Origin of the sequence: Streptomyces sp. NPDC093546, from assembly GCF_044765045.1 — a bacterium.
In the GTDB taxonomy this organism is placed as follows: domain Bacteria; phylum Actinomycetota; class Actinomycetes; order Streptomycetales; family Streptomycetaceae; genus Streptomyces.
The window spans coordinates 1-111,905 of the sequence record NZ_JBIWJG010000010.1 but is presented as its reverse complement, the minus strand read 5'-3'; the positions used below and the strand labels follow the sequence as shown (position 1 = coordinate 111,905).

The window sequence follows — 111,905 nt, the reverse complement described above, 5'->3', positions numbered from 1 at the left end:
ACTGCAACCGCGCGGTGTACGCGGCGGCGGACGCCGATCCGGAGCTGCTGACCATGGGCACCACCGTGGCGGGCGCCGTGGTGCTGGCGGAGTCGCTGCTGGTGTTCAATGTCGGCGACAGCAAGGTCTACGCCATGTCCGACGACGGTCTGCGCCAACTCAGCACCGACGACAGCCCGCCCCCGCCGCCCGGGCGGCGCACCACGTCGGCCGTCACCCAGACACTCGGCGGCGGCCTCGCCTTCACCACCGTCACCCCGCATGTGACGGCCTCCGCCCACTCCGCCGGCGACCGCTTCCTCCTCTGCAGCGACGGCCTGACCGACCCCGTACCGGACGACGACCTCGCCTCCCTGCTGCGCGTGTACGACGACGGCCGGGCCGCCTTCGAACTCTGGAAGGCAGCCATCGACGCGGGCGGCCCCGACAACATCACCCTCGCCCTCCTCCGCATCGGCGCCTGAGCGACTCCCTCGGGCGGCGGACTTCCCGGAATCGTCCCGTGATGGACGCGCCCGTGTGCCCGCCCGGCACGCCTGATGGCACCGTCCGAGGGGAACGTCCGTACGGAGGGGCGTCCGCCCCGGAGACGACAGACAGGCGATCATGGTCCGTGTACTGCTCACACGGGACCGATGCGGAGGAGTGGACAGATGCCGAACGAGCGCGCGGGACAGCAGGCGCGGCCGGAGGACCTCGTCGATGTGGCCCGGCTGGTGACCGCGTACTACACCGTGCACCCCGATCCGGCGGAGGCGGGCCAGCGGGTGGCCTTCGGCACGTCGGGGCACCGCGGGTCGTCCCTCGCGGCGGCGTTCAACGAGGACCACATCGCGGCGACGAGCCAGGCGATCTGCGAGTACCGGGCCCGGCAGGGCACCGACGGGCCGCTGTTCCTGGGGGCGGACACCCACGCCCTGTCGGAGCCCGCGCGGGTGACGGCCGTCGAGGTGTTCGCGGCCAACGGCGTGACCGTGCTCATCGACGCGGGTGACGGCTACACGCCGACGCCCGCGGTGTCGCACGCCATCCTCACCCACAACCGCGGGCGCGCCTCGGGCCTGGCCGACGGCGTGGTGGTCACCCCCTCGCACAACCCCCCGGCGGACGGCGGGTTCAAGTACAACCCGCCGAGCGGCGGCCCGGCCGGCTCCGAGGCGACCGGCTGGGTCCAGGAGCGGGCCAACGAGATCATCACGGGCGGGCTGAAGGAGGTGCGCCGGCTGCCCTACGCCCGCGCGCTGGCCGCGCCCACGACGGGCCGGTACGACTTCCTCGGCGTGTACGTGCGGGACCTGCCCTCCGTCCTGGACCTGGACGCCGTGCGCGCCGCGGGCGTACGGATCGGCGCGGACCCCCTCGGCGGGGCGTCGGTGGCGTACTGGGGGCGGATCGCCGAGGAACACCGGCTCGACCTGACGGTGGTGAACCCGCACACCGATCCGACGTGGCGGTTCATGACGCTGGACTGGGACGGGAAGATCCGGATGGACTGCTCGTCCCCGTACGCCATGGCCTCGCTGATCGAGGGCCGCGACCGCTTCGCCATCGCCACCGGCAACGACGCGGACGCCGACCGGCACGGCATCGTGACGCCGGACGGCGGGCTGATGAACCCCAACCACTACCTGGCCGCGGCGATCGACCACCTCTTCCGCCACCGCGACCAGTGGCCGGCGAGCGCGCGGGTCGGCAAGACCCTGGTGTCCTCCGGCATGATCGACCGCGTCGCCGCCGACCTCGGACGCGAACTGGTCGAGGTGCCCGTCGGTTTCAAGTGGTTCGTGGAGGGGCTGGCCGACGGCTCGCTGGGCTTCGGCGGGGAGGAGTCGGCCGGGGCGTCGTTCCTGCGCCGCGACGGCTCGGTATGGACCACCGACAAGGACGGCATCGTGCTGGCGCTGCTCGCCTCCGAGATGCTGGCGGTGACGGGCCGCACGCCCAGCGAGCAGTACGCCGCGCTGACCGCCCGCTTCGGCGAACCGGCGTACGCCCGCGTCGACGCGCCCGCCACCCGCGAGGAGAAGGCCGCGCTGAGCCGCCTCTCCCCCGCCCAGGTGACCGCCGACACCCTCGCCGGCGAGCCGATCACCGCCGTCCTCACCGAGGCGCCCGGCAACGGCGCGCCCATCGGCGGCATCAAGGTGTGCACCGCCAGCGCGTGGTTCGCGGCGCGCCCTTCGGGCACCGAGGACGTCTACAAGGTGTACGCCGAGTCGTTCCAGGGCCCGGAGCACCTGGCGCGGGTGCAGGAGGAGGCCCAGGCGGTCGTCTCGGCGGCCCTGAGCGGCTGACGCCACGCCCTCCCCGGCACCCGGCCGCCCCGCGTCACCGGTTCGCCCCCCTCCGGCGGGCGCGGGGCGGTCCTCGGTGTCACGCTGCTGCGGTAAGCCTGCGGTAGGCGGTACGCCGCGGTACGCCGCACCAGCGACGCGAGGAATCACCGTGATCACCACTGACTTCGTCCAGGGCTCTCCCTGCTGGATCGACCTCGGCGCACCCGACGTCGCGGCGGCGGCCGCCTTCTACGGTTCCGTGTTCGGCTGGGAGTTCCAGCCCATGGGGGCCGACGCCCCGGACTTCGGCTTCCTGACGCTGGACGGCAAGAGGATCGCCGGCCTCGGCCCGCTCACCGAGGACGGGGCCCGCTCCGCCTGGATGATCTACTTCCTCACGGACGACGTGGACGCCACGACCGAGGCGGTACGGCGGTCGACCGGCCAGGTGCGGGTCGCGCCCATGGACGCCGACGGCGAGGGCCGGATGGCCCAGTACACCGACCCGCAGGGAGGGCAGTTCGCCGTCTGGCAGCCCAGCACGTTCAAGGGCATGGACTCCGTCGACGCGGTGGGGGCCCTGTGCTGGACGGAGCTGATGACGACGGACGCGGTCGCGGCCAAGGAGTTCTACGGGAGCCTGTTCGGCTGGCAGACGCAGGACATGGACCTGCCGGGCGGCGGCGGAACGTACTCGCTGATCACCCCGGCGGGCCAGCCGGAGGAGCGGATGCACGGCGGGCTCATGCAGCTCCCGGCCGAGCAGTTGTCGTTGACCGGTGGCCGTGCCTACTGGCACCCCGTCTTCGGGTCCGAGGACTGCGACGAGACGGTCGCCCGGGTCACCTCGAAGGGCGGCTCCGTGCAGATGGGCCCGGAGGACGCGGAGGGCGTCGGACGGCTGGCGGTCTGCGTCGACCGGGCGGGCGCGGACTTCGTGGTGCTCACGCCGGTCGAGCAGAGCTGACGCACCCCCCTCCGTACCTTCCACCCCTTCCGCGGCCCGTTCACCCGGACGGGTGGCCGTCGGAGTGAACACCGCCGAACGGGCCGCACGTCCGCCGCTCCGGTGGCGATCATGCAACGGTGATCAACCAACGCCACCACACCGGCCGCCGACGGGCTCTCCTCGCGGCCGGCCTCGCCGTGCTCAGCCTGTCGTCGGCGCAGTCCGCGCTGCCCGCCGCCGCCCAGGGCGCGCACGCGCCGTCGACGCCGTCCTCGCACGCCGCCCCTCCGCGCCTCGTGACCCCGGCGGAGGCGCGCGTCGACGCCCTTCTGGAGGCCATCCGCCACCGGCCCGCCCGGCTGCGGGAGTTCTTCCGGAACCTGCCCAAGGGCGGCGACCTGCACAACCACCTCTCCGGCGCCGTCTCCACGGAGTATCTGATCCGGCTCGCCGGAGAGGACGGCCTGTGCGTCGACGAGGCGACGATGACCGCCGTGGAACCGCCCTGCGGGCCGGGCAGGCGTCCGGCCGCCGACGCCGCGAGCGATCCCGCGTTCCACCGTGCGCTGGTGCGGGCGTGGTCCATGGAGGGCTTCCCCGAAGGGAAGCCGGGCCACGACCACTTCTTCGCCACCTTCGGCAGGTTCGGCGCGGTGACCTGGCGCCACCGCGGCAAGCTGCTGGCCGAGGTCGCCGACTCCGCGGCCGCGCAGAACCAGTCGTACCTGGAGACGATGGTGAGCCCGGCCTCCGAGGGGGCGAAGGAGCTCGCGACGAAGGTCGGCTGGGACGCGGACCTCGCCAGGCTGCACGGCAAGCTGCTGGCGGGTGGAAAGCTCGACCGGCTGGTCGCGGAGGCGCGCGCGGAGGCCGACGACGCGGACCGCGAGTTCCGTGCGGCGGCGCGCTGCGGCACCGCGCGGCCCGCTCCCGGCTGCCGGCTGACGGTCCGCTGGATCTCGCAGGTGTCGCGGGGCAGCGCGCCGGAGCGGGTCTTCACGCAGATGGCGCTGGGGATGCGGCTGGCGGAGCGCGACCCGCGGTTCGTGGCGGTCAACCTGGTCCAGCCGGAGGACTGGGAGAGCTCCCTGCGCGACTACCGCCTGCAGATGCGGATGCTCGCCCATCTGCACCGCGTCTACCCCCGGGCCCACCTCACCCTGCACGCGGGTGAGCTGTGGCCGGGCCTGGTCAAGCCCGAGCACCTGACCTTCCACATCGACGAGGCGGTGAACGTCGCCGGCGCCGAGCGCATCGGCCACGGCGTCGACCTGGTCCACGAGGACGACTGGCAGCGTCTGGCGCGCACGATGGCCGCCCGCGAGGTGGCGGTGGAGGTGCCGTTCACGAGCAACGCCCAGATCCTCGGCGTGAAGGGCGAGGAGCACCCCTTCTCCACCTACCGCGAGTACGGCGTGCCGGTCGTGCTGTCCACCGACGACCCCGGTGTCTCGCGCATCGACATCAGCCACGAGTACCAGTACGCCGCCACCACCTACGGCCTGCGCTACCCGGAGCTGAAGGACCTGGCGCGGGCGTCCTTGGAGTACGCCTTCCTGCCGGGCCGGAGCCTGTGGCGGGGCAACCCCACCCGGGAGGGCTACCGGCCCGTCGCGGAGTGCCGCACGGAGCCGTCCGGTCTCCGGGCGCCCGGCGCCGCCTGCCGGGAGCTGCTGGCCGCCAGCCCGAAGGCGGCCGTCCAGTGGCGGCAGGAGGTGGCCTTCGCCGCCTTCGAGCGGAGGTTCCGCGCCGGAGCGTGAGCCCCCCTGGCACAGCGGGGGCCACCACGACACCGGCGGCGGCGGTCACGGACCGCTCGCTCAGACGGAGCTCAGGTAGAAGCGGATGGTGGTGCCGTTGTCGCCGGTGTGGAACCGCACGAGGTCCGAGAGGTGGTGGACGAGCAGGAGCCCCCGCCCGCCGGGCTGGTGCGGCGGCGGGGGCCGCCGCCCGGCCAGCGGGTCGGTCAGCCGCCCGCCGTCGTGGACCTCGCAGACGACCTGTCCGCCCTCGGCCCAGATCCGCAGGACGCCCTCGCCGGCGCCGTGCACCACGCTGTTGGTGGTGAGCTCGGCGACGGCCAGGGCCAGGTCCTGCGACCGCATGTCGGTGAGGCCGAGCCGCCGGCCCTGCTCGACGGCGAAGTGCCGTACGGCGGGCAGTCCGCCCGAGCCGAAGGCGTACGACGCGGCGCCGGGCGGGGCGGACAGGGCCGTGTTGTAGCGGGCGATGACCTGCTCGGGGTCGTAGGCGGCGGAGACCGCCTCACCGGAGTCGTCGAGGACGACCGGGTGGGTCTCCAGCGCGTCGGCCAGCACCTGGCCGTCCAGTCCGTCCGCGTCGTACGGGCAGAGGATCGTCACGTCACGTCCGGTGAACGCGGCGTTGATCAGCGCCTCGTGCTGCACGCAGGCCGGGTACTCCGCCTCCGTGCGGCCCGGCCAGATGGGCTCCCCGATGATGCGGATCCGTCCCGGTCCCCGGCTGTCGGCGAACGCCCGCAGCACGCCCGGAATGATGCGGCCGGGGTTGCGGCCCGCCCGCGTCATGTCGACGAAGTGCACCTCGCCCGCGCGGTCGCCCAGCTCCCCTTGGATCAGCTCCAGGCGGTCGGGCGGGGCCGCGACGGCCACGGGCTCGCCGCCGTCCAGTCCGTCCAGGATGAAGGGGACCGTGCCCGCCACGTACTGCCGGTCGCCGCGGTAGAACAGCGCCGGATGCACGAAGGGGTCCTCGACAGTGACCTCGCTCGTCACGACGCCACCTCGATCTCGGTCACTTCCGGCCAGAAGAGCTCCAGTATGCGGGGCAGCTGCGGCGGAGGGCTGTGCAGGACGATCCGGCGGCCCGGCGACATCGCCTGGGCGGTGAGTACCAGATCGGTGGCACCGGCGACGTCCATGAACGGCACCTGTGCCAGATCGGCATGACAGGCGTCCCCTGGCTGCCGCACAAGCTCCTCCAGCACTGTGCGCCAAGCCATGCGCGTGGTCACACTGATCTCCCCGTTCACCCGCAGGCCGGACCGGTCTCCCAGCGGAAACGCCTCCAAGGAGACCTCTCTCCCCGGCTCCGCGTCGAAGTCCGTCCGGCCGACAGGTCGGCCCTTCATGCTCATTTTCCGTACCGTACCCGCCGAGGCCCCCGGCATGTCACCCCAGGGTGGCCGTACGACGCGAACCCGAGGAATCAGATGAGCGACCCGTCCCCCTCTTTCCACCTGCTGCCCGGCGCACCGGACTCCCCCGTGATCCTTCACGTCCCGCACTCCTCCCGTGCCATACCCGCCGACGTCCGCGACGGAATCGTCCTCGACGACCGGGCGCTGGAGCGGGAGCTGGACCACATCACCGACGCGCACACGGACGAGATCGCCGCCTCGGCGGCGAAGGCCGCCCGGGTCGCACCCTGGCGCTTCGTCAACCGGCTCTCCCGCCTGGTCGTCGACCCGGAGCGCTTTCCCGACGAGCGGGAAGAAATGCTCGCGGTGGGTATGGGAGCGGTCTACACCCGCACCACGCACCGCGAGGAGCTCCGTCCGGACGGCTTCGACGTGCGGCCCCTCGTCGAGCGCTACTTCGTCCCGTACGCGGAGGCGATGACGGCGGCCGTGGCCGACCGCCTGGAGGCGACCGGGCGTGCCGTGATCCTCGACGTCCATTCGTACCCGTCGCGACGGCTGCCGTACGAGCTGCACGGCGAGGGGCCGCGCCCGCCCGTGTGCATCGGGACGGACCCCTTCCACACGCCCGCCGAGCTGCGCGAGGCGGCGCGGCGGGCGTTCGCGGGGTGTGGCGGGACGGAGTTCGACACGCCGTTCGCGGGGACGTACGTACCGCTCCGGTACTACGGGCGCGACGCGCGGGTCGGCGCCCTGATGGTGGAGATCCGGCGCGACCTCTACCTGGACGAGCGGGGAGCGCCCTCCGATCACGGTCTCGACGCGCTGGCGGAGGCGCTGGCCGGCCTCGTCGGCGAGGCGTCCGGCTAATCGGAGGACCGCCGCCGGGGGGCGGCCGCCCCACGCGGTTTTCGTTCGCATGCTATGGGGCATTTGTGGGCTTATGTCTGTGCACCGTAACCCCCTCGCCGACCGCACCGCGTCCCTGTTCCTGAAGGGATACGCCTGGCTGCCCAACCGGATGCGGCGCGCCCCGGGCGGCGTCGTCCGTGCCCGGCTGCTCGGGCGGCACGCGGTGGCTCTCCGGGGCCCCGAGGCCGTGCGGTTCTTCTACGACGAGGCCCACGTCCGCCGCGGCGGGGCCCTGCCGGAACCGGTACGCGCCACCCTCTTCGGTGACGGCGCGGTCCACACGCTGGACGGCGAAGCCCACCGGGTCCGCAAGGCGATGTTCCTGTCGCTGCTGACGCCGCCGGCCCGCGTCGCCGACCTGGTGGAGCTGGTCGGGGACGCGTGGGACGGGGCCGTACGGCAGTGGAGCCGGCAAGCGGACGTCGTCCTGTTCGACGAGGCGGCGAAGGTGCTGACCTCGGGGGTGTGCCGCTGGGCCGGGGTGCCGCTGGAGGCCGCGCGCACGGACGCGGTGGCCCGCGACATGGTGGCGATGGTCGACGGTTTCGCCACCCCGGGGCCGCGCCACTGGCGCGCCCGCGCCGCGCGCCGCCGGTGCGAGGCCTGGCTGGGCGGCCTGGTGGAGGACGTACGCGCCGGGGCGGTGGAGGTGCCGGAAGGCTCGGTCGTCGACGTGGTGGCCGGGCACCGCGACTCCGACGGGCGGGCCCTGGACGCGCGCACCGCCGCCGTGGAGCTGCTCAACGTCGTCCGGCCGACGGTCGCGGTGGCCTGGTTCGTCGCCTTCGCCGCGCACGCCCTGCACCGCTGGCCCGAGCACCGCAAGCGGCTCCAGGACGACGACGCGGCGTACGCGGCGGCGTTCGTGCACGAGGTCCGCCGCTTCTACCCCTTCGCGCCCTTCCTCGCGGGCCGGGCGGCCGCCGACCTGTCCTGGCGGGGCCACCCGATCCCCCGGGGCGCGCTCGTCATGCTGGACGTGTACGGCCAGGACCACGACGCCGGCCTGTGGGGTGACCCGTACACCTTCCGCCCCGAACGCTTCCTCCAGCGCCCGGTGGAGCGCGACGAACTCGTCCCGCAGGGCGGTGGCGACCCGTCCACGGGTCACCGGTGCCCCGGCGAGGCCGTCACCATCGCGCTGCTCGAGGCCCTCTCCATCCGGCTGGCGCGCCTGCGGTACGACGTGCCCGACCAGGACCTCGCCATCCCGCTGGGGCGCATCCCCACCCGGCCGCGCGACGGTGTGCGCATCGCCGGGGTAGGGGACGCGCACACCGCCGAGGACCGGTTCTAGCCTCTGTTCCGTCCGGCCGCGGTGCCAGCCGCCGGCTCCGCTGATCGCGCGGCGAGCCCGACACCGCGAAGGACGCCCACCGCGACGAACTCGCGGCGGGGAGGGTGGTCCTCCTCGTCGCCCTCGCCCGGTTCCCGAGTCCGGACCGGTGAGGCGCGGCGCGGCTCGGCGCGCGCGGCGGCCGGCGGCTTCGCGCCCGGGAGGGCCGACAGCCGCCGGCCGCCGTCGCGTCGCCGGTTGGTCGGGTCAGTGGCCCATGGCCTTCCGCACGGCGTCCTTGGTGCGATCCATCAGCGCGGCGACGGGGCCGAGCGCGACGTTGGCCGCCGCCGACTCGACGCCCGGGTGCGGCCGGGTCGGGGCCATGGCCTCGGCGGCCTTGACGCCCCTCGCCATCGCGGCGAGCCGCGCGCTGTCCGTGCTGCGGCGGATGTGGGTGAACTCGTAGCGCTCCTCGGCCCGGGCGTGCGCCTGTACGTCGGCGCGCAGCGCGAGGAGCTGCGGCATGAACCCGGGGTCGTCGGTGTCCATGCCGTCGAGGGCGGCCAGCGCCTTCTTCGCGGCGTGCTCCTCGGCGAGGCGGTCCTCGACCACGTCCTCGCCCCCCGGCATCGACCGGCGGGCGAAGGGGTGGACGACCTCCTCCTCCGCCGTCTCGTGGACGGCGAGGAGGCGCACCAGGCGGCGGAACGCCTCCCGCCGTTCGTCTCCGGTGCTCCGCTCCACCTCGTCGAAGAGATTGCGGATGTCTCCATGCTGGCGCATCAGCAGCGAGACGACGTCGTCGTCGGGGGCGTTGTCGTCGCCTGCGTGCGGGGTGTCGATCGGGGACACGGCGGGCCTCCTACTTCTCCTGCAGAGCCGGGTCGGGGTGCGGTCCTTCGGTCTCCACGCGGTACTCGCGGCCGAACATGTCCTGGTGCTGCGCCATGACCCGCTCGCTGGGCGGCTCCTCGCCGCCATTGATGGCGGCCTGCAGCTTCTCGAACCGCTCGTGGGCCTCGCGCACATAGCCGGCGCCCAGGGTGGTCAGGTCGATCTGGGTGGCGAGCAGCTCGCGTACGTACGCCTTGTTGGGCTCGAAGGTGAGCACGTTGGGCAGCTCGGGCGCGAGGACCGACTCCGGCTCACGGCCGTCGTGCCGCCGCATCAGGTCGCACGCGATCCGCAGGTGCTCCAGCTCCATGTTGAGGTGCAGCTCCCAGATGGCCTTGACCTTGGGGTCGCTCTCCTGCTGCATGAAGGAGTAGTAGAGGTAGCACTCGTTGTACTCGTGGTTGACGAGCTGCTCCCACCACGTCTCCCCCGGGTCGACGAGCGACTCGTAGTGGGTGACGTGCTCCTCCTCGATGAGCCCGATCTCCTGGTAGAGCTGGCGGGCGATGGGCTCCATGTAGGTGGAGCCGGTGTTCATGTAGAAGTTCATCGTCTGCTGCTCCGCCGACATGATGGTCAGGGCGTGCAGCTTCGACAGCGGATCCGTCTTCGTGCGGTCGTAGGGGTCGCGGACGTTGTCGGCGGGGTGGCGGTGGTGGTACTTCGTCGGGCGGCCCGGGATGACCTCGGTGAGGTTGTCGACGATCGACTCCGCCTTGCGGTGCTCGATCATCTCGTACAGGTTCGCGTACCGGTACAGGTGGTCGAAGTCCTCCAGCACGCCGAACTGGTACGCCTGCTTCAGGTACGGATCGGGCTCCATGCGGGCCACCCAGGCGGTGAGGTCGACCGCGACCTGCTCGTAGGCGATCGTCGTCTCCAGGACCGACGACACGCCGGGCAGCAGCCAGTTGACCACCTTCTGCTGCTGCGCCTCGATGTAGCGCGTCTCGGCCAGCTGCCGCTTCACCTCGGGGTCGACGGTGTTGCGGGCGAGGTGGTGGCTGAAGAGGATCGCCTCGACCTCGATGCCGTTCATGGTGATGATCCGGCAGCGCGTGTACGGATCGCAGTGGTCGGGGTCGATGGGCTCGACGTTCAGCTCGCGCCAGTTCCTGAGCTGACGGTCCAGCGGGATACCGCGATGCTCCAGTGGGTTGAAGGACATGGGGCCTCCTGTGGGCAGTGGACTGCACGGCTGGGTACCCCGTAAGGCGCACAGCGAACGATGCGTTTCGGCCGGGGCGAGAGACATGCTTAACCGCTTCCGGATTCCCGCTACCGCCCATGCCCTTGACCGTTGGTTCATCCGGGGCATTTCCGGGGCCGACGGACCCTCATCGCCTTGACCTCGCGGCGGCGCCCCTCTCGGACAAGACGTCCGGTTCCGGGACGGCCTGGTCAGGCGCGAGCGGCACGCGCGCCCCGTCCCCCGCCGGGCGCTGGGGCACGGCGGGGGACGGGGCGAGCGAGGGGCTTACGGTCTTACGGGGCCTATGGGCTGACGCAGCCGATCATGCCGACCGGGTAGTCGTTGCCCGTCGAGGTGGCGGTGAAGCCGAAGGTGACGCTGCTGTCGGCGCCGATGGTCCGGTTGTAGTCCACGTTCCGCACGGTGACCGTGCCGTCCGCGCCGTTCGTCAGGGCTCCGCCCCAGATGCTGCTGATCTTCGTTCCGACGCCGGGCTTCCAGGTGACGCCCCAGCCGTTGGTCGGCGTGGTGCTGTGGTTCATCACCTCCACGGAGGCCTGGAAGCCGCCGTTCCAGGAGTTGACCACGTTGTAGACGGCCATGCAGGAGCCGGTGTGGGGGTCGGTCGGCGTGGGAGTGGGCGTCGGGGTCGGCGTGGGAGTGGGGGTCGGGGTCGGGATCGGGGTCGGCGTGGGGCTCGGCGTCGGGTTCGAGCCGCGGATGCCGGTGACTTCGCCGTTGCCGCCGTCGAAGACCACGTCGGAGCAGGAGAAGAAGTTCTCCTGGCTGTCCGAGCGCACCCACTGGATGAAGATCATCGCGTCACCGGAGCGGCCCGCGGGCAGCTTCAGGTCCCAGTAGTAGTGGCCGCTGCTGGAGCCCACGGAGCCCTGCTGGGGCGGGTTGGTCACCGTCTGGATCAGGTCGAGGTCGCCCCAGGCCAGCGGGGTCGTGGACGACCAGCCGGGCTTGGTGAGGTAGACCCGGAAGTCACCCGGGTGCGCCGCCCAGTTGCTGTACTTCACCCGCATCGTCGCCCCGGACGTCAGGTGCGTCTTGGGCCAGTCGGCGCGGGCCGCGTTGTAGGCGGAGAAGTTGTACGGGGACCGGTCGCCGGCACTGCACAGCTTGCCGTCCGGGACGTAACCGGCGCCTCGCCCACCGGCGTTGGAGTCGAGCACGGCGAACCAGTTGTACAGGGCGCTGCCGCCGCTCTGCGCGAGCGCGGCCTTGCACGCCGGGTTGGTGGGGTCCAGCGCGCCCGTGCCCGTGATGGCGTCCAGCTGGCACAGGTAGGTGCGCGAGCCGGGCATCATCGCGACGCCGTGCGCCTGCGCCGTGTTCTGGCCCAGGAGCAGCAGCCCGATCGCGGACAGGAGCGTGGCGAAGGCGGTTGCCAGGGAGTACGTCTTACGTCGTGACACAAGGCCTCACCTTTCGAGCCTTTCGAGTGGCAATGATGATCTGCACATGACAATGCTTGGCCCCGCCACTTGGGAGCGCTCCCACCGCTACGGTACCCAGACGTAAAGAGGGTGTAAACGGGAGCGCCCCAAGAAGCGCCTCAGGAACCGCCCCAGAAGGCGCCTCAAGAGGCGCCCCCAGAAGCTCAGCCGACACCGCCGTCCGCGCCGCAGCAGCCGTCCCGCCGCAGCTGACGCCCGACCGCCGACCAGTCCTCGCCGGAGGGCTCCTGCGAACGGCCGGTCCCCGTGCCGGCACCGGTACCAGCGCCGCTGTCGGGGAACGCGGCGACGAGCGCGGCCTGTTCGTACAGCACCCCGCCCCGCAGCACCGAGACCGTACGCACCAACGTGTCGAAGTCCTCGAACGGATCCCCGTCCACCACCGTCACGTCCGCCACCTTGCCCACTTCCAGGCTGCCCAGGTCCCGTTCGGCACCGAAGGCACGCGCGGGCAGCAGGGTCGCCGTGCGCAGGGCCTGGGCCGGGGACAGGCCGCCGAGGTGGTGCAGTGCCCGCAGGTTCATGTGCAGCGACAGGCCCACGGGCACGATCGGCGCGTCGGTGCCGAGGACGACCAGCCCGCCCGCGGCGAGCACCCGCCGGTAGAGCCCCGTCTCGGTGCGCAGCGCGGCCAGGTGCGCGTCGCTCGGCGGGCGCGCGGCGAGCTCGCGTACGGCGGCGGTGTCCCACGGCGCCATGACGGCCGTGACACGGGGGTCGCCGGCGAGCCGGGGGTCGGCTCCCACCAGGTTCATCGCCGAGAACGGCGTGGCGATCAGCGTGAAGCCCACGCCCCGCGCGGTGTAGATCTCCTCGACGTCCTGGTAGGACCGCCCGGTCGCCGTCGTCGCGTGCCCGAACTCGGCCCGCTGGGTGGCCTGGAGATGGCTGGTCAGGTCCTGCCCGGTCTGCACGCCCGGCGAGCAGAAGTGGCTGCCCGCGCGGACGCCGAGCCGCTCGTGGGCGAAGCGGGCCGCCTCCTCCATCACCCAGGCCGGGGCGCGTACGTACGTCTTGACGACGTCCCAGTCGAGCGCGGCTCCGCGTTCCAGCGACCGCCGCAGGCCCGCACGTGTGTGGTGCGCCCTGCCCATGCTGTACGCCACGCGGGCGCCGTCGAGCAGTTCGCCGCAGGTCAGCAGGCGCGGGCCGGCCAGCTGCCCGGCGGTGACCGCCTCGCGGAGGCGGGCCTGCTCGTAGGCGAATCCGCCGAGCGAGACAGCCGTGGTGATGCCGTACGCCAGTTGGGAGGCCGTCTGGCGGCCGCCGTAGGTGCTCTGCCAGGGGTGGCTGTGCGTGTCCCACAGCCCGGGCAGCACCGTGCGCTGCGCGGCGTCGACGCGCCGCAGCGCGGGCCGGGCTCGGGACGGCCGGTGCGGCTCGATCGCCGCGACGCGTCCACGGCGTACGACAATGTCGACGTCCTCCCGTACCGAGGTGTCGCCGCCCGTGCCGTCCCACAGCCGGCCCGCGTGCACGACCGTGTCGGCCGGGGCCGGGCGCCGGTGGTCCAGCGGGACGCGCACGGTGCGGACCGGGCCGCTGTCGGCCGCCTCTCCCCCGGTGAGCCGCAGCAGCCGCAGCCGGGTCCCGGAGAGGTACAGCAGTGTCCGGGAGTCGCCCGACCAGGAGGGGTGGTCGGCGGGTTCGTCGACCAGTCGGCGCAGGCGGCCCCGCGGGGTGCCGTCGGGCGTCACCGGCAGCAGGCACAGCGCCGACTCCACGATCAGCGCCATCCAGCGCCCGTCGGGCGACCAGACCGGGCCGGAGTCGTAGCGGTCGGAGATCGAGGTGTGCGGCTGTACGGCGTGCAGCCGGGTGGCGCCCGTCTCGGTGTCCGCCACCCGGATGAGGTTGTAGCCCTCGCGGAAGCGCCGGTTCACCCGGTTGCGGTCGCACCACGCGAGGTGGCGGCCGTCCGGGGACCAGCTCGGCCGGCCCGGCAGCCCTCCGCCGCCGAGGGCCGCGGCGAGTACCCGTTCGGCGCCCGTGGACAGGTCGCGGACGATGACGTTCCCCGCCATGTCGAGGCAGGCCAGCCGGGTGCCGTCGGGCGACAGGGCCGGGAGGACCCGGCCGCCGGTCGCCAGCGCCGTCCGCGCACCGGAGCGGAGGTCGAGGCGGTAGACGCCCAGCAGGCCGTCGCTGTCGTCGCAGTACACCAGGGACCGGCCGTCCGGTGTCCAGACGGGCCCGAGCACATAGCGGGTGGCGTCGGCGCGCAGCAGTCGGCGGGGTGGCCGTCCGCCCGTCGTACCGGTCACCCAGAGGGAGTTGAGCGCGGCGAAGGCGACACGTCGGCCGTCCGGTGACAGCGCCGGCAGGTGGATGCCGCGGACCGGGCGCAGCCGGTCGCCGTCGAAGTCGTGCTGCTTGGCGCGGTAGCGCGGCCGCTCCACGGGCAGCGCCGCCCGGAACGGGATCGGCTCGGCGGTGTGCGGCGTCTCGGGGCGTACGAGTGTGAAGCGGCCGTCGACGGTGAGCAGCAGCTCCCCGGCGGCCGTCCAGCGCGGCGGGACGGGCGCCACGTCCCCGTCGACCGCCACCGGCGCGCCGTCGACCACGAGGGTGCACGAGCCGTGGGGCGCGGGCGTCGTCCGGAGATACGCGAGCCGCTTCCCGTCCGGTGCGACGGCCGGGACCATGACCTGCGCGGCGGCGCGCTCGGTGTGCACGACGCCGACCGCGCCACTGCCGTCGGCGGCCACGGCCGCCACCGTCCGGGCCTCCAGGGTCACCGTGCCGGTGGGTGTGGTCAGGGCCCGGGCCCGTACGAACAGGATCCGTTCGCCGTCCGGGGACCAGGTGGGGTCGAAGTCCTCCCAGGCGCCGTCCTGCAACGGGCCGTCCTGGCCGGGCAGTCCGCTCACCCGCGTCAGCGCGCCGCCGCGCAGGTCGAGCACCCAGATCCGGTACGGCGCGCCGGTGACGGGGTCGCCGCCGCGCTCGGACGCGAAGGCGATCCGCGTGCCGTCGGGGGACCAGGCCGGGCCCCGGTCGTCCCAGGGCCCTTCGGTACGCCGGCGGAGCTCCGATCCGTCGGGGCGCACGGTCCACACGTGGAACCCGCCGTCCCGGTACGCGCAGAAGGCGACGAGCGAGCCGTCGGGCGAGGCGACCGGCCGGTTCGGCTCCAGGTCGGGCGGGGTGAGCGCGATTGCCGTGCCGCCGGCGCGGGGCACCGACCACAGGACGTGCTGCACCTCGGCGACGAGCCGGTCGCCCGCGGGCAGGAGGTCGGCGGAGCCGTTGGTGGCTGCGGTGAAGCTCAGGCTCAGGCCGGCGGTCGGCGGGGAAACCTGCGCGGCGGCCTCCGCGGCCCCGACCGACGGTACGAGCACGGTGCCGGCCGCCGCCCCGGCTCCCGCGAGGAAGCCGCGGCGGGAGAGCCCCTCGGCTTTGGACATCGGCTGCAATGCGTCCAACGGTCCTCCCGGTCGGGGTGTTCGGCGACCCTCACGCACCCGCGCGCGCAGGAGCATCCTTCCGCGCGACCCCTTCGGCTATGCACACCCTCACCGGCACCGCCCGTGTGCCGCCTGTCCGCTCTCACGCATCGATACGGTGACGTGAACGGCGGGCGGGCAGGCCCGCCGAGCCTTCAGGAGGGTGGACCCATGCGCGCCGACCCCGGCACGGCCACGAGTGCCGCCGTGATCCTCACCGACTCGCGCGGCCGGTACCTGCTGCATCTGCGTGACGCCCACAAGCCCATCTGCGATCCGGGCACCTGGTCGCTGATCGGCGGCGCGTCCGAGGGAGGGGAGACGCTCGACGAGGCGATCGCCCGCGAGCTCCACGAGGAGGCCGGGCTCGCCCTCCCCGGGCTCACCCCGTTCACGAGCGTGCGCGTCGAAGGCCCCCAGGGCGTGGAGGGCCGTATCCAGGTGTACACGGGCCGGTGGGACGGCGACGCCGACCGGCTGCCGGTCGGCGAAGGCATCATGTTCCGCTGGTTCGACGTGGCGACCATGGCGCATCTGACCATGTGCCCGTGGGCGTACGAAGCGATCCTCGCCCACCACGGGCGGCACGGCGTCACCGCGCCCGCGCACGCGTCCGTGGCGGTGCCTCAGCAGCGGCCCGACGCCGTACGGAACGTGGTCGGCGCGCACCTCTACCTGGAGCGCGACGGCCGCACACTCCTCGGGCTGCGCCACCCGGAGGCCGCGTACGCGGGCGAGCACTGGCACACGCTCGCGGGACACGTCGAGTACGAGTCCGTCCGGTCCGCTCTGGTGAGGGAGGCCGCCGAGGAGGCGGGGCTCCTCGTCCGGGCCGAGGACCTGCGCCTGGTGCACACCGTCCATGTCCTCCCCCACGCCGCCGCCGAGCCGCGCCTCCAGCTCTTCTTCCACGCCACCGCGTGGTCCGGTGAACCCGAGGTGCGCGAACCGGACCGGTGCGTCCGGTGGGAGTGGTGGCCGCTCGACGGCCTGCCGGAGCCGATGGTGCCCTACACCCGCACGGCCATCGACGGCATCCGCGCCGGCCGCGCCTACTCCGAGCTGGGCTGGTCGTGACCGCCCCGGCCGCCCCGGGCCCGGGTACCCACGGCGGGACCCCGGTCCGGCGGCACGCGGAGCCGGTCGACGTCCACCTCCTCCTCCGCCGGAACGGCGCGGCGGGCCCGGAGGTGCTGCTGTCGCGCCGGGCCGGCGCGGTCTACGCCGCCGGGATGTGGCACCTGCCGTCCGGGCACCTGGACGGCCCGCACGAGGACGTCGTCGACGCGCTGATGCGCGAGGCCCGCGAGGAGACCGGCGTGGTCATCGAGCGGGCCGATGTCCGTGCCGCCGTCACGGTCCATCACCGCAGCCCCGGGGGTGGCGCACGGGTCGGGTTCTTCTTCGCGGTCCACCGCTGGCGGGGTGCCCCCGAGATCCGGGAGCCCGCGGTGTGCGACGGGATGGACTGGTTCCCGCTCGACGCGCTGCCCTCGCCGATGGTCGCCTACTGCCGCGCGGGCCTGGACGCGTACGGCTCCGGCGCCCGGCTCGCCCTGCACTTCCAGGAGCCCGGCGACCCGGTCGCGTACGCCCGGGAGTCCGACCGGCTCCGGCTCGTACCGGAAGGGGACACGCCGTGAGCCCGACGTGGCTGCCGCCCGAGGGGGAGGCGACCGCGGGCTGCTCGTCAGCCCGTCAGCCCGTCAGAGCTTGAGCAGCGCTCCGCGCCAGGTCCATCCCGCGTCGAGGACCGCCGCGCGGAGGGGATCCCGCATCTCCGCCAGGTCGAAGCGGGACGTCTCCGTCATGCGCAGGCGGCCGTCGGCGCCCCGGTCGAGGGTCCAGGTCCGGGAGAACCGGGTCACCTGGCCGCGGGAGTACTCGCGGGTGCGCGCATCGCGGTGTTCGTCGAGGGCACGCACCTCGCGGCGTGCCGGCACCAGGCGCAGGCGGGTGCGGAGGTACTCCCCCGGGCCCGGGTTGCGCCACTCCGCCACGAGGTCGGCCTTCTCCGCAGGGGTGGCGGTGCGGACGCGGTACGGCGCGTCCGGGGTCCCGAGGGCGAGCAGCGCGGCGCGGACGTCCGCGCTGGAGCGGGGGGCGACGCCGCCGGAGGGGTATCGGGTGCCGGTCAGTCGGTCGAGAAGGCGCATTCGATCATCGTAGAGATGACAGCAGCTGGGACGGAAAGGGCAAATTAGACTTTCCGGTGTGATGATGCGGTCGCCCCTCGTCGGCCGGGCAGCCGAGCGCGCGGGATTGCTCGACGCGCTCGCGCGGTGCCGGTCGGGTCGCGGCGGTCTCGTCCTGGTGAGCGGAGACGCGGGTGCGGGCAAGAGCCGGCTCGTCGCGGAGGTGCTCGACGGGTGGGACGGCCGCGTGCTGCGCGGCGCCGCCGCCCCCGGGGCGGGGGCGTACGCACCCCTGCCCGACGTGCTGCGCGCCGTGTCCGACGGCGTCGGAGAGGTGCCCCGGTACGGCGAAGTCGAGCAGTCGGCCCTGTTCGATGCCGTCCGGCGCGCCTTCCGCGACAGCGGCCGTGAGCGGCCGACGGTGGTCGTCCTGGAAGACCTGCACTGGGCCGGGGCCGCGGCCGTCGATCTGCTGCCTCCACTCGCGGAGGCGATGGCGTGCGAGCCGCTGCTGCTGCTCGGCACGTACCGCGGCGAAGAGCTCCCTCGTGCGCACCCCGTCCGGCGCATGCGAACAGCGCTGCGGCGAGGCGGCCGCTTCGTGGAGTTCGCGCTCCGCCCTCTGACCGCCGGGCAGACCGGCGAGCTGCTGGCCGCTCTGCTCGGCGGACCTCCTTCGCCGAGGCTCGTCGCGGCGGTGCACGGCCGGGCCGAGGGGCTGCCGTTCTACGTCGAGGAGCTCACCGCCGCCCTCGCCGAGACCGGTGGCGTGCGGCGCGGGCGCGACGGCGGACTCGACCTGGTCCGGGACGCGGAACTGCCCGTGCCGGAGAGCGTGCTGGACGCGGTGCTGGTCCGTACGGCGGGGCTGCGGCAGCGGTGCCCGGCCGCGGTGGAGTTCGCCGCCGTCCTCGGCGTACGGGTCGATCTCCTCGCGCTCGCCGCGCTCGTGGAGCCGCAGGACGCCGACCGGCTCCTCGACGGCGGGCTGCTCGCGGAGCGGGAACAGGAGCCGGGGTGGGCGGAGTTCCGCCACGCGCTCGTACGGGACGCGCTGTACCGGAGCATCCCCTGGGCCCGGAGACGGCGCCACCACCACCTCGTCGCGGAGCACCTCGCCGCACGCGGCGCGCCGCCCGAGGCCGTCGCCGAGCACTGGATCGCCGCGCACGAACACGAGCGGGCGCGGCCGCTGTTGCTCGCCGCGGCCGAGCGGCACTGCGGCGTGCACGCCTACCGGGACGCGGCCGCCCTGGCGCGACGGGCGCTCGCCCTGTGGCCGGAGGGCACCGACCCGGAAGGCCGGCTCACCGCGCAGGAGCACCTGGCGGAGTGCGCCGAGCTCTGCGGGCAGCTCGAACCGGCCATGTCGGTGTGGGCCGACGTCGCTCGGATACGGCGCTCCCGGGGCGAGCTCGGGCGTGCCGCCTCGGCCCATCGGCGCGGGGCCAACGCCGCCGGGCTGCTGGGCGACTGCTCCCGCGCGGTCGCCGAGCGCGGGAGCGCGGCGGACGCGTACGCGGCGGCGGGCCTGCGGGCCGAGGCGGCGGCGGAACGTCTGACGCTGGCCGATCAGCTCAAGTCCGCGGCGCGGCTCACGGAGGGCCTGGACCAGGCGGTGGCCGCGGCCGAGGACGCCGAGGCGGCGGATCGTACGGACCTCAAGGCCCGCGCGCTCGCGATGCAGGGCTCGCTGCGCTCCGCACTGGGCGACGGGGCGCGCGGAGTCGCACTCGCGCGGTCCGGGCTGGAACTGGCCCTCTCCGCACGGCTGCCGGAGGCGGCCGGCGAGGCGTATTACGAGCTGGGCGAGGCCTTCGGCTACGCGGCCGATTACGCCGCGGCCGCCGACGCCATCGACTCGGCGATCGAGCTGTGCCGGGCCCACGGCGTCACCGAGCTGGGGCGGGTCTGCTTCACCTGCCTGTCGCCGGTGGTGCGGCTCATGGGCGACTGGGACCGCTCCCTCGCCATCTGCGGCGAGGTGCTCGCCGACGCGCACACCCCCGACATTCTGCGCAGGGTCGCGGAGGAGGAGTCGGGGCTGATCACCGTGCTCCGCGGGGACCGGCGGCACGCACGGGGGCCGCTGCGGCGCTCCGCCGACTTCGGCCGCGTCAACGAGGTCTTCGGCATGGAGGTGGGCGCGACCTGGGGTCTGGCCATGGTCGCCGCCCTCGACGGCGACGAGGACGCGGCCCTGCGCACCGTATCGGCCATGCTGGAGCGCTGCCGGCTGAAGGGTGAAGGGCACTACGCGCTGCCGGCGCTGCGCTGGGCGGCGACGTTCCTGGCGGAGCGCGGCGACCAGGACGGGACGGCGCGGTGCCACCGGGTGCTCGCCACTGCCGCGACGCACAACAGCGCGCCCAAGGTACTGTCGGCCCTCGCCCACGCGAACGGTGAGCTGGCCCTGGCCGCGGGCGACCCGACCCGCGCCTCCGCCCACTTCGGCCGGTCGCTCGACCTGCTGCGCGGGATCTCGGCGCCGTACGAGCGGGCACTCAGCCAGCTGCGCCGGGGAACCGCGCTGGCGGGCGAGGGCGACCGGGACGCCGCGGTGGCGGTGGTGACCAGTGCCTACCGGACCGCGCGCCGCCTGGGCGCAAGGCCGCTGATCCGCGGGTGCGCGGCGACGCTGGCCGGCCTGGGCGAGCGGATCGACGAACGGCTCGGCCGCCTCGCCGCCCGTTCCCTGGAGCCCGCCGGTCTCACCCGCCGGGAACTGGAGGTGCTGCACCTGCTGGCCGACGGTAGGACGAACCGCGAGATCGCGCGGGAGCTCTTCGTCAGCACGCGCACCGTCGACATGCACGTACGCCACGTGCTCGACAAGCTCGACTGCCCGTCGCGGGCGGCGGCCGCCCGGCGCGCGGTGGAGCTCGGCCTGACCGGGGTGCGGCAGGAGCCGCGGAAAGTACGGCAATAACCGGCCGGGAATACGGCAGGACGACGGATGTCGTCTCCTCCGCCGCTTCCTAGCGTGGGGTGCGAGCCATCGAGGACACGCACCTGGGACTGGGAGGCAGCCATGGAGAAGCTCGCCATCGTCGTCCGGGACGACACCTACGACAAGCTGCTCACGCCGCTGACGTTCGCCTGGCTGTACGCGGAGAGGGGCGTGCAGGTCGACATGCTGTTCGTGCTCTGGGCCGTCCGCGTACTGACCAAGGACGGCGCCGACGCGGTGGAGGTGGAAGGCCGGCACAGCGGCGCGGACGCGGAGGAGCTGCGGCGGAAGATGATCGAGGACGGGGAGCCGACCGAGATCCTGGACTACCTCACCCACCTCAGGAGCACCGGCCATGTGAACCTCTACGCCTGCCGCCTCGCCGCCGAAAGTTTCGGCGTCGACGAGTCGAACCTGATCCCGGAATCGGCGGGCATCGTCGACGCCACGTGGTTCCTGGAGGAGAAGGCCGTCCCCGCGGACCACTGCCAGTACTTCTGAGCCTCTGGACTTGTGGACCTCTGCACTTGTCCCGTCACGGGCCCCGACCTTGAGTGCGTACAGTCAGGGCCCATGACGAACCGATCCTCCTTCGTGGTGCACGTCCCCGACGCCGAGCTGGAGCCCGAGCCCCTGGACCCCGAGCAGATCGTCTCCGGCGATCCGGTGGTGACCGGGAAGGTGCTGTGGGAGTCCGCCGACGGCAAGCAGGTGCGCGGCATCTGGCAGATCACGCCGGGCGTGGTGACGGACACGGAGGCGGACGAGCTGTTCGTCGTCGTCAGCGGGCGCGCCACCGTGGCCGTCGAGGGCGGAGACATCCTGGAGCTCGGACCGGGTGACGCGTGCGTCCTGCGCGCAGGGGACCGTACGACCTGGACGGTGCACGAGACCCTGCGCAAGGCGTACCACGTCTGCCTCTGAGGCCGCTCAGGCCACTCAGGCCACTCAGGCCACCCACGTCACCGGCGTCAGCCCGCGCGCGACGCGCGGGCCGTGTCCGCCGCGCCTGCCGTGACGTCCGCCAGGTGCCGCAGCCGTGCCTCCAGCCGCCCGTCGACGACCCGGGTGTCGAACGACGGCTGAGGCGCCGTCGCGGGTCCGCGGACGTTCCAGCCGTCCGCGAGCCGGAAGACGCTGCCGTGCCAGGGACAGCGCACGCAGCCGTCGGCGATCTCGCCCTCCGACAGCGGTCCGGCCATGTGACTGCACCGGTCGGCCAGCACGTGGACGGACCCGCCCGGCTCGCGGAAGACCATGACCGCCACCTCGCCGACGTGGCTCCGCACCGCCCTGCCCACCGGGAAGTCGGCGAGGTCGCCGACCGTGTGCCAGCCGGGTTCCATCATGTTCGGCACCTGCTCGGCGTGGTTCGCGCCGGACGCCTGGCGGTAGGCGAGGTGGCCGCCCAGCGCGCCGCCCACCATGACCGCCGACAGCCCGGCCATCCCCAGCGCCTTGCCCCGCCACACGCGGCCGCGGCGCCTGGCCGCGTACGAGGCCGCGTACAGGGCGACGGCCGTGATGTTGCCGACCGCGTGGACGAGCCCGACGCGCTGCTGCTGCTTGGGCAGATCGGCCCAGTCGGTCCAGCCGGCCACCGCGGCGGGCCCGGCCGTCGCGAGGCCCACGCCGATCAGGGTCCGGGAGGCCCGGCGGTTGCCGGGCAGGAGGTCGAGCACCGCCGCCGACAGCCACGTCCCGATGGGCACCTGCACCATCAGCGGATGCAGGGGGTGCCCGAGCCATCGCCCGTGCAGCACATCCCGCCCGGCGCCCAGCGGGGCCGCCTGGACCGCTTTCCGCACCGCGTCGATCAACCAGTCGGCTCCGGACCACCGCTCCAGCCCGTCCACGCCCCGGAGGACGCGGCCGGGCCCGTCGGCCGACGGCAGCAGCCGCCGCACGGCCGCCGCCGTGGTCGCCGCCGCCCCGGTCCGGGTGCCTGTCCTGCTCTCACGCTTGCCCGTTGGTTTCATGCGGAGCGGGTAGCCCCTCACGCCCGGGGGAAACGGCCGGCCGCCGCGTGACCCGGGTCTCACCGCGCCGCCACGACTTGTCTATGCAACAAGTTGCATAGCAGGATCACGGCATGGCGCTCGAGCACGCGATCCTCGTCTCCCTGCTGGAGAAGCCCGGTTCCGGCTATGAGCTGGCCCGGCGCTTCGAGCGGTCCATCGGCTACTTCTGGACCGCGACCCACCAGCAGATCTACCGCGTCCTCAAGCGCATGGAGGCCGACGGCTGGGTCGAGGTGCGCGAGGTGCCGCAGCAGACCCGGCCGGACAAGAAGGAGTACTCGGTCGCCGGCCCGGGCCGGGCGGCCCTCTCCCGGTGGCTGCACGATCCGATCGAGCCCGAGAGCGTCCGGCACGACCTGGCCGTGAAGATCCGGGGCGCCGCCTTCGACGACCCGGCCGCGCTGATCGAGGAGGTCGAGCGGCACCAAGGGCTGCACCGGGACCGTCTCGCGCACTATCTGGCGGGAGAGCAGCGGGACTTCGGCGCGGAGCGGGCCTCCGGAGCGGACCAGGTCTCCGACGCGGACCGGGCCTCCGGAGCGCCACTCGACGCCGGGCGGGAGCTGCAGCACGCGGTGCTGCGGGGCGGCATCGCGTACGAGCGGATGATGATCGCCTGGCTCGACGACGTACTCGCCACCCTCCACCGGCTCGGTCCCGGCCGCTGAACTCCGCCGCCCCGCCCCTGTCCCCCCTGCCCTGCCCTGTCCTGTCCCCAAGCCGGAAAGGCGAACACATCCATGGCTGACCCGCTGCTGTTCAACCCGCGCACCTACGACCCGGCGCACTTCGACGCCGAGACCCGCCGGCTGCTGCGCGCCACCGTCGACTGGTTCGAGGAGCGCGGCAAGCGCAAGCTGATCGAGGACTACCGGTCCCGCGCCTGGCTGGCGGACTTCCTCGCGTTCTCGGCGAAGGAGCGGCTGTTCGAAACGTTCCTCACGCCCGCCTCCGCAGCCGGCGGGCAGCCGGACAAGCGGTGGGACACCGCGCGGATCGCCGCCCTCAACGAGATCCTCGGCTTCTACGGGCTCGACTACTGGTACGCGTGGCAGGTCACCATCCTGGGCCTCGGGCCGGTCTGGCAGAGCGACAACGCCGCCGCCCGCGCCCGCGCCGCCGAACTGCTCGCGCAGGGTGAGGTGTTCGCCTTCGGCCTGTCCGAGAAGACCCACGGCGCCGACATCTACTCCACCGACATGCTGCTGGAGCCCGACGGCGACGGCGGCTTCCGGGCGAGCGGCTCGAAGTACTACATCGGCAACGGCAACGCCGCCAGGCTCGTCTCCGTCTTCGGCCGCCGCACCGATGTCGAGGGCCCCGACGGGTACGTCTTCTTCGCCGCGGACAGCCGCCACCCGGCGTACCACGTGGTGAAGAACGTCGTCGACTCGTCGAAGTACGTCAGCGAGTTCCGGCTCGACGGCTACCCGGTCCGTCCCGAGGACGTCCTGCACACCGGGCGCGCCGCGTTCGACGCCGCGCTGAACACCGTCAACGTCGGCAAGTTCAACCTCTGCACGGCCTCCATCGGCATCTGCGAGCACGCGATGTACGAGGCCGTCACGCACGCCCAGAACCGGATCCTGTACGGCCGGCCCGTCACCGCGTTCCCGCACGTGCGCCGCGAGCTGACCGACGCGTACGTCCGTCTCGTCGGCATGAAGCTGTTCAGCGACCGCGCCGTCGACTACTTCCGCTCGGCGGGCCCGGACGACCGGCGGTACCTGCTGTTCAACCCGATGACCAAGATGAAGGTGACCACCGAGGGCGAGAAGGTCATCGACCTCATGTGGGACGTCATCGCCGCCAAGGGGTTCGAGAAGGACACATACTTCGCGCAGGCGGCCGTGGAGATCCGGAGCCTGCCGAAGCTGGAGGGCACGGTCCACGTCAACCTCGCGCTGATCCTGAAGTTCATGCGCAACCACCTGCTGGACCCGGCCGACTACGCCCCCGTGCCGGCGCGCCTGGACACCGCCGACGACGCGTTCCTCTTCCGTCAGGGCCCGGCCCGCGGTCTGGGCTCGGTCCGCTTCCACGACTGGCGCCCCGCCTTCGACGCCTACGCCCACCTGCCGAACGTGACCCGCTTCCGGGAGCAGGCGGACGCCCTGTGCACGTTCGTCACCACCGCCGCCCCGGACGAGGAGCAGAGCCGCGACCTGGACCTCCTCCTCGCCGTCGGCCAGCTCTTCGCCCTGGTCGTGCACGGCCAGCTGATCCTGGAGCAGGCCCGTCCGACCGGCCTGGACGAGGACGTCCTGGACGAGCTGTTCGCGGTGCTCGTACGCGACTTCTCCGCGTACGCCGTCGAGCTGTACGGCAAGGACTCCGCCACGCCCGAGCAGCAGCGCTGGGCCCTGGACGCGGTCCGGCGTCCGGTCGTCGACGACAGCCGGTCGGCGCGCGTCTGGGAGCGTGTGGAGGCACTGTCCGGGGCCTACGAGATGGCGCCGTAAAACCGGTCGCGGAGCGCCTGCGTCGTACGACCGGGCGCTCCGCGACCCGTACCGCTTCACACCGCACCGCACCGCCGGGATGCGCGATTTCCGGCCGAAGTGCGCGGTCGTGCGGCCGGCTTCGGCGCGCTCGGGGGCGGCGGTGCAGGTGGGCGGCCCGGGACCGCCGCGTACGACGGGGCTCGCCCTGCGCCGCGGCGCGCCGGGCGACGTGGCGGTGAGGGCGATGCCGCAGGTGGGCGACGGCGCCGTTCCTAGGGCGTCATCCGGCGGAAACCTGTGGGACACGTGGTCTTCGAGCGGGGCGGCGCAAACCGAATCCACCGGCGCCGACGGCGGCGCACACTGGGACCAAGTGTTCAACTCATGAAGACAGGAGCCCAAGTGAAGCGGGTTGTCCGTTCAACTTTTAGCGCAGCAGTGATGGTGGCCCTCTGCGCGCTCGGCCCCGTCCCCGCTGCGGCGGCGGCCGACTCCTTCGCACCCGCTCCGGCGTGCCTGGAGCTGGCCGGCGGGTGGCGGTACACGCTCGTGAGCAACCACTGCGGCACGCCCCACCGGGTGACGGTGGAGTACCGCGACGGCACCGTCGCGCCCTGCCGCGAGGCCGGCGCCGGTGACACGGTGACGTTCGCCGGGTACGGCCCGCAGGGCAATGAGGCCCTCGGTGTCCGCCTGTGCGCTGAGGCACCGGCAACGGCCTGACCAGCCGCGGAAGGTGGGCTGTCAGTGGCGCTCGCTACCGTGAGGGCCATGATCGATGCCGAGGACGTCCGCCGTATCGCCCTGTCCTTCCCGGAGACGGTGGAGAAGGAGGCGTGGAGCATGCCCACCTTCCGCGTGGCCGGGAAGATGTACGTCACCATCCCCGACGACCAGACGTCGTTCGCCGTGCGCTGCCCCAGGCACGAGCGCGCCGAACTGATCGCCGCCGAGCCTGAGAAGTTCTGGGTGCCGCCGCACGAGGCGAGTTCCGCATGGGTGCGCGTGCGACTCGCCGCACTGGAGGACCTGGACGAACTCCGGGACATCCTCGTCGACTCTTGGACGCAGGCGGCCCCGGACCGGTTGGTCGAGGTCCACCCCGACCTGAGACCCGGCGGGGCGGCGGGGTGCTGAGCGGCCCGTGTCGTCGGCCTTGCGCCCCGCCCGCGGGGCTGAGGCGTCGCGGTGGGCTCCGGCGCTTGTCGGAGCAGCCGGGCCCTGGTCGCGACGTGGATGAACCGGCGTTCCCGGTAGCCGTCAGGCCGTGCCCTTCTATGGCGGCTCCCAGGTCCGGCGTCCGCGTCAGGCGCTGCCGAAGGGGGCGGGGTAGGTGAATTCGCCCTGGAGGGCCGGATCGTAGGCGGCGAGGGTGCGGACCTGGAAGAAGTCGCCCCAGGCCGGTTCCTGGCCGACGATGCCGAAGTCCGTGCTCGGGCGGAAGCCGAACCGGCCGTAGTACTCGGGGTCGCCGAGGACGACGACCATCGGGGCGTCGAGGGCGTCCGCCGCGGCGATCGAGGCGTGGACCAGTGCTGTCCCGCATCCGCGGCGCCGGTGGTCGGGGTGTACACCGAGCAGGCTGAGGTTCGGGACCCGGACGCTGCCGATCCGGCCCCGGGTGCACAGAGCATGGCCGACGATCGTCCCGTTCTCGTCCTCGGCCACCAGCGAGAGCGCCGGGGTCCACCAGTCACCGCGACGCAGTGCGTCACGCAAGCCGAGTTCCGCCGGAGCCTCTTCGTGCGGCTTGTGGGCGCAGGCCCTGGTCACGGCGCGGACAGCGGGCAGGTCGGCGGAGGTCTCTCGTCTGATCAGCATCCACGCAGTCCGGCCCATCGGCCGGCCAGGCCTGGAAGGGCGTCAGGACGGCGACCAAGCCGGGGCCGCTGTGCCCGCAGGTTCCTTCGCAGTACGCGCAGATCTCCAGCACGGAGGAGGACTGCCTGGTCCTGAACGTCACGACGCCACCGGCAGCGGACCGGCGGCGGCCCGCGCCCGTGCTGGTGTGGATCCACGGGGACGGTTCGGTGGGTGGCGGTGCCTTCTTCGACGGGCGCCGACTGGCCGAGCGGGGACTCGTGGTCGTCACCGTCACCTACCGTCTCGGCGTCTTCGGCGGCCTCGCCCTGCCCGGACTGGAAGGGTCCGGCACCTTCGGCCTCCAGGACCAGCAGGCGGCGCTGACCTGGGTGCGGAACAACGCACGCGCCTTCGGCGGCGACCCCGGCAACGTCACCGTGGCCGGCGTGTCGTTCGGCGCGTCCGCCATCGCCGGGCACCTGACGTCCCCCGCGTCCAAGGGCCTCTTCCACCGGGCCGTGATGGCGAGCGGCGAGGGCATGATGGACATGCCGGCCGGCGCCATGGGCCCGGACGTACCGGGATACCCGTGGTACGTCCGGCGGACGGGCCGCGAGATGGAGGACATCACGACCGAGATGACCTCGTCCCTCGGCTGCCGCGACGACCGCCCCGCACGCACCCTCGCCTGCCTGCGCGCCCTGCCGGTGAAGACGATCCTCGACGTGCCGTACATCATGAACGCCTTCCAGGCATGCGGATACGGCAACACCACCCTGCCCGAGCTGCCGCCGACGGCCCTGCGCGCGGGACGCAGGCGATGCACCACGCGCCGGCCCGGCATGTGCCGCTCTACGCGTACGAGTTCGCCGACCGGGAGGCGCCGATGTTCCTGCCGCTGCCCGGTGACTTCGACTTCGGCGCCTTTCACGCCGGGGACATCCCGTACCTGTTCGAGGACGAGGCGGCCGAGCCGCTCCTCACCCCGGCGCAGCGCCGCCTGTCGGCGACGATGACGGGGTACTGGGCCGCGTTCGCCCGCACCGGCGCACCTCGTGGCTCCGGGCTGCCCGCCTGGCTCCCCCACCGCCCGGGCGGCGCGGGCCGGCCGTACACGCAGTCACTGGCGCCGCGGCGCATCGGGCCCGTCGACTACCACCGCACGCACAACCTCGCTTTCTGGAACCGCATGCCCTGACGACCGGCGGGACGCGGCCCGGGTGGCAAGGAGGCGGCGCCGTGGCCATCGCCGTACGCGACGTGCGCACCGCGCCGGAGCTCGTCGACGAGCTCCGGCCCGGCACACCGCCGCCTCACTGTTCCCGCGGACCGAGGTCCCGAAGCGCGGCCCCCAGTCGGCGTGCTCCCTCGTCGAGTTCGGCGTGGTCGGCGGTGGCGGCGAAGCCGAGCCTCAGGTGGGCTGCCGGCGGCTCGGTGGCGAAGTAGCGGGTGCCCGCGCTCACCGCCACGCCCCGCTGCCGGGCAGCGGCGGTGAGGGCCGTGTCGTCCACGCCGGGCGGCAGCCGGAGCCACAGGTGAAGCCCGCCGGCGGGAACGCTCGTGACGGTCGCCGTCGGCATCTCGCGGGAGAGCGCGGCAGCCAGCCGTGAGCACCGCTCCCGCAGGTCGGCGCCGAGCGTCCGGACGTGCCGGTCCCACGAGGGGGCGCTGAGCAGTTCCAGTGCCGCTTCCTGGAGCGGGCGGGTGACGAAGAAGTCGTCGACCATGCGGACCGCCCGCATACGCTCCATCACCGGGCCTCGGGCGACCAGCGCTCCGATCCGCAGGCTCGGTGCCGCGGGCTTGGTCAGCGAGGTCACATGGACGACGGTGGCGTCGCCGTCGTCCGCCACCAGCGGCCGGAGCACGGGACCGCCATGCCCCAGGTGCCGGGCGAAGTCGTCCTCGATCACGAAGGCGCCCGCGGCGCGTGCCACGCGCAGGACCTGCCGCCGTCGTTCAGGGGACAGGACCGTGCCGGTCGGGTTGTGGAACGTCGGCTGGCAGTACAGCAGCCGGGCCCCGGTCATCGTGAACGCGTCGGCCAGCAGGTCGGGCCGTACGCCCTCGGCGTCGAGCGGTACGGGCACGGGGCGAAGTCCCGCCGCGCCGGCTGCGGCCAGCGCGCCCGGATAGCTGGGCGATTCCACCAGGACCGGGCTACCCGGCCCGGCGATCGCCCGGAACGCGATGGACAGGGCGCTCTGCCCGCCCGAGGTGACCAGTACGTCATCGGGGGTCACGCCCCCGCCGACGATCTCGGCGAACACGGCACGCAGCGCGGGAAGACCGCTCGCCGTGGCCCGGTCCCAGGCGTCCGGGCGGCGCGCCGCCCGCGCCAGCGCCGCACTCAGCGCCCGGGTCGGCTGGAGTGAGCGGTGGATGTAGCCGCCGTCCATCGTGATCGTGTCGGCCGGAGCCGGTGCGAGCGGTTCGGCGATCAGGCGTGTTTCGACGGCGCGGTCGGTGAGCGCGACCGTCTGCCAGGCAGTGTCCACGGGTTCGGCTTCGGGTCGGCCTCGGACCGCCGCGTACGTACCGCTGCCCGGGCGGGTCACGACAGCACCCTCCGCCGCCAGCGCGGAAATGGCCCGCGCCACGGTCGCCGGGCCGACCCGGTACCGCTTGATCAGCTCCCGGCTGCTCGGGAGCCGGTCACCCGGTGCGAGGCCGGCGACCATCTCACGGAGTCTGGCCGCCAGTTCTGTAGAAGTGCTACTGTCTGACATGAGAGATAACAATAGCGCTTCTAGCATCGTCGGGGAAGCACTTCAGCTGGACGTCGCCGCTCTGCGAGCCGACACCCCCGGGTGCCGGCAGGTCATCCACTTCAACAACGCGGGCTGCGGCCTGCTGGCGACCCCGGTGCTGACCGCGATGGTCGGCCACCTCAACCTCGAGGCGCGGATCGGTGGTTACGAGGCGTCGGCCGCCCGGGCCGACGGAGTCCGCGCGTTCTACACGGAACTCGCCGCGCTGATCAACACCACGCCGGACAACATCGCCTTCGCCGGCAGTGCCACGCACGCGTACGCCAACGCCCTGTCCTCGATCCCGTTCGAGTCCGGCGACACGATCCTCACCACCCGCGACGACTTCGTCTCCAACCAGATCGCCTTCCTGTCCTTGCGCAAGCGGTTCGGCGTACGGATCGTGCACGCGCCCAACTCCCCCGAGGGCGGGGTGGACGTACCGGCGATGGCCGAGCTGATGCGGGCCCACCGCCCCCGCCTGGTGTCCGCCACCCATGTCCCCACCAACTCCGGCCTGGTCACGCCGGTCGCCGAGATCGGCCGGCACTGCCGCGAACTGGATCTGCTCTACCTGGTCGACGCCTGCCAGTCCGTGGGCCAGTACCCCCTCGACGTCGAGGAGATCGGCTGCGACCTGCTCACCGCCACCTGCCGGAAGTTCCTCCGCGGACCGCGTGGCTCCGGATTCCTCTACGTCTCGGACCGCGTGCTGCGCGCCGGCTACGAGCCCCTCTTCATCGACATGCACGGCGCCCGCTGGACCGCGCCCGACGGCTACCGGCCCGTCGGGACGGCGGCCAGGTTCGAGGAGTGGGAATTCCCGTACGCCACCGTGCTCGGCAGCGCCGCCGCGACCCGCTATGCCCGCGACGTCGGCCTCGAAGCCATCGCCCACCGCACCCCGGCGCTCGCGGCGAGGCTGCGCAGCCGGCTCGAAACGGTCCCCGGGGTGCGTCTGCTCGACCGCGGCCCGCAGTTGGCCGCGCTCGTCACCTTCGCCGTCGACGGAGGCCACCGGCCGCAGCAGTTCAAGGAGGCCCTGGACGCCCGCACCATCAACTCGGCGCTCAGCTTCCGCGAGTTCGCCCAGTTCGACTTCGGGGACAAGGACGTCGACTGGTGTCTTCGCCTGTCGCCGCATTACTACAACACCGAGGAGGAAGTGGACCACGTCGCCGACGCGGTCGCCGACATCGTCCGGCAGGTGCGGTGATGACGGCCACGCAGCAGCGCGCCGAGGCCGGGGAGAGCAGCGGGAGCCTGTGGCACAACCGCGACTTCCTCGTGTTCTGGATCGGCGAGACGCTCTCTCTCCTGGGAACCCAGGTCACGAACCTCGCGCTCCCCCTGACGGCGATCGTCGCTTTCGACGCCACCGACGAGCAGGTCGGTGTCCTGCGGTTCCTGCAGCTCGCCCCGTACTTGGGGCTGGCCCTGGTCTTCGGCGTGTGGGTCGACAGGTCCCGGCGACGGCGGGTCATGCTCGGTGCCAACCTCAGCCGGATGGTCCTGATCGCCCTCGTACCGCTCCTCTACTGGTTGCACGCCCTCGACATGGTCACCCTCCTCGTCATCGCGTGCGCCGTCGGCATCGCCTCCGTGCTTTTCGACGTGAGCTGGATGTCGTACGTCCCCACGCTGGTGCGCGACCCCAGGAACTACGTCGAAGCCGGTGCCAAGATGGGAGTGAGCTCGTCGGCGGCCGACGTGGCGGGGCCCGGGCTCGCCGGTCTCCTGGTCGGCGCCCTGACCGCGCCCGTGGCACTGGTCGCCAACGCGTTCTCCTACCTGGTGTCCGTCATCTCGCTGCTCCTGATCCGCACGGTCGAGCCCCGCCCGGATCCGACGGCCGCGAAGCGGCGCATGCTGCCGGAACTGCGCGACGGCCTGGGCTGGGTCCTGCGGAACCCGATCCTGCGGGCGCTCGCGTTGGTCGGGTTCTGCTGCAACTTCTCCATGATCACCGTATGGACGATGTTCCTGCTGTACGGAACCCGCGACCTGCACCTCGGCTCGGCCACCCTCGGGACCGTCTTCGCGACCGCCTCCGTGGGCGGCTTGATCGGCGCGGCGGTCTCCCGGAAGGTCATCCGGCGATTCCGGCTGGGGACGGTCTACCTCGTCGCCCAGTCTGCGCTTCTCCTGGGGCCGGTCCTGATCGTCCTGGCCTCTGGCCCCCGGCCCGTCATGGTGGGGATGTTCATCCTCTCCTTCTTCACCACCTACCTCGGCCTCGGCGTGGCCAACGTCATCGTCGTGAGCCTGCGTCAGACCAGTACGCCCCCGTCGATGATGGGGCGGATGACGGCCGTCTTCCGCACCCTGCTGTTCGGCGGCGGCGCCCTCGGCGGCCTCTCCGCCGGCCTTCTGTCCGGCGCACTCGGCCCCGAGGGCGCCCTGACCGTGGCGGCGATCGGCTCCGCAGCGGTGGTGATCGGGCTCGTCGTATCCCCGGTGACCCGCCTCCGTGGCCTCCCGCCGGCAACACCGGACCCCGTGAGGGAACCGGCGCACGGGCGGGCAGGCCGACACTGGGGGCCGGACAGCGACAAGGCTCTCTGACCGGGACAGGGCGCTCTGACCGGCCGGATCCGTCGCCCGGCGGCTCACGCCGCCGGGCACCGACCGGCACTGGGCGCCGATCAGGACGGACCGGCACGGCGTCCCCCGTGAAGCAGTTGCGGCTGAGCCGTAGGCTGCCTGTCATGACAACATTCGCAGAGGTCCTGGCCACGTTCTGGGCTGACGATGATCATGGCGTCCAGCCGCCTCTGACGGACGAGACCGTGCGAGAGGCCGAGCGTGTGCTCGGGGTGACGCTGCCCTCTCCCCTGCTTGACCTTCTGCGGCTGCGGAACGGCGGCATCGTCGCTGATGATCACGATGCCTTCCCCACCAGTCAGGCGACATGGAGCGAAGACCACGTTCCTTTCGACACCCTGATGGGCATCGGGGGGCTCGAGCAGACGATGTCGCTGCTCGACACGCCGTACTTGGTCAAGGAGTGGGGACTGCCCTCGCCGATCGTGCTTCTTTCCGGCGACGGGCACTGCTGGATCGGTCTCGACTACCGAGACTGCGGCCCGGACGGCGAGCCGTCAGTCACCTGGTTCGACACCGAACTGGGCGTCGAGTGCGCGCTGGCCAGTGACTTCCGAACCTTCGTCGAGAAACTGACCGCAGCGAGCGTCTTCGATCCCGACCTCGGCGATTCCACGTCGGATTGACCAGAGTCCACGGCGGCCGTGCCGCCACCGAGTTCGGAGTTCCCGCAGTGCTTTTCGACGTCACCCGCAGCGAACTCGCCGGCATCTTCGGCGAGGACCGGATCGCGACCCTGCCCGCCGCCGCCTTCCCGCCCTCCACCGCGGACACCGAGGGCGCCCGCCTTTTGCAGACCGTCGGTGTCCCCGCCCGGACGCTCCGGCTGCGTGAGCCCGACGAGAACACCGGCCGACTGCCCCTCGTCCACGACGTCGTCGACGCCGAGGACTTCGAGGACGCCCCGGCGAACGCGGGCCGATGGCCCGTCATCGGCTGGCTGCTCAACACCCACCTCGCCCTCGACCCCGGTTCCGGCAAGGTGCACGCCTTCGACGCCGATGAGGAGACCGCGCGGGAACTTCACACGGATGTCTCCTCCCTCATCCAGGTCACCTTGCGGTTCCAGCGCCTGCTCGAGGAGTTCACCTTCAGCGGCGACGACGAGGACGAGGAAGCCGACTTCGAACGCCTGGAGCGCGAGGTCGAGCGGATTCGTCAGGAGACGAGCAGCGTGGACCCGCTCCCCTTCCAGGACGACGGGACGGTCTGGTCGGCGGTCGGCGAGGAGATCGCCGCGGGCCGGCGCTTCCAGGGCAACAGCCCGGGAGCCCGCTCCCTCTACGGGTGATATACGGGTGATCGCCCGGCCGATGTCGCCTGCGGTCCGGAGGACCGCTCAGGCGGCGAGGTCCTTGCGGCGGGCGTACCGCAGGCCGGCCAGGTCCGCGTGGTAGAGCTCGCCGTCGTCGTTGTCCGCGACGGTTCCGCGGGCTGCCCCGCCGCCGCCCATGCCGCGGAAGAACGCCCGCAACCAGTAGTACGGCTGGAGGGGCAGCCAGCACAGCCCGCACAGCCAGCGGTACACGGTGCGCCAGAACGTGGGACGCCCGCCGTCAGCGGCACGGATCACCCGTATGCCGCTGATCAACTTACCGATGCTCGCCCCGCAAAGAACCGTCAGCAGCACCTGGTTGACGAAGGAGATGCCCAGCAGCGTGACCAGGGCGATCACCGGACGGCCCTCTTCACCTCTCGCCAGTACATACGGGATGCCCACCGCGACGACGAGGTCCAGTGTCACGGCGAGCCACCGCCGCCCCTCCGAGGCGGGCCGCGGCACGCGCCGCGGCGCATGCCCGTAGGGCAACGGCTGCTGCCCGTACGGAAACGGAACCTGCGGGTCGTACGGTGAGGAGGGGGCCTGGGGGGCGTACGCATGGCCGTAGGGCGGCTGTGCGTACCCCGGCTGCTGCGGGATGGGAGACGGGAAGGGGTGCTGCTGGTACAGCTGGTTCCCTGGTGGCGTGCTCATGCCCACATCATGCTGCACCAGCACCCCGGCTGATCAATGCGGGAGACCAGCGCGCCGGTCCTGTGGTCAAGGGGGCGCAGCGGTCACCTCGCTCGCACCCCGGGACCGGCGGTGTAGAAGGGGCGGGCGGCGTCGACAGCGGCGAGCAAGTCGATCCGCTGCCGGAACGTAGGACCGCGCTCCATCCGCTGTCCATACAGCGACCGGATTCACATAAAGCCGCTGCTACGGGCGCAGTTGGCGGGGCGCGCGAGGGAATGGTCACTCATCTGAACGGCGTTCACAGGTACGCCACGACGGCGTCTGTCACGACCCCTCGTCCTCCTCGAAGGACATGGGCAGACCATGCGTTGGCTGTCGCGACTGGAGCAACAGGACCGCACGGTATAACGGACTATTCCTCTGTCGCGCGCAGCTCGGGATGCTGCTCCAGAAAAGTGCAGGTCAGCGCACCCTCCCCCGCGGCTTGAGCGCCACAGGCGGAAGCGCGGGCGCAGGCAGCCGGCCCCCGGCGTAACCCTTCACCTCACCGAAACGGGTGGTACTCATCCAGTCCTCGCGCGCCCGTTCGATCTCCTCGTGGGACCGGCCCACGAAGTTCCACCACATGACGATCTCCTCCTCGAACGGCTCGCCGCCCAGCAGCATCACCGCCGCGTCCGATTCCGCCCGCAGGGGCAGGGAGGTGCGCCCGCAGCCGAGGTAGAGCATGGAGCCGGGGAGGACCGGCACGCCGTCGACGTGGGTCTCGCCCGACATGGCGAGGACCGCGTACTCGAAGTCGGGCTCGAGCGGGAGATTCGTTTCGGCACCGCTCGTCAGGGCCAGGTCCGCGCCGATCAGAGGGGTGTACGTGGTGCCGGGCGAGCGGGTGCCGTCGAGTTCGCCGAGTATCACCGTGGCGGTGAGGCCGGGGGCCGTGACGAGGGGCAGGTCGGCGTGGTGCTCGAAGTGGGGTTCCACGTGGCGGTGCGCGTCGGGCAGGGCCACCCACAGCTGGGCGCCGTGCAGGAAGCGGGCGTGCGGCCGGGGGCTCTCCTCGGAGTGTGAGATGGCGCGCCCCGAGGTCATCAGGCCCAGCTCGCGCGGGCGGATCGTCTGCAGGCTGCCGGTGCTGTCGCGGTGCAGGACCTCGCCCTCGTGGAGCCAGCTGACGGTCTGGAGGCCCATGTGGGGGTGCGGGGGCACCTGCATGCCGGGTTCGTCGGCGATGTCGTCCGGTCCGTAGTGGTCGACGAAGGCCCAGGCGCCCACCATGCGACGGCCGAGGTTCGGCAGCAGTCGTCGCACGTCGGTGGACTCGCCGAGCCGGACCGTGCGGGGGCTCAGGAGCTCCCGCACGGGCTCCGCGACGACGAATCCCCGGCCGCCGCAGACGGAGGGAGCGGCCTGGCGATCAAGATTGCTCATGCCGCTCAACCTAGCGAACCTCTCGGGCGTCGAGCGGCGTTATCGGCGGTGACCATACGTCCGGTGGGTGCGGTCAACGGCGCGGGCCGCACACCACCCGGATGGGCAGGCCAAGAACGATCGTGAACCGGGCATATGACGCACCATATGAGAACTCACCTGCCCGAGCTCCGGGTCGCCGCCCAGCGCATCGGCCGCCGCCGGTTCCTCACCGTCGCGGGGGCCGCCGCCGCGTTGGCCTTCACCACCCATCTGCCCGCCGTCGGCGTCGCGAGCGCCGCCGAGCTGGACGCCAGGAAGATCACCAAGGATCCCTTCACGCTGGGCGTCGCCTCCGGCGATCCGCTGCCCGGCTCCGTCCTGCTGTGGACGCGCCTGGCGCCCGCCCCGTACGAAGCGGACGGCGGCCTGCCCGCCGAGCGGGTGGAGGTGGAGTGGGAGGTGGCGTACGACGACCAGTTCTCCTTCGTCGTCCAGCGCGGGACCGCCACCGCGCATCCGGAGTTCGCCCACAGCGTGCACGTGGAGGTGACCGGCCTGCTTTCGGACCGGGTCTACTACTACCGCTTCCGGGCCGGTACCTGGATCAGCCCGGTGGGCCGTACGCGCACGGCGCCGGGGGACTTCGGCTTCGGCACCGAGCTGTCGTTCGCGGCCGTCGCGTGCCAGGCGTACTTCGACGGCTACTACACGGCGTACCGGCATCTCGCGCGTGAGGACGTGGACCTCGTGGTCCACCTGGGGGACTACATCTACGAGTACCCCGTCGACGCGGCGGGCGGCCACCGCCGCTACACCGACCGGCAGCTGCCCGCCCACTTCAACCGGGAGACGGTCACCCTGGAGGACTACCGGCTGCGGTACGCCCTCTACAAGACCGATCCGGACCTCCAGGCCGCGCACGCCGCGCACCCCTTCGTCGTCACCTGGGACGACCACGAGACCGAGAACAACTACGCGGGCGCCGTCCCCGAGAACGACGTGCCGCCCGCCGAGTTCCTGCTGCGCCGGGCCGCCGCCTACCGCGCGTACTGGGAGAACCAGCCCCTGCGGGCCCCGCAGCAGCCCGCCGGCGCCGACATGCGGCTGTACCGGCGGCTGCGCTTCGGCGACCTCGCGCAGTTCGACATCCTCGACACCCGCCAGTACCGCTCCAACCAGGCCTACGGCGACGGCTGGCAGACCCCCGGACCCGAGTCCGAGGACCCCGCCCGCACCATGACCGGCGCCGAACAGGAGCGCTGGCTCCTCGACGGCTGGAAGGACTCCGGCACCATCTGGAACGTCGTCCCCCAGCAGGTCACCTTCGCCCAGCGCCGCAACACTCCCGATGCCGGCTACAAGCTCTCGATGGACACCTGGGACGGCTACCCCGCCTCCCGCAAGCGGATCCTCGACGGGGCGCAGGCCGCCGGGGTGAAGAACCTGATGGTGCTGTCCGGCGACGCGCACGACGCGTACGCCTTCGACCTCAAGGCCGACTTCAACGCCCCGGGCTCCCGGACGATCGGCACGGAGATCGCCACGACGTCCCTCACCAGCGGCCGGGACGGCGTCGACAAGCCGTCCAACTGGGCCGCGCTCACCCAGGCCAACCCGCACATGAAGTTCTACAACGGCCGCCGCGGCTACACGGTGATCACGCTCGGGCTGTTCGACGCCCGGATCAGCTTCAAGACGGTCACCGGAGTCACCACTCCCACCGGAACGCTCTCCACGGCAGGCTCCTTCGTCACCCTGCGGGACAGCCCCGGCCTCCAGTCGGCCTGAGGCGCCGGGGCGTTCATCCGTTCGGACGCATCCGCGGGGCGCCTCACCGCGCCCGGCCGTGCAATGGGGGCATGGGCGTCCACCTCCACTCGTACCGCGCCGCGGCGCGTTCCGCCGCACTGCTCCTGTGCGCGGCCGGTGTCCTCGCCCTCTCCGGGTGCGCGGGCGCCCGCATGTCCCCCGCGGAGCAGGAGCGCGCCGCCACCGACACGCTCTGCGAGGACCTCGGCGTCCTGCGCATGGACGCCGGGAAGCTGGCGGACCTGGGCCTGACGACGACGGGGCTCGACGACGTCAGGGACCTCAGGGACGACGTGGCGCACGCCCTCGACACCGTGACGCAGAGTGCGCAGCGGGTCCGCAAGGCGCGGGCCGACGCGGTGACGGAGGCGTACGACGGGCTCGCGCGGGCCGTCGACGCCCTGCCGCGGGACACGAGCGGCGCCCAGGCCGCCGAGCGGATCAGACCGCAGCTGGAGGCGCTGGACCAGGCCATCGCCGCCTCGCAGGCCTCCGCCAAGTGCTGACGGTATGAGGCGGGCGTGTACGGCGCCACGGCACGGGCAGGCGGAATAGTGCGGGCCCCGGGCACCGTTGTGCGGGGACAGCCATACCGACGGACACCGGGAAGAGGTAGGCACATGAGCACGGTCGAGCTCACCAAGGAGAACTTCGACGAGGTCGTCAGCGACAGCGGTTTCGTTCTGATCGACTTCTGGGCGGAGTGGTGCGGACCCTGCCGGCAGTTCGCCCCGGTGTTCGAGAAGGCGTCCGAGCGCCACGCGGACCTGGTGTTCGCCAAGGTGGACACGGAGGCGCAGCCGGAGCTGGCGGCGGCGTTCGACATCCGGTCGATCCCGACGCTGATGATCGTCCGTGACAATGTCGCCGTCTTCGCCCAGCCAGGGGCGCTACCCGAGGCCGCCCTGGAGGACGTGATCGGACAGGCCCGCGACCTGGACATGGACAAGGTGCGCGCGTCGATCGAGGAAGCGAAGGCCAAGGGGCAGGGCTGACCCGCACCCACCCCTCCCCCGGCCGCACCCGCCCTCCCCCGGTTCCGCCCGGCGTGTCCAGCGGCGGTTTCTAGCGCTCCAGTACGAGGGCCAGGCCCTGGCCCACTCCGATGCACAGGGCCGCGAGGCCGGTCCCGGAGCCCGCGGCCGCGAGCTGGTGGGCGACGGATCCGGCCAGGCGGGCGCCCGAGGCGCCCAGGGGATGGCCGATGGCGATGGCGCCGCCGCGCGGGTTGACGACGGCCGGGTCGAGGTCCGGCCACTCGGCGAGGCAGCCGAGCGACTGCGCGGCGAACGCCTCGTTCAGCTCGAACGTGGTGAGGTCGGCGAAGGTGCGGCCGGCCTTGGTGAGGGCCCGCTGCACCGCCTCCACCGGGCCGAGGCCGAAGAGCTGCGGTTCGATGCCGGTGACGGCCGAGGTGCGGATACGGGCCAGCGGCTCGCGCCCGCAGGCGCGCAGGCCCTCCTCGTCGACGAGCAGCAGGGCCGCGGCGCCGTCGTTGAGCGGCGAGGCGTTACCCGCCGTGACCGTGCCGTCGGGGCGGAACGACGGCTTCAGCTTGGCCAGGGCCTCCATGGACGTGGTGTCGCGGATGCACTCGTCGCGGGTGAGGCCGACGCCGTCGTACGGGACCACCTCGCCGTCGTACAGGCCCTTCGCCCACGCTTCGGCGGCCTTCTGGTGGCTGGCGAGGGCGAAGGCGTCCTGCTGCTCGCGGGTGAGGGCGTGCTTGTCGGCGATCAGCTCGGCGCCCTCGCCGAGGGAGACGGTCCACTCGGCGGGCATCCTCGGGTTGGTCATGCGCCAGCCGAGGGTGGTCGAGTGCAGCTGCTGGTGCCCGGCGGGGAAGGCGCGCTCGGGCTTCTGCAGCACCCAGGGCGCGCGGGACATCGACTCCACGCCGCCCGCCAGGACGACGGAGGCGTCGCCGAGCGCGATGGCGCGGGCGGCCTGGATGACGGCTTCGAGGCCGGAGCCGCACAGGCGGTTGACGGTCACGCCGGGTACGGAGACGGGCAGGCCGGCCAGGAGTACGGCCATGCGGGCGACGTCGCGGTTGTCCTCGCCCGCGCCGTTGGCGTCGCCGAAGTAGACGTCGTCGATCCGGACCGGGTCGAGGGCGGGCGTACGGTCCACGAGCGCCTTGACGACGTGGGCGGCGAGGTCGTCCGGTCGTACGGAGGAGAGGGCTCCCCCGAACTTGCCGATCGGCGTGCGGACGGCGTCGACGATGTAGACGTCGCGGATGCTCATCGGGTCTCTCCCACGTCACCTCGGGTGTTCGCCAGGTGAAGTTCTCTTCATCGCTGGCCTCAGCCGAGTTTCCGTTCCGGACCACCGCCCTGTCAACGCCGGTGCCTCTCGAAGCCCGTCAGAATTCCGTACGGGCGGACACGCGGGCCGACAGGCCGTAGTCCACTTCCGCGCCGTCCACCAGCAGGGCCTCGACCGTGCGGGTCTCCGGGTCGATGTCGGCCTCCATCCCCTCGCCGACGTAGTGGGGGTAGCCGGACACGCCGGTCTCGCCGGTGGCGCGCACCACGGCCGAGCGGAGGGCGACCTCCGCGAGGTGCGCCGCGTCACGGCCTTCGGCGTGCTCGGGGACCAGAAGAATTTCGAAGCGCTGCGGAACGGTGCTCATGCAGGCGACGCTAGAGACGTTCGGCGCCGACCGCACGTCAGCGGTCCCCGGGGGCGGGCGGTGGTTCGAGGACCGACAACAGGTCGTGCTCGTCGACGGTCGCCAGTGACAGGGTGCGGTAGCCCATGGTGTCGAACAGGACGGTGATCCGGTCGGTCTCCTCGTTGAGGACCGTGCCGTCGCCCCACTCCTGATGGCGCACCCGTGCCCCGGTGGGGAAGGGTGACCGCGCCCGGTCCGGCTCCGTGCCGTCGGCTCCCGGGGCGTTCGCGGCCGATGGCGCGTCGGAGGTGTCCGATGCCGCCGTCTCGCACACGTCGCAGTTCCCGCACGGGGCCTCGTAGGGCTCGCCGAAGTAGCCCAGGAGGAACCTGCGGCGGCATCCCGTCGTCTCGGCGTAGGCGCGGAATGCCTCAGCCCGCCGAGACCTGAGTCGCCGGGCACCCCCTAGGTGGACTCGCGGGGGATCACGCGGGCCGCCATCAGGTCGTGCCGCTCGGGGGCCGCGTCGGGGTCGCGGACGATGCGGTCGACGAGCTCGGCCAGGCGCTGGCCGGTCTCCATGGCGACCCTCACCGTGGTCAGCCGGGGCCGCAGCAGCCTGCCGAGGAGGAGGTCGTCGGCGCCGACGAGCGCCGTGTCGCCGGGGACGGCGACGCCCGCGTCCTGGAGGGCCCGCATCAGGAGCATGGCGTACTCGTCGTTGTACGCGAAGACGGCGTCGAGGCCCAGCTCGGCCCAGCGGGCGGCGAGGGCGGCGGCGGACTCCTCGGTGTAGGCGAGCGGAAGCGGCCGGACCTCGGCGCCGGCGCCCGCCGCCGCGGCGCGCACGCCGTCGAGGCGCGGCCCGGAGAACATCTCGAGGCCTGGTTCCTCGGGCACCACCACGCCGATGCGCCGGTAGCCGCGCTCCAGCAGGTGGGCGCCCGCGCACGCGCCCACCTCCCGCTGGTCCATGGCCAGGGTGTGGGCGCCTTCGACGGGCTCGGGGCCCAGCGTGACGACGGCCCGGGCGCCCGAGCGCTTGAGGACGTCGACGCCGTACGGGGTCAGGGCCACCTCCCCGAACGAGACCACGGCGACGGGGCGCAGCTCCGCCCAGGCGCGGGCCGCCTCGTCGCCGTCGAGGCCCGTGCTGCCGTACTGCACGACGGTGTAGTCGAGGTGGCGCAGGGCGGCCTGGAGCTCGCAGAGGAAGCGGCTGTAGAGCGGGCCGACGGGGACCTGCGCGGTGGGCAGCAGCACGATCCGGGTACGGCCGGCGCGCAGGCTGCGGGCGGCGGCGTGCGGGACGTAGCCGAGCTCCTCGGCCGCCTCGCGTACGCGACGGCGGGTCGGTTCGCTGATGCGGACCGCCGCGGTGTTGTTGAGCACGTAGGAGACGGTGGCCCGGGAGACGCCGGCCAGCCGCGCGACATCGGCGCTGGTCGGGACCGGGCGTTCGGCGGGCTGTCGGGGTGTCTGGCTCATCGCTCGCGTCATCTTTCCAGACCGGTCGGCGCGCGGGTCTGGCGGTTGGCCGGAAGAGGGTGCTAGACAGTGGGCCACACACCGCTGACACGTGTCACCACGCCGATGTCATCAGGATAAATCCCCATTCCCTGGAGGGCACTGTGGCCCTTTCCCCGCCTCCACCCCCGCCCCCGTCCCCGTCGTCGTCCCCGTCCTCTTCTCCGGGCGCCGGTGGGTCCGGCGCCGCCGGATCCGCCCCTGCCGACGTGTCGGGTGCGGCGCGCCGGGCGACGCGCGGGCTGCTGCCGCTACTGCTCGTCGGCAACGCGGCGATGTACGCGCTGTACGTCGGGGTCCCCGGCGTACTGCTCGCCCTGCACATCGAGGCCATCGACCCCGCCGGGAAGGTGGCCAACTTCGGCCTGGTCTCCGGCGTCTCGGCGGTCTTCGCGACCGTCTTCAACCCGGTCGCCGGGGCGCTGTCGGACCGCTCCGGCCGCCGCAACCCGTGGATCCTGGCCGGCGGGCTGCTGGCCGTGCCCGTGATGCTGCTGCTCGGGAGCGTGGACACGGTCCTGCTGGTGGCGATCGCCTGGTGTCTGGGCCAGGCGGTGATGAACGTCTACCAGGCCGCCCTCACCTCCGTGGTCCCCGACCGGGTGCCGCTGACCGCGCGGGGCCGGGCCTCGGCCGCCGTCGGGCTGGGACTGCCGGTCGGGACGACCGCCGGTGCCCTGCTCGGAGCGGCGTTCGCCGACGACTACCGCACCGGCTATCTGGTGTTCGGCGTGATCGTGGCGGCGGCTGCCGCGCTCTTCAGCGGGCTGGCTCGCGAGGAGCGGCTGCCCGCGCGTGCGCCGATGCCGGTCCGGGCCCAGGTCGCCGCCTTCGGCAGCGCGCTGCGGGCGCACGACTTCCGCTGGGCGTTCATCGGGCGGGCGCTGCTGATCCTCGGCTACTTCTCGGTCGCCGGTTTCCAGCTTTACATCCTCAAGGACCACACCGTCCTGCCGGCCGGGATGGCGGCGGAGGAGGCGGTGGCGGTCCTGATGCCGGTCAACGCCGTGGCGATGGCCGTCTCCACCGTCCTGGGCGGCTGGCTGTCGGACCGGTTCGACCGGCGCAAGCTGTTCGTTGGCGCCTCGGCCCTGCTGGCATCGATCGCCCTGCTGGTCCCGGCCGTGTCGACGAGCTGGACGGCGATGCTGGTCTTCTCCGTGGTCAACGGCCTCGGCTTCGGCTGCTACATGGCGGTCGACACGGCGCTCGTCACGATGGTGCTGCCGAAGGCGGAGGACGCCGCCCGCGACATGGGCGTGCTCAACGTCGCGAACGCCGGGCCGCAGATCGTGGCGCCGTTCCTCGCCTCGGTGATCGTCTCCGTCGGCAGCGGCTACACGCCGCTCTTCCTCGTCGCCGCCGCACTGTCGGTGCTGGGGGCGCTTGCCGTGCGGCCCATCCGTACCGTGTCCTGACCACTCCCGTCCTGACCACTCATCAAGCTTTCCTTTTCCACCCCGACTCACCTTCGACGAAAGGCTTCACCGTGCGGCTGCACACCACCACGTGGGGCGAGGGCGACCGCGTCGCCCTGCTGATCCACGGCATCATGGCGGACCACCGGACCTGGCGGCGGGTGGGCCCCGCCCTGGCCGACAAGGGCTACCGGGTCATCGCCGTCGACCTGCGGGGGCACGGCGCCAGCGCCCGCGCGGGTTCGTACACCGCGGGGGACTTCGCCGACGACGTCGTCGAGACCCTGCCGGCCGGTGCCGAGCTGGCGATAGGCCACTCGCTGGGCGGGCTGGCGCTGTCGCTCGCCGTGGAGCGGCTCGCGCCGCGGCGCGCGGTCTACTCGGACCCCGCCTGGCACCTGCCGGCCGGTGACGACGGCTACCGGGGCGAGCTCTTCGCGCAGGCCAAGGCCGCGACGCGGGAGCACGTCGCCGCGATGAACCCGCGCTGGGAGGCGGTGGACGTCGACATCGAGCTGGAGACCCTGAAGGTGTGGGACGAGGCCACGGCCTACGGGCTGGAGGCTGTCGCGGGCACGGACCTGCTCCCGGCGCGGCCGGTCGTGCCGTCGCTGGTGACGCTCGCCGACCCGAGCATGCTCGTGTCGGCGGAGCGCGCGGCGCTGCTGGCGGAGCGCGGCTTCGAGGTGCGTACGGTCGCGGGCGCCGGTCACACCATCCACCGGGACGACTTCGACGCCTTCATGGCGGCGCTGGACGGCTGGATCTGAGGCGCCCGTCCCCTCGTTCAGGTCATGGTCGGGTCGCCCTTGATCAGGGCGAACGGTGCGCCGGCCGGATCCGTCAGCATGGCGATCCGGCCGACGCCCGGCACGGTGACCGGCGGCACGAGGGTCGTGGCGCCGAGGCCGGTGGCCGCGCCGTACACCGCGTCGCAGTCGCTCACGCCGAAGTACGGGTGCCATTCGGAGGTGGATCCGGCCAGGATGTTGTCCTTCCCCAGGCGCAGGATGCCGCCCTGTCCCGCGTCGCCCTCCTTCCCGCCGCCCGGCGCGGAGACGACGCTGTAGACGACGCCGTCGCCCATGTCCATGTCCTGGTAGTCCCAGGAGAAGACCGCGCGGTAGAAGTCCTTCGCGGCGTCGGAGTCCGTCGTGTACAGCTCGGTCCAGCACAGGGTCTTGGGCTCCATGACCACGTCCATGCCCGTGATGTCGCCCGGCTGCCACACCGCGAACTCGGCGCCCGTGGGATCGGTGAAGGCGGCCATCCGGCCCGCCGTGAAGACGTCACTCGCCTCGACGCGCACGGAGCCACCGGCCTGCCGTACCGCGTCCATCGTCGCGTCGGCGTCCCGCGTCGCGAAGTACGTCGTCCAGGCGGAGGTCGCGCCCTCTTCCGTCAGGGGGCCGACGCCGCCCACGGTCCGGCCGTCGAGCTGGAGGAAGCCGTAGCCCCCGGAGTCCGGGCCGGCCGACTGGAAGGTCCAGCCGAACACCGCGGAGTAGAAGGCGACGGCGGCGTCGACGTCCGGGGCTCCGAGGTCGATCCAGTTCGGGGCACCGGGCACGTAATCGGTCGTCAGCATGGTGATCCTCCGATGCACGGGTCGTGACGCCACCCGGTCTCCTGCCAGGCCGGGTTCCACGCCGTGATCCAGCATGGCAGGGGGCACTGACAGGCGCCCTCCAACGGCGCCGCGCCGGGGTGTCCGCCCAGGTCAGCGGGGTGACATCAGGTCCGCGAACGTGTCGCGGAACGCGCCCAGCGTGGCGCCCTTCGCCGTCCGGTCGAGCACCGCGAAGACGACCTCCTCGAAGTGCCCCGCGAACCGCCCCTCCCCCGCCAGCAGCGCCCGGAACGCCTCCGCCACCCGCGCCGGGTCGTTGCGGAACACACCGCAGCCCCACGCCCCCAGCACCAGGCGCCGGTAGCCGCCCGCCACCGCCGTCTCCAGCACCCTCTCCGCCCGCGAGGCGAGCGCCGCCGGTATGCGCCCGGCCTCCTCCGGCGTACGGCTGAGGACGACGCCCGCGTTCGGCGCCGGCGACGTCAGGAATCCCACCGTGAACGGGGAGTCCAGCAGGCGGCCGCGGTCGTCGCGGAAGACCGGCACGGCCGGGGAGTGGATCACCCGGTCGGTGTAGAACGGGCTGCGGTCGGCGCGGTGGTGGTCGTAGTACTCGGGGGCACGCAGCAGCGTGGCATGGAGCGCGGAGGCGCGGCAGAGCGCCTCCTCCTGCGCCTGTGCGCCATTGAGGTAGCCGCCCCCGGGGTTGCGCGCGGAGGCGAAGTTCAGGACGGCGACCGGGCGGTCCGGGGCGGCGTCGACGAGGCGGCGCGCGGCCTCCAGGCTGGACTCCCCGGTGGCCTCGAAGCGCGTCGTGCGGTCGGTGCCGGGGGTGACCGGGACGGGCTCGGGGCCGTACATCCGGGTGCCGGCGAGGGCGGCGGCCAGCGCGGGTTCGAGGCTGACCTCGCGGCCCCCGGGGGCGTAGTACCGGCCCGCCGCGACGATCTCTTCGGTCTGCTTCGCGATCCCGCGCAAACGTGCACTCATACCCGGCATCGTCGAAGATCAACCGGACGCGCCGCAAACGCTTTTCCGCGCCCAGCGCATCACCCGGGGGCACTCTTGTGCGAACGGACAGCGGTGGCTTAGGTGGAACGGAAGCCTTCGACAGGAGGAGTCCCATGCCACCGTGCGACCTGGCGGAGAGCGGCACCCCGCTCTCCGAGGACGAAGCCGAGGACCTGTTGCGATGCATCTGTTTCAAGACGGGCCCTCCGCGTACCACCGGAGTCGAACTGGAATGGTTCGTCCATGAACCGCACGTTCCGCAACTCACCATCTCCCCCGACCGGTTGCGCACCGCCTTCACCCGGCTGCGCGCCCTTCCCCTGAGGTCGGCGCTCACCGTCGAACCCGGCGGGCAGCTGGAGCTCAGCTCGCCGCCCGCGGCCTCCCTCATGGAGTGCGTCACCACCGTCTCGGCCGATCTGGCCGCCGTACGCGGCGCGCTCGGCGGCCTCGGCCTCACCCTGGCCGGTTTCGGCACCGATCCCTGGCAGCCGCCGCGCGCCCGGCTGCTGCGCGAGCCGCGGTACGACGCCATGGAGGCCTACCTCGACCGGTCCGGTCCGGCCGGACGGGCCATGATGCGCGACTCGGCCTCCGTGCAGGTCTGCCTCGACGCGGGGCACGAGGAGCCGGGACCGCTCGGTTTCGAGCGGCGCTGGCGGCTGGCGCACGCGCTCGGGCCGGTCCTGGTGGCCGCCTTCGCGAACTCGCCGTCCCTGCACGGCGCCCGGACGGGGTGGCGCTCGACACGGCAGTCGCTGTGGTCGGAGCTCGATCCCGTACGGGGCATGGCGCCGCCCCTCGCCGGGGAGCCGCGCGCCGCGTGGGCCGCGCACGCGCTGGACGCGCCGGTGATGTGCGTCCGGGGCGACGAGGGGCCGTGGGCGGTCCCGGACGGACTGACGTTTCGGCAGTGGCTGCGCGAGGGCCGTCCCAGAGCCGCGACCCGCGCGGACCTCGACTACCACCTGACCACCCTCTTCCCGCCCGTGCGGCCGCGGGGCCACCTCGAACTGCGCATGATCGACGCCCAGTCGGGCGAGGACGGCTGGATCGTCCCGCTCGCCGTCACGGCCGCGCTGCTCGACGACCCGGAGGCCGCCGACGCGGCGTACCGCACGGTCGGCCCCCTGCTGGACGACACGGGACCCGTCGGCCCGCCGCGTGACGCGCTGTGGACCACCGCCGCCCGGGACGGGCTCGCGCATCCGGCGCTGCACGCCGCCGCCGTCTCGTGCTTCACGCTCGCCCTGGAGGCGCTGCCCCGCATCGGGGCCGGCCCGGCCGTACGGGACGCCGTGGCCGCCTTCCACGAGCGCTACGTCGTACGGGGCCGGTGCCCCGCAGACGATCACCTCTCCCCCATGACCGGCACCGGGACCGGCTCCGGCGCCCCCGGGAAGGACGTCCGTACATGACAGACCCCGACACGCTCCGGCGGCGGGCGCTCGACGCGCTGACCACCGCCCGGGCGCGTACCGCGCTGCTCACCGACTGCGTGGACGACGCCGAACTGACCGCGCAGCACTCCCCCTTGATGTCCCCGCTGGTGTGGGACCTGGCGCACATCTCCAACCAGGAGGAGCAGTGGCTGCTGCGGGCCGTCGCCGGCCGGGAGGCGCTGCGCCCCGAGATCGACTCGCTCTACGACGCCTTCGAGCACCCCAGGGCCACCCGCCCCTCGCTGCCGCTGCTCGCCCCGGCCGAGGCGCGCGCGTACGCCGCCGACGTACGCGGCCGGGCCCTGGACGTCCTCGAACGCACCCCGCTGGAGGGGCGGCCGCTCGTCGACGCCGCCTTCGCCTTCGGGATGATCGCCCAGCACGAGCAGCAGCACGACGAGACGATGCTGATCACGCACCAGCTGCGGCGCGGTCCGGCCGCGCTGGACGCCCCCGCGCCGCCGCCGGCGACGGACACGCAGGGGCTGCCCGCCGAAGTGCTGGTGCCGGGCGGGCCGTTCACCATGGGCACCTCGGCCGAGCCGTGGGCGCTGGACAACGAACGCCCCGCCCACGCGCGCGTGGTGCCGGATTTCCTCATCGACACGGTGCCCGTCACCAACGGCGCGTACCTGGCCTTCATCGAGGACGGCGGCTACCGCGAGGAGCGCTGGTGGGCCCCGGAGGGCTGGGCACAGATCCGTGCCCACGACATCGGCGCGCCGCTGTTCTGGCGCCGTGAGGGCGGGCAGTGGCTGCGGCGGCGCTTCGGGGTCGTCGAGCCGGTGCCCGAGGACGAGCCGGTGGTGCACGTCAGCTGGTACGAGGCCGACGCCTACGCCCGCTGGGCGGGCCGGCGGCTGCCGACCGAGGCGGAGTGGGAGAAGGCCGCCCGCCACGACCCGGCCACGGGCCGCTCCCGGCGCTACCCGTGGGGCGACGAGGACCCGACGCCCGCGCACGCCAACCTGGGCCAGCGGCATCTGCGCCCCGCGCCGGCCGGGAGCTATCCGGCCGGGCGGTCACCGCTGGGCGTACGCCAGCTGATCGGCGACGTGTGGGAGTGGACGTCGAGCGACTTCCTGCCGTATCCGGGGTTCGCCGCCTTCCCGTACCGCGAGTACTCGGAGGTGTTCTTCGGCCCGGCGCACAAGGTGCTGCGCGGCGGTTCCTTCGCGGTCGACCCGGTGGCGTGCCGGGGCACCTTCCGCAACTGGGACCTGCCCGTGCGGCGCCAGATCTTCGCCGGGTTCCGGACCGCGCGGGACGTCGTGGGCACGGAGGTGGTCTGATGTGCCGCCATCTCGCCTACCTGGGCCCCGAGGTACCGCTCGGGGACGTGCTCGTGGAGCCGGCGCACGGCCTGTACCGGCAGTCCTGGGCGCCGCGCAGGCAGCGGCACGGGACGGTGAACGCCGACGGTTTCGGTGTCGGCTGGTACGCGGACGGGGGCGCGGACCCGGTGCCCGCCCGCTACCGGCGCGCCGGGCCGATCTGGGCCGACCTGTCGTTCGCCGACCTGGCCCGGGTGGTGCGCAGCGGTGCCCTGCTGGCCGCGGTCCGGGACGCCACCCTGTCGGGCGCCGACGCGGAGGCGGCCGCCGCGCCGTACGCCGCCGACCGGTGGCTGTTCAGCCACAACGGCGCGGTACGGGGCTGGCCCGGCTCCCTCGCGCCCCTGGCGAGGCAGTTGCCGGCCGAGGCGCTGCTGTCCCTGGAGGCCCGGAACGACTCGGCGCTCGTGTGGGCGCTGGTCCTGCACCGGCTGCGCTCCGGGGACGAGCCGTCCGACGCGCTGGCCGCCACGGTGTACGAGGTCGCCGCCGCGGCGCCCGGGTCGCGGCTGAACCTGCTGCTCACGGACGGCGAGACCATCACCGCGACCGCCTGGGGCGACACGCTCTGGTACCTGACCGGCCCCGGCCGGCGCGTGGTCGTGGCCTCGGAGCCGTACGACGACGATCCCCGCTGGCGCGAGGTGCCCGACCTCACCGTGCTGACCGCCACCCGTAGCGACGTATCGCCAACCCCGCTCAAGGAGCCGCCCGCGTGAGCCCGTTCCTGCTGACCCGCACCCTGCCCGAGGACGCCACCGGGGCGGACCTGCGCGCCGACGTCCTGCACGGTCTGACCCGTACGCCGAAGGAGCTGCCGCCGAAGTGGTTCTACGACGCGCGGGGCAGCGAGCTGTTCGAGGAGATCACCCGTCTGCCCGAGTACTACCCCACCCGCGCGGAGCGGGAGATCCTGATCGCGCGGGCCGGTGAGATCGCCGCCGCCACCCGGGCCCGCACCCTGGTGGAGCTCGGTTCCGGTTCGTCCGAGAAGACCCGTCACCTCATCGACGCGCTGCTGCCGGGCCTGGAGGGCTATGTCCCGGTGGACGTCAGCGAGAGCGCGCTGCGGGGCGCGGCCGAGGCGCTGAGCGCGGAGCGGCCCGGGCTCCAGGTGCACGCCCTGGTCGCCGACTTCACCCGGGGGCTCGCCCTGCCGGGCACCCCGGGTCCCCGGCTGGTGGCCTTCCTCGGCGGCACGATCGGCAACCTGCTGCCGGAGGAGCGGGCCGTCTTCCTGCGCTCCGTACGGACGCTGCTCCAGCCCGGCGACGGGCTGCTGCTCGGCACCGACCTGGTCAAGGACGAGGGAACGCTGACCGCGGCGTACGACGACGGGGCGGGGGTGACGGCCGAGTTCAACAAGAACGTGCTGTCCGTGCTCGCCCGGGAGCTGGGCGCGGACGTCGATCCGGACGACTTCGACCACGTGGCCGTGTGGGACCGGGAGCGGGAGTGGATCGAGATGCGGCTGCGGGCGCGCGCGGCGCTGACCGTGAAGATCCCGGAGCTGGACATCGCGGTGCCGTTCGAGGCCGGTGAGGAGCTGCGTACGGAGGTGTCGGCGAAGTTCCGTCAGGAGGGCGTGCGCCGCGAGCTGGCGGGCGCGGGGCTGGAGCTGACGCACTGGTGGACGGACGCGGAGGGGAGGTTCGCGCTGTCGCTTTCGACGCCCGCGGCGGTGACGGAGGCCTGAGCGGCGCGCGCCAGGGAGCGGCGGTCGGGGTGGCGGCCGGCGGGGACCGGGGGCAGGATCCGGATCTCCGCCGTCAGCTCCCGGGCCGCCGCGACCCGCCACAGGGAGGCGGCGAGCGGGTCGTCGCCGACGAACGCGGCCGGGCCGGCCGGCTCGTACCGGATGCGTACGGGCTGGACGCCGGCGCCCGCGTCCAGGGCCGCCTGGAAGGCGGCCGGGCGGAAGCGCCCCGCGGCGCGGCCGCACCAGGTCGAGCCCTCGGGGAAGACGACGACGCGCGCGCCGCCGCGCAGCGCCCCGGCGAGTTCGCGGACGGTGCCGGGCAGGGCGCGCAGCCGGTCGCGTTCGAGGAAGAGGGTGCCGCCCCGGGCGGCGAGTAGGCCGAGCAGGGGCCAGCGCCGCACCTCGCTCTTGGCCAGCATGCGGCCGGGCAGGACGGCGCCGACGAGCGGGATGTCCAGCCACGAGATGTGGTTGGCGACCACGAGGCAGGCGCCGCCGGACGGGGGTGGGGGTGTGCCGGTGATCCGTACGCGGACGCCGAAGGCGCGGAGCACCGCCCGGCACCACAGCCGCGTCAGGCGCCGTCGTACGGCCCGGCCGAGCGGCGCGGTCAGCGGTGCGCACACCACTCCGGCGAGCACGGCGAGGACCCCGGCCACCAGCCGTGCGACGGCGCGCGGCAGCGGGGCACGCGGTCCCGGATGCCGGGTGCAGTGGTGCGGGGCGCACGGGGAGGTGGGCAGCCAGGGCGAACCGAGCCGGGGCCCGCTCATCAGGCGGGGGCGAGGGAGAGGAAGTGCCGCAGGTAGCGGGGGTTGGTGCGGCGCAGCGACAGCAGGACGTAGAGGTCCGCGACGCCGAAGTCCGGGTCGTGGGCGGGGGCCCCGCAGACCCAGGCGCCCAGGCGCAGGTATCCGCGCAGCAGCGGGGGGAGTTCGGTGCGGGGGGCGGGGTGGGAGGCGCCTTCGGGGGACCAGAGCCGGTGCGGGGTGACCCAGTACTCCTCGGGCGCGAGGTGGCGGTCCCTGACCGTGTCCCAGGTGGCGGCGGCGAGGGCGCCCCCGTCGGCGAGGGGGATGGAGCAGCAGCCGGCGAGCCAGTCGTGGCCGGTGCGGGTCATGTAGCGGGCTATGCCGGCCCAGATGAGGGAGATGACCGCGCCGTTGCGGTGGGCGGGGTGCACGCAGGAGCGGCCGACCTCGACCAGGTCGTGGCGGATGGGGCCGAGCCGGGAGAGGTCGAACTCGCCCTCGGAGTAGAGCCGCCCGGCGACGCGGGCGCGCTCGGGCGGCAGCAGCCGGTAGGTGCCGACGACCTCGCCGGTCGCCTCCTCCCGTACCAGCAGGTGGTCGCAGTACGCGTCGAACGCGTCGCCGTCCAGCCCGGGTTCGGGCCCGTCGAGGCGGGCGCCCAGCTCCCCCGCGAACACCAGGTGCCGCAGCCGCTGCGCCGCCCGGACCTCCTCCTGTTCGCGGGCGAGCGAGACGGCGTACCGGGGGCGGGGTGCGGCGTGAGCGGGCTCCGGGACGGGGGCGGGGACGGTGGCGGGAACCGGGACAGGTGCGGGGACGGTGGCGGCGGTCGGGGATGCGGGCATGGCGGTCTCCTCTGCCGGAGGGAAGGCGGCGGGCCCCGGCTGCGCCGGCCCCGCCTCCTACTTCTCCCGCGGCAGCCTGGACTCGACGTGACCGTCCGGCGGAGCGCGGATGTGCGCCTGCTGAACCCCGGGTACGGCCTGATCGACAAGACACCCCTAGCCGGCGAGCGCCCGGGTGATCCGGTCCGACGCCGTCTTCGCCGCCCGCTTCGGGTCCTGGCCCTCGAGGACGGCCGTCATGTACGGCTTGATGGGGTTGGCCTCCTCGACCGCGGCCCACTGGGGCGCGTTGGGGGTGGCCCGGCCGCGCGCCGCGCCCGCGGCCATGGCGGCGGTGGCCTCCTGGCCTTCGACGACGGGCGCCAGGGAGGCCTTGTTGGGCACGTAGCTCATGGTGCGGGCGAGGTCGGTCTGCCACTTCTCGCCCGCGAGCGCCGTGACGACCTCGATGGCGGCGTCCCGCTCCCTCGCCTTCTCGGGGACGATCAGGTCCGAGCCGCCGGTGAAAACGGCGCACGGCGTGTCGGCGGTCTTGCCGGGAATGGGGAAGAAGCCGAGCTTGCCCTTGAGGGCCGGGTTGCGCTCCTCGATGGCGGCGGCGGCGCTCGGCGGCGCGATGATCTGGGCGACGTCGCCCTGGGCGAAGACGCCGGCCTGGGGCGGGGTCTCCTCGTCCGCGTCCTTGGGGCCCGGTCCGAGCTCCTGGAGGCGCTGGTAGAAGGCCATGCCGCGCAGGGCGGCGGGGGTGTCGAGCGTGCCGGTCCACACGCCGCCCTTCTCGACCGCCAGTTCGCCGCCCTCGTCCCAGATGAACCCGGCGAGGGTGTACCAGTCCTGCCCCGCGAGGTAGATGCCGTGCCGGCCACCGCCGCCGAGCTTCTCGGTGGCCTCGATCCACTGGTCGCGGGTCTTCGGGGGCGTGGTGATGCCGGCCTCCGCGAAGAGGTCCTTGTGGTAGATGACCACCCGGTTGGCCGCGTACCAGGGGATGCCGTACTGGACGCCGTTGACGCTGCCGGGGTCCTTCAGGGCGGGGAGCCAGTCGGCCTGCCCCAGGTCACGCACGGATTCGAGCGTGAGGTCGTACAGCAGGCCGGTCTCGGCGTACCGGGCCACCTGGGTGTTGCCGACCTCGATGACGTCGGGGGCGTCGCCGCTGTGCAAGGCGGCGGTGACCTTCTTGCCGATGCCGGTCCACTCCTGGAGGGTGATGTCGAGGTCGACGGCGTGTTCGTCCTCGTACGCGCGGGTGAACCGCTCCAGGAAGTCGTCGGAGACGCTGCCCTTCATCAGCCAGACGCGGACGGTCGGCGTACCGGCTTCGTCGCCGGCGAGAGCGCCGCAGCCGGTCGCCGTCACGGTCATGGTCATGGCCGTCGTCAGCGCGGCGGCGCAGGCGAGGATGCGCTTCTTCACGTAGGGCACCTTTTGCGTGAACAGGAAGTGGACCCGGCGTGGGGGGAAGCGAAGGAATTCGCCACGGGCGTGATGGCTGGATTTTGGTATGGACCAATGAGCGGGTCAACCCCCTGGGCGCACCTCCGTGCCGCCTTGGTGCCCACCCCGTCGCCGCCGACGCCTCGCGGACCCCGGCGCCGTGGGGCACCGTGGAAGGAGGCATCTCCGGGCGAAGGCACCGGGCGAACGAGGAGACCTCCATGTCGCACCACACCTACCGCGTCACCGAGATCGTCGGCACCTCGCACGAGGGCGTGGACGACGCCCTGCGCAACGGCGTCGCCCGCGCGGCGGAGACGCTGCGCAACCTGGACTGGTTCGAGGTGACGCAGGTCAGGGGCCACATCAAGGACGGCCGGATCGCGCACTACCAGGTCGGGATGAAGGTCGGCTTCCGGCTGGATGAGCCGTCGGAGCACGGCGCCTGACGGCACCGGTCCGGGCTCGGGTACGGGGCCTCCTTCTCTGTCCCGGGGTACGGCCCTCCCGGTCCGGGCTCAGGTACGGCCCTCCTTCTCCTGGGCCTGCTCGAGCTCGGCCGAGCTTTCCGCCCAGCGGGCCCGTACGACCGGGAAGCCCGCCCGTTCGGCCGCGTCGCAGACCAGCTCGTCGTCGTCGACGAGCATGCGGATCTCCCGGCGCTGCGCCAGCCTGCGCAGGATCTCCAGCTTGGTGTGGCGCGCCGGGCGCCGGTCGTCGTTACGCCGCATGTGGATGCGGCCCTCGGGCAGGCCGTGCGCCGCCAGCCACGCCACGGTGTCCTGGCGGCACCGCTCGGGCCGCCCGGTCAGATAGACGACCTCGCACGCGTCGGCCGCCTCCCGGCACAGGGCCACGCCCTCTGCGAGCGGCGGGTCCTCGGGCGCCGCGGCGAAGAAGGCGTCCCAGTCGCGGGGCCTGCGCTCCAGGAAGCGCTGCCGGTGGCGGGCGTCGGAGAGCGTGTTGTCCAGGTCGAAGACGGCCAGGGGCCTGCTGTTTCGCGTCACGCGCCCCAGCGTAGGGAAGTCCCCGGCTCCGGCGGGAATCCTCGCGCGCGGCAGGCGTTGAAAGGTGCGTGAGCTCATTGATCGCCTCGGCCAGGTTCTCCGTACTGGACCGTTCCCGCACCCGCGAGGGGCAGGACGGTCCGCAGGCGCTGCGCGACACGGTGCGCCTCGCCCAGGAGGTGGAGGCGCTCGGCTACCACCGGTTCTGGGTGTCGGAGCACCACGGTGTGCCGGGCGTCGCGGGCTCGGCGCCGACCGTGCTGGCGGCCGCCGTCGCCGCCGCGACGCGGACGATCCGGGTCGGCACGGGCGGGGTGATGCTGCCGAACCACCAGCCGCTGGTGGTGGCGGAGCAGTTCGGGGTGCTGGAGTCGCTCTTCCCTGGCCGGATCGACATGGGGCTGGGCCGTTCGGTGGGCTTCACGGACGGGATACGGCGTGCGCTGGGCCGGGACAAGGAGGACGCCGGCGACTTCGCCGCCCAACTGGAGGAGCTGCTGGGCTGGTTCGACGGTACGCAGTCGGCGCACCCCCGGGTGCGCGCCCGTCCCTCCGAGGGCCTGCGGGTCCCGCCGTACGTTCTGGCCACCGGCGAGGGCGCGGAGATCGCCGCGGCGGCCGGGCTGCCGCTGGTGATAGGCGATCTGAAGGGCCGGTCGAAGGTGGTGGCCGCGGTCGAGCGGTACCGTGCCGCCTTCCGCCCGTCCGCGTGGGCCGAGGAGCCGTACGTCGTCGTGGCCGGCACGGTGGCGGTCGCGGAGAGCGAGGAGGAGGCGGCGCGGCTGCTGATACCGGAGGCGTGGTCGCTGGCGTACTCCCGTACGAAGGGCGACTTCCCGCCGCTCACACCGCCGGAGCGGATCGCGGGCCTGGCGATGACGCCGAAGCAGCGGGAGTTGTACGAGGCGGGGCTGCGCGGGCACGTCCACGGCACCGAGGAGCAGGTGCGGGACGCGCTGGAGGTGGCCGTGAAGGAGACGGGCGCCGACGAGGTGCTGGTGACGACGAGTACGTACGACCGTTCGGCGCTGGTGGACTCCTACCGCCGCCTCGCCCGCGTCGCGGGCCTGGCGGGTGCGGACGAACCGCACTGAGGCCAGGCCCGCGAGCGGAGCGGCGGCTCAGGCCGCCGTGTCGAAGGTGTAGTGGCGGGTGTGGTCGAGCATGTCCGCCGGGGTCACGTCGTTCCAGGGGCGCATGGTGTCCCGCAGGTCCACGACGTTCGGGGTGCCGGCGGCCGGGAGGTAGGTGGAGCCGGGGTGGCGGGCCTGCCAGTCGGCCCACAGCTTGTCGATGAAGGCGTGGTGCAGCCAGAACACCGGGTCGTTCGGGGAGGCGCCGGTGGCCATGTGGCCGCCGACCCAGACGTGGACGCGGTTGTGCAGGTTGACCCCGCGCCAGCCTTCCAGGTGGTTGCGGAAGCCGTCGGAGGAGCTGTTCCAGGGCGCCATGTCGTACGTCGCCATGGCGAGGACCGAGTCGACCTCGGCGCGGGTGGGCAGCTGGCGGCCGCCCGCTCCGAGCGCGCGGCGCAGGTAGTCGCGGCCGTCGACGCGGACGGTGAGGGCCCAGCGGCCCCCGGACGCGGCGAACGGCCCGTCCATCACCTGGCCGTCGCGGGAGCGGCCGGTGCCGCCCATGAAGTCGGGCGCCCAGAGGGAGGAGGAGGCCGTGCGGTCGGCGGTCCAGTCCCAGTAAGGCAGGGCGACGGCCGGGTCGACGGCCTGGAGTGCCTGCTCGAACTGGAGCAGGAACCTTCGGTGCCAGGGCAGGAAGGACGGCGAGCGGTGGCCGACACGGTCGCCGGTGTCGGTGTCGCTCATGATGAAGTCGTTGTGGGTGGAGACGAAGGAGTCGTACCGGCCACTGCGCTTGAGTTCGAGCACCGCGTCGACGAAACGCTTCTTCTCGGCGGCGGTCAGCTGGGCCTGGTTCTTGCGTACGGTCATGGTGGTGTGGCTCCGGTTCAGGACGTGGCGAGGGGGACGAGCGAGGCGCCCTGGAGTTCGCGGACGGCGGCGCGGGCCACGGCGCGGGGCGTGGCGACCGGCTCGTAGTGGTTGATCACGCTGATCCAGGTGCCGTCGGCGTTCTGCATGACGTGCAGTTCCTCGCCGTCGATGCGCACGGAGTAGCCGGAGCCGTGGCCTCCGTGGTGTCCCCCGTCGTGTCCGCCGCGGGAGGGGCCGCCCTGGATGCGGCGGCCCAGGAATATCTCGTCGAAGGGCGCGGGGCCGGAGCCGTGCGCCGACGCGGCGGCGGCCCTGCCGGACGTGGCCGTACCGGAGGCGGCGCTCTCCGGCGCGGCGGTCGCGCGGCCGGCGGCGGCGAGGCCGAGTGCCGCGCCTGCGGTGACGCTCAGGGCCTGGCGGCGGCTGATTCTGGACATGACTATTACCCCCTGGTGGTGCGGTGGTGTTTCGGCACCGGGGGCTTGGTCATGTGCCCCCGGCACGTCCCATGCCTACAGGGGGTTCTCGGAGCCTGGAATTCCGCAGGCGCGGGTTGGCCGCGATACGGACAACCCACCACCTTCGGTGCAGAATTCAACGAAGTTGATCTTGCTGTTCACGGACACACGTTCGCCCCGGACGGAAATTCTTGCGGAGAATGTGGCCATCTCGTGGAGAATCTTGCGTTCCGGGGCGATGCGCGTGGTCCGGGTCACGCCCGGGAAGTGGCTTGAATCATGCCTGCGTCAGCTGCGCCGCACCTTGCGCGTGGCGCGCAGCCACTCCTTGTTCATGGCCGCGATCGACGGCAGCGGAATGCCCTTCGGGCAGGCCGTCGCGCACTCGCCGGTCAGCGTGCAGCCGCCGAAGCCCTCGGCGTCCATCTGGGACACCATGTCGAGCACCCGGGTCTCGCGCTCCGGGGCGCCCTGCGGCAGCACGTTGAGGTGGTTGACCTTCGCCGAGGTGAAGAGCATCGCCGAGCCGTTGGGGCAGGCCGCCACGCACGCGCCGCAGCCGATGCACTCGGCGTGCTCGAAGGCGAAGTCCGCGTCCGCCTTCGGCACGGGCGTGGCGTGCGCCTCCGGAGCGGAGCCGGTGGGGGCGCTGATGTAGCCGCCCGCCTGGATGATCCGGTCGAAGGCGGACCGGTCCACCACCAGGTCCTTGACCACCGGGAAGGCGGCGGCGCGCCACGGCTCGATGTCGATGGTGTCGCCGTCCCGGAAGGACCGCATGTGCAGCTGGCAGGTGGTGGTGCGCTCCGGGCCGTGGGCGTCGCCGTTGATGACGAGCGAGCAGGCACCGCAGATGCCCTCGCGGCAGTCGTGGTCGAAGGCGACCGGTTCCTCGCCGCGGAGGATGAGCTCCTCGTTGAGGGTGTCGAGCATCTCCAGGAAGGACATGTCGGACGAGATGTTGTCCACCTCGTAGGTGGCCATGGCGCCGGGGGCGTCGGCGTTCTTCTGCCGCCAGACGCGCAACTTGAGCTTCATGCGTAGCTCCGCTGGGTGGGGTGGACGTACTCGAAGTCGAGGTCTTCCTTGTGCAGGACGGGCGCCTCGCCGGTGCCGCCGAACTCCCAGGCGGCGGCGTACGAGAACTCCTCGTCCTTGCGGGCCGCCTCGCCGTCCGGCGTCTGGGACTCCTCGCGGAAATGGCCGCCGCAGGACTCGGTGCGGTGCAGCGCGTCGAGGCACATGAGCTCGGCGAGCTCCAGGTAGTCGACGATGCGGTTGGCCTTCTCCAGCGACTGGTTGAGCTCCTCGCCGGTGCCCGGCACCTTGATCCGGCGCCAGAACTCCTCGCGGATGGCGGGGATCCGCTCCAGTGCCTTGCGCAGGCCCTGCTCGGAGCGGGCCATGCCGCAGAACTCCCACATCAGCTCGCCCAGTTCGCGGTGGAACGAGTCGGGGGTGCGGTCGCCGTCGACGGCCAGCAGCCGCGCGAGCCGGTCCTCGGTCTCCCCGACCACGTCGCGTACCACCGGGTGGTCGGAGGTGACCGTGTCCGTCAGCGGGTTGCGGGCGAGGTAGTCGTTGATCGTGGACGGCAGGACGAAGTAGCCGTCGGCGAGGCCCTGCATCAGCGCGGAGGCGCCGAGGCGGTTGGCGCCGTGGTCGGAGAAGTTCGCCTCGCCGATGGCGAAGAGGCCCGGCACGGTGGTCTGGAGGTCGTAGTCGACCCAGAGGCCGCCCATCGTGTAGTGCACGGCGGGGTAAATCCGCATCGGCACCTCGTACGGGTTCTCCGCGGTGATCCGCTCGTACATGTCGAAGAGGTTGCCGTACTTCTCCTCCACCTTCGCCCGGCCCATGCGGCGGATGGCGTCGGCGAAGTCCAGGTAGACGCCCTCCCGTCGCCCACCACCGCCCTCAACCGAGGAGCCTTCGGCTCCGCCCCTCTGGTTTTGGCCGCCGGGGCCGACGCCGCGGCCCTCGTCGCAGACGTTCTTGGCGGCGCGGGAGGCGATGTCACGCGGGACGAGGTTGCCGAAGGAGGGGTAGATGCGCTCCAGGTAGTAGTCGCGCTCGTCCTCGGGGATCTCGTGCGGCGGGCGCGCGTCGCCCTTCGCCTTCGGCACCCAGATGCGGCCGTCGTTGCGCAGCGACTCGCTCATCAGCGTCAGCTTGGACTGGTGGTCGCCGGTGCGCGGGATGCAGGTGGGGTGGATCTGGGTGAAGCAGGGGTTGGCGAAGTACGCGCCGCGCCGGTGAGCCCGCCACACGGCGGTGGCGTTGGAGTTCATGGCGTTCGTCGACAGGTAGAAGACGTTGCCGTAGCCGCCGGAGGCCAGCACCACCGCGTCCGCGAAGTGCGTGGTGATCTCGCCGGTGATCAGGTTGCGGGCGACGATGCCGCGCGCCCGCCCGTCGACCACGATCAGGTCGAGCATCTCGGTGCGCGGGTGCATCTCCACGTTCCCGGCCGCGATCTGCCGGGACAGGGCCTGGTACGCGCCGAGCAGCAGCTGCTGGCCCGTCTGGCCGCGGGCGTAGAAGGTCCGCGACACCTGGACGCCGCCGAAGGAGCGGGTGTCGAGGAGGCCGCCGTACTCGCGGGCGAAGGGCACGCCCTGGGCGACGCACTGGTCGATGATCTCCACCGATATCTGCGCGAGGCGGTGGACGTTGGACTCTCGGGCGCGGAAGTCGCCGCCCTTGACCGTGTCGTAGAAGAGGCGGTGGACGGAGTCGCCGTCGTTGCGGTAGTTCTTCGCCGCGTTGATGCCGCCTTGCGCGGCGATGGAGTGGGCGCGGCGCGGCGAGTCCTGGTAGCAGAACTGGACGACGTGGTAGCCCTGTTCGGCGAGTGTCGCGCCGGCGGAGCCGCCCGCGAGGCCGGTGCCGACGACGATGATCGTGTGCTTGCGGCGGTTGGCCGGGTTCACCAGCTTCGCCTCGAAGCGTCGCTTGTCCCAGCGCTCGGCGATGGGGCCCGTCGGGGCCTTGTCGTCCACGACCGGGGCGCCGGTCGTGTAGTCGAGGAAGCTCATGTCAGCTCACCACTCCGGTCATGACGGCGACGGGTACGGAGATGAAGCCCGCGGTCAGCACCAGCGCGAGGACGTTGGCCACGGTCTTCAGCGCGCGGTCGCGGGTGGCGTTGCCCACGCCGAGGGTCTGGGCGGCCGACCAGAAGCCGTGCCGGATGTGCAGCCCGACGGCGAGCATCGCGACGATGTAGATGACGTTGCCGTACCAGGTGGAGAAGGTCGCGACGACGTTCTCGTACGGATGGCCCGCCTGGGCGTTCGGGTTCACGGTGAGCGTCGTCAGGTCCAGGACGTGCCAGACGATGAAGAGCGCCACGATCACCCCGCCCCAGCGCATGGTGCGGGTGGCATAGCTCGCACGGCGGCGCTTGTGCGCGTACGCGGTGGGGCGGGCCTTGATGTCGCGCCTGCTCAGCTGGTACGCCGAGACGCCGTGGGCGATCACGGCGGTGAGCAGCACCACGCGGGCGATCCACAGCCCCCACTCGTGGTGCAGCACCGGCGCGCCCATGGTCCGCAGCCAGTGGCCGTACGCGTTGAACTCGCCGGGGCCGAAGAAGACCTTCAGGTTGCCCATCACATGCGCGACGAGGTAGCCGATCATGATCAGCCCGCTGACGGCCATGACCGTCTTCTTGCCGACGGTGGATCGCCAGAAGGTGCGCGTGAGGGACGGTTGTCGATCCGTCCGCGTTGCCAGAGCCATGCACCAGACGCTAGGGGCGGCGGGCGCGAGAGGTCCAAGACATGGTGCCGCTGAACTCCATAGCTACGGCCTATCGCGGGGGCCTATCGTGGAGACATGCAGTTCCAGCAGCTGGTGTACTTCGTGGCGGTCGCCGAGACCCGGCACTTCACGCACGCCGCCGAGCGCGTGCATGTCTCGCAGCCGTCGCTGTCGCAGCAGATCAGGGCGCTGGAGAAGGAGCTGGGCGCGGAGCTGTTCAGCCGGGCCCGGGGCAACATCGCGCTCACGGACGCGGGCGAGGCGCTGCTGCCGCTGGCGCGCCGCATCCTCGCGGACACCGACACCGCGCGCCACGAGGTGCAGGAGGTGGCGCAGCTGCGGCGCGGGCGGGTGCGGCTGGGCGCGACGCCGAGCCTGTGCACCGGTCTGCTGCCCGATGTGCTGCGCACCTTCCACGATCTGCACCCGGGGATCCAGCTGCTGATCGAGGAGAGCGGCTCGCACGATCTCGTACGGGAGCTGGCGCGCGGCGCGCTCGACCTGGCGCTGGTGGTGCTTCCGCTGCCTACGCCGTCCCCGGCGCTCACCACCGTCGAGCTGCTCCAGGAGGACCTGGTGGTGGTGTCTTCCGCGGCCGCGCCGCCGCCGCGCCGCCCGGTGCGGATCGCCGATCTGCGCGACCAGCCGCTGGTGATGTTCCGGCACGGCTACGACCTGCGGGAGCTGACGGTGGCGGCGTGCCGGGCCGAGGGCTTCGAGCCGTCGTTCACGGTGGAGGGCGGCGAGATGGACGCGGTGCTCGGCTTCGTACGGGCGGGGCTCGGGGTGGCCGTCGTACCGAGCATGGTGGCGGCGAGGGCGGGCCGCGACCTGCGGGTCACCGCCCTGGCGCGGCCCGGGCTGCGCCGGACCATCGCGCTCGCGCACCGCAGCGACGTGGCACCGCCGCGGGCGGCGCGCGAGCTCCAGAAGGTCCTGCTACGGTCTCAGACCGCGTCCGCCAGCACCAGCGAGTGGATCCGGTCGGGGGCGCCCGGGCGGGCGTAGTACCAGCCCTGGGCGGTGTCGCAGCCCAGCTCCCGCAGCTGCTCGGCCTGCGCGCCGGTCTCCACGCCCTCCACCGTCACCGCGAGGTCCAGGCTGTGGGCCAGGGAGACGATCCCCTCGACGATCTTGAGGTCGACGGGGTCGGCCGGGTGCCGTTGCATGCCCTGGGTGAAGGAGCGGTCCAGCTTGAGCACGCTCACCGGCAGGCGGCGCAGGTTGGCCAGGTTGGAGTAGCCGGTGCCGAAGTCGTCCAGCGCTATGTCCACGCCCATCTCGGCCAGCTGCCGCAGCGGCTTGAGCAGGTCCTCGTCGGCGCCGATCAGGGCCGACTCGGTCACCTCCAGGCACAGCGCCCCGGGCTCCAGCCCGAAGCGGTCCAGTACGTCGACGATGTCGGCGACCAGACCGGTGTGGTGCAGCTGGGTCGGCGACAGGTTGACGTTGATCCGCAGCGGCCCGCCGTCCGAGTGGCGACGGTTCCAGAACCTGGCCTGGCGGACCGCCTCCTGGAGCACCCAGCGCCCGAGCGGCACGATGAGCCCGGTGTGCTCGGCGAGCGGGATGAACCGGTCGGGGCCGAGCACCCCGTGCTGCGGGTGGCACCAGCGCACCAGGGCCTCGGCGCCGTGCACGCTGCCGTCGCCGAGGTGGACGAGCGGCTGGTACTCGATGAAGAACTCCTCGCGCTCCAGCGCCGCCGGCAGCGCGGTGGTCAGGCCGTGCCGGGTGATGGCGCGGGCGTCGGCCTCCGGGTCGGCCCGCTCGAAGCGGTTGCCGCCCGCCGACTTGGCCCGGTACATGGTGATGTCGGCGCTGCGCAGCACCTCCGCGGAGCCGCGTTCCCCCGCCGGCCCCTCGACGATGCCGACGCTGCCGCGCACGGTGAGCTCCCGGCCGTCCAGCCGGATGGGCGTGGCGAGGGCGGCGAGGATGCGGTGGGCGAGCTCGTCGGCCTGGCGCTCGGTGTCCGTGCCGGTGGTCAGCGCCACGAACTCGTCGCCGCCGAGGCGGGCGACCATCTCCCCCGGCCGGGTCGCGACCGACTGGAGCCGGTCGGCGACCTCCACGAGCAGCCGGTCGCCGGCCGCGTGGCCGAGGCTGTCGTTGATGGCCTTGAAGCCGTCCAGGTCGAGGTAGCAGAGCCCGAAGCGGGCGCCGTCCCCGGCCGAGAGGGCCTTGTCGAGCCGCTCGAAGAACAGCGTCCGGTTGGGCAGCCCGGTGAGGGCGTCATGGGTCGCCTCGTACCGCAGCCGCAGGTTCAGCAGCCGGCGTTCGGTGGTGTCCTCCATCAGCGCCAGGGTGTACTGCGGGTTGCCCTCGGTGTCCCGCAGCAGGGAGCACGTGAGGTTCGTCCACAGGACGGTGCCGTCGCCCCGGTAGAAGGCCTTCTCGACGCGGAAGTGGTCGCGCTCGCCGCGTACGAGCTCGCCGTAGAGCTTCCAGACCTGCGGCGCGTCCTCGGGGTGGACCCACTCGGACACCCTGCGGCCGCGCACATGGCGCTCCAGTCCACCGAACATGCGGGTGAGGGCCCCGTTGACCTCCAGCACGTTGCCCTCGAGGTCGGCGATGCCGATGCCGATGGCCGCGCCCTCGAAGACCGCCCGGAAGCGGGCCTCGCTCGCGTGCAGCGCCCGTTCGGCGAAGCTGCGCGCCGAGAGCGCCGAGCGGGCGATGGACTCCTGCTCGACGAGGGTCCGCTCGCGCAGCGCCTGGGCGAAACCGGCCGCCAGGGCGTGCTGGAGCCGGGCGCAGCGGGCCCGGAGCTCCTCGGCGGGAAGGTCGGTCAGCCCGGCCGGGCCCGGCGCTTCGGCGTCGCGGCAGTACAGCACGAGGTAGGAGTCGACCACGCCGAGGGTGCGGCTGAGCGCGTCGGGGTCGGTGCAGTGCGCGGCCACCAGGGCGGCGCCGACGCCGTGCGCGGGCGCCGGGTCGAACGGCCGGGCCTGCAGCGCGGCGCTCAGCTCCCGGGCGAGCGGCAGCAGGTGCCGTTCGAATTCGGGGCGGGTCAGCGACGTGGCGGTGACCGGGAAGATCGCCCGGCTCCAGATCGTCGCGAACCGCCGGAGTCTGTCCTCGAGGCCGTCCGGCTCCGCGCCGGATCCGGCCCCGGGTTCCTGCGGCGGCACGCTCACGCCTTGCGCCCCACCCCTGCGAAGCCCGCGAAGGCGTATGGATCCTCCTGCTCGACCGGGCTGTCGGGCTCGGGCCGCCAGTACGGCATCGACACGACACCGGGCTCGACGAGCTCGAACCCGTCGAAGAACCGCGCCACCTCCTCCCGCGAGCGCATGACCAGCGGGTTGCGGATGTCGCGGTAGACGCCCACCGCGCCGCCCGCCCGCTCCTGGGGTACGGGGATGCCCTCGAAGGAGGCGTGGGTGACGATCAGCAGGCTGCCGGGGGCGAGGGCGTCGCGCAGTTCGGCGACGGCCCCCTGGGGGTCGTCGGCGTCCTCCAGGAAGTGCAGGACCGCCACGAGCAGCAGCGCGACCGGCCGGTCCAGGTCGAGCATCCCGGTCGTCTCCGGGGCGGTGAGGATGTCCTGGGGCTTGCGCAGGTCGGCGGCGGTGACGGCGGCGTGCTCGTTGCCCTCCAGGACGGCCTTGCTGTGGGCGACGGCCACGGGATCGTGGTCGACGTACACCACGCGGGCGCCGGGGCGGGCACCCTGGGCGATCTCGTGGACGTTGCCGAAGGTGGGGATGCCGGAGCCTATGTCGAGGAACTGGGTGATGCCCTCGTTCACGGCGTACCGCACCGCGCGGCGCATGAACGCCCGGTTCGCCTGCATGACTTTGGGCAGGCCAGGCATGAACTCCATGGCCCTGCGCGCGGCTTCCCGGTCCACTTCGAAATTGTGCGAGCCGCCCAGGTAGTAGTCGTAGATGCGGGACACGCTCGGCACCGAAATATCGATACCCGGCGGGGCCCAGGCGGGACGCTCCATCGATGTCTCCAACAAGTAGCCACGGGGGATGCGGCCGTGTTCATGGCCGGTGTTCGAGCCGAGGCTACTGATCGCCCGCCAGGAGGGCGAGAGGAAACGGAAAATAGCGGTCCGTTCTTGGTCACACGCCTTTGGCACGTGCGGGTTCACCAGGCGGTACGGGACCGGGCCCGGGGGGGGGCGCGCGGGGGGGGGGGCCCGGGGGGCGGGGGGGGGGGGGCCCCGGGCGGGCCCGGCGGGGTGTCCGGCCGGTGGGAGACCGGCCACCCGGGGCCGGAGGCGCGTGGGGACTGCGCTGGACGCTCCGGCCGACCGTGGGGGGAAGGAGGGACTGGGGGCTTCGGTGGGCTACTTGACGAGCTTGCCGTCGGGGGAGACGGCGAACCAGGTTCCGCCGACGCCCTGGCCGTTGGTGTCACCGGGCTTCTTGTCGCCCGCGAAGGTGTAGAGCGGCCAGCAGTCGATGGTCTGCTGCTTGATGCCGTCGGGCCGGTTGAAGGTCACGAAGCCCTTGAGCTTGATGCCCTCGGTGTCGTTCTTGTCGACGGGCGCGACCACCGGCCACTTCTTGAGGCAGTCGCCGGTGCAGGCGGTCTTCATGGGCCAGGCGGAGTCCTTCTGGAACCGGTAGACCGTCATGCCGTTCTTGTCGACGACGACCTCGCCCAGCTTGGGGTCCTTGCGGACCGACAGGCCGGCCGGGTCGGCCGGGGTGGCCGCGTCCTCGCCGCCGCCCTCACCGGTGGCGGCCTCCTCCGGCTCCTCCGCGCCGCCCCCGTCGCCCGAGCCGCCCGCGCCGCCGTTGCCGGGGGCCGCCTTCTTGCCGTCGGGGGACGCCGCGTACCAGGTGCCGCCGACGCCCTGGCCCTTGGCCTCGCCGGGCTTGGTGTCCTTGGCGTACCGGTACATCGGCCAGCCGTCGACGGTCAGTTGCTTGGTGCCGTCGGCGCGGGTCACCACGCCCATCAGGGAGGCGTCGACACCGGCCGGGGGCTTGGCGCCGTCGGCGGAGACGACCGGCCAGGTCTTGGCGCACTCGCCCTCGCAGTTCGACTTGGGCGGGCTCGCCGTGTCCTTGTCGAAGCGGTAGAGCGTGAAGCCCTCGCTGTCGGTGAGGACCTTGCCGAACTCCTTGCTGTCCCAGACGGCGAGTTGACCGGCCGGCTTGGCCGCGGCGGCGCCGCCCTGGGCCGCGGCGCCGGAGCCGTAACCGTCGTCGGATCCGTAGCCGGCCGCGTTCTCCGCGGGCGCTCCGGCCGGTGCGGCGGCGCCGACGGACTGGCCGTTGGGGGTCTGGCTGCCCTTCTCCTGACCGCACGCCGTCGTCAGCGCCAGCACGGCCGCCGCGGTCACCGCGAGCGAGGCGTTCCGCCAGGTCTTCATGTCAACTCCCGTTGGGTTCGAGCTGGTTGTCGGCGCCCCGTGTGCGCCGTTCACGGTCCTAGGTACGGGCGGGGAGGCGGTCGGTGTTCAACGCGGCGCCCGGAAATTTGTCCCGGGTGGCGGAGAAGGGGCCCGGAAGAACCGCTCCTTCAGGGGAATCACCGCGGTTCGGGCCCCGCCGCGCCCCCGAACTGATCATGCTTTTGGCCGTGTACGGAACGAATGTCGCGCGGCTGCTTCCGGTCGCCTCCCTCACCTGGCTGCTGCTGGCACCACTGCCCGCGGCCGCCGACGCCTGCGCCCACGCCGTCGTCGGGCCCTCGGGACCGCAGAGCGCGGTGTCGATCGCGGGGAGCGGCAGCTGCACCCCGTCGCCGTCCCCGCCTCCGCCGCCGTCCCCTTCCCCGACGCCCACGCCCACGCCCACTCCGGAGCCCCCTCCCCCACCGCCGCCGCCGAAGCCCGCGCCACCGAAGCCGACGCCCGAGCCGCCGCCACCGCCGCCTCCCGCGCGGCCGGTGCCCGCGCCCCCTCCCCCGCCGCCGCCGAAGCCCGAGGTGAAACCGGAACCCGCACCGCCGGCGCCCGCGCCGCCGCGGCCCGTACGGCCGCCGAAGCCGGCGCCCTCGCCCCTCGTACCGCTGCCCGCCTACAAGCGTGTGGCGCCGCCGGAGCCCTCCGGCGGCCCGTCCCCGGTGTCCGTGATGCTCCTGGTCACGGCACCCGCGGTGCTCGCCGCCGCCGCGCTGCGCGGCCGCTCGTCCCGCTGATCCGCACTCACCGACGGAGAGATGCCTTGTCGGAATGGCTTGTTCTGTCCATCGCGATGGCCGCCGCCTGCGCCGTCGTCCTCACCATCGTCGTCTTCAACAACCGGCGCGTCGGTGACGACGACGATCCCAGCGAGACCCCGGACGTCATCGAGTACATGACGATGATGATCGGCGTGGTGTACGCGATCGTCCTCGGCCTCGCCATCGCGGGCGTCTGGGAGGGCCGCGGCGCCGCCCAGGACACCGTCCGCCAGGAGGCGCAGGCCCTCCACGAGGTGGACCGGCGCGTCGAGGTGTGGCCCGAGGCCGTGCGCGAGGGCGTGCGGGACGACGTACGGGCGTACGTGTCCCACGTCGTCGACACCGAGTGGGCGCACATGGCCGACCGGGGCGAGCTGACCGAGAAGGGCACCGAGCTGCTGGAGCGGCTGCGGCGGAGCATCACCGACTACCGGCCGGCGGACGCGCACGAGGGCGAGGCGTACCAGCCGCTGGTGGACCAGGTGGCGCTCGTGGACGACGCCCGCGGCGCACGCGCCGAGAGTGCGGGCGCCACCATGCCGGGGGTGGTGTGGTTCGGCCTGATCATCGGGGCGCTGGTCACCATCGGCATGATCTTCATGCTCCAGATCCGGCGTACGTTCCGCGAGCTGCTGCTGGCCGGTCTCTTCAGCGCGCTCATCGCCTTCCTGCTGTTCTTGATCTGGGCGTTCGACGCGCCGTTCGGCCGTGGGGTGTCCGCGGCACCGGACCCGTTCCTCACCCTCTTCCCGCATCTGCGGAGCTGAGGACATCCGCCGTCCGGGGGACTCCGGTGCCCCATTCGCCCGTCTGGGATCGCGGGTGTGGTAGAGCGCTCCTAGCGTTTCGGGCATCGAGGTGCATATCAGACCCTTTGTGGAAATCCGTTCCGCAGCTGCCCCTCGGGACCCGGAGGATCGACCATGCGCGCGATACGTGCCGCGTCCGCCGCTCTGCTGGGAGCGGCCGCCCTCGCCCTCACCACACCCGCCGCCGCGCAGCAGGGCGACTTCCTCATCAACCCGACGACCGTGCAGCCGGGTGGCAGGATCACCCTCTCCGCCCCCGGTTGCCCGGGTACGGCCATGGCGTCGGCGGGCGTCTTCGACACGGTGACCATCCCGGCCGGCGGGTCGGCGACGGCCACCGTCGACTGGGACGCCAGGCGCGGCGCGGTCTACACGGTGAACTTCACCTGCGCCGGGGGCAGCCCCGGCTCCGTGGACCTCAGGATCGCCATGGCCACCGCCACGCCGACGACCAGGTCCACCGCGGCCCCGACCGTCACCAGGACGGCCACCGCGACGGTCGCGCCCACCCGTGGCGCGCGCGGCGGCCTCGGCGGCAGCGTCGGCGGCTGGCACACCGGCCAGCTCGCCCTCGGTACGGGCCTGGTGGTGGCCGCGGCCACCGGCGTCATCTTCGTGGCGCGCCGCCGGGCCGAGCACCGCCGCCACTGACAACCGGAGAACAACCGAAGGACAACCGCAGAAGGCAACCGGACGAGCCCCGGAAAGCCCGTCGCCCCGAGCCCTCAGGGAGGACTCGGGGCGACGGGCGTATTCGGCCGACCGGGAGGTTCGGCCGGTCAGACCTTTCCGCCGCTCAGGCGGCGGCGCCGGCTGATGAACAGCCCGCCGCCGATGGCCGCCGTGCCGACGAGCGCGGCGCCGATGGTCATCTCGGTGGAGCTCGGGGCCATGGAGCCACCGAGGCCGCCCTGCGCGCCGCGGCCGGCGATGACCGTGAAGGTGCGGGTGACGACCAGGGGGCTGTCGTTGCACTTGACGGCCAGGTTGTACTGGCCGGGCGTGGCGTGGTCGTAGATCCGGGGGGTGGCGGCGGAGTTGCCGGAGCGGTTCAGGGTGAGTGCGGTGGGAGGGAAGGCGTTGGACGTGACGCTGCCGCCCCGGTTGCACCCCGAGGCGCTCACCGCGAGCTGGCCGCCCTGGTGAACCTGCGTGGGACGGACGGTGACGTTGGTGGGACCGTTGCCTCCGGTACCGCCACCGGTACCACCGGTGGCGACGGCCGCCGGAGCGCAGACTCCGACGGCCGCGAACGCGGTGGCGGCCACCGCGAGAGCGCGTGAAGCACGCATGGTTGAACCTCCTGTGGAAGACGCCCCGAAGCGGCGCTCCGGGAAATTCGACGAGTACGTCTCTCCACGACGAACCATCACAAGCCAGTCCGATCACCGCATTTTGAGCATTGGTCCACCCCGGTGAGGCGACACGCCGGTGCGACGCCGGTGGAGCTGACGGAGCCGCAGGTCACAGACCGTCAGGCCGGTGGTGCACGACTACTCGTATGGGTCATCACCCGTCCGGCGCCCGCGCCACCCGTTCGCGCCTCACTGATCGCCCGCCTCTTGCGCCGCCCTTAGCGTGCGTACAGACGCCTCGAAGGGAGAACCATGGGTCTGGACCACAGCGGCTTCGACTGGCGGAGACGCTCGCCGTGGGGCGCACTGGCCCTCGTCATGCTCACCGGTCTCGCGATGGTGCGGAACGGCGTTGACGACCAGCTCGGTCCGCCGCAGCCCGCGGCCCTCGCGACGCCCTCGGAGCGCGGTGTCGCCGCGGCCCCCACCCCGCCGGCCTCGCTGCAGACACTGGCATACGCGCCCGCGTCGCGCATCCGGATCGAGGCGGTCAACGTCGACGCCCCGATCATGGACGTGGGCCTGGACAAGGAGGGCTGGATCGACGCCCCGCCGGCGCAGGACCCCAACCTGGCGGGCTGGTACCAGAACGGCATCTCGCCGGGCCAGCGCGGTACGGCGATCGTCGTCGGCCACGTCGACAACGAGTCCGGGCCCGCCGTCTTCTACCGGCTCGGCTCGGTCAAGCGCGGCCAGCTGGTGGAGGTCACGCGCTACGACGGCCGGGTGGCGGTCTTCGAGGTGTACGGCATCGAGGTCTTCTCCAAGCAGGACTTCCCCGGCGTACGCGTCTACGGGGACACCGGGCACGCGGAGCTGCGCGTGATCACCTGCGGCGGCGGCTACTCGAAGGCCGGCGGGTACGACGGCAACGTGGTGGTCTTCGCGCGGATGGTGCAGGCCCGCTGAGGCCCGCCAAGGCCCGCTGGAGGGCACCGCGCACGAACGGGCCGCCGGGACGCGTGTCCCGGCGGCCCGTGCTGCCGTACGCCTCATCTGCGCGGCACGGTCACGTGGTAGCCGGCCGACAGCAGCCGGGGCAGATAGGTCTTCAGCGCCGCCACGCTCTGCGAGCGGTCGCCGCCCGCGTCGTGGGAGAGCACCACGACGCCGGGCCCCGCCCCGTCGAGGACCCGGCTGACGATGCTCGCGGTCCCCGGCTCCGTCCAGTCCAGGGTGTCGACGGTCCAGGCGAGCGGCTCCATGCCGAGCTCGGCGCCGATCTCGAACGAGTGCCGGTTCCAGGCGCCGTACGGGGCCCGGTACCACAGCGGCGGGGTGCCGGTGACGCGCTCGATCAGGTCGCTGGTGGAGCCGAGTTCGTCGCGGATGGCCGAGGGGGCCAGCTTGGTGACGTTCGGGTGCGACCAGGAGTGGTTGCCGATGACATGGCCGTCGGCCGTCATCTCGCGCAGCAGGTCCGGGCGGGCGGAGGCGAGTCCCCCGCAGACGAAGAACATCGCGCGCACGCCGTACGCCCGCAGGGTGCTGAGGATGGCCGGGGTGTAGCGGGGGTCGGGCCCGTCGTCGAAGGAGAGGACCATCGTGCGGCCGGTGCCGGACATGCGCAGGAAGGGCCGCTGCCGCACCGGCGGCACGGCGCGCCGGAAGCGGGCCGGGCCGTCCCCGGTCATGGGCTGGAGGCGGTACGCGGAGGGCGCGAGGCGCGCGCGGGCCTGCGCCTGGGGCCCGGCGGCCGCGGGCGGCGCGACGGCGGCCCGCCCGGGGGCGCCGGCGGCACCGGGGGCGCGGGACGCGGACGGGGCGGGCGGGGCGGCGGTGCGCCCGGGCGACGCGAACCGGTCCGACGCGAAGAGCCCGACGGTGGTGGTGGCCCCGAGCGCGGCGGCGATGCGCAGCACCATCCGCCGACCCGTAGGCATCTGATCGTTTTTCATGATTAATAACTCGCATGGCGGATGCCCTCTCCCCCTGACCCACACCGGCGGGGGCGCCCGATTGCACTCGTTGGGACGAGTGGCGCAATCGATCCCCCTGGTGTGTGGTGTCTTCCGCCGAGCCCGCGGCTGAGCCATCATGATCGGCGGTCAGCCGATGCCGTATGCAAAGAGGTGACGCCCATGGCCGGACTCCGCGCGGGGCAGGGCATTCTGCGCCGCAAACCGATCGAGCACATCGAAGAGGGCGAGGCGGAGGAACACCTCACCCGGACCCTGGGCCTGTGGCAGCTCACCGCCATCGGCGTGGGCGGCATCATCGGCGCGGGCATCTTCACCCTCGCCGGGACCGTCGCGAACGGCACGGCCGGTCCGGCGGTACTGATCTCGTTCCTCATCGCGGGGGTGGCGAGCGCGGCCGCCGCGTTCAGCTACGCCGAGTTCGCCGGGCTCATCCCGAAGGCCGGGTCGGCGTACACGTACGGCTACGCGGTCCTCGGCGAGATCGCCGGCTGGTTCATCGGCTGGGACCTGCTGCTGGAGTACACCGCGATCGTGTCGGTCGTCGCGATCGGCATCTCGGGCTACTTCACCTTCCTGCTCGGCGAGGTGGGCGCGGAGCTGCCCGCGTGGATGCTGGGCGCTCCGGGCACGGGCGAGGGCCACAAGGTGGATCTCTTCGCCGCCCTGCTCTGCCTGCTGATCGCGTATCTGCTCACGCTCGGCATCAGGAACGCGGCCCGCGTCGAGACGGTCGTCGTGGTGCTGAAGGTGCTCGTGGTGCTGCTGGTGATCGTGGTCGGCTTCTTCCACGTCACCACCACCAACTACAGCCCGTTCTTCCCGTTCGGGGCGAGCGGGGCGTTCACCGGAGCGGCGACCGTCTTCTTCGCCGTCTTCGGCTACGACGCGATGTCGACGGCGGCGGAGGAGTCCAAGGACGCGCAGCGCCACATGCCGAAGGCGATCGTGTACTCGCTCGCCGTCTCGATGGTGCTGTACGTGCTGGCCTGCCTGGTGCTGACCGGCATGCAGAAGTACACGGAGATCGACAAGGAGAGCGGCTTCTCCACCGCGTTCAAGTCGGTGGGCCTCGACGCGCTCGCGGACGTCATCGCGGTGGGCGCGATCATCGGCATCCTCACCGTGATGTTCACCTTCATGCTGGGCTGCACCCGCGTGTGGTTCTCCATGTCGCGGGACGGGCTGCTGCCGGCCTGGTTCGCCAAGACGCACCCGACCCGGCACGTACCCACCCGCGTGACCTGGATCGCCGGTGTCGCGTCCGCGCTGATCGCCGGGTTCCTGCCGATCAGCGAGGCGGCCGAGCTGACCAACATCGGCATCCTGCTGGCCTTCGTGGTCGTGTGCGTCGCCGTCATCGTGCTGCGCTACAAGCGGCCGGAGCTGCCGCGCACCTTCCGTACGCCCGGCATGCCGTTCGTGCCGGCGATCGGTGTGGTCTTCTCGCTCTGGCTGATCACGTTCCTGCAGTGGCAGACCTGGGCCCGGTTCGCCGTCTGGTTCCTGCTGGGGCTGGTGGTCTACTTCGGCTACTCCTACCGCCGGTCCCACCTGGCGAGGGGTGAGGCCCGGACGGGGCAGGCGCCGCCGCCCGGGCCGGAGGCGTAGCCGCTACTCCCCCTTCACTTCCCCATCACCAGGCCGTCCTTGTCCGCGCCGCGGCCGAGGACGGCCTGCCGGATCTCGTCGCGCACGGCGGTGAGGTTCTCGCCCCGCTCGATCGCGGCGTTCAGGTTCACCACCCTGCCCGTGGCGGTGTTGAACCAGTGCGGGAGGTACTCGGCCTTCTCGACCTCCCACCGGCCACCGGGCTTCGCCGGCGGCACGAAGGTGAAGCGGCCGATGGTGCCCTGATTGCCGCGCGGGTCGAAGACCCCCTTGTTGTTGATCATGTCGCCGGCGATCTGGTCGCCCATGCCGTAGACGACCCAGGTGCCGTTCACCTTCTCGTACGCCTGCGGGGCGTGCACGTGCGTACCGATCACGAGGTCGACGTCGGGGCGGCCGTCCCGGGCCGACGCGGTCATGCTGCGGGCGAGGTCCAGTTGCTGCTGGTCCAGCTCGGTCTGCCACTCGGTGCCCCAGTGCATGCTCACCACGACCACGTCGGCGCCGGCCTCGCGGGCCGCCCGGGCGTCCGTGACGATCTTCTCCTCGTCGATGAGGTTGACCGCCCACGACTGCCCCGAGGGCAGCGGATCGGCGTTGGTGCCGTAGGTGTAGGCCAGGTGCGCGACCGTGGCGCCACCGGCCTTGAGGAGGGTGGGGCGGGCGGCCTCCTCGGCGCTGCGGGCCGAGCCCGCGTGCTTGACGCCCGCCTTGTCGAGGGCGTCCAGCGTGCGGCGCAGCCCGTCCATGCCGTCGTCCAGGGTGTGGTTGGAGGCCGTGGAGCAGGAATCGTAGCCGGTCTCGCGCAGTGCGCCGGCGATCTGGGGCGGCGACTTGAAGCTGGGGTAGCCGGTGTAGGGGCCGCCGTCGGGGCCGTACACCGTCTCCATGTGGCAGATCGCGAGGTCGGCCGCGAAGACGACGGGTTTCGCCCCGGAGAGCATGGGGCCGAAGTCGTACCCCCCGCCCTTGCCGGTGGTGGCCGCGTCCGCCTGGGCCTGCCGGATGATCGAGGCGTGCGGCAGGACGTCGCCGCTGGCGACGAGCGTGAAACCGCGCCGCTCGGAGTGGGCGGCGGCGCCGCCGGCCGAGGAGGGTACGGGCGCGGCCGTCTTCTCGTGCGCGGCCGGCTTCTCGTGCCGTGCCGCGGCGGGCGCGCCGGAGGGCTGGGCGCCCGCGCAGCCGGCCGTCACGGAGAGCAGCACGGCGGTCGCGGCCACCGTCTTCCGTCGGACGCGCGGGCGGGGGCGGGTGCGTGGGTTGGTCATGGCGGTGGTCATGGCCGGGCTCCGTAGGGGCTTCGGGGGTGTGCACCAGCTGCTGGCTCCCTGGAATCCCTACGGGATCTAAGAATCATTCAATCCTTTAAATCGCAAAATCACACAAATTGCCTGAAGGGGGCCAAGCGACCTCCGTCGACCGTTCGCCGCACCATTCGCCGCTCGGTGCGACCGCTCGCCGCAGATCGCGGTGCGCCGCCTGTCCCTCGGCGCCCGGATGCGCTCGTATACGGACCCAGTGACGCGGCACGGCGCGAAGGGACGGGAACGATGACGACGGCGACGGCGACGCCGACCACCGACGAGCGGACCCTGGCGGAGCTCCAGCGCGAGCACGGGCCCGCGCTGCTGAGCTTCCTGCTCGGGCTGACGTACGGGGACCGGCAGCGCGCCGAGGACCTGATGCAGGAGACGCTGGTCCGCGCCTGGCAGCACCCCGAGGCGTTCGAGGCGCCGTACGAGTCGATGCGGCCGTGGCTCTTCACGGTGGGCCGGCGCCTCGCGATCGACGCCCGACGCTCCCGGCTGGCCCGCCCCGCCGAGATCGGCGACGGCGTGCTCGCCACCACGCCGGACCCGGCCGACGCCACCGAGTCGGCGGTGGCGGCCCTCGACGTCCGCGCGGCGGTACGGGAGCTGAGCCCGGAGCACCGCGCGGTGCTCGTCCGCATCTACTTCGACGGCCTGTCGGTGAAGGAGGCGGCGGCAGAGCTCGGCATACCGGCCGGGACGGTCAAGTCGCGCTCGCACTACGCGCTGCGGGCGCTCGGCCGGTACCTGCCGGGCTATCCCGTGCGCCCCTGACGGCCCCGCTTCCACCCGGCCCCCGTGGGTCACGGGCGCGGCCTGAACGTATTCGAAACCACAGCACCGAGTTGGGCAAAAGCGCGCCCCCGGCCGTGCCGCACGGTGGAGGCTCGTCGTCTGGAAAGGCGCACCGCGCGCACCGAAGAACGTCCGGAAGAAGGTGGGAACGTTGCGGCCCGAGAGCACGAACGGCACCGACGGAGGCGGGCTGGCGGTCCCGATGGCCTGGCTGTGTGCCGAGTACTTAGCCGATGAGCTGCTGCGCTCGGGCGGACTGGTCGCGCCCGGTTCGCTCGAGTACCGGGCGGGCCGCCGGACGCTCGCGCTCACGTTCTACCTCTGCGACGGGGTCGCCGAGGTGTCCACGGAGGCCGGGAGGGAGGCCCGGCTGGACGAGTGGCTCGCCCTCACCGCGTACGGGCACCCCTGGGACGACTGGGTCCGCGACCGGCTCGCCGCGCGGCGCGCGGCGGACGCGGGGCTGGTGCCGGATGCGGGGCTGGCGCTCGCCCACGAGACCTGGCGGCTGCTGGAGTCCACCCAGCTGCTCGCCACCGACCTGGGCGCGCTGTCCGCCGCTCCGGTGGCCGGGCTCACGGTGGACGAGTCGGCGCGCGTGTGGCTGCCCGCCTGGGAGGTGGGCCTGCCGCTCGGGCACCTCGCGCTGCGCCTGTACTGAGCGCCCGCGCGCGGGTGTGCGGCGGTGGGTGTCAGTGCGGCTGGACGGGACGCGCCCGGACCCTCGCGGCGGGGTCCTGGTGGCCGCCGCTCGCCATCATCCGCACTTCGCCCCGGTCGCTGATCTCCGCCAGGACGATGCCCGTGTCGTCGGCGTACACCGGGTGCCCGCCGGCGCCCGTGCGATCCGTACGGTGCACCTCTACGACTGTGTCCTGCCCGAAGTCCAGCTGGTAGTGGTCATGGATGGGCATGGCTGCCTCCCGGTGGATACCTCCCGGTCGAGCGATCGCCTGGAGCGGTCGCCACCATGCACCCGCGTCCCCAAAACAGGACTTTTCACACCTGACCGGACACCGGTGGGTCGCGGTGCACACCCGCGTGATACTTCGGGACACGCACCGTCACCTTCATGCCCGCGCCCACGCCCGTCTCCGCCACCAGCCCGTAGTCGTCCCCGTACACCTGGCGCAGCCGTTCGTCGACGTTGGACAGCCCGATGCCGGAGGACTGGGGGCGCTCGCCCGCGAGGATGGCCCGCAGGACGGCGGGGTCCATGCCGACGCCGTCGTCCTCGATGGTGACGACCGCCTCGGCGCCCGCGTCACGCGCCGCGATGGTGACCCGGCAGGTGGTGCGCGAGTCCTCCAGGCCGTGCTTGACGGCGTTCTCGACGAGCGGCTGGAGGCAGAGGAACGGCAGCGTCACCGGCAGCACCTCCGGCGCCACCTGCAGGGTGACCTGGAGCCGGTCGCCGAACCGCGCCCCGGCGAGCGCCAGGTACTGCTCGATGGAGCGCAGCTCGTCGGCGAGCTGGGTGAAGTCGCCGTGCCGCCGGAAGGAGTAGCGGGTGAAGTCGGCGAACTCCAGGAGCAGTTCGCGGGCGTGCTCCGGGTCTGTACGGACGAACGAGGCGATGGCGGCGAGCGAGTTGTAGATGAAGTGCGGGGAGATCTGGGCCCGCAGGGCGCGGATCTCGGCCTCGATGAGCCGGGTCCGGGACAGGTCGAGCTCCGCCAGCTCCAGCTGGACGGAGACCCAGCGGGCCACCTCCGTCGCCGCCCGCACCAGCACCGCCGACTCGCGCGAGCCGTACGCGACGAGGGCGCCGAGCACGCCCTCCTCGCCCGTGAGCGGGGCGAGGACGGCCCAGCGCAGCGGGCAGTCCAGGTCACCGCACTCGGTGCGCACACTCTGGCTGCGGCCCGAGTCCAGCAGCTCGGCGACCCGCTCCATCACCTGGTCGCGGTGGTGGGCGGCGCCGGGCCCGTCCCAGGCGAGGACGGCGGTGCGGTCGGTGAGGCACAGCGCCTCGGTGCCGAGCAGCGGCCGCAGCCGCCGGGCGGCCTTGCGGGCGGTGTCCTCGGTGAGCCCGGCGCGCAGCGGCGGCGCGGCGAGGGAGGCGGTGTGCAGGGTGTGGAAGGTGGCGCGTTCGACGGGCGTGCCGAGGTCGAGGACGTCCCGCCCGGCGCGCCGGGCGGTGAGCCGGCCGAGTGCGAACCCGGCGGCGAGGAGCACGGCCCCGGCGGCGGCCAGCGCGGCGAGGAGGGTCCCGCTCACCGCTCGGCCCCCTCGCGGTCGGGCCGGCCGACGATCCCCTCGGGCAGGTGGAGCCGGGCCAGGATCGCGGGAGTCCCGGCGGGCACGTGGCGGGGCGTCGCCAGGGAGACGCCCACCATGGTGAGGAAGCCGAGCGGCACCGACCAGACGGCGGGCCAGGCCATCAGGGTGTGCGGCCACCCTTCGGGGGCGAGGCCCGCGCGGGTGGCCATGACGGCGGTGAGCGCGGCCCCGCCGCCGGTGACGAGCCCGGCCATCGCGCCGGGCGGGGTCAGCCGCCGCCACCAGATGCCGAGCACCAGCAGCGGGCAGAGCGACGACGCCGACACCGCGAACGCCAGCCCGACCGCGTCCGCCACCGGCACCTTCGTCGCCACCAGGCTCAGCCCCAGCGGTACGGCCATGGCGAGAGGTGCCGCCAGCCGGAAGTGCCGTACGCCGCGCGAGGGCAGCACGTCCTGGCCGAGGACCCCGGCGACCGACATGGTCAGCCCGGAGGCCGTCGACAGGAAGGCCGCGAACGCGCCGCCCGCGAGCAGCGCGCCGAGCAGGTCCCCGGCGAGCCCGCCCACGACCCGGTCGGGCAGCACGAGCACGGCGGCGTCCGCCGCGCCGGTCAGCGCGAGCTCGGGCGCGTAGATCCGGCCGAGCGCGCCGTAGACCGGCGGCAGGAGGTAGAAGACGCCGATCAGGCCGAGGACGACGAGGGTGGTGCGGCGCGCGGCCCCGCCGTGGGGGCTGGTGTAGAAGCGGACGGCGACGTGGGGCAGGCCCATGGTGCCGAGGAAGGTGGCGAGGATCAGCCCGTAGGTGGCGTACAGCTGCCGCCCGTCCGGCTGGGTGCCGTCGCGGCCGCCGGCCAGCGGCTGCGACCAGCCGAGGGGGTCGGTCCCGGTGGCGGCGCGCTCGGGGACCCGGGCGCCCTCGGGGAAGGTGAGCGTGGTGCCGGCCTCGACGCGGTGGGTTCCCTCGGCGAGGGTGACGCGGCCGCCGTCGTACGGGACCTCGTCGACGCGGCCGGAGACGCCGAGGGTCAGCGGGGCGTCGACGTCGATGCGTACGGTGTCGTCGACGCGTACCTGCGTGTGCTCCCGGAAGACGGCGGGCGCGTCGAAGCGGGCGCGTGGGGCGTCGTCGCCGAGCCAGGCCGTGACGAGGAAGAGCGCGGGCACCAGCAGGGCGGTGAGCTTCAGCCAGTACTGGAACGCCTGGACGAAGGTGATGCTGCGCATGCCGCCCGCCGCCACGGCGCCGGTGACGACGACGGCCACGACGAGCCCGCCGACCCACTCGGGCGCGCCGGTGAGGATCTCCAGCGTCAGCCCCGCGCCCTGGAGTTGCGGCAGCAGGTACAGCCAGCCGATGCCGACGACGAGGAGGCTGGCGAGCCGCCGGGCGCGCGGCGACTCCAGCCGGGCCTCGGCGAAGTCGGAGAGGGTGTACGCGCCCGAGCGGCGCAGCGGGGCGGCGACGAGGACCAGCAGGACCAGGTATCCGGCGGTGTAGCCGACCGGGTACCAGAGCATGTCGGGGCCCTGGAGCAGGACGAGTCCGGCGACGCCGAGGAAGGAGGCGGCGGAGAGGTACTCGCCGCTGATGGCGGCGGCGTTGAGGCCCGGGCGCACGGTGCGCGAGGCGACGTAGAAGTCGGAGGTGGTGCGGGAGATGCGCAGGCCCAGGGAGCCGATGAGCACGGTGGCGAGGACGACGGCGGTGACGGCGGCGATCGCGTAGGTCTGGTTCACGTCGGGTCCACGGTCCGGTTCGCGTCCACTGCTGTTCAGCGGCCTTCCACGAGGCCGGTGAAGTCGCGTTCGTTGCGCTCCGCGCGGCGCACGTACCAGCGGGCGACGAGCCACATGACGGGGTGGACGCCGACACCGAGGGCGGCCCAGACCAAGGGCGCGGGCGACGGCGCGGTGGCGTCGAGGGCCTGGGGCAGCGCGAACAGCAGGGGCAGGGTGCCGACGACCAGGGCGAGGGTGGCGAGCGCCGAGAGCGCGGCACGCAGCTGGCTGCGCATCAGGGAGCGTACGTAGGTGTGGCCGAGGGAGGTCTGCTCGCTGATCTCGGAGCGGGCCGGGGCGTGGCCGGGCGGACGGGCGGTCCTGCGGGCGGAGCGCGGCACGCCGGTCACGGTCTCGCGGCGCGGGCGGCGCGCGGTGGGCTGCTCTGCGGGCATCGTCGTCCGGGGTCGGCTGCGGGTCGGGGTGGTTGGGGTGGGCTGAGCTGTGGAGTCTACGCAGCGGGCCGGGACCGGGGTAGGGGGTTCACCTGCGGACGTGCCGCATCAGCAGCTCGCGCAGTTGGCGGGCGTGGCGGCGGCTGACCGCCAGCTCGGCGCTGCCGACGCGCACGGTGGTCGCCCCGGCGTCGAGGCGCAGCTCGTCGATGCGGCCGAGCGCGACGAGGTGGCTGCGGTGGATCCGTACGAAGCCGCGCGCCGCCCACCGCTCCTCCAGCGTGGACAGCGGGATGCGCACGAGGTGGCTGCCCTCGTCGGTGTGCAGGCGCGCGTAGTCGCCCTGCGCCTCGACGTAGGCGATGTCGTCGACCGGTACGAAGCGGGTGACGCCGCCGAGTTCGACCGGTATCTGCTCCGGGGCGGCGGCCCCGGGCCGGCCGGCGGGGGCGGTCAGGTCGGCGACGCGGCGTACGGCTTCGGCGAGGCGCTCCGTGCGGACCGGTTTGAGGACGTAGTCCACCGCCTTGAGGTCGAACGCCTGGACGGCGAAGCCCTCGTGGGCGGTGACGAACACGATCAGCGGCGGCCGGGCGAAGCCGGCCAGCAGCCGGGCGACGTCGAGTCCGGTGAGCCCGGCCATGTGGATGTCGAGGAAGACGACGTCGATGGCGTCCTCGCCGCCGGGGCCCGCCTCCAGGGCCCGGCCGATGCGGCGCAGGGCCTCGGTCGCGTCGGTGGCGCCCTCCGCGCTGCGCACGCGGGGGTCGCGGCGGAGCAGGTAGAGCAGCTCCTCGAGGGCGGGCTTCTCGTCGTCGACGGCCAGTACGCGCAGCATGGTGCGGAGTGTAGGCGTGGGGTGATTGAGCGAGAAGCCGCTCGTCTGCGTACTCGTTCACGACAGCACAGCGGGACCATCCCGGCGATGGCGGGACGCTGACGGACGATGACGATACGGGGAATGGGGCACACCCATGGGTCTGCGGGAGCGGCACCACGATGCCGCCGGTGCCGCCGATGTCGCCGCCTATGCGCTGGGCGTGCTGGAACCGGCGGACGCGCTGCGCTGCGAGGAGCACCTCGCGGCCTGCGTGCCCTGCGCCATGCGGCTGGCGGACCTCACCGGGACGGTGGCGGCGCTGGCGCAGCTGGCCGGCCGGGAGCCGCTGAGGCCGGGACGGGCGGCGGGGCCGGGACCGGGGTCGAGATCGGGGCCCGGGCGGAGGAGGGGGCCCGCGCGGAGGCACCGGCGCGCCGCCGCGCCGCTTCCCCGGGTACGCCGGTGGCGCGGGCGCCTGGTCGCGGCGGCCGCGGCGCTCGCGGTCGGCGTGCCGGGCGCCGCCCTGCTCGGGGCCGACGACGAGCCGGCGTCTCCGGAGCGGGGCGCGGTGGCGGCGACCGACCCGGCCACCGGGGTGACGGCGGCGCTGGCACTGCGGGACCGGGCGTGGGGCACGGAAGTGGCCGTCCGGGTGGCGGGGGTGCGGGGGCCGCACGTCTGCGACCTGGTGGCGGTCGGGAGGGACGGGCGGGAGTGGCCGGTGATGAGCTGGGCGACGCCCGTCAGCGGTGACGACCCCGTCGTCGAGGGCGGCACGGCACTGCGGCGCGACGAGATCGCCCGGCTGGAGGTACGCGACCGCGAGGGGCGGCGGCTGGTGTCCGTCGCCCCTTGAGGGGTCACTCGTTCCCTTGAGGAGTCACTCGCCCCATCGGGGGTCACGGGGTCACTTCAGCAGGCGGGACAGGCGGCGGTCGGCGAGCGGCTTGCCGCCGGTCTGGCAGGTGGGGCAGTACTGCAGCGAGGAGTCGCTGAAGGAGACCTCGCGGATGGTGTCGCCGCAGACGGGGCACGGCTCGCCGGTGCGGCCGTGGACGCGCAGGCCGCTCTTCTTCTCCGCCTTGAGCCGCCCGGCGGCCAGCCCGTGCGAGCGCTCCACCGCCTCCCGCAGGGTCGCGCGCATCGCCTCGTACAGCGCGGTCGTCTCGTCCTCGGTGAGGTTCCCGACCGGTTTGAACGGGGACATGCGGGCGGCGTGGAGGATCTCGTCGCTGTAGGCGTTGCCGATCCCGGCGATGAGGCTCTGGTCGCGCAGCGCGCCCTTGAGCCGGCGCCGTTCCCCGGCGAGGAGCGCCGCGAAGGCGTCCCGGTCGAAGTCGCCGGCGAGCGGGTCCGGGCCGAGGCGGGCGACACCCGGCACCTCGGCCGGATCGCGTACGAGGTGGACGGCGAGGCGCTTGGTGGTGCCGGCCTCGGTGAGGTCGAAGCCGTCGCCGCCGGTGAGCGCGACCCGCAGCGCCAGCGGGCCCTTGCCGGGGCGGGGCGGCCCGGAGGGCAGGACGTCGCGCCACTGGAGCCAGCCGGCGCGGGCCAGGTGGATCACCAGGTGCAGCTCCCCCGCCGTCCCGGCGGGCCCGGCCGTCGCGATGTCGAGGAACTTGCCGTGCCGCGCCACGCCGGTGACCTCACGGCCGTCGAGGGCGCCGAGCGGCGGGTCGTACGTCTTCAGCACGCTGATGGCGACCGGCAGGGCGCGGGCGATCTCCTGGCCGACGAGGTGCTCGCCGAGGAGCTCGCGCAGCGCTTCGACCTCGGGCAGTTCGGGCATGGTTCCAGCTTGCCTCAGGAGCCCGGGGATCGGTCGGTGGCCTTGACCAGCTCGGCGAGTTCGGTGTGCAGGGCGTGCGCGAGGCGGTCCAGGTCGGGCAGGGCCCGGCCGTCGGCGACGAGCCCGGTGTGGACGCGTCCGCCGTACGGCGACATGGCGAGGGCGAGGGCCTGGCCGCGGGCGAGCGGCGCCATCGGGTACAGGGCGCGCAGCGGGCTGCCGGCGAGGGAGAGCGTGGAGCGGGGCAGGGGCACGTTGGTGACCAGGAGGTCGAAGAGCATGCGGGCCGCGCCGCCGGCCAGCGGTGTGCCGAAGCGGTGGGCGAGCGGCGGCAGTTGGTCGGCGAGTACGGCGACGGCGCCGGGCCCGCGCGAGGGGCCGGCCGCTTTGTTGCGGTCCATGCCGCGGCGTACGGCGGCGAGGCGGCTCAGCGGGTCGGGGTCGCCGAGGGGCAGGTCGAGGAGGTACGCGGAGAACTTGTTGCCGCAGTCGGGCGGCGAGCCGGGCCGACGCCGGGAGACGGGCACCAGGGCGCACGGGTCGGCGGCGGGGAGCGGGTCGCCGCGCTCCAGCAGCCAGTGGCGCAGCGCTCCGGCGACCACGGCGAGCAGCACGTCGTTGGCGGTGCCGCCGCTGACCCGGCGGACCCGGCGCACCTCCTCCAGGTCCAGCTCGGCGGTGGCCAGGCGCCGTGTCCCACTGGAGTCCGCGGCGAGCGCCGGGGTGCCGTGCGGGTCGTGGCGGCCGGCGCGGACGACGGAGGCGCCCAGGACGGAGGCGCCGACGCCGAGGGCGCGGCCGAGGTCCTCGGCGCGCCCCCGGACGGCGTCCGTGACGCCGGACACCTGCCAGGGGCCGGGGAGCCAGGAGCGGGGCGGCACCGGGCGCGGACGGCGGGGGGCGGCTCGGTGGGCGGTACCCGTGGCGGTCCCGGCGTCGGCGATCTCGTCGAAGATCCCGGCGCCGATGGCGACGGCCCGCATGCCGTCGGCGAGGGCGTGGTGGAGCTTGACGAGGACGGCGAAGGGGCCGCCGGGCGCCCCGGTCAGCAGGTACATCTCCCAGGGCGGCAGCCCGCGTTCGAGCGGCCGCTCCATCAGCTCCCCGGCGAGCCGTGTGGCTTCGGCGGCGAAGTCCCCGTCCTGCGGGAGCCGGACGTGGTGGACGTGCCGGTGGACGTCGAAGGTCTTGTCCACGCTCCAGCGGGCGCCGCCGACGGGCAGCAGGACGTCCCGTACCCGCATCCGCAGGCGCGGGATGGCTGCGGCGCGCTCGGCGAGGATCGGCAGCAGGCCGGCGGGGTCCCCGGGCGCGGGGTCGAAGCGGGCCAGCGCGCCGAGGTGCATGGGGTGGCCGGCCGATTCGAGGTGCCAGAAGGCCAGATCGAGAGGTGCCAGCAGCTCACTGCTCAAGGGATCCCCAGGTCGTCGAAGGCGGGGCCACGGAACTGCAGTCAATCGCCTTCCGTCGGTTACGGTCAAGCACGATCGCTCTACGGACAGTTAACAGTTCATGTCGGGCGGGTTTTCGCTATGACGGACGACCTGTGGATCTCCGGCCGTTCCGGCACGCCGAACTCGCACCACACGCACTTGCCGCCGCCGCGCGACTCCACCCCCCAGACGTCGGCGAGTCGGTCCACCAGCAGCAGCCCCCGCCCCGACAACCCGGAGTCGCCGGCCTCCCGGCGGCGCGGCAGCACGCTGGAGCGGTCCTCCACCTCGACGCGCAGCCGCCGCTCGTGGCCGGCCAGCATCCGCAGGGTGACGATGGCGCCGCCGTCCGTGTGGAGCAGCGCGTTGGTGGTCAGCTCGTCGGCGACGAGCTCGATCTCGTCGGCCCGCTCCCCCGCGCCCCAGGCCTGGACCGCCGCCCGGATCATGTGGCGGGCCGAGCGCAGCGCCTCGGGGTCGCTCTGCGCGACGTGCTGCTGGAGCCGCCCGCCGGCCTGCGGGGTGTAGCCGCCCCTGCGGCGCAGCAGCAGGACCGCCACGTCGTCGTCGCCGCCGCGCTCGTCGACCACGTCGCACAGGTGGTCGGCGAGCAGCTGGAGGTCCTCCGGTCCGTGCCGTACGACCGCCGTCAGCCACTGCATGCCCTCGTCGAGATCGGAACCGGGCTGCTCCACGAGCCCGTCCGTGTACAGCAGCAGGGCCTGGCCCGGGTCCAGCTCCAGGATGGAGACGGGGTAGTCCAGCCGCCCGAACTCCGCCGAGAGACCCAGTGGCATGCCGCCCGGGACGGGCACCCGGCGGCAGCTGCCGTCGGTGTCCCTCAGCAGCGGGTCGACGTGGCCCGCCCGCACGATCTGCACGACGCCCGTCGCCAGGTCCGCCTCCAGGTAGGTGCAGGTGGCGAAGCGGTCGGTGTCCAGCTCGTGGAGGAAGACCGAGGCCCGCGCCATCACGGTGGCGGGGGTGTGCCCCTCGGCGGCGTACGCGCGCAGCACGATGCGCAGCTGCCCCATGACGGCCGCCGCGTGCGTGTCGTGGCCCTGTACGTCGCCGATGACGGCGCCTACACGACCCCCGGGCAGGGGGATGACGTCGTACCAGTCGCCGCCGATGTCCCGGCCGAGCCGGGCCGAGCGGTAGCGGACGGCGATGTGCGCCCCGGCGACCTGCGGGATCCGGCGCGGCAGCATCGCCTGCTGGAGGCCCTCGGCGAGGTCGTGCTCCTGCTCGAAGAGCATGGCGCGCTGGAGGCTCTGCGCGATGCTGCTGCCGAGCGCCACCAGGACGTTGCGGTCCTCGGAGGAGAAGCCGTACTTGTCGCTGTAGAGCAGCCCGAGCGCGCCGATGGGCCGGGCCTGGGCGATGAGCGGCAGATAGGCGGCGGAGGTGATGCCGAGGCCGCTGATGTGCGGCCAGAGGATGGGGTACGAGCCGGCGAAGTCCTCGGGCGACTCGATGAACCGCGGTGCCAGGGTGCGGATCACCTCGCTCATCGGGTACTGCTCGTCCACCCGGGTGTAGCGGGTGCCCGGCACGAAGGAGCCGTCCGGGCCGTCGGCGACCAGGTGGATGCGGCCCGACTCCAGCAGGCCCATGACGACGCTCGTCGCCCCGAGGTGTTCGAGACCGTGCGAGTCGCGCAGGACGTCGATGACGTCCTGGACGGTCCTGGCGTGCGCGAGGGCCGCGGTGGTGGACTCCACGACGCTGGTCTGGCGGCGCCGCTCGGCGTCCACCTCGATGCGCGCGGTGGACTCGGTGAGCTCCTGGGTGGCGTCCCGGACGATGCCGATGATGCGGCGCGGCCGGCCGGTCTCGTCGCGCCGGATGAACCCCTGGGTGTGGGTCCAGCGCAGGTTCCCCTCGCGGTCGCGGATGCGGAAGTACGCGCCGTAGTGGCTGCTGCCGCTCTTCAGCGCCTGCGTGACCATGCCGTCGAGGCGGATGGCCTCGCTCGGCGGGACGCGCGGAGCGAGGCTCTCGGGCCGCCCGTCGTACTCGTCGGCGTCCACCTGGAACACGCCGAGGGCGGCCGGGTCGAGATGCATCAGTCCCGCGTCCAGGTCCCAGTCGAAGCTGCCCATGCGGTTGAGGGACAGGCTCAGATCCGGGCGGGCGGGCCAGTCCTCGGGAAGCGACAGGGCATCCGCTGCCGGATCAACCATGGGGCCACTCTGCCATCATTTGTCGGGTTTTTCGACCGCGCGCGGGAGCGTGAGGAGGGTTCACGAGGGCCGTCAGCCCTCGTCGAGCTCCGGCTCGACGGCCGCGTTGTCCGGCCCCATCAGGTGCCCCTGGTCCTGATACAGATCCTGATCCTGGTCCTCTTCCTGGGTCTCTTCCTGGTCCTGTACGTCCTCGCCGGCCTGGAACTCGGCCTCCGGCTCCGGCACCGGCTCCGACTCCGAGTCGAGGGGGGCTGGCTCCGCGGGCTCGGGCGCCGCGGGTTCCGGGGCGGCGGGCTCGGGAGACGAGGGCTGCGGCCCGGCGGGTTGCGGCGCGGCGGGCTGGGAGGCGGCCGGTTCCGGGGGGCGCGCGGCCGAGAGGACGCTCTCGTCGGTCACGATGCGGTCCTGCTCACCCTCGGTGCCGGTGCGGCGCTCGATCAGGGTGCTGCTGACGACACTGACGATGAACAGGCTTTCGACGGCGTGGTGGGTGGCGTTGACGGTCACCACCCGTCCGGGGTCGAAGCCGGGCCACGACTGCCCCTTGTACTCGACCCCGCCTTCCTCGGCGACCGGCGCGCGCAGCGGGCTTCCGGAGGCGCAGCGGACGCGCGGTGCGCCGTACTCGTCCACCAGGACGGCGGTCCCGGCCTGCAGGACGGCCTGGAAGGCGGCGGCCGAGCCGTCGCCGTAACCGTGTCCGGTGACGCGGGTGTCGGTCCGCAGCACCACGGGCGTGAGACCGTCCAGCCATGCGGCGAGGCGCACCTGGGCGACGCCGGCGGCCTGGGCGAAGGCGGCCGCCTTGGCGTCGTCGGAGGTGAGGAGGCGGGTCTGCCGCGCCACGTCGCAACTGGCGACCGAGCGGGCGCCGCCGTACAGCCCGGGAGTGGCGCCGGAGACGACGCCGGTCGCCGCCGCGGCGCCGGGCTCGGCCGACGGCGGCGAGCCGGGCGCGTCGGGTGACGGCCGGACCGTGGAGGGGGTGAAGGGAGCGGGGCCATGGGCGGAGACGGCCTGGAGCAGCACCTCGCCGGGCCCGGGTAGGCCCTCCACCGCCCCGGCCCCGCGGGGTTTCCCACCGTCACCGTCGCCGCCGCAGCCGGTGGCCAGCAGCCCTGCGGTGACGGTGGAGGCGGCGAGCGTGGCGAGCGCGCCGTACCGGCGACGACGTGGGGTGGTACGCACGGAGGCCCTCCCGCCTTTCAACACTCGTTTCAGCCTTGTTCGCCCTTTATGTCTGCCGGATCCGCTCCGACCCCGCAACCGGAAGCACCCGCCCTTCCGTGGACTTGAACACGTTCAACAGAGCCTCTAGGCTCGGGCTACGAGTTGAACATGTTCAACCAAAGGGGAGGGGTGGGTGCGTTGTCCGTGCTCGTCGGGCTGATCGTGGCCCTCGGCATGCTGGTGATCGTCCCGGTGGGGCTGCGCCTGATCGATCCGGAGGACGGCGGGGGAACAGCGGCCGTCCGGACGGTGTGGCCGCTGTTCGCGCTACCGGGCGCGGCGTCCCTGTGGCTGCCTCGCGGCATCGCCGCCACCGCGCTCGCCTGTTGCTACGCGGTCGGCACCGTGCTCCTGGCGCTGCACGCGCCGGGCCGCCTGGTCCGTACGCCCGCGTCGGCGCTGCCTGCCCGGATCGCCGTGGCCACCGCGCTGGTGAGCCCGTCGATCGCCGCGGTCGCGCTGGTCGCGGAGCGCCTCGGGCACCCGCTGTTCGGCTTCGACCTGGAGATCCTGGCCCTGACCGTGCCGCACTTCCACTTCGCCGGTTTCGCCGCCGCCCTGGTGGCCGGTCTCGTCTGCCGGGCCACGGACCGGCCTGCCGGGCGCTTCGCCGCGCTGAGTGTGCCGCTCGGCACCGTGCTGGTGCTGCTCGGCTACTTCCTGAACGACTGGGCCGAACTGGCCGGGGCACTCGTGCTCACCGCCGGGATGTGGGCGGTCGCGCTGCTGACCTGGCGGGACGTCCGCGGCGACGGGCCCGACCGGCTCACGAGAGCGATGCTCCGCGTCTCCTCCGCCGTCCTCGTGGCAACCATGCTGCTGGCACTCTGCTGGGCGGTCGGCGAGGCCACCGGGCTCCCCCACCCCAGCCTGACCTGGATGGCCGCCACCCACGGCCTCGGCAACGCCCTCGGCTTCGCGCTCTGCTCGGTGCTGGCCTGGCGGCGCCTCGCCGACGTCGAACGCGTCAAGGGCCGCGAACACCTCGACGGCCTCAAGGCCGTGAAAGACCTCGCCGTGAAAGACCTCAAGGACCTCAAGGCGTTCAAGGAGCCCGTCGCATGACCCGCCTGATCCGCAGCCTCGCCACCGGCGACACGCCCTCGCTCAACTACCCGGAGGTCGGCGCCACCCGCACCCGCCCGCTCCCCGCCGGCTACCACCACCTGCACGTGGAGGTCCTCGTCGGCCGCGGCCGGGACGTCTTCCTCGAAGCGGGCACGGCCGTCACCACCTGGCGCATGCACCGCGCCTCGGGCGCCCGGATCCACGCCGAGTCGCCGCGTGCCGAGCCCGGTACCGGCGTCGAGGTCTCCCTGGGCCTCGGCCCGCTGCGCCTCACGGCGCCCTGCGAGGTGGTGTGGACCGTGTACGAGGAGGACGACCGCACGGGCTTCGCGTACGGCACCCGCCAGGGTCACCCGGAGAGCGGCGAGGAGTCGTTCGTCGTGGACCTGCGCGCGGACGGGACGGTGTGGTTCACGGTCACGGCCTTCAGCAGGCCCGCCCGCTGGTACACACGGGCGGGCGGGCCCCTCGTCCCCGTGCTCCAGCGCTGGTACGCCCGGCGCCTCGGCCGCACGCTGCGAAAGATCGCGGCGGGATGATCCGCGGCCGATACTGGAACCGATGGAGTGGTTCTGGTTCACCTCGTCCGACTACTGGCTGAGCAGACTGGTCTTCCAGCGGGCGCTCGCCGGGCTCTACCTGGTCGCCTTCCTCTGCGCCGCGCTCCAGTTCCGCGCGCTGATCGGCGAGCGCGGCATGCTGCCGGTCCCCGCGTATCTGCGGCGCGTATCACCGCGCCGCGCGCCCAGCGTCTTCCACTGGCACTACTCGGACCGCTTCTTCGCCCTCTGCGCCTGGAGCGGCGCCGTGCTCGCCGCCGCGCTGGTCGCGGGGGCGGGCGACGCGGTGCCGCTCGCGGTGGCGATGCTGATGTGGGCGGTGCTGTGGGCGCTGTACCTGTCCATCGTCAACGTCGGGCAGACCTGGTACGGCTTCGGCTGGGAATCGCTCCTCCTGGAGACCGGCTTCCTCGCGATCTTCCTCGGCAACGAGCGCACCGCGCCGCCCGTGCTCATCCTGTTCCTGCTGCGCTGGCTGCTGTTCCGGGTGGAGTTCGGCGCGGGCCTGATCAAACTGCGCGGCGATGCCTGCTGGCGCGACCTGACCTGCCTGTACTACCACCACGAGACGCAGCCGATGCCCGGGCCGCTGAGCTGGTTCTTCCACCATCTCCCCAGGCCCCTGCACCGGGTGGAGGCGGCGGCCAACCACGTCACCCAACTGGTCGTCCCCGTGCTGCTCTTCACGCCGCAGCCGGTGGCGAGCGCGGCGGCGGGCGCCATCATCGTCACTCAGCTGTGGCTGGTGCTCTCCGGCAACTTCTCCTGGCTGAACTGGATCACCATCGTGCTCGCCGTGCCGGCGGTGGACGGCTCGCTCGTCGCCGAGCCGCCCGCGCTGCCCGCTCCCCCGCTCTGGTACGGGATCCTCGTCCTCGCCGTCACCGCCCTGGTGCTCTTCCTCAGCCGTCGCCCCGTGCGCAACCTGCTCTCCCGCCGCCAGGCGATGAACATGTCCTTCGACCCGCTGCACCTGGTCAACACCTACGGCGCCTTCGGAACGGTCGGCCGCGTACGCCACGAGATCGTCCTCGAGGGGACGGACGAGCCCGTCCTCCACGAGGGCACGGTGTGGCGGGAGTACGAGTTCAAGGGCAAGCCCGGCGACGTTCGTCGGCTGCCGCGCCAGTTCGCGCCGTACCACCTGCGGCTGGACTGGATGATGTGGTTCGCGGCGCTGTCCCCGGCGTACGCCCACTCCTGGTTCGGCGGGCTGGTGGAGCGGCTGCTCGACGGGGACCGGGACACGCTCCGGCTGCTGCGGCACAACCCCTTCCCGGACGCCCCGCCCGTGATCGTCCGCGCCCGGCTCTACCGGTACCGCTTCACGACCTGGCGCGAACTGCGCGCCACGGGCGCGTGGTGGCACCGGACGTTCGTGCGCGAGTTCATGCCGCCGACGCGGCTCGACGCAGCGGAGGAGCGGGAGTGACGGAAGGCACGCGCGTGCCCTCCGACGGATGGCGGAGGGCACGGGGCGAAGCCTGGGAAGATCCCGGGGATCCGGCTCAGTCGATGCCGGGCAGGATGTGCGGCTCGGCGAGGTCTTCCTCGTATCCGGCCAGGCGGATGGGGGCCGAACGGGCCCACACTTCGAGGCTGCCGAGCGTGTCCGATGGACCGGACCCGTCGCCGTCCTTCGCCGAACGGTGTTCCTGCTTCGTCAGTTCTGGTGTCACCGCGCACTCCTTCGTGTCGCGAACCTATGAGGACATAGCTGCCGATCGGTCGCGGTGGCGCCGGTACTGGGGCGGGACCGCAGCCTTGGTGGCAGGCCGTGTTCCCGGGGCGGCCTGAAGGAAGTTTCGTGGATCCCTGTCGGCCGACCGTCGCTCCAGACTAACCAAATGAGCGCCCCCGCGCTCGATGGAACGCGTCACATAGGCAGGTTCCGGACACTCCGCAAGCATCCGGTCACCGGGTGGTGATCACCAGTTGGCGGGCGCGTAGTCCTTGAGGAAGCAGCCGTACAGGTCCTCGCCCGCCTCGCCGCGCACGATGGGGTCGTAGACCCGCGCCGCGCCGTCGATCAGGTCGAGCGGGGCGTGGAAGCCCGCCTCGGCGAGCCGGACCTTGTCCGGGTGCGGCCGCTCGTCGGTGATCCAGCCGGTGTCGACGGCAGTCATCAGGATGCGGTCGGACTCGAACATCTCCTGGGCGCTGGTGCGCGTGAGCATGTTCAGCGCGGCCTTGGCCATGTTGGTGTGCGGGTGCCCGGCGCCCTTGTACCCGCGGCTGAAGACGCCCTCCATCGCGGAGACGTTCACCACGTACGTACGCCGGGCCGGGGAGGCCGCCATCGCCGAGCGGAGCCGGCTGATGAGGATGAACGGCGCGGTGGAATTGCACAGCTGCACTTCCAGGAGCTCGACCGGGTCGACCTCGGAAACCGTCTGGATCCAGCTGTTGGTGTCCGCCAGGTCGGGGACGAGACCGCCGGCGTCGATCGCGGTGCCCGCGGCGATCCGCTCCAGCGACGCGGAGCCGCTGACCAGCGCCAGGTCGGTGACCTCCTGGGCGGTCAGCCCGCTGCCGTTGCGGGACGACGGCAGGGCGGCCATCGTCTCGACGGCGCCGCTGCCGAAGGTGCCGATGATCTCGGCGGGCGGCAGCTCACCGGCCGGCAGCGGGGCGGACTCGGCGGCGACGAGTTCCCGGTACGCCTGGGGCGAGCGGCGCACGGTCTGCGCGGCGTTGTTGATCAGGATGTCGAGCGGGCCCTCGGCGGCGACCGAGTCGGCGAGCGCGACGACCTGCGCCGGGTCGCGCAGGTCGATGCCGACGATCTTCAGCCGGCCGATCCACTCGTCGCTGTCCGGCATCGCCTTGAAGCGGCGGATGGCGTCCTTGGGGAAGCGGGTGGTGATGGTGGTGTGGGCACCGTCACGCAGCAGCCGCAACGCGATGTACATGCCGATCTTGGCGCGGCCGCCGGTGAGCAGCGCGCGGCGGCCGGTCAGGTCGGTGCGGGCGTCGCGCTTGGCCCGGTTCTCGGTGGCGCAGTCGCGGCACAGCTGGTGGTAGAAGGCGTCGACCTCGACGTACCGGCTCTTGCAGATGTAGCAGGAGCGGGGGCGCTGGAGGATGCCCGCGATCTCGCCTTCGGCCGAGGAGGAGGGCAGCAGGCCCTGCGTCTCGTCGTCGATGCGCTCGGCGGAGCCGGTGGCGGTGGCCTCGGTGACCGCCTTGTCGTGGGCGGTCTTGGCAGCCCGGCGCTCCTGGCGGCGGCGCTGCTTCACGGTGCGGTAGAGACCGGCCGTGGCACGGCGGACGGTGATCGCGTCCGGGTGGTCGATCTCCAGCTTGTCGAGCTCCTCGAGGACGCTCAGGCAGACGGCCAGACGCTCGGGGTCGATGCCCGGCCCGTACGCCTGGTTCTCTTCAGTCACCGTCATGGCCTCTTCGGTTCCTCGATCACTCGTTTGGCAGGTTTCAAAAGCCGAACTTTACGTCAGCACGGCGCCTTGCCGCCAAACGGCCCTCTCGTACTCCCGTACTCCATCGGGAGTAGGACCGATTGCGTGCTCAGGGACGACGACGTGAACGATCTCGGGCGCGAGGGTGGGGGCATGAGCCTCCTCGCCCTGTCGGTGCTGTTGTCGCTGGTCTCCGCGGTCGCCTACGCGGCCGGGGCGATCACGCAGGAGCGCGTCGCCGCGCGCCCGGGTGCGCCGGCGCGCAGCGCCGCCTGGTGGGCGGCGGTGGTGCTGAACGGGCTGGGCGCGCTGCTGCACGTGGTGGCGCTGGCGTACGGGCCGCTGAGCCTGGTCCAGCCGCTGGGCGCGCTGACGATCGTGTTCGCGCTGCCGCTGGCCGCGTTCTTCACCGGGCGGCGGGCGGGGGCGGCCGGATGGCGCGGCGTGGTGATGGCGACGGCGGGGCTGGCCGGGCTGCTCGCGCTGACGGGGCAGGCCGGGGCGCGCGCGGTGGACGGCGGGGCCCGGCTGCTGCTGGCGGGGGCCGGTGCCGGGGCGGTCGCGGTGCTGTGCGTGGCGGCGCGGGGCCTGGCGCGGCGGCCGGGGGCGCGCGGGGTGCTGCTGGCCGCCGGGGCGGGCGTGGCGTTCGGGATCGCGTCGGTGTTCACGAAGGCCGTCGCGGTCGGTTTCGTCGCGCACCACCCGCTGGGCCAGTGGCCGAGCCTGCTGACCATCGCCGCCTTCGCGGCGGCCGGGCTGGCGCTGTCGCAGGCGTCCTACCGGGGCGCGGGGCTGACGGCGCCCCTGGCGACGGTCACCGTGGTCAATCCGGTGGTGGCCGCCGCCGTGGGGCTCACGCTGTTTGGCGAGCGGTTCCGGTACGGCGTACCGGGCACGGTGCTGGCGCTGGGCTGCGGGGTGGTGGCGGCGGGCGGCCTCATCCTGCTGAGCGCGGTCCCCGGCGAGGGGTCAGAGCCGTACGCCGCCCGACCTCAGGTACGCGAGGGGGTCGATGTCGGAGCCGTACCCCGGCCCCGTCCGCACCTCGAAGTGGAGGTGCGGTCCGGTGCTGTTGCCAGTCGATCCTGAACGGGCGATGCGCTGGCCGCTGGTGACCCGCTGCCCTTCGCGGACGGTGAGCGCGGAGAGGTGGGCGTACTGGCTGTACCTGCCGTCGTCGTGGCGGATGACGACCTCGTAGCCGTACGCGCCGCCCCAGCCCGCGGACACCACCCGCCCGGTCGCCACGGCCTTGACGGCGGTGCCGGTGGGCACCGGGAAGTCCACGCCGGTGTGGTAGCCGCTGGACCAGGAGGAGCCCGCCTTGCGGTACGCGGTGCCGGGGTCGGCCTCGACGGGGGCGCTGAAGCCCGCGCTCCGGGGCTTCGGGACGGAGGCGGGTTTGGCGGCGGGCTTCTTCGCGGCCGGCGGCTGGGGCTTCGGCTGGGCGGCAGGCTGCTTCGCCGCCGGTTTCGGCGGGGCCGGCGGCTTGGCGGACGGTGCGGTCGACGGCTTGCTCGGCGCCTTGGCCGACGGCTTCGCCGCCGTCGTACGCAGCGTCAGCTTCTGGCCCGGCATGATGAGGTCCGGATCGCTGCCGATGACCGTGCGGTTGGCGGCGTACAGGCGCTGCCAGCCCCCTCTGACCTTCTGCTCCTCCGCGATGTCGGAGAGCGAGTCGCCGCGCGCCACCGTGTAACTCTCGCGCTGCCCGGGCACGGTGGTGGGCGTCGCGGGAGCGGAGCGCGGCGTGGCGGGCGGCGTGGCACGGGGCGCGGCGGCCGGTGCGGCCTTCCCCTGAGGGGCGATGTCCGGTGCCTCGCCGCCCCGGGTGAGACCCGCCTTCACCGAGCAGGCGGGCCAGGCGCGCGGGCCCTGTCCCTTGAGCACCTTCTCGGCGATGGCGATCTGCTGGTCCCTGGTGGCGAGGTCGGCGCGCGGGGCGTAGCGCGTACCGCCGTACTCCTCCCAGGTGGACTGGGTGAACTGCAGCCCGCCGTAATAGCCGTTGCCGGTGTTGATCTTCCAGTTGTTGGTGGACTCGCAGGCCGCGACCTTCTCCCAGACGTCCACGGACGCCGCGTGCGCCGCGCCCGCCCCGAGGAGCGGGAGCGCCATTCCGGCGCCGCCCGCCGTGACGGTGAGCGATGCCCGGTTGATACGGCTCGGCTGATACCGGCGGTGTCGTCCGCGTACGGCCATGGTCGCGTTCCCCCCTTGCTTGCACAGAGCAGCAGGCGCCCAAGCTAGAGGGAGCGACGGGCGGTGACAAGGGGGCACGCGCGGCATGGCGGGGCGCTCAAAAACGCGTTCGTGCCCCGTCGTTCGGCCCGGCTCAGGGCTAGCCCTGATGTGCCGCGGGGCGCGGAACCGTAGATTCGGGGTTGTCGGTCGGCGGGCCCACGAGGTCGTGACCCCCGCACGGGGGCGGGGTGTTGCGCAGTGTGCCCGCCGACGGCCGCGCTGATGACCACGAACAGGGGGAAGCTCCGCACGTGCCTCGGTGCGCGGGGGGCCGTACGGTGAGGGGGAAACCGTACGGCCGTACCCCTGACGGCCCCTCGGCCGCCGGCACGCGCCGGCGCACACGCCGCCGCGTCAGGCCTGGAGGTACGCCAGGACGGCACGGACCCGCCGGTGCTCGCCCGGGTCGGGCTCGAGGTGGAGCTTGGTGAAGATGCTGCGGACGTGGGTCTCCAGTGTCTTGGCGGCGATGTGCAGGCAGGCGCTGATGCCGTCGTTGGAGCGGCCCTCCGCCATCAGGGCCAGGACTTCGCGCTCGCGAGGAGTCAGCGTGTCCAGCACACGGTCCGGCCGGGGCCGGCGCATCAGACGGGCCACGACCTCCGGGTCGATGACGCACTCGCCGCAGGCCACCCTCCGCAGCGCGTCGAAGAGCTCCCGCGCGTCGGTGACACGCTCCTTCAGCAGATAACCCACGCCCTGCCCGTCGTTCGTCAGCTCCTCCAGCACGCTGCCCGTCTCGACGTACTGGGACAGCAGCAACACCCCTGTGCCGGGCCTGCCCAGGCGGATGGCCCGCGCGGCGCGCAGGCCCTCGTCGGTGTGGGTCGGCGGCATCCGGATGTCGAGGACCACCACGTCGGGTGCGGTCGTGGCCACGAGCTCCACCAGCCCCTCGGCGTCCCCGCGCTGTGCGACCACAGTGATGCCGTGGTCCTCCATCAGCCGGGCCAGGCCCTGCCGCAGCAGAGCGGAGTCCTCGGCCAGAATCACCCGCACGGCAGCTCCACCTCGATCCGGGTGCCGTCCCCAACCGGGGAGCTCACCCGCAGCCTGCCGCCGACGGCGGCCACCCGGTCGGCCAGGCCGCGCAGGCCGCTGCCCGCCGGATCGGCTCCGCCGACGCCGTCGTCCACCACCTCGACCACCAGCCACAGGGCTTCCCGGCGCACGGTGACGGTCACCGCCCGCGCCCCCGAGTGCTTGCCGGCGTTCGACAGGGCCTCGCAGACCACGTAGTACGCCGTGGTCTCCACCAGCTCCGGCAGCCTGACCTGGTCGGCCATGACCACCACCGGAATCGGGGACTCGTCGGCCAGCGCGGTCAGTGCCGCGCGCAGCCCTTCGCGCGCGAGGACGGCGGGGTGCAGCCCCCGGGCCAGCTCACGCAGCTCCGTCAGTGCCGTGCGCAGCGTCTGCTCGGTCTCGTCGACCGCGGCGAGCAACTGCGGGTCGCGGCCCCACTGGGTGCCGATCCGCCGCAGCCCCATGAGCGCGAACACCAGGCGGCCCTGCGCCCCGTCGTGCAGGTTTCGCTCCAGGCGCCGCCGCTCCCGCTCCTCGGCGGACAGCAGCCGCATCTGCAGCTCGCGCGCCCGTTCCGCGTTCCGCGCGGCCCGCTCGGCGAGCTGCATGGTGCGCAGGCACAGCCCCACGGACGCGGAGACCGCCTCCATCAGCTCCGGCTCCTGCGCGAGCGCCCGGTCGTGCACCAGCACGGCCGGCGGTGTGCACCCGGGTCCGAGGGGCGTCACCGCGGCGCCGGCGGCGGGGCGGCCCCGCGCCGGCCCGCCGATCGGACGCCCTTCGGGATCGGTGTACAGGCCGGACACGGAGGCGTGCGGGATGCCGAGCCGTAGCGTCGGGTCTCCCAGCACCTCGCGCAGCGCGGTCTGCAGCTGGGCCGGTGACGGGTCGGGCCCGGCGGCGATGACCAGGTTGCCGACGTCGGCGCGGCGCAGGCGGATGCGGAACAGTCCCACCAGGAAGGCCACGGGGAGCGCGACCTGCGCCAGGTCCGACAGCACCAGGGGCAGCAGCTCGCCGCCGTGCAGCAGCCCGGGGTGGAGGACGTACAGCACCTCCCAGCCGACGAAGGCGACGGCGATCGCCAGGGGGACGGCGACCGGCACGAGGACGCGGCGGTACGCGGGACTGCCCGCCAGCCACCGGCTCACCATGAGCGCCGCCACCCACAGCGTCAGCCCGGCTCCCACCCAGCGGTAGGCCAGGTCCACCCCGGCGAACACGGCGGGGTCGCGCACGAGGAGCAGCGCGTTGCCGCGGCAGTCCTCGCACAGGAGGTACGAACTGCCCGGGTCGGCCGCCGGGTCGTAGCACAGGGCCCGTACCAGTCCGCCCACCGCCACCAGCGCGTACGCGGCGCCCACCGTCATCCTGGCCCGGCGCCGCCCGACCCGGCCCTCGGGGAAGGCCAGCAGGAGATGGGCCAGCACGGCGAGGTTCAGCGCCTCCCACCAGGCCCCCATGCCGATGAGCAACGGCTGGTCGAAGCCCTGGAGGTTCCCGATGAACCAGGTGAGCCCCTCGGCGAGCATCAGCCGCCCGGTGCCGTTGGCGGGCCGACGCCAGAGCGCGATGAGCCCCGCGGTCGCGTAGGCCAGGCCCGTCAGCACATCGACAACCACCGCCGACGGTTCGGCTCCGGTCCGTACGTACCCGAGTGTTCCGACGACGGCGGCGCACACCGCCGCCACCGCCCACGCCACCAGTCGCCCGGTCTCGCGGCCCGCTCCAGGCTTACGTTCCACCCCAGCGTCCCCCGCGCTTTCGGACCTGCTCACGCCCGCCGCCATTGTGTCACCGCCCGCCTTCGACGACGGCGCGCGGTTCCGGGGCGGCTTACGGCACCTATACGGCACCGAGGAAACCGGGGTCGGTCCCGTCGAGCTGCGCGCAGGTGGCACGGCTCACCCCGAGGATCTCCGCCATGGCCACCGGGCGCCGGCCGGCGCCCGCCAGGTCACGCCGGGCCTCGGCCGACCACAGCGGCGGGAAGAACGCCAGGCCCTGCCCGGCGGTCAGGCCGCGCACCTCGTCGCGCCAGCCCGGCCAGCGCAGTGTCTCGTAGAACTCGTCGAGCGCACCGGACAGGATCCACGACAGCCACGCGCCGTGTCCGGCGCCGAGCGCCTCCCAGTGGAGGGAGTCGGGCGCGAAGTACACCACCTCGCCGGGCGCCCCGGGCCGTCCGGCCTGCTCGGGTGCGGCGCCGTTGACGGCGAAGACGCCTCCGAGGACGTCGTGCGCGACGATCAGGCCCGCCTCCGCCCGCCAGCCGGCGTCGAACGTGGCGGGGAAGTCGTTGACCCGGGCCAGGGCCGGCAGGTCCCGCGGGTTGCCGGGCACTGGGCTTCCGAAGACACGCAACCAGCCGTCGTCGAGGACCAGGCCGCCGCAGTGCAGCGCGAAGGCGCCCAGGTAGGACCTGGCCGTGATCTGCAGGTGGAGGAGCGCGGCGCGCCCTGCCTCGCCGTCGGCGGGCAGCACCTCGACCGGCGCCCGGCTGGAGTCCAGTTCCTTTCGGAGCTCGGGCCAGGCGGGGTCGTCGACGTCGATCAACTCGGGCAGCTCACGCACCGCCGCATCCTCGCACGGCCGCCGATCAGCTCATCGGGCCGGGCTCCGGTTCCGGTCCGGGTACGGGGTCCGGGCCGGGCGGCTTCGGCACCGGGTCCGGCGCCGGTCCGGGCGGTGGCGGTCCCGGATGCGGCGGCGGTGTCGGTACGGGTCCGGGGGCGGGGCCCGGCTCGGGCCCCGTCGGCCCGGGCTGGGGCACGGGCGTCGGCGGGACCGGGTCCGGCGGCACCGGGCTCGGCGGGGTCGGCGACGGCGGTACGGGGTCGGGGGTCGGCGGATTCGTCATGGCGTCCATCCCCTCGGTGATCGTGCGGGCCCGTTCAGGCGGGCCTGTTCAGCCTCTCGCGCTGCGCGTTCCCCGGCGCGGCGGGATCACTCATCAGGGTGGCGACGGCCGCCGTGAGACCGGTGCGGGGGCTGGACAGCACCGGGATCGCGGTGCGGGCCCGGTCGGCGGCGTCCGCCATGGATGCCTGGGCCAGCACGATCACGTCGGCGTCCCGTACGCCGTCGAGTGCGGCGGCGACCGCCGCCAGGTAGCCGTCCCGGTCGCCCGCCTGGAACCGCGCCCACGCGTCGTCCACGAGGACCGTACGGATCGACGGCTCCCCTGCCGCCCCGCCGGCCGCCTCCTCGCGGATGAGCGCCACCGTGGGCTCCAGGGTGCTCGCCACCGAGGCGATCACGACGACCCGGCGCTCGGCGGCGGCCGCGGCGGCCATCGGCCGGTCCACCCGGAGCACGGGCACCCCGGCGGCGACGCCCTCGGCGACGGCGCCGATCGTCGAGCACGTACACAGGACGGCGTCGGCCCCGCCGTCCACCGCCTCGGCGATCGCCGCCGCGACATCCCCGGCCACGGCCTCCGGCCCCGCTTCGCGGGCGCGTTCCAGCAGCGACGCGTCGACGAGGTGCCGCAGGGCGAGCCCGGCGTGGTCGGCGTCGCGCAGCGCGTCGAAGACCGGCACATGGACGGAAGAGGTGTGCAGCAGCGCCAGCACGGCCATGGCCCGGTCCCGCCGGTCAGCCGCGCGCGGCGGGAACGGCGTGCGGGCTGCGCGCGGTGTCGGTCCCGGGCACGGGCGCGGAGGCGTCGGAGCCGAGCTCCACGATCCGGTTGGCGGCGTCGACGTGCACCACCCGCGGCACGAGCGAGCGGGCCTCGGCGTCGTCGACCTGGGCGTAGCTGATCAGAATGACCAGGTCACCGGGGTGCACGAGGTGAGCGGCCGCCCCGTTGATCCCGATGACCCCGGAGCCGCGCTCGCCCTCGATGACGTACGTCTCCAGGCGCGCGCCGTTGTCGATGTCGACGATGTGCACGAGCTCGCCGGGGAGGAGGTCGGCGGCCTCCATGAGGTCGGCGTCGACGGTGACCGATCCCACGTAGTGCAGGTCGGCTTGCGTCACGGTGGCGCGGTGGATCTTGGACTTGAACATGGTGCGCAGCATGTTGGACTCCTGGAAGACAGCTCCCTGCCTACTTTGTGCAGGTCAAGGGCAGTCGCGACTCTACACCGGCACGCGCCGAACGATGTTTGTGAGGAACATCGCTCCGGCCAGGCGAGACGGCTTCCCACCTGGGCTTTCGCACTGTCACCGACGCTTGTCCAGGCGATCCTCTGGGAACGCCCGACGACGCATGCTGACCGAATGCTGACTTACCTGATGAGCCATCACCCAGGTCGGAGACCTTCCCGACCGAGCGTGCGAGGGCTACGTCCCGCCCTTCCCCCTCAGGGCACTGCCAGGACAATCTTCCCGAGTGCCTGGTGAGAAGCGAGCCTCCGCACGGCCTCGAAGGCGGTGCGGAAGTCGTATCTGCTGTCGATCAGCGGCTGCACCCTGCCGTCGAGGAGAGCGGGAGCGAGCGCACTCACCGCCCCGGAGAGGACGGCACCGAGCTTCTCGGGCCGGGAGAATCCGAAGGACACCCCACGGACACGCAGGTGCCGGTACGACAGGACGTCCAGGTCGACGGCGGACTCGGCCCAGTCCAGGCGGCCGATGTTGACCACACTGCCGTCGACACTGGTGGCCGGCAGGCACTCGGCGAAGGTTCGGCCTCCCGCATGGTCCAGGACGAGGTCGACACGCTCGCTGCCGGTGTGCTCCGTACGATGCTGCATGTCCGCCGTATTGAACGCCCCCCCCGCACGAGCGGGGTGCTCCGAAGAAGGCGGTCGACTACACCCTGGAGCGGGTCTGGCTCCCGCGCCAGCGTGGGCATTCCGCCTCCGTACCTTGAGAACTGAACAACTGATCCTCCAGTTCCCCACGCGAGCGGGGGTGTTCCGACGTACATCAGCTTGAGGAGCGTGACCTCGTCATGATCCCCGCCCAAGCGGGAGTGTTCCGCGCGTCGTATCGGCGACGATCCGGACGTCGGCGTGGTCCCCGCGCGAGCAGGGGTGTTCCGCCGGTGTGAGGGTCCTCGTCGGCCGTGGCCTCGTGGTCCCCGCCCGAGCGGGGGTGCTCCGCCCCGCGACAGGTCCGCCTCGACGCCACCGTCGTGGTCCCCGTGCGAGCGGGGGTGCTCCATTCCTGGCCGACCTGGGCCGCGCGAACAAGGGGTGGTTCCCGCGCGAGCGGGGGTGTTCCCGCTGCGGCTCCGAGCACAATCGCCAGCCGGCCGTGGTCCCTGCGCGAGCGGGGGTGATCCGTCGTCGGGGGTCGGGATCGCTCGCGCGAACGTGTGGTCCCCACGCGAACGGGGGTGATCCGTCACCGGCCGTGAACAGCGTTGGGCGGCCGGGGCGGTCCCCGCGCGAGCGAGGGTGATCCGCAGACCGACGCCCGGCAGAAGCACGCCCTGGCGTGGCCCCCGCGCGAGCGGGGGTGTCCCGACGCTGACACTGGCGTAGTCGAACCCTTCCAGTCGATCCCCGCGCGGGCGGGGGTGTTCCGGCTCGACACCATGACTGAGTCGACCAAGCCGGGTAGTCCCCGCGCGAGCGGGGGTGATCCGGAGCGGACGGGCCGGATGTGTGACATCCGGCCGTGGTCCCCGCGCGAGCGGGGGTGGTCCGCCGCCCGAAGAGGGCGCCTGGTCGATGACCGACCAGTGGTCCCCTCGCGAGCGGGGTGGTCCGGTGCGGGCGAGGTGGACGGCCGGGTCCTCGCGGTGGTCCCCGCGCGAGCAGGCGTGTTCCGTCGGAGCAGGTTTCGGTGCGGTGCCGGCTGCGGTGGTCCCCGCCCGAGCGGAGGTGTTCCGACCTATACCGACGTCGAAAAGCGCTCGGGCACGTGGTCCCCGCGGGAGCGGGGATGTTCCGGACGTGATGCGAGGCTTCATCATCGGCATCGTCCGGTCCCCGCGCGAGCGGGGGTGTTCCGCTGATCGAGTCGACGTACGCCGGCAAGATGATGTGGTCCCCAGGCGAGCGGGAGTGCTCCGGTCATCACGGCCCGGGTCATGGGTGAGCGGCCGTGGTCCCCGCAAGAGCGGGGGGTGCTCCGCACTCGATCGTCGTAGCCCTGGTGCTCCTCTGGTTCCCGTACGGGGGGCAGTTGGCGCCGGTTCTATGTGAACAAGCCGTGGGGGTCATCCCCACACGTGTGGAGATCAGGACTGCGAGGCCAGCTGCCGGACGTCGGCCGCGAACACAGAAAGCAGCCGCAGCAACAAGTGCCCGGCGGCCTTGGGCCAGGAACCATACTCATGAACGCTGCTGTATGGGTGCAACTGTCAACATTCCGCACCCATATGCCTTGCCCCGTCCGATGCCTGCAGCGATCTTCTCGCGCAGCAGGTCGGCGTCGAGGACTCGGGCTGTCCCGTCGAATTGGGTGCGGGAGTGCTGGACGAGCTGCTTTGCGGTGCGGTTCTTGGAAGGTTTGTAGCCGCTCACCTTGGCGAGTGGCTGAGCGTCGATGTGCAAGGGTTCCAGGCCGGCTGCGGTGGCCTGACGTTCCCACCATTCGACTGCGGCATTGCCGCTCAGGGCGACAATGGGAGGGAGTTTATACGCCTCGCGGGAGGTTGCTCCGGGTTTACGCACGGGGTTGGCCACGCAGCGATAGTTGACCACTGTTCCTTTACAAAGGCTTGACAACAGACTCTCGAGCGAGCGGGTTTCGATGCTGCCGTAGGTGTCCGGCAGGCGTGAGGGGTCGGGTTTGACTTGACTTTGCAGGAGGATTTGCGGCCCGCGTGGGGTTTCCTCGGCTCGGAACAAGACGCTGAATGCTACTCGGGCAGGACCTTCGACTCCGTCAGGGAACATCTGGAGCAAACGTTGATTCAACCTGATTCCTTGAGCGTTGCCGCTAAGGTCCCGGTGGGCTTCAGGAGAGCTGGCCGAGGGCAGAATACGGGTCAGCCACAGTGCCACCAGGCGCTCCTCTTTGGTGCAGTGAAATGGGTGTCGGTGTAAAGCTGGAGCTTCCTCAGGTAGTCGGTGGCGAGGCCTCCGTACTCGGCATCCGGGAGGAGGGCAGAACGACGGTAGAGCGGTCGGGGTCTGTACTGACGTGCTGACGGTGCGAACGATATTGGTTCGTCGTTGACTTCACCGCTGTGGTGGTCACCGTGGTCGTGGCCTGGGACGACTGCTGTTAGGGGAAGAATCCCGAGTGGTCTGTCGCCGTAGAATTCGATCGGCTGCGGACTGGTGCGTGGTTTCTTGGTTGCCAGCGGCATTCTCGTCAGGTGGTGCAGCGGGTCTTCCACGATTCCGAGCAGGATCGGTCCCTCTGGCGGGCAGGATCGACGGCCAAGAAAGAGAGGCCAGTGCGGGGTACGCAGAGCGTCAGCACACGACTGGAGCAACGCTTCGTCGTCGGATGTGAGTGCGACGACGAAGGAGGCGTCGGCAAGGTAGTAGCGTTTGGACACCAAAGTGCCCTTGCCCTCGGGTCGGTGTTCGCCATTGACGGTAATGACTGTCTCGTCGGCCGGTAGTCCGCCGCCTACGGTATGGAAGTCGGACAGTACGACACCGGGGCGGTCGACTCGGACGGTCATCGACAGCGCCGTGAGATCGTCCAGGGAGGCGCCGCGCGGTCGACCGAGACCTGCAGCCAGCATGCCGATGACGCCGGACCGGGTGGGGAACCGGGCTGTGTCACGCTGCAGGTACTTGCTGTGGGTGCCCCAGGACTGCAGTGGGCCTGCTAGGCGCAGTAGCAGTCCGCGGACGGGCCTTGCGGTCACTGCGGGTGCTCGGCAAGGGCGGTGGCTACGGCTGCGGTAACGAGAGCTTCGAAGGAGGGGTGCCGCTCTCCAAGGTGCTCCAGCTTGTCGAAACGAAGAGAAGCGTGCCCTGCGTGCAGGACGCGGTCGCGGCCGAGAAGCGTATTCGCGGCCTCAGAATAGGCATCGATATTTTGGACTGACCGCGCGACGTAGCCGCCGTGTTGGGCAGAGCGTACGGGTTCTTCGAAGGCGGCGGCGAATGACAGCGGCCGGTCGGAGCGGACTGCTACGTGCACCAGGTGCGGGAGCGAGTGCGGAGCGGTGGAGTTCTTCTTCGCTTGCGGTAGTGACTCGATGAAGGAGAGGAGGAACTGGCCGGCGAGTTCGCGGGCGGCTTCGAGTCCGATGTCGTAGTCGTCGCTCAGATTCTTGACAAGCTCCTCGAGGTCTACGGTAGCGAACCGGTAGAAAGTGCCGGTGCTGAACTCGGCTGTGCCCATGTGGCCACTGCCGGTTTCGTCGTCTTTCGCCGCGGTGACATCGTCAACGGCTGCGAAGTAGTCGAGTTCGACTTCGGTGGTGTGCGTGGTGAAAGCGTGTGCGACCTGCACGGCGCCGTCGACGCCTGCTTGGTTGACCTCTGCGAGCATGCGGCCGAAGAGGTTGATGACTCCGTTTCTCTTGAGAAGGACCTTGTCAATCTTTCCTTTCAATGCACTCTCAGGCTTGCTCCTTCCCTTGCCTGTGAAGTCGGCCATGAGGGCTTCTTTATGCGCTTCGGCGATGTCTGCCAGTTCTTGGACAGCATCTTCGGGGAGGTAGATGAGTGCGTTGGTCAGGATTTTATTCGTGATGGGTTGCTTGTCTTTACCCTTGGCCACCTCCCACTTAATGCTGCTTCCTGTCGCGACATGCGCGCCGGCGCGTTCAGCGATCAACTGATCCCATCCCCGTTCGCGGAGGGCCTCGGCGACTCGCTCGCCAATGCGACGTGTACGCAGGGCTTTGTCGCCGAGTTTGTCCTGGAAGTGCTCGCGGACGGCCCGTTTCCAGGACTGGCTGGACACGCGAGTACGCAGGGCGTCGCCGTAGAGCATGGTTTTCACCGAGTTGGTGTCGTCCCGGTTCAGGTTCGCGTAGGGGACGGGTTGGATGATGTGGATGTCGATGAAGCGTGGCTTGAGGTTCACGGGGTGGCTCCTGTGGGCGAGGAAGGGTCAGTCCTGGTAGGCGGCGGTGATCCGGTAGAAGTCCTGCAGCCAGCGGCGGCTGATGCGTCCGGACCGGTAAGGCCAGTCGACGAGGTCTGCCAGCAACTGTCCCCAATCGATGGGGGCGCCCGCGGCGCGCACCTGGTTGACCGCAGCAGGCAGGTGCAGGTGAATGCCGCGGGTGCTCTGCCGTGTCAGAAGGTTGATGCGGTTTTCTGCGGCGCTCATCCGAAGAGAGGCGCCCTGCGCGATGACGGCTTGTCCCAGAGTGGAGCCGAACGAAGAGCCGTACGGGGCGGGCACAGAAGGAGCATCTTTTTTCTTGTCCGCTTCGCCGCTCTCCTGGAGGTTTTGCGTCTGGGCTACCTCGGGCTCGTCTGAGCTGTCTTCGTCTTCTTCCTGGCTGGGCGAGAAGGCGTGTCGGGGCTGGGCGGCGATCAGCGAGGCTACGGTGTAATACGCCTGTGCTGTGGCGTCGTCGCACTCTTCCGGCACTCGGGAGGCCAACAGCCGGTGCATGGGGCGTGTGCGCGGGTGGTTGAGGTCGCGGCGTAGACCCGCTCGCAGCGCTGCATGTGCGCCGGGGTCCGTGCGGCACAAGCGTTCAATGTTCGCGGTGAAGGCAGCGTACGCGGCAGGGTTCTTCTGGCGCTTGCTCGCTTCAGGGGTTTGAGAGGTCACTGCGGGGGTCCTTGAGTCGGCGGGGGTGGTCATGACTTCTTGGCCGCCTTTTTCTTCTTCGCTCGTTCCATCGCCTTGAGCGGGTCCTTCACCGCGGCAAGGATGATCGCTCTCGCGCCGGCGACGGCCTTCGCGCCTCGTGCAGTGCGTGTCACGGAGCCGGTCACCGTCTCGTATGCTTCCAGCGCGTGCTGCCCGAAGGCCCGGCATGCATTCTGGAAGACAAAGTTGGATTCCGCGGTGTTGTCGGATCGTGTCAGCTGTCGAAATCGTGACCAGAACTCGTCCTCCGCTGCCGGCCAGTAGCGTGCTGCGACCGCGTCCTGCCAGGTTCCCGGATTGTTTTTCTTGTCATCCGTGTACTTCAGCCAGGCTTCCTTGGTGGCCAGATTCAGCCGTTCCCCGAAGAGCTCGCCCAACTCACGGAGTTGGCGTACGGGCAGGTCGGTGCTCATCGCCGCTTGCTCTACTCGGGTCAGGACCATGGGAGTCGTGGAATCGACGTATTGGCGGTTGGCCGCCTGGGCGGCGTCCTGCTCGAAGCCGAGCGCGCGTATCCGCAGGTACTCGCTGACGTCGAAGGCGTGGTCCATGACTCTTGGCTGGATGGGGCTGGAGTCGTCCAGTTGCTTGAGCAGAAGGGCGTCGATGTCCCGCCAGAGAGAGCGGGAGGAGTCTGCAAGGCGGGGGAAGGTGTTTCCCTCGTCGTCGATGTCCCAGATCAGGTAGTCGTCCTGCGGCCGGATCCGTTCGGCGTTGTAGGCCCAGGTGACGTACGCGTCAGCCACGTGCTCCCCATCCTGGTCGGGGACGAGGTAAAGCGAGTGCTGCGAGCAGGCGGTGAGTTGTGAGCAGGGGCCCAGTGGTTCAGCCATCGGCTTGAGCGGGTCCGGGAGGTCGTCACGCTCCCAAGGGCACAGATCGGTCTGCCGGCTGACCTCGCCCGCAGGCGGAGTCAGTCCGGCCAGCAGCGTCAAGAAAAGGTTGTCGCATTCCGGGTGATACGACAGCGCAGCTCGCAGGGGTGCGGCCTTCGCATAGTGGTGGCTCACCTCGCCAACCGTGCGCGTCGAGAGCGCGCCGGGGGCTCCCCAGTAATGCCAGGTCAGCAGTGACAGCGTCGCTTGCGAGAGGCTAGGGGGTTCTGGGTCGTAATGACTCCAATGCCCGAACCAAGAGTGATTGTTACCTGCTGCCCGGCTCATGATCAGCTTATGGACCCCAGCAGTGTTCTTGCTGTCGCACTGGTCGGGCAGGCGGGGGTCCTGGAGCCATGGACGATCACCATCGAACAGGTTGAAGCGGTGGCTCCACTGCTCGAAGTAGCCTTCGACACCAGCTCTGCGGCCATGGGGAAGTTCTATGTTCCGCTCAAAGAGGCCCTGCTCGAGGACTTCCTCACGCCGACCGCCCCAGCTTCCGGGGCGGGCTTCGTCCAGGCCGGTGATTCGGGCGGTGAGCGCGTACAGCACGCGCAGCAGAGCTGAGTGGGCCGGAGCTTCCGGGATCAGCAAAGAGCGGATCTCTGGTGCCCGCAGGAACATGTCCCTGAGGCCCACTTCCGGTGGGCCTGACTTTCCCTCCACCCATGCGACGGGAATCCATGGCTGGTCGATCAGATTAAACGCAGGCGTGGACACGCCCCTCCCCCGTGTCAGACGTGCACCGAATGCTAGACGGACGGGCGGGGTGGCGCGGGCTGTTCCGAAAATCGGCCAGCTAACAGGCCGGTTTCAGTCATGCAGAAGCGGTTTTCCCCGTCGATGTACACCCACTCACCTTCCTGCGGGGTGAGGTTGAACCGCAAGACGGTCTTGAGCGCGGACATCTCACGCCACGATGCGTTGGCATCGCCCTCCACACCCTCGACGAGTCGCTTGGGTACCGGAATCAGATAGGGGACGAGTTGACCGGGCTTCGGTCTCTTCTTGGAGTCCCGCTCGAGCTTCACCCGCAGGGCCCCGTCCTCCAGCAGATTCCCTGGGTACAGGCACACCACATGCATCGCATCCTCGCCAAGCACGGAGGAGAGCAGTTCGGGCTCCATACCGCCGTAATCGCGGCTCAGCAGGCTGAGGTCAGCATCGAGGTCCCGCGGTCCAGGTACCGCCAGCCAACCTGCGGTACCGCTAGCTCTGCGTTCTTGAACCGTGCGTTTGTTGTCGAGCCGCTGGAGCTCACGAGCCGCTCGCTCTCCCAGACCGTCGACGAGGTCGTCGGCGTACACCTCATCCAGCAGTGAGGGCAGGTCCTCGGGCAAGGAAACCGTCCTGCCCGTTCCCAGGACCATGCCGGTGCGCCGCACCAGCGCGGCGTCGTCCAGTTCGGTCCGGTTGCCCGCTTGAAGCACGACAAGCCGCGCCCGGTCATCTGTGCTCTGCGCCGCACGAGCTATCAGGTTCACGAGAGGCGCCGGGCCGGAGATGACCAGGTCGAAGTGCAGACCCCGGACATGCTCCAGCATTGGCGTCGTCACCAGCACGGAAGGGCCGCACACCCCACCATTGACAGAGAAGACACTGCGACAGGCTGCGAGACGCTGCCATCGGTCTTTGTTGCGCATCTGTTGGTGAACCAAGGTCACATCGAGCCCGGGCAGGTCCTGCGTGAGCCGGCGGAACGTGAAGATGGCTTCCTCGGGTGTCGAGCAGTACACAGCGGCTGTTCCGGCACCAGCTACGGCCAGCGGTGCGAGGGCCTGCCGGATCTCGTCGTACGGCGCACCGTCAGCGACCGTGATGCTGAGAGTGCCGGTATGGATGTCCCCGGCAGGCTGGAGGGGCAGCTGTCTGCCTCCGGACTGCGCATCCACGAACGACCACCCTGGTAGCCCACGAGGCTGCGTCAGGGGTTCGATTCCCCCTCCCGCGCCGCGACGGTAGGCCGCCAGCATCGCGTCCACCGACCTGTCCGCAGCCAAAGCGGCCAGGACGACCGGGATCTGCAGTGCAGCCGCCCACTCCAGGAACCGGAGCATCAGCTTCTGCCCCCAGGCCCCACGGGCATGAGCCTCATCCACCACAATGACCTTGCCGGAAAAGGCAAACAGCCTCATCACGTTGAACTTCACCGGCATGACAGCCTGCAAAAGCTCGTCCACCGTTCCCGTGCCGAACGGAGCCAGAAGCGCACGATGGTGAGAGTTGAGCCAACTGTCCGCTGCCAGGGCCCACTCCTCGCCAGGCTCCGCACAGACCTCCCCTGCCGCATTGGCCTGCGCCCACTGCTCCGTGGCCTCCGCCGGCTTCAGCCGGGACGAGCTGTGAAGCAACAGCGCCCCCTTGGGTCCTGTCAGAGTCTGCCGGCCGAAATCAAGCACCTGTTCCATGTGACTGTCGGCCGCTGCACCGGTCGGAAGCGCGTAAAAAAGCCCCCGCGCATTCGCCGCATGCCCGAGAACCGCCGCTGCATGAAGAGCCGCTTCTGTACGATCCTGTGACGCCGGTGCCGTTACCACCACGATGCCCGGCCCGTGCTTGGCTACCAAGTCAGGCAACTGGCCTGCGATGCTTGCCGCAAGGCCACGCTTGCCATGGCGCGCAGGCAGGTATGACGGCCGAGCGAAGCGCGTACCCAGCAGGTCCGTCTGCTGCACCAGAAGAGGAGCCGCGGTGCGGGCAACCTGCCAGTAAGCATCCAGTTCGTCCGGAGTTCCAGCCCACCCCTCCCCCCTCAGCCGGGTCCGGACTCCTTCTTGGATACTGGCCAGCCAGTCCGACATGATCACCAGCCCCCCCAGGACAACAGCCGCTCCCGGCGTCATCTGCCCTGCCGGAACCACCTCCGCCCCGGTGACTCTGCGTACCTCATCGAAGTGGATCCGCCGCTGCTCCTCCCAGCTTCCCGCTCCCAGACCGGAGTGACGCGCGACAGGGCACCTCGAGTCCTTGTCATAGACCACCGGGTGGAAGCCACCTCCATGTCCGCCGAGCAACTGGGCCACGGCATGACTGAGCTGAGTCTGCGGACGCCGCTGTGACGACGGATAGCCGATCTCCTTGAACGCCCGCACCAGCCACCAGTGGGTCGCCGCTTCATGCGACTGTTTGTCCTGCGCAGCGCTGGCACCGAATCCGTATCCCGGCTCACCGATCAACTCCTGGGCCTGCAGCTCCCCGTCTCCGCGTTTCGGCCCTCCGCTCTGCAGCTGGAACGGGACACTGATCTTCCCGACGTCATGCAGCCCCGCCCAGAACGCCACAAGCGCACGCGCCTGCTCATCCTCAACCTGCAGCGCCTGTGTCACCATGCTCCGCTGGCGCACGGTCAACAGCTCGTCCCAGACGACCTCGGCAACAGCTGCCGTGTCCAGGAGATGACAGATCAAAGGGTGCGCGTGCTGCAGACCGCCGACGCTCTTGCCCAGCCCGGCATGCTTGCCCCAAAGACGGGAGTCCAGTGACACGGATTCTCCTTGTCGCAGATTCGCGGCGCATGCCTGCTCCAGAAGCGGGAAGCGGAAGGATCCACACCTGAACGCATCGCCACCTCGCCGGGACGATACGAAGGCCAGAGAAGTTTCGGCCAACCGCAAGCACGCCAACATCTTTACCCAGTAGACTACTTACCGCTGCACGCCTCCCTGAGGTGCGCGGAACCCCACTGGCTCTCCAGCCGGCGGCACTGTCGGGACAAACGCATGACCCTCCCGAGGGACGTGGCGCCCTCGGCAGTGTGATGCCACGTGGAGATACAGTGTCCCGGTTCTTGCCCAAGTTCGCCCTGCGTCGCGAGACCCTCCTCAAGGCGTCTCGTGTAGTGGTCAGCACGGTACTCCGTGTCCTGATCAGCGAACTCGTCAGCTGGCTCATCTGAGCCACGGGTGACGGATCCCAGGGGTCCGTCACCCCTTATGTGAAAGCAATGCCCCGTCGGCGGGCGATTCTCGACAGCCCGCGGCCCGGATCACGGGCCGGCTCCGCTCCCCCGCAGAGGGAATCGCGTCCCCCGCGCAAACTGGGGTGTTCCGACCCTCACCGCGTCCTGGAGCAGCCCGCTTGAGTGGTCCCCGCGCGAGCGGGGGTGCTCCGGACCCGTACGCCGGCAAGGACAAGAATCACGAGTGATCCCCGCGCGAGCGGGGGTGTTCCGATGGGTGCAGGTAGGTCGTCCGACGGGGCGCCGTGGTCCCCGCGCGAGCGGGGTGTTCCGACCCGGTACGAGGCGCATGGGATGGCGCTTGAGTGGTCCCCGCGCGAGCGGGGGTGTTCCGGCGACCAGGACGACGACGTCGGGCTGGAGCGGGTGGTCTCCGCGCGAGCGGGGGTGTTCCGGGCGGACGTGACGAATGGGTGAACCTCGCGCCGTGGTCCCCGCGCCAGCAGGGGTGTTCCGGTGCGGCCGCAGGTATCGACCGGGCATTTTGCCGGTCCTCCGAGAGCCGGGGCAGGTGCTCTTTACGATGCTGCCATGACCGCCGTATTGAACGACCGATCCCAGCGCGAGCAGGGGTGCTCCGAAAAGGCGGTCGAGTACACCCTGGAGCGGACCTGGTTCCCGTGCCAGCGTGGGCATTCCGCCTCCGTACCTTGAGAACTGAACAATTGATCCTCCGGTCACCACGCAAGCGGGGGTGTTCCGGGGCGGCGCCAAGTCCTCGTCCCGATCCACGCGCGAGCGGGGGTGTTCCGGGGCAGGCGTGGCGGTCGGCGCGCACCGTGTATCGGTCCCCGCGCGAGCGGGGGTGTTACGCAGCTCTACTAAGCCAGCTCGATCCTGATCTGTTGGTCCCCGCGTAAGCGGGGTGCTCCGACCTGCCGCACGGTCACCCGGCCACCCCAGCCATGGTCCCCACGCAAGCGGGGTGTTCCGGAGCACGACGGTGAGCAAGTCCCGTCGTCGGCCCAGTCCCCGTGTGAGCGGGGGTCTTCCGTCGGCGCTCAGGAACAATGGTTCACAGGCCATCCGCTCCCCGCGCGAGCGGGGGTGTTCCGTACGATCTCCGATTCCGTGCGCTACCCGCAAGGTTGGTTCCCGCGCGAGCGGGGGTGTTCCGGCCCGGCTTCGTCGCATCACGTACGAGCTCGACCGGTCCCCGCGCGAGCGGGGGTGTTCCGCTGTGGATGGGCGAGTCCAGCTGGCGCCACTGCTGGTCCCCGCGCGAGCGGGGGGGTGTTCCGTCGTACATGCGCCGGACGCTGGAGTGCCGCTCCTGATCCTCGCGCGAGCGGGGGTGTTCCGTCGTGGCAGTGCGGATGGACGGGGACGCTGGCCCGGTCCCCGCGCGAGCGAGGATGTTCCGACGCGGCCGTCGCCGGTCTCGGTGTCCTCGTACCGGTCCCCGCGCGAGCGGGGGTGTTCCGACGGATCTGCGGTGTGCTCCGCGGCTGCTGCGCCGGTCCCCGCGCGAGCGGGGGTGTTCCGCAGACCATCATCGCGACCGTCCGCATGGGAGCCGGTCCCCCGCGCGAGCGGGGGTGTTCCGCCGTCGATGACGCCCTCCACGAGCGCGATAGACCGGTCCCTGCGCGAGCGGGGTGCTCCGACCCCGACGTGCCGGGCGACGTCGAGGACTTGCCGGTCCCCGCGCGAGCGGGGTGGTCCGTGGCAGGAGCGCCTGGAGGACGGTCACGCGAAGTGGTCTCCGCGCGAGCGGGGGTGATCCGGACGATCTCGGCCGCGGCATCGAGATGTACGGGTGGTCCCCGCGCGAGCGGGGTGATACGTACTTCGACTGGTTGATGACGAGGGTCTGCTCGTGGTCCCCGCGCGAACCGGGGTGCTCCGGCCGTGGGCCAGGTGCTCAAGGACGCCCATGTTGTTCGCGCTGGTCCAGAACCCGTGGTCCCCGCGCGAGCGGGGGTGTTCCATCGACCGGGACCTCGGGGCGCGCCATGGGGGCCTGGTCCCTGCGCGAGCGGGGGTGTTCCGGGCATCCTCTACGTGGCCTTGCCGGCGGCGTGCTGGTCCCCGCGCGGGCGGGGGTGTTCCGCCGTAGTTGTCATGCTCTGGGGTAATCAGCCGGCGGTCCCCGCGCGAGCGGGGGTGTTCCGCCGCGTGAACCGCGCGCCCTCGGCCCCGTGATGTGGTCCCCGCGCGAGCGGGGGGGGTTCCGGTGCCGCGCAGTTCGACGCTGTCGCCGAGGACGTGGTCCCCGCGCGAGCGGGGGTGTTCCGACCGTGTATCCACCGGGTTCATGGACCTCGACCCGGTCCCGCGCGAGCGGGGGTGTTCCGCGACGCGGGCTCGGTCCGGGGTTCAAGGGTGTGTGGGCCCCGCGCGAGCGAGGGTGTTCCGGTCATCGGTTGTGAACTCGGCCATTCGTCCGGGTGGTCCCCGCGCGAGCGGGGTGTTCCACCGCAGGTTCAGGTATCACCGGGCGTCCTGCTGGCCCTCCCCGCGTGCAGGGGTGCTCCGTACGATGCTGCATGTCCGCCGTATTGAACGACCGACCCCCGCGCGAGCAGGGGTGCGCCGGTCACGAAGGCCGACCCACGGACATTCGTACTGTGGTCCCCACACCGAGCGAGGGTGTTCCGATCCGGTCGCTGACCGATCCGTCGACGCTCGAGTGGTCCCCGCGCGAGCGGGGGTATTCCGTCCAGGGCCCGGATCCCGTCGAGGTACAGGCGTGGTCCCCGCGCGAGCGGGGGTGATCCGTCGCCGGCGTCGTGGCAGCGGACCCACCGGCCGTGGTCCCCGCGCGAGCGGGGGGGGATCCATACGATGCGCGCATGTCTGCACACGAGATGAACTGGTCCCCGGGCGAGCGGGGGTGTTCCGGGTCGGGACCGGCCGCGCCGCTCATACGCGTCGTGGTCCCGCGCGAGCGGGGGTGTTCCAGTCCGCAAGCGCGCCCGTCACCTCAAGGCGTAGTGGTCCCCGCGCGAGCGGGGTGTCCCGTCCTAGGCCGTGTCCGGAAAGTCGATCGCTCGTTGCTCTGTTCGTGGTACGTCGGCATGAATTGACGGATGAGTCGTGGGCGTTGATCGCTCCG

At 72.4% G+C, this 111,905-nt stretch carries 101 protein-coding genes and 3 pseudogenes (1 of these 104 running past the window's edge); 46 read left to right on the top strand and 58 right to left on the bottom strand.

Annotated features, from left to right (window positions below):
- The 4 genes from ACIRNI_RS22105 to ACIRNI_RS22090 all read left to right on the top strand — a co-directional run.
- Window positions 1–464: the 3' portion of a PP2C family protein-serine/threonine phosphatase gene (locus ACIRNI_RS22105; protein WP_403553483.1), read on the top strand. Its footprint begins 277 nt before the window's first position; 464 of the gene's 741 nt are visible here — the last part of the coding sequence; the start codon falls outside the window, past its left edge; the stop codon is at window positions 462–464.
- Window positions 465–653: 189 nt separating this feature from the next.
- Window positions 654–2,294, top strand: coding sequence for a phosphoglucomutase (alpha-D-glucose-1,6-bisphosphate-dependent) (gene pgm / locus ACIRNI_RS22100; RefSeq protein ID WP_403553481.1), 1,641 nt, complete (start codon window positions 654–656; stop codon window positions 2,292–2,294).
- A gap of 151 nt (window positions 2,295–2,445) precedes the next feature.
- Window positions 2,446–3,243, top strand: coding sequence for a VOC family protein (locus ACIRNI_RS22095; RefSeq protein WP_403553479.1), 798 nt, complete (start codon window positions 2,446–2,448; stop codon window positions 3,241–3,243).
- Window positions 3,244–3,362: 119 nt separating this feature from the next.
- Complete coding sequence (locus ACIRNI_RS22090) at window positions 3,363–4,985, top strand: adenosine deaminase (RefSeq protein ID WP_403553477.1); 1,623 nt, start codon at window positions 3,363–3,365, stop codon at window positions 4,983–4,985.
- A 60-nt stretch (window positions 4,986–5,045) separates the two neighbouring features.
- Here ACIRNI_RS22090 and ACIRNI_RS22085 read toward each other — a convergent pair whose 3' ends face one another.
- On the bottom strand, window positions 5,046–5,981 hold the full coding sequence (locus tag ACIRNI_RS22085) for an anti-sigma factor RsbA family regulatory protein (RefSeq protein WP_403553475.1): 936 nt from the start codon (window positions 5,979–5,981) through the stop codon (window positions 5,046–5,048).
- Entirely contained in the window at window positions 5,978–6,343 is a 366-nt protein-coding gene (locus ACIRNI_RS22080; RefSeq protein ID WP_403553473.1) for an STAS domain-containing protein, read from the bottom strand. The genes ACIRNI_RS22085 and ACIRNI_RS22080 overlap by 4 nt, the downstream gene beginning before the upstream one ends.
- A 75-nt stretch (window positions 6,344–6,418) precedes the next feature.
- Here ACIRNI_RS22080 and ACIRNI_RS22075 point away from each other — a divergent pair, with 75 nt between their 5' ends.
- Both ACIRNI_RS22075 and ACIRNI_RS22070 read left to right on the top strand, forming a co-directional pair.
- Entirely contained in the window at window positions 6,419–7,216 is a 798-nt protein-coding gene (locus tag ACIRNI_RS22075) for an N-formylglutamate amidohydrolase (protein ID WP_403553471.1), read from the top strand.
- 73 nt (window positions 7,217–7,289) lie between these two features.
- Window positions 7,290–8,555, top strand: coding sequence for a cytochrome P450 (locus ACIRNI_RS22070; protein WP_403553469.1), 1,266 nt, complete (start codon window positions 7,290–7,292; stop codon window positions 8,553–8,555).
- 246 nt (window positions 8,556–8,801) lie between these two features.
- Here ACIRNI_RS22070 and ACIRNI_RS22065 read toward each other — a convergent pair whose 3' ends face one another.
- The 4 genes from ACIRNI_RS22065 to ACIRNI_RS22050 form a co-directional block, all read right to left on the bottom strand.
- On the bottom strand, window positions 8,802–9,389 hold the full coding sequence (locus tag ACIRNI_RS22065) for a hemerythrin domain-containing protein (RefSeq protein ID WP_403553467.1): 588 nt from the start codon (window positions 9,387–9,389) through the stop codon (window positions 8,802–8,804).
- 10 nt (window positions 9,390–9,399) lie between these two features.
- Window positions 9,400–10,599: a hypothetical protein gene (locus ACIRNI_RS22060; RefSeq protein ID WP_403553465.1), complete on the bottom strand. Its 1,200-nt coding sequence runs from the start codon at window positions 10,597–10,599 to the stop codon at window positions 9,400–9,402.
- A gap of 326 nt (window positions 10,600–10,925) precedes the next feature.
- Window positions 10,926–12,047 carry a lytic polysaccharide monooxygenase gene (locus tag ACIRNI_RS22055; protein WP_403553463.1) on the bottom strand — a complete coding sequence of 374 codons (1,122 nt, stop codon included), beginning with the start codon at window positions 12,045–12,047 and terminating at the stop codon, window positions 10,926–10,928.
- A gap of 185 nt (window positions 12,048–12,232) precedes the next feature.
- Window positions 12,233–15,496 (bottom strand): amidohydrolase family protein, encoded by a 3,264-nt coding sequence (locus tag ACIRNI_RS22050; RefSeq protein WP_403553462.1) that lies wholly within the window; start codon window positions 15,494–15,496, stop codon window positions 12,233–12,235.
- A 210-nt stretch (window positions 15,497–15,706) separates the two neighbouring features.
- Between ACIRNI_RS22050 and ACIRNI_RS22045 the strand changes: the two genes are divergently transcribed.
- Together ACIRNI_RS22045 and ACIRNI_RS22040 are read left to right on the top strand one after the other, a co-directional pair.
- Window positions 15,707–16,612: an NUDIX domain-containing protein gene (locus ACIRNI_RS22045; RefSeq protein WP_403553460.1), complete on the top strand. Its 906-nt coding sequence runs from the start codon at window positions 15,707–15,709 to the stop codon at window positions 16,610–16,612.
- Complete coding sequence (locus ACIRNI_RS22040; RefSeq protein ID WP_403553458.1) at window positions 16,609–17,178, top strand: NUDIX domain-containing protein; 570 nt, start codon at window positions 16,609–16,611, stop codon at window positions 17,176–17,178. Before ACIRNI_RS22045 ends, ACIRNI_RS22040 begins: the two co-directional genes overlap by 4 nt.
- A gap of 63 nt (window positions 17,179–17,241) precedes the next feature.
- Here ACIRNI_RS22040 and ACIRNI_RS22035 read toward each other — a convergent pair whose 3' ends face one another.
- Window positions 17,242–17,691 carry a hypothetical protein gene (locus ACIRNI_RS22035; RefSeq protein WP_403553456.1) on the bottom strand — a complete coding sequence of 150 codons (450 nt, stop codon included), beginning with the start codon at window positions 17,689–17,691 and terminating at the stop codon, window positions 17,242–17,244.
- 61 nt (window positions 17,692–17,752) lie between these two features.
- Between ACIRNI_RS22035 and ACIRNI_RS22030 the strand changes: the two genes are divergently transcribed.
- The 3 genes from ACIRNI_RS22030 to ACIRNI_RS22020 all read left to right on the top strand — a co-directional run bounded on the left by ACIRNI_RS22030 (window position 17,753) and on the right by ACIRNI_RS22020 (window position 21,544).
- Complete coding sequence (locus ACIRNI_RS22030) at window positions 17,753–20,599, top strand: helix-turn-helix transcriptional regulator (RefSeq protein ID WP_403553767.1); 2,847 nt, start codon at window positions 17,753–17,755, stop codon at window positions 20,597–20,599.
- Between the two features lie 102 nt (window positions 20,600–20,701).
- On the top strand, window positions 20,702–21,121 hold the full coding sequence (locus ACIRNI_RS22025) for a DsrE family protein (protein ID WP_403553454.1): 420 nt from the start codon (window positions 20,702–20,704) through the stop codon (window positions 21,119–21,121).
- Between the two features lie 72 nt (window positions 21,122–21,193).
- Window positions 21,194–21,544: a cupin domain-containing protein gene (locus ACIRNI_RS22020; RefSeq protein ID WP_403553452.1), complete on the top strand. Its 351-nt coding sequence runs from the start codon at window positions 21,194–21,196 to the stop codon at window positions 21,542–21,544.
- A 47-nt stretch (window positions 21,545–21,591) separates the two neighbouring features.
- On the opposite strand, the gene ACIRNI_RS22015 is transcribed toward ACIRNI_RS22020, so the two are convergent.
- The gene (locus tag ACIRNI_RS22015; protein ID WP_403553450.1) at window positions 21,592–22,599 is read right to left on the bottom strand and encodes a Rieske 2Fe-2S domain-containing protein; all 1,008 of its coding nucleotides are present in this window, start codon (window positions 22,597–22,599) and stop codon (window positions 21,592–21,594) included.
- 113 nt (window positions 22,600–22,712) lie between these two features.
- Between ACIRNI_RS22015 and ACIRNI_RS22010 the strand changes: the two genes are divergently transcribed.
- From ACIRNI_RS22010 to ACIRNI_RS21995, 4 genes are all read left to right on the top strand, one after another.
- Window positions 22,713–23,309 (top strand): PadR family transcriptional regulator, encoded by a 597-nt coding sequence (locus ACIRNI_RS22010; RefSeq protein WP_403553448.1) that lies wholly within the window; start codon window positions 22,713–22,715, stop codon window positions 23,307–23,309.
- 72 nt (window positions 23,310–23,381) lie between these two features.
- Window positions 23,382–25,103, top strand: coding sequence for an acyl-CoA dehydrogenase family protein (locus tag ACIRNI_RS22005; RefSeq protein ID WP_403553446.1), 1,722 nt, complete (start codon window positions 23,382–23,384; stop codon window positions 25,101–25,103).
- Window positions 25,104–25,526: 423 nt separating this feature from the next.
- Window positions 25,527–25,808, top strand: coding sequence for an alpha-amylase (locus ACIRNI_RS22000; RefSeq protein ID WP_403553444.1), 282 nt, complete (start codon window positions 25,527–25,529; stop codon window positions 25,806–25,808).
- Window positions 25,809–25,856: 48 nt separating this feature from the next.
- Window positions 25,857–26,222: an MmcQ/YjbR family DNA-binding protein gene (locus tag ACIRNI_RS21995; RefSeq protein WP_403553442.1), complete on the top strand. Its 366-nt coding sequence runs from the start codon at window positions 25,857–25,859 to the stop codon at window positions 26,220–26,222.
- Window positions 26,223–26,390: 168 nt separating this feature from the next.
- On the opposite strand, the gene ACIRNI_RS21990 is transcribed toward ACIRNI_RS21995, so the two are convergent.
- The gene (locus tag ACIRNI_RS21990) at window positions 26,391–26,906 is read right to left on the bottom strand and encodes a GNAT family N-acetyltransferase (RefSeq protein WP_403553440.1); all 516 of its coding nucleotides are present in this window, start codon (window positions 26,904–26,906) and stop codon (window positions 26,391–26,393) included.
- A gap of 68 nt (window positions 26,907–26,974) precedes the next feature.
- On the opposite strand from ACIRNI_RS21990, the pseudogene ACIRNI_RS21985 reads away from it, so the two are divergent.
- Both ACIRNI_RS21985 and ACIRNI_RS21980 read left to right on the top strand, forming a co-directional pair.
- Window positions 26,975–27,556: pseudogene (locus ACIRNI_RS21985) on the top strand (carboxylesterase family protein); the annotation flags it as partial.
- Between the two features lie 86 nt (window positions 27,557–27,642).
- On the top strand, window positions 27,643–28,086 hold the full coding sequence (locus ACIRNI_RS21980; protein ID WP_403553438.1) for a carboxylesterase family protein: 444 nt from the start codon (window positions 27,643–27,645) through the stop codon (window positions 28,084–28,086).
- A gap of 115 nt (window positions 28,087–28,201) precedes the next feature.
- Here the strand turns inward: ACIRNI_RS21980 and ACIRNI_RS21975 are convergent, their stop codons facing one another.
- Window positions 28,202–29,617 (bottom strand): PLP-dependent aminotransferase family protein, encoded by a 1,416-nt coding sequence (locus tag ACIRNI_RS21975; RefSeq protein WP_403553436.1) that lies wholly within the window; start codon window positions 29,615–29,617, stop codon window positions 28,202–28,204.
- Between ACIRNI_RS21975 and ACIRNI_RS21970 the strand changes: the two genes are divergently transcribed.
- From ACIRNI_RS21970 to ACIRNI_RS21955, 4 genes are all read left to right on the top strand, one after another.
- Complete coding sequence (locus ACIRNI_RS21970; protein WP_403553434.1) at window positions 29,616–30,854, top strand: aminotransferase class V-fold PLP-dependent enzyme; 1,239 nt, start codon at window positions 29,616–29,618, stop codon at window positions 30,852–30,854. The two genes, ACIRNI_RS21975 and ACIRNI_RS21970, sit on opposite strands and share 2 nt — an antisense overlap.
- Window positions 30,854–32,203, top strand: a complete 1,350-nt coding sequence (locus tag ACIRNI_RS21965; protein WP_403553432.1) for an MFS transporter — start codon at window positions 30,854–30,856, stop codon at window positions 32,201–32,203. The genes ACIRNI_RS21970 and ACIRNI_RS21965 overlap by 1 nt, the downstream gene beginning before the upstream one ends.
- Window positions 32,204–32,346: 143 nt before the next feature.
- Entirely contained in the window at window positions 32,347–32,868 is a 522-nt protein-coding gene (locus ACIRNI_RS21960; RefSeq protein WP_403553430.1) for an SMI1/KNR4 family protein, read from the top strand.
- A gap of 47 nt (window positions 32,869–32,915) precedes the next feature.
- Window positions 32,916–33,533 carry an SUKH-4 family immunity protein gene (locus ACIRNI_RS21955; RefSeq protein WP_403553428.1) on the top strand — a complete coding sequence of 206 codons (618 nt, stop codon included), beginning with the start codon at window positions 32,916–32,918 and terminating at the stop codon, window positions 33,531–33,533.
- A gap of 48 nt (window positions 33,534–33,581) precedes the next feature.
- Here ACIRNI_RS21955 and ACIRNI_RS21950 read toward each other — a convergent pair whose 3' ends face one another.
- A complete protein-coding gene (locus tag ACIRNI_RS21950; protein ID WP_403553426.1) occupies window positions 33,582–34,217 on the bottom strand; it encodes an RDD family protein in 636 nt (211 codons plus the stop codon).
- A 444-nt stretch (window positions 34,218–34,661) separates the two neighbouring features.
- Complete coding sequence (locus tag ACIRNI_RS21945; protein ID WP_403553424.1) at window positions 34,662–35,627, bottom strand: pirin family protein; 966 nt, start codon at window positions 35,625–35,627, stop codon at window positions 34,662–34,664.
- Window positions 35,628–35,774: 147 nt separating this feature from the next.
- On the opposite strand from ACIRNI_RS21945, the gene ACIRNI_RS21940 reads away from it, so the two are divergent.
- The 3 genes from ACIRNI_RS21940 (at window position 35,775) to trxA (ending at window position 38,413) form a co-directional block, all read left to right on the top strand.
- A complete protein-coding gene (locus tag ACIRNI_RS21940) occupies window positions 35,775–37,397 on the top strand; it encodes an alkaline phosphatase D family protein (protein ID WP_403553422.1) in 1,623 nt (540 codons plus the stop codon).
- A gap of 71 nt (window positions 37,398–37,468) precedes the next feature.
- Window positions 37,469–37,924, top strand: a complete 456-nt coding sequence (locus ACIRNI_RS21935; RefSeq protein ID WP_403553420.1) for a hypothetical protein — start codon at window positions 37,469–37,471, stop codon at window positions 37,922–37,924.
- A gap of 114 nt (window positions 37,925–38,038) precedes the next feature.
- Window positions 38,039–38,413 carry a thioredoxin gene (trxA, locus tag ACIRNI_RS21930; protein WP_403553418.1) on the top strand — a complete coding sequence of 125 codons (375 nt, stop codon included), beginning with the start codon at window positions 38,039–38,041 and terminating at the stop codon, window positions 38,411–38,413.
- Window positions 38,414–38,483: 70 nt separating this feature from the next.
- Here the strand turns inward: trxA and ACIRNI_RS21925 are convergent, their stop codons facing one another.
- The 5 genes and pseudogenes from ACIRNI_RS21925 to ACIRNI_RS21905 form a co-directional block, all read right to left on the bottom strand.
- A complete protein-coding gene (locus tag ACIRNI_RS21925) occupies window positions 38,484–39,668 on the bottom strand; it encodes a thiolase family protein (RefSeq protein ID WP_403553416.1) in 1,185 nt (394 codons plus the stop codon).
- Between the two features lie 118 nt (window positions 39,669–39,786).
- Window positions 39,787–40,056, bottom strand: coding sequence for a hypothetical protein (locus tag ACIRNI_RS21920; protein ID WP_403553414.1), 270 nt, complete (start codon window positions 40,054–40,056; stop codon window positions 39,787–39,789).
- Window positions 40,057–40,093: 37 nt separating this feature from the next.
- Window positions 40,094–40,372: a hypothetical protein gene (locus ACIRNI_RS21915; RefSeq protein WP_403553791.1), complete on the bottom strand. Its 279-nt coding sequence runs from the start codon at window positions 40,370–40,372 to the stop codon at window positions 40,094–40,096.
- 3 nt (window positions 40,373–40,375) lie between these two features.
- Window positions 40,376–40,477 (bottom strand): annotated as a pseudogene (locus tag ACIRNI_RS21910) (RecQ family zinc-binding domain-containing protein); the annotation flags it as partial.
- 26 nt (window positions 40,478–40,503) lie between these two features.
- On the bottom strand, window positions 40,504–41,526 hold the full coding sequence (locus ACIRNI_RS21905; protein WP_403553412.1) for a LacI family DNA-binding transcriptional regulator: 1,023 nt from the start codon (window positions 41,524–41,526) through the stop codon (window positions 40,504–40,506).
- Window positions 41,527–41,774: 248 nt separating this feature from the next.
- On the opposite strand from ACIRNI_RS21905, the gene ACIRNI_RS21900 reads away from it, so the two are divergent.
- On the top strand, window positions 41,775–42,983 hold the full coding sequence (locus ACIRNI_RS21900) for an MFS transporter (RefSeq protein WP_403553410.1): 1,209 nt from the start codon (window positions 41,775–41,777) through the stop codon (window positions 42,981–42,983).
- Window positions 42,984–43,054: 71 nt separating this feature from the next.
- Window positions 43,055–43,753: an alpha/beta fold hydrolase gene (locus tag ACIRNI_RS21895; protein WP_403553408.1), complete on the top strand. Its 699-nt coding sequence runs from the start codon at window positions 43,055–43,057 to the stop codon at window positions 43,751–43,753.
- Between the two features lie 17 nt (window positions 43,754–43,770).
- Here ACIRNI_RS21895 and ACIRNI_RS21890 read toward each other — a convergent pair whose 3' ends face one another.
- Both ACIRNI_RS21890 and ACIRNI_RS21885 read right to left on the bottom strand, forming a co-directional pair.
- A complete protein-coding gene (locus ACIRNI_RS21890) occupies window positions 43,771–44,571 on the bottom strand; it encodes a VOC family protein (protein ID WP_403553406.1) in 801 nt (266 codons plus the stop codon).
- Between the two features lie 132 nt (window positions 44,572–44,703).
- Window positions 44,704–45,543, bottom strand: a complete 840-nt coding sequence (locus ACIRNI_RS21885) for a TIGR02452 family protein (RefSeq protein WP_403553404.1) — start codon at window positions 45,541–45,543, stop codon at window positions 44,704–44,706.
- Between the two features lie 134 nt (window positions 45,544–45,677).
- Here ACIRNI_RS21885 and egtA point away from each other — a divergent pair, with 134 nt between their 5' ends.
- The 4 genes from egtA to egtD are packed head-to-tail and all read left to right on the top strand — an operon-like array spanning window position 45,678 to window position 50,036.
- Complete coding sequence (gene egtA, locus ACIRNI_RS21880; protein WP_403553402.1) at window positions 45,678–46,982, top strand: ergothioneine biosynthesis glutamate--cysteine ligase EgtA; 1,305 nt, start codon at window positions 45,678–45,680, stop codon at window positions 46,980–46,982.
- Window positions 46,979–48,298, top strand: a complete 1,320-nt coding sequence (gene egtB / locus ACIRNI_RS21875) for an ergothioneine biosynthesis protein EgtB (protein ID WP_403553400.1) — start codon at window positions 46,979–46,981, stop codon at window positions 48,296–48,298. Before egtA ends, egtB begins: the two co-directional genes overlap by 4 nt.
- On the top strand, window positions 48,298–49,059 hold the full coding sequence (gene egtC, locus ACIRNI_RS21870) for an ergothioneine biosynthesis protein EgtC (protein WP_403553398.1): 762 nt from the start codon (window positions 48,298–48,300) through the stop codon (window positions 49,057–49,059). The genes egtB and egtC overlap by 1 nt, the downstream gene beginning before the upstream one ends.
- On the top strand, window positions 49,056–50,036 hold the full coding sequence (gene egtD / locus ACIRNI_RS21865; RefSeq protein WP_403553396.1) for an L-histidine N(alpha)-methyltransferase: 981 nt from the start codon (window positions 49,056–49,058) through the stop codon (window positions 50,034–50,036). The genes egtC and egtD overlap by 4 nt, the downstream gene beginning before the upstream one ends.
- A gap of 173 nt (window positions 50,037–50,209) precedes the next feature.
- On the opposite strand, the pseudogene ACIRNI_RS21860 reads toward egtD, so the two are convergent.
- The 3 genes and pseudogenes from ACIRNI_RS21860 to ACIRNI_RS21850 all read right to left on the bottom strand — a co-directional run.
- Window positions 50,210–50,812 (bottom strand): annotated as a pseudogene (locus tag ACIRNI_RS21860) (lysophospholipid acyltransferase family protein); the annotation flags it as partial.
- Window positions 50,812–51,636, bottom strand: coding sequence for a GNAT family N-acyltransferase (locus ACIRNI_RS21855; RefSeq protein WP_403553394.1), 825 nt, complete (start codon window positions 51,634–51,636; stop codon window positions 50,812–50,814). The pseudogene ACIRNI_RS21860 and the gene ACIRNI_RS21855, both read right to left, overlap by 1 nt.
- Window positions 51,637–51,792: 156 nt before the next feature.
- Window positions 51,793–53,052 (bottom strand): extracellular solute-binding protein, encoded by a 1,260-nt coding sequence (locus ACIRNI_RS21850; protein ID WP_403553392.1) that lies wholly within the window; start codon window positions 53,050–53,052, stop codon window positions 51,793–51,795.
- Between the two features lie 242 nt (window positions 53,053–53,294).
- Here ACIRNI_RS21850 and ACIRNI_RS21845 point away from each other — a divergent pair, with 242 nt between their 5' ends.
- Window positions 53,295–53,522 carry a dodecin gene (locus tag ACIRNI_RS21845; RefSeq protein ID WP_403553390.1) on the top strand — a complete coding sequence of 76 codons (228 nt, stop codon included), beginning with the start codon at window positions 53,295–53,297 and terminating at the stop codon, window positions 53,520–53,522.
- A gap of 69 nt (window positions 53,523–53,591) precedes the next feature.
- Here the strand turns inward: ACIRNI_RS21845 and ACIRNI_RS21840 are convergent, their stop codons facing one another.
- Entirely contained in the window at window positions 53,592–54,080 is a 489-nt protein-coding gene (locus tag ACIRNI_RS21840; protein ID WP_403553388.1) for a hypothetical protein, read from the bottom strand.
- Window positions 54,081–54,148: 68 nt separating this feature from the next.
- On the opposite strand from ACIRNI_RS21840, the gene ACIRNI_RS21835 reads away from it, so the two are divergent.
- A complete protein-coding gene (locus tag ACIRNI_RS21835; protein WP_403553386.1) occupies window positions 54,149–55,174 on the top strand; it encodes an MsnO8 family LLM class oxidoreductase in 1,026 nt (341 codons plus the stop codon).
- A 27-nt stretch (window positions 55,175–55,201) separates the two neighbouring features.
- On the opposite strand, the gene ACIRNI_RS21830 is transcribed toward ACIRNI_RS21835, so the two are convergent.
- The 5 genes from ACIRNI_RS21830 to ACIRNI_RS21810 form a co-directional block, all read right to left on the bottom strand.
- Window positions 55,202–56,029 (bottom strand): tyrosinase family protein, encoded by an 828-nt coding sequence (locus ACIRNI_RS21830; protein WP_403553384.1) that lies wholly within the window; start codon window positions 56,027–56,029, stop codon window positions 55,202–55,204.
- A 17-nt stretch (window positions 56,030–56,046) separates the two neighbouring features.
- Window positions 56,047–56,469: a tyrosinase cofactor gene (locus tag ACIRNI_RS21825; protein ID WP_403553382.1), complete on the bottom strand. Its 423-nt coding sequence runs from the start codon at window positions 56,467–56,469 to the stop codon at window positions 56,047–56,049.
- Window positions 56,470–56,778: 309 nt separating this feature from the next.
- Window positions 56,779–57,528: a succinate dehydrogenase/fumarate reductase iron-sulfur subunit gene (locus ACIRNI_RS21820; protein WP_355362126.1), complete on the bottom strand. Its 750-nt coding sequence runs from the start codon at window positions 57,526–57,528 to the stop codon at window positions 56,779–56,781.
- Entirely contained in the window at window positions 57,525–59,528 is a 2,004-nt protein-coding gene (locus tag ACIRNI_RS21815; protein ID WP_403553380.1) for a fumarate reductase/succinate dehydrogenase flavoprotein subunit, read from the bottom strand. Before ACIRNI_RS21815 ends, ACIRNI_RS21820 begins: the two co-directional genes overlap by 4 nt.
- A 1-nt stretch (window position 59,529) precedes the next feature.
- Window positions 59,530–60,234, bottom strand: a complete 705-nt coding sequence (locus ACIRNI_RS21810; protein WP_403553378.1) for a succinate dehydrogenase cytochrome b subunit — start codon at window positions 60,232–60,234, stop codon at window positions 59,530–59,532.
- 96 nt (window positions 60,235–60,330) lie between these two features.
- Here ACIRNI_RS21810 and ACIRNI_RS21805 point away from each other — a divergent pair, with 96 nt between their 5' ends.
- The gene (locus ACIRNI_RS21805; protein ID WP_403553376.1) at window positions 60,331–61,263 is read left to right on the top strand and encodes a LysR family transcriptional regulator; all 933 of its coding nucleotides are present in this window, start codon (window positions 60,331–60,333) and stop codon (window positions 61,261–61,263) included.
- On the opposite strand, the gene ACIRNI_RS21800 is transcribed toward ACIRNI_RS21805, so the two are convergent.
- The 3 genes from ACIRNI_RS21800 to ACIRNI_RS21790 all read right to left on the bottom strand — a co-directional run bounded on the left by ACIRNI_RS21800 (window position 61,203) and on the right by ACIRNI_RS21790 (window position 65,596).
- Complete coding sequence (locus ACIRNI_RS21800; RefSeq protein WP_403553374.1) at window positions 61,203–63,398, bottom strand: putative bifunctional diguanylate cyclase/phosphodiesterase; 2,196 nt, start codon at window positions 63,396–63,398, stop codon at window positions 61,203–61,205. The two genes, ACIRNI_RS21805 and ACIRNI_RS21800, sit on opposite strands and share 61 nt — an antisense overlap.
- A complete protein-coding gene (locus ACIRNI_RS21795) occupies window positions 63,395–64,213 on the bottom strand; it encodes an SAM-dependent methyltransferase (RefSeq protein WP_403553372.1) in 819 nt (272 codons plus the stop codon). The genes ACIRNI_RS21800 and ACIRNI_RS21795 overlap by 4 nt, the downstream gene beginning before the upstream one ends.
- A gap of 348 nt (window positions 64,214–64,561) precedes the next feature.
- A complete protein-coding gene (locus ACIRNI_RS21790; protein ID WP_403553370.1) occupies window positions 64,562–65,596 on the bottom strand; it encodes an SCO0930 family lipoprotein in 1,035 nt (344 codons plus the stop codon).
- 209 nt (window positions 65,597–65,805) lie between these two features.
- Between ACIRNI_RS21790 and ACIRNI_RS21785 the strand changes: the two genes are divergently transcribed.
- From ACIRNI_RS21785 to ACIRNI_RS21775, 3 genes are all read left to right on the top strand, one after another.
- Window positions 65,806–66,366 (top strand): hypothetical protein, encoded by a 561-nt coding sequence (locus tag ACIRNI_RS21785; protein WP_403553368.1) that lies wholly within the window; start codon window positions 65,806–65,808, stop codon window positions 66,364–66,366.
- Window positions 66,367–66,392: 26 nt separating this feature from the next.
- A complete protein-coding gene (locus tag ACIRNI_RS21780; protein ID WP_403553366.1) occupies window positions 66,393–67,157 on the top strand; it encodes a hypothetical protein in 765 nt (254 codons plus the stop codon).
- A gap of 156 nt (window positions 67,158–67,313) precedes the next feature.
- Window positions 67,314–67,850 carry a hypothetical protein gene (locus ACIRNI_RS21775; protein ID WP_403553364.1) on the top strand — a complete coding sequence of 179 codons (537 nt, stop codon included), beginning with the start codon at window positions 67,314–67,316 and terminating at the stop codon, window positions 67,848–67,850.
- Between the two features lie 128 nt (window positions 67,851–67,978).
- Here ACIRNI_RS21775 and ACIRNI_RS21770 read toward each other — a convergent pair whose 3' ends face one another.
- Window positions 67,979–68,491 (bottom strand): hypothetical protein, encoded by a 513-nt coding sequence (locus ACIRNI_RS21770; RefSeq protein ID WP_403553362.1) that lies wholly within the window; start codon window positions 68,489–68,491, stop codon window positions 67,979–67,981.
- A gap of 315 nt (window positions 68,492–68,806) precedes the next feature.
- Here ACIRNI_RS21770 and ACIRNI_RS21765 point away from each other — a divergent pair, with 315 nt between their 5' ends.
- Window positions 68,807–69,463: a class F sortase gene (locus ACIRNI_RS21765; RefSeq protein ID WP_355365665.1), complete on the top strand. Its 657-nt coding sequence runs from the start codon at window positions 68,807–68,809 to the stop codon at window positions 69,461–69,463.
- An 83-nt stretch (window positions 69,464–69,546) separates the two neighbouring features.
- Here the strand turns inward: ACIRNI_RS21765 and ACIRNI_RS21760 are convergent, their stop codons facing one another.
- Window positions 69,547–70,452, bottom strand: a complete 906-nt coding sequence (locus ACIRNI_RS21760) for a polysaccharide deacetylase family protein (protein WP_403553360.1) — start codon at window positions 70,450–70,452, stop codon at window positions 69,547–69,549.
- Between the two features lie 183 nt (window positions 70,453–70,635).
- On the opposite strand from ACIRNI_RS21760, the gene ACIRNI_RS21755 reads away from it, so the two are divergent.
- Entirely contained in the window at window positions 70,636–72,084 is a 1,449-nt protein-coding gene (locus ACIRNI_RS21755) for an amino acid permease (protein ID WP_403553358.1), read from the top strand.
- Between the two features lie 14 nt (window positions 72,085–72,098).
- Here ACIRNI_RS21755 and ACIRNI_RS21750 read toward each other — a convergent pair whose 3' ends face one another.
- Entirely contained in the window at window positions 72,099–73,364 is a 1,266-nt protein-coding gene (locus ACIRNI_RS21750) for a CapA family protein (protein ID WP_403553356.1), read from the bottom strand.
- A gap of 270 nt (window positions 73,365–73,634) precedes the next feature.
- Between ACIRNI_RS21750 and ACIRNI_RS21745 the strand changes: the two genes are divergently transcribed.
- Window positions 73,635–74,168: a sigma-70 family RNA polymerase sigma factor gene (locus tag ACIRNI_RS21745; RefSeq protein ID WP_403553355.1), complete on the top strand. Its 534-nt coding sequence runs from the start codon at window positions 73,635–73,637 to the stop codon at window positions 74,166–74,168.
- A 172-nt stretch (window positions 74,169–74,340) separates the two neighbouring features.
- Window positions 74,341–74,850 (top strand): hypothetical protein, encoded by a 510-nt coding sequence (locus ACIRNI_RS21740; protein WP_403553353.1) that lies wholly within the window; start codon window positions 74,341–74,343, stop codon window positions 74,848–74,850.
- A 31-nt stretch (window positions 74,851–74,881) separates the two neighbouring features.
- Here the strand turns inward: ACIRNI_RS21740 and ACIRNI_RS21735 are convergent, their stop codons facing one another.
- The 5 genes from ACIRNI_RS21735 to ACIRNI_RS21715 form a co-directional block, all read right to left on the bottom strand.
- Window positions 74,882–75,103: a DUF6296 family protein gene (locus ACIRNI_RS21735; RefSeq protein WP_403553351.1), complete on the bottom strand. Its 222-nt coding sequence runs from the start codon at window positions 75,101–75,103 to the stop codon at window positions 74,882–74,884.
- Window positions 75,104–75,188: 85 nt separating this feature from the next.
- A complete protein-coding gene (locus ACIRNI_RS21730; RefSeq protein ID WP_403553349.1) occupies window positions 75,189–76,409 on the bottom strand; it encodes a sensor histidine kinase in 1,221 nt (406 codons plus the stop codon).
- The gene (locus tag ACIRNI_RS21725) at window positions 76,406–78,154 is read right to left on the bottom strand and encodes a cation acetate symporter (RefSeq protein ID WP_403553347.1); all 1,749 of its coding nucleotides are present in this window, start codon (window positions 78,152–78,154) and stop codon (window positions 76,406–76,408) included. Before ACIRNI_RS21725 ends, ACIRNI_RS21730 begins: the two co-directional genes overlap by 4 nt.
- A 35-nt stretch (window positions 78,155–78,189) precedes the next feature.
- Entirely contained in the window at window positions 78,190–78,591 is a 402-nt protein-coding gene (locus tag ACIRNI_RS21720) for a hypothetical protein (RefSeq protein ID WP_403553345.1), read from the bottom strand.
- A gap of 88 nt (window positions 78,592–78,679) precedes the next feature.
- Window positions 78,680–79,429, bottom strand: coding sequence for a LytR/AlgR family response regulator transcription factor (locus ACIRNI_RS21715; RefSeq protein ID WP_403553343.1), 750 nt, complete (start codon window positions 79,427–79,429; stop codon window positions 78,680–78,682).
- Between the two features lie 136 nt (window positions 79,430–79,565).
- On the opposite strand from ACIRNI_RS21715, the gene ACIRNI_RS21710 reads away from it, so the two are divergent.
- Window positions 79,566–80,267 (top strand): zf-HC2 domain-containing protein, encoded by a 702-nt coding sequence (locus ACIRNI_RS21710; protein WP_403553341.1) that lies wholly within the window; start codon window positions 79,566–79,568, stop codon window positions 80,265–80,267.
- 51 nt (window positions 80,268–80,318) lie between these two features.
- On the opposite strand, the gene ACIRNI_RS21705 is transcribed toward ACIRNI_RS21710, so the two are convergent.
- The 4 genes from ACIRNI_RS21705 to ACIRNI_RS21690 form a co-directional block, all read right to left on the bottom strand.
- Window positions 80,319–81,200: an Fpg/Nei family DNA glycosylase gene (locus tag ACIRNI_RS21705; protein WP_403553339.1), complete on the bottom strand. Its 882-nt coding sequence runs from the start codon at window positions 81,198–81,200 to the stop codon at window positions 80,319–80,321.
- A 14-nt stretch (window positions 81,201–81,214) separates the two neighbouring features.
- Window positions 81,215–82,612, bottom strand: coding sequence for a wax ester/triacylglycerol synthase family O-acyltransferase (locus tag ACIRNI_RS21700; RefSeq protein ID WP_403553337.1), 1,398 nt, complete (start codon window positions 82,610–82,612; stop codon window positions 81,215–81,217).
- A gap of 98 nt (window positions 82,613–82,710) precedes the next feature.
- Window positions 82,711–84,819, bottom strand: coding sequence for a SpoIIE family protein phosphatase (locus ACIRNI_RS21695; RefSeq protein WP_403553335.1), 2,109 nt, complete (start codon window positions 84,817–84,819; stop codon window positions 82,711–82,713).
- A gap of 72 nt (window positions 84,820–84,891) precedes the next feature.
- Window positions 84,892–86,010 carry a DUF6777 domain-containing protein gene (locus tag ACIRNI_RS21690; protein WP_403553333.1) on the bottom strand — a complete coding sequence of 373 codons (1,119 nt, stop codon included), beginning with the start codon at window positions 86,008–86,010 and terminating at the stop codon, window positions 84,892–84,894.
- A 180-nt stretch (window positions 86,011–86,190) separates the two neighbouring features.
- Between ACIRNI_RS21690 and ACIRNI_RS21685 the strand changes: the two genes are divergently transcribed.
- The 3 genes from ACIRNI_RS21685 to ACIRNI_RS21675 are packed head-to-tail and all read left to right on the top strand — an operon-like array spanning window position 86,191 to window position 89,112.
- Entirely contained in the window at window positions 86,191–87,117 is a 927-nt protein-coding gene (locus tag ACIRNI_RS21685) for a YndJ family protein (protein ID WP_403553765.1), read from the top strand.
- Window positions 87,114–87,659: a DUF1990 family protein gene (locus ACIRNI_RS21680; RefSeq protein WP_403553331.1), complete on the top strand. Its 546-nt coding sequence runs from the start codon at window positions 87,114–87,116 to the stop codon at window positions 87,657–87,659. Before ACIRNI_RS21685 ends, ACIRNI_RS21680 begins: the two co-directional genes overlap by 4 nt.
- Window positions 87,660–87,681: 22 nt before the next feature.
- A complete protein-coding gene (locus tag ACIRNI_RS21675) occupies window positions 87,682–89,112 on the top strand; it encodes a lipase maturation factor family protein (protein WP_403553329.1) in 1,431 nt (476 codons plus the stop codon).
- Between the two features lie 76 nt (window positions 89,113–89,188).
- Here ACIRNI_RS21675 and ACIRNI_RS21670 read toward each other — a convergent pair whose 3' ends face one another.
- Both ACIRNI_RS21670 and ACIRNI_RS21665 read right to left on the bottom strand, forming a co-directional pair.
- A complete protein-coding gene (locus tag ACIRNI_RS21670; RefSeq protein WP_403553327.1) occupies window positions 89,189–89,359 on the bottom strand; it encodes a hypothetical protein in 171 nt (56 codons plus the stop codon).
- A 249-nt stretch (window positions 89,360–89,608) separates the two neighbouring features.
- Complete coding sequence (locus ACIRNI_RS21665; RefSeq protein ID WP_403553326.1) at window positions 89,609–91,075, bottom strand: SDR family NAD(P)-dependent oxidoreductase; 1,467 nt, start codon at window positions 91,073–91,075, stop codon at window positions 89,609–89,611.
- Between the two features lie 144 nt (window positions 91,076–91,219).
- Here ACIRNI_RS21665 and ACIRNI_RS21660 point away from each other — a divergent pair, with 144 nt between their 5' ends.
- On the top strand, window positions 91,220–92,185 hold the full coding sequence (locus ACIRNI_RS21660) for a DMT family transporter (protein ID WP_403553324.1): 966 nt from the start codon (window positions 91,220–91,222) through the stop codon (window positions 92,183–92,185).
- On the opposite strand, the gene ACIRNI_RS21655 is transcribed toward ACIRNI_RS21660, so the two are convergent.
- The 13 genes from ACIRNI_RS21655 to ACIRNI_RS21595 form a co-directional block, all read right to left on the bottom strand.
- Window positions 92,066–93,298 (bottom strand): transglycosylase family protein, encoded by a 1,233-nt coding sequence (locus tag ACIRNI_RS21655; RefSeq protein ID WP_403553322.1) that lies wholly within the window; start codon window positions 93,296–93,298, stop codon window positions 92,066–92,068. The two genes, ACIRNI_RS21660 and ACIRNI_RS21655, sit on opposite strands and share 120 nt — an antisense overlap.
- 396 nt (window positions 93,299–93,694) lie before the next feature.
- Window positions 93,695–94,339: a LuxR C-terminal-related transcriptional regulator gene (locus ACIRNI_RS21650; protein WP_403553321.1), complete on the bottom strand. Its 645-nt coding sequence runs from the start codon at window positions 94,337–94,339 to the stop codon at window positions 93,695–93,697.
- Window positions 94,330–96,111 (bottom strand): sensor histidine kinase, encoded by a 1,782-nt coding sequence (locus tag ACIRNI_RS21645; protein ID WP_403553319.1) that lies wholly within the window; start codon window positions 96,109–96,111, stop codon window positions 94,330–94,332. Before ACIRNI_RS21645 ends, ACIRNI_RS21650 begins: the two co-directional genes overlap by 10 nt.
- A gap of 100 nt (window positions 96,112–96,211) precedes the next feature.
- On the bottom strand, window positions 96,212–96,940 hold the full coding sequence (locus ACIRNI_RS21640) for a DUF2625 domain-containing protein (protein ID WP_403553318.1): 729 nt from the start codon (window positions 96,938–96,940) through the stop codon (window positions 96,212–96,214).
- 320 nt (window positions 96,941–97,260) lie between these two features.
- The gene (locus ACIRNI_RS21635) at window positions 97,261–97,947 is read right to left on the bottom strand and encodes an arylsulfatase (protein WP_403553316.1); all 687 of its coding nucleotides are present in this window, start codon (window positions 97,945–97,947) and stop codon (window positions 97,261–97,263) included.
- A gap of 16 nt (window positions 97,948–97,963) precedes the next feature.
- The gene (gene panD / locus ACIRNI_RS21630) at window positions 97,964–98,392 is read right to left on the bottom strand and encodes an aspartate 1-decarboxylase (protein WP_403553314.1); all 429 of its coding nucleotides are present in this window, start codon (window positions 98,390–98,392) and stop codon (window positions 97,964–97,966) included.
- A gap of 284 nt (window positions 98,393–98,676) precedes the next feature.
- Window positions 98,677–99,069, bottom strand: a complete 393-nt coding sequence (locus ACIRNI_RS21625; protein WP_403553312.1) for a zinc-binding dehydrogenase — start codon at window positions 99,067–99,069, stop codon at window positions 98,677–98,679.
- 1,530 nt (window positions 99,070–100,599) lie between these two features.
- Complete coding sequence (gene cas6e / locus ACIRNI_RS21620; RefSeq protein ID WP_403553310.1) at window positions 100,600–101,274, bottom strand: type I-E CRISPR-associated protein Cas6/Cse3/CasE; 675 nt, start codon at window positions 101,272–101,274, stop codon at window positions 100,600–100,602.
- Window positions 101,259–102,095, bottom strand: coding sequence for a type I-E CRISPR-associated protein Cas5/CasD (cas5e, locus tag ACIRNI_RS21615; protein ID WP_403553309.1), 837 nt, complete (start codon window positions 102,093–102,095; stop codon window positions 101,259–101,261). Before cas5e ends, cas6e begins: the two co-directional genes overlap by 16 nt.
- Complete coding sequence (gene cas7e / locus ACIRNI_RS21610) at window positions 102,092–103,267, bottom strand: type I-E CRISPR-associated protein Cas7/Cse4/CasC (RefSeq protein WP_403553307.1); 1,176 nt, start codon at window positions 103,265–103,267, stop codon at window positions 102,092–102,094. Before cas7e ends, cas5e begins: the two co-directional genes overlap by 4 nt.
- Window positions 103,268–103,294: 27 nt before the next feature.
- A complete protein-coding gene (gene casB, locus ACIRNI_RS21605) occupies window positions 103,295–104,002 on the bottom strand; it encodes a type I-E CRISPR-associated protein Cse2/CasB (RefSeq protein ID WP_403553305.1) in 708 nt (235 codons plus the stop codon).
- Window positions 103,999–105,609, bottom strand: coding sequence for a type I-E CRISPR-associated protein Cse1/CasA (gene casA / locus ACIRNI_RS21600; RefSeq protein ID WP_403553303.1), 1,611 nt, complete (start codon window positions 105,607–105,609; stop codon window positions 103,999–104,001). Before casA ends, casB begins: the two co-directional genes overlap by 4 nt.
- A gap of 32 nt (window positions 105,610–105,641) precedes the next feature.
- Window positions 105,642–108,374: a CRISPR-associated endonuclease Cas3'' gene (locus ACIRNI_RS21595; RefSeq protein WP_403553301.1), complete on the bottom strand. Its 2,733-nt coding sequence runs from the start codon at window positions 108,372–108,374 to the stop codon at window positions 105,642–105,644.
- Between the two features lie 767 nt (window positions 108,375–109,141).
- Between ACIRNI_RS21595 and ACIRNI_RS21590 the strand changes: the two genes are divergently transcribed.
- The gene (locus ACIRNI_RS21590) at window positions 109,142–109,264 is read left to right on the top strand and encodes a hypothetical protein (RefSeq protein ID WP_403553299.1); all 123 of its coding nucleotides are present in this window, start codon (window positions 109,142–109,144) and stop codon (window positions 109,262–109,264) included.
- The last annotated feature ends 2,641 nt before the right edge of the window (window positions 109,265–111,905 follow it).

Excerpts from the sequence above, each read along its gene's own strand:
- ACIRNI_RS22050 (WP_403553462.1), bottom strand. The coding sequence starts at position 15,496 with ATGTCCAAAGCCGAGGGGCTCTCCCGCCGCGGCTTCCTCGCGGGAGCC.
- ACIRNI_RS21920 (WP_403553414.1), bottom strand. The coding sequence starts at position 40,056 with ATGAGCACCGTTCCGCAGCGCTTCGAAATTCTTCTGGTCCCCGAGCAC.
- ACIRNI_RS21945 (WP_403553424.1), bottom strand. The coding sequence starts at position 35,627 with ATGAGCAATCTTGATCGCCAGGCCGCTCCCTCCGTCTGCGGCGGCCGG.
- ACIRNI_RS21925 (WP_403553416.1), bottom strand. The coding sequence starts at position 39,668 with ATGAGCATCCGCGACGTCTACATCGTCGACGCCGTCCGCACGCCGATC.
- ACIRNI_RS21960 (WP_403553430.1), top strand. The coding sequence starts at position 32,347 with ATGACAACATTCGCAGAGGTCCTGGCCACGTTCTGGGCTGACGATGAT.
- egtB (WP_403553400.1), top strand. The coding sequence starts at position 46,979 with ATGACAGACCCCGACACGCTCCGGCGGCGGGCGCTCGACGCGCTGACC.
- ACIRNI_RS21590 (WP_403553299.1), top strand. The coding sequence starts at position 109,142 with ATGGCGCTTGAGTGGTCCCCGCGCGAGCGGGGGTGTTCCGGCGACCAG.
- ACIRNI_RS22015 (WP_403553450.1), bottom strand. The coding sequence starts at position 22,599 with ATGAAACCAACGGGCAAGCGTGAGAGCAGGACAGGCACCCGGACCGGG.
- ACIRNI_RS21885 (WP_403553404.1), bottom strand. The coding sequence starts at position 45,543 with ATGAGTGCACGTTTGCGCGGGATCGCGAAGCAGACCGAAGAGATCGTC.
- ACIRNI_RS21775 (WP_403553364.1), top strand. The coding sequence starts at position 67,314 with ATGCGCGCGATACGTGCCGCGTCCGCCGCTCTGCTGGGAGCGGCCGCC.
- ACIRNI_RS21795 (WP_403553372.1), bottom strand. The coding sequence starts at position 64,213 with ATGGAGCGTCCCGCCTGGGCCCCGCCGGGTATCGATATTTCGGTGCCG.
- ACIRNI_RS21715 (WP_403553343.1), bottom strand. The coding sequence starts at position 79,429 with ATGCTGCGCGTACTGGCCGTCGACGACGAGAAGCCCGCCCTCGAGGAG.
- ACIRNI_RS22000 (WP_403553444.1), top strand. The coding sequence starts at position 25,527 with ATGGTGGCCCTCTGCGCGCTCGGCCCCGTCCCCGCTGCGGCGGCGGCC.
- ACIRNI_RS22045 (WP_403553460.1), top strand. The coding sequence starts at position 15,707 with ATGCGCGCCGACCCCGGCACGGCCACGAGTGCCGCCGTGATCCTCACC.
- trxA (WP_403553418.1), top strand. The coding sequence starts at position 38,039 with ATGAGCACGGTCGAGCTCACCAAGGAGAACTTCGACGAGGTCGTCAGC.
- ACIRNI_RS21990 (WP_403553440.1), bottom strand. The coding sequence starts at position 26,906 with ATGCTGATCAGACGAGAGACCTCCGCCGACCTGCCCGCTGTCCGCGCC.
- ACIRNI_RS21995 (WP_403553442.1), top strand. The coding sequence starts at position 25,857 with ATGATCGATGCCGAGGACGTCCGCCGTATCGCCCTGTCCTTCCCGGAG.
- ACIRNI_RS21770 (WP_403553362.1), bottom strand. The coding sequence starts at position 68,491 with ATGCGTGCTTCACGCGCTCTCGCGGTGGCCGCCACCGCGTTCGCGGCC.
- egtA (WP_403553402.1), top strand. The coding sequence starts at position 45,678 with ATGCCACCGTGCGACCTGGCGGAGAGCGGCACCCCGCTCTCCGAGGAC.
- ACIRNI_RS21905 (WP_403553412.1), bottom strand. The coding sequence starts at position 41,526 with ATGAGCCAGACACCCCGACAGCCCGCCGAACGCCCGGTCCCGACCAGC.
- ACIRNI_RS22035 (WP_403553456.1), bottom strand. The coding sequence starts at position 17,691 with ATGCGCCTTCTCGACCGACTGACCGGCACCCGATACCCCTCCGGCGGC.
- ACIRNI_RS22005 (WP_403553446.1), top strand. The coding sequence starts at position 23,382 with ATGGCTGACCCGCTGCTGTTCAACCCGCGCACCTACGACCCGGCGCAC.
- ACIRNI_RS21845 (WP_403553390.1), top strand. The coding sequence starts at position 53,295 with ATGTCGCACCACACCTACCGCGTCACCGAGATCGTCGGCACCTCGCAC.
- ACIRNI_RS21830 (WP_403553384.1), bottom strand. The coding sequence starts at position 56,029 with ATGACCGTACGCAAGAACCAGGCCCAGCTGACCGCCGCCGAGAAGAAG.
- ACIRNI_RS21825 (WP_403553382.1), bottom strand. The coding sequence starts at position 56,469 with ATGTCCAGAATCAGCCGCCGCCAGGCCCTGAGCGTCACCGCAGGCGCG.
- ACIRNI_RS21820 (WP_355362126.1), bottom strand. The coding sequence starts at position 57,528 with ATGAAGCTCAAGTTGCGCGTCTGGCGGCAGAAGAACGCCGACGCCCCC.
- ACIRNI_RS21890 (WP_403553406.1), bottom strand. The coding sequence starts at position 44,571 with ATGCTGACGACCGATTACGTGCCCGGTGCCCCGAACTGGATCGACCTC.
- ACIRNI_RS21750 (WP_403553356.1), bottom strand. The coding sequence starts at position 73,364 with ATGACCACCGCCATGACCAACCCACGCACCCGCCCCCGCCCGCGCGTC.
- ACIRNI_RS21980 (WP_403553438.1), top strand. The coding sequence starts at position 27,643 with ATGCGGATACGGCAACACCACCCTGCCCGAGCTGCCGCCGACGGCCCT.
- ACIRNI_RS21940 (WP_403553422.1), top strand. The coding sequence starts at position 35,775 with ATGAGAACTCACCTGCCCGAGCTCCGGGTCGCCGCCCAGCGCATCGGC.
- ACIRNI_RS22030 (WP_403553767.1), top strand. The coding sequence starts at position 17,753 with ATGATGCGGTCGCCCCTCGTCGGCCGGGCAGCCGAGCGCGCGGGATTG.
- ACIRNI_RS21950 (WP_403553426.1), bottom strand. The coding sequence starts at position 34,217 with ATGAGCACGCCACCAGGGAACCAGCTGTACCAGCAGCACCCCTTCCCG.
- ACIRNI_RS22025 (WP_403553454.1), top strand. The coding sequence starts at position 20,702 with ATGGAGAAGCTCGCCATCGTCGTCCGGGACGACACCTACGACAAGCTG.
- ACIRNI_RS22010 (WP_403553448.1), top strand. The coding sequence starts at position 22,713 with ATGGCGCTCGAGCACGCGATCCTCGTCTCCCTGCTGGAGAAGCCCGGT.
- ACIRNI_RS21855 (WP_403553394.1), bottom strand. The coding sequence starts at position 51,636 with ATGCCCGCATCCCCGACCGCCGCCACCGTCCCCGCACCTGTCCCGGTT.
- ACIRNI_RS22020 (WP_403553452.1), top strand. The coding sequence starts at position 21,194 with ATGACGAACCGATCCTCCTTCGTGGTGCACGTCCCCGACGCCGAGCTG.
- ACIRNI_RS21635 (WP_403553316.1), bottom strand. The coding sequence starts at position 97,947 with ATGGCCGTGCTGGCGCTGCTGCACACCTCTTCCGTCCATGTGCCGGTC.
- ACIRNI_RS22075 (WP_403553471.1), top strand. The coding sequence starts at position 6,419 with ATGAGCGACCCGTCCCCCTCTTTCCACCTGCTGCCCGGCGCACCGGAC.
- ACIRNI_RS21710 (WP_403553341.1), top strand. The coding sequence starts at position 79,566 with ATGGGTCTGCGGGAGCGGCACCACGATGCCGCCGGTGCCGCCGATGTC.
- ACIRNI_RS21965 (WP_403553432.1), top strand. The coding sequence starts at position 30,854 with ATGACGGCCACGCAGCAGCGCGCCGAGGCCGGGGAGAGCAGCGGGAGC.
- ACIRNI_RS22060 (WP_403553465.1), bottom strand. The coding sequence starts at position 10,599 with ATGTCCTTCAACCCACTGGAGCATCGCGGTATCCCGCTGGACCGTCAG.
- ACIRNI_RS21735 (WP_403553351.1), bottom strand. The coding sequence starts at position 75,103 with ATGCCCATCCATGACCACTACCAGCTGGACTTCGGGCAGGACACAGTC.
- ACIRNI_RS21695 (WP_403553335.1), bottom strand. The coding sequence starts at position 84,819 with ATGGTTGATCCGGCAGCGGATGCCCTGTCGCTTCCCGAGGACTGGCCC.
- ACIRNI_RS21760 (WP_403553360.1), bottom strand. The coding sequence starts at position 70,452 with ATGAAAAACGATCAGATGCCTACGGGTCGGCGGATGGTGCTGCGCATC.
- ACIRNI_RS21755 (WP_403553358.1), top strand. The coding sequence starts at position 70,636 with ATGGCCGGACTCCGCGCGGGGCAGGGCATTCTGCGCCGCAAACCGATC.
- ACIRNI_RS21790 (WP_403553370.1), bottom strand. The coding sequence starts at position 65,596 with ATGAAGACCTGGCGGAACGCCTCGCTCGCGGTGACCGCGGCGGCCGTG.
- ACIRNI_RS21815 (WP_403553380.1), bottom strand. The coding sequence starts at position 59,528 with ATGAGCTTCCTCGACTACACGACCGGCGCCCCGGTCGTGGACGACAAG.
- panD (WP_403553314.1), bottom strand. The coding sequence starts at position 98,392 with ATGCTGCGCACCATGTTCAAGTCCAAGATCCACCGCGCCACCGTGACG.
- ACIRNI_RS21975 (WP_403553436.1), bottom strand. The coding sequence starts at position 29,617 with ATGTCAGACAGTAGCACTTCTACAGAACTGGCGGCCAGACTCCGTGAG.
- ACIRNI_RS21720 (WP_403553345.1), bottom strand. The coding sequence starts at position 78,591 with ATGCCCGCAGAGCAGCCCACCGCGCGCCGCCCGCGCCGCGAGACCGTG.
- casB (WP_403553305.1), bottom strand. The coding sequence starts at position 104,002 with ATGACCACCCCCGCCGACTCAAGGACCCCCGCAGTGACCTCTCAAACC.
- pgm (WP_403553481.1), top strand. The coding sequence starts at position 654 with ATGCCGAACGAGCGCGCGGGACAGCAGGCGCGGCCGGAGGACCTCGTC.
- ACIRNI_RS21745 (WP_403553355.1), top strand. The coding sequence starts at position 73,635 with ATGACGACGGCGACGGCGACGCCGACCACCGACGAGCGGACCCTGGCG.
- ACIRNI_RS21665 (WP_403553326.1), bottom strand. The coding sequence starts at position 91,075 with ATGACGGTGACTGAAGAGAACCAGGCGTACGGGCCGGGCATCGACCCC.
- egtC (WP_403553398.1), top strand. The coding sequence starts at position 48,298 with ATGTGCCGCCATCTCGCCTACCTGGGCCCCGAGGTACCGCTCGGGGAC.
- ACIRNI_RS21625 (WP_403553312.1), bottom strand. The coding sequence starts at position 99,069 with ATGCAGCATCGTACGGAGCACACCGGCAGCGAGCGTGTCGACCTCGTC.
- ACIRNI_RS21935 (WP_403553420.1), top strand. The coding sequence starts at position 37,469 with ATGGGCGTCCACCTCCACTCGTACCGCGCCGCGGCGCGTTCCGCCGCA.
- ACIRNI_RS21970 (WP_403553434.1), top strand. The coding sequence starts at position 29,616 with ATGAGAGATAACAATAGCGCTTCTAGCATCGTCGGGGAAGCACTTCAG.
- ACIRNI_RS21675 (WP_403553329.1), top strand. The coding sequence starts at position 87,682 with ATGGAGTGGTTCTGGTTCACCTCGTCCGACTACTGGCTGAGCAGACTG.
- ACIRNI_RS21810 (WP_403553378.1), bottom strand. The coding sequence starts at position 60,234 with ATGGCTCTGGCAACGCGGACGGATCGACAACCGTCCCTCACGCGCACC.
- ACIRNI_RS22070 (WP_403553469.1), top strand. The coding sequence starts at position 7,290 with ATGTCTGTGCACCGTAACCCCCTCGCCGACCGCACCGCGTCCCTGTTC.
- ACIRNI_RS21705 (WP_403553339.1), bottom strand. The coding sequence starts at position 81,200 with ATGCCCGAACTGCCCGAGGTCGAAGCGCTGCGCGAGCTCCTCGGCGAG.
- ACIRNI_RS21680 (WP_403553331.1), top strand. The coding sequence starts at position 87,114 with ATGACCCGCCTGATCCGCAGCCTCGCCACCGGCGACACGCCCTCGCTC.
- ACIRNI_RS21765 (WP_355365665.1), top strand. The coding sequence starts at position 68,807 with ATGGGTCTGGACCACAGCGGCTTCGACTGGCGGAGACGCTCGCCGTGG.
- ACIRNI_RS21805 (WP_403553376.1), top strand. The coding sequence starts at position 60,331 with ATGCAGTTCCAGCAGCTGGTGTACTTCGTGGCGGTCGCCGAGACCCGG.
- ACIRNI_RS21655 (WP_403553322.1), bottom strand. The coding sequence starts at position 93,298 with ATGGCCGTACGCGGACGACACCGCCGGTATCAGCCGAGCCGTATCAAC.
- ACIRNI_RS22080 (WP_403553473.1), bottom strand. The coding sequence starts at position 6,343 with ATGAGCATGAAGGGCCGACCTGTCGGCCGGACGGACTTCGACGCGGAG.